General features: G+C 54.1%; 107 protein-coding genes, 2 tRNA genes and 1 pseudogene. 60 read left to right on the forward strand and 50 right to left on the reverse strand.

Annotation, left to right across the window (positions count from 1 at the left end):
- Positions 1-212 precede the first annotated feature (212 nt).
- The 7 genes from OGX80_RS12730 to OGX80_RS12760 form a co-directional block, all read right to left on the reverse strand.
- A complete protein-coding gene (locus OGX80_RS12730; protein WP_012135408.1) occupies positions 213-971 on the reverse strand; it encodes an amino acid ABC transporter ATP-binding protein in 759 nt (252 codons plus the stop codon).
- Positions 972-978: 7 nt separating this feature from the next.
- Positions 979-2,082 carry an amino acid ABC transporter permease gene (locus OGX80_RS12735; protein WP_115181054.1) on the reverse strand — a complete coding sequence of 368 codons (1,104 nt, stop codon included), beginning with the start codon at positions 2,080-2,082 and terminating at the stop codon, positions 979-981.
- 9 nt (positions 2,083-2,091) lie between these two features.
- Positions 2,092-3,273 (reverse strand): amino acid ABC transporter permease, encoded by a 1,182-nt coding sequence (locus tag OGX80_RS12740; RefSeq protein WP_058668172.1) that lies wholly within the window; start codon positions 3,271-3,273, stop codon positions 2,092-2,094.
- Positions 3,274-3,342: 69 nt separating this feature from the next.
- Positions 3,343-4,368 carry an amino acid ABC transporter substrate-binding protein gene (locus OGX80_RS12745; protein WP_012135405.1) on the reverse strand — a complete coding sequence of 342 codons (1,026 nt, stop codon included), beginning with the start codon at positions 4,366-4,368 and terminating at the stop codon, positions 3,343-3,345.
- Positions 4,369-4,801: 433 nt separating this feature from the next.
- Positions 4,802-5,023, reverse strand: a complete 222-nt coding sequence (locus tag OGX80_RS12750) for a putative periplasmic lipoprotein (protein WP_012135403.1) — start codon at positions 5,021-5,023, stop codon at positions 4,802-4,804.
- Between the two features lie 269 nt (positions 5,024-5,292).
- Entirely contained in the window at positions 5,293-8,406 is a 3,114-nt protein-coding gene (locus OGX80_RS12755; protein ID WP_012135402.1) for an efflux RND transporter permease subunit, read from the reverse strand.
- Between the two features lie 11 nt (positions 8,407-8,417).
- Positions 8,418-9,575 (reverse strand): efflux RND transporter periplasmic adaptor subunit, encoded by a 1,158-nt coding sequence (locus OGX80_RS12760; protein ID WP_115181055.1) that lies wholly within the window; start codon positions 9,573-9,575, stop codon positions 8,418-8,420.
- A 406-nt stretch (positions 9,576-9,981) separates the two neighbouring features.
- Between OGX80_RS12760 and envR the strand changes: the two genes are divergently transcribed.
- Entirely contained in the window at positions 9,982-10,644 is a 663-nt protein-coding gene (envR, locus tag OGX80_RS12765; RefSeq protein ID WP_110123633.1) for an acrEF/envCD operon transcriptional regulator, read from the forward strand.
- A gap of 52 nt (positions 10,645-10,696) precedes the next feature.
- On the opposite strand, the gene OGX80_RS12770 is transcribed toward envR, so the two are convergent.
- The 14 genes from OGX80_RS12770 to acuI all read right to left on the reverse strand — a co-directional run bounded on the left by OGX80_RS12770 (position 10,697) and on the right by acuI (position 22,309).
- Entirely contained in the window at positions 10,697-10,861 is a 165-nt protein-coding gene (locus OGX80_RS12770; protein WP_047460895.1) for a DUF2556 family protein, read from the reverse strand.
- Positions 10,862-10,943: 82 nt separating this feature from the next.
- Positions 10,944-11,828, reverse strand: a complete 885-nt coding sequence (gene yhdJ / locus OGX80_RS12775) for an adenine-specific DNA-methyltransferase (RefSeq protein ID WP_115181056.1) — start codon at positions 11,826-11,828, stop codon at positions 10,944-10,946.
- A gap of 86 nt (positions 11,829-11,914) precedes the next feature.
- On the reverse strand, positions 11,915-12,211 hold the full coding sequence (gene fis, locus OGX80_RS12780; RefSeq protein ID WP_000462905.1) for a DNA-binding transcriptional regulator Fis: 297 nt from the start codon (positions 12,209-12,211) through the stop codon (positions 11,915-11,917).
- Between the two features lie 23 nt (positions 12,212-12,234).
- Positions 12,235-13,200, reverse strand: a complete 966-nt coding sequence (gene dusB / locus OGX80_RS12785) for a tRNA dihydrouridine synthase DusB (RefSeq protein WP_115181057.1) — start codon at positions 13,198-13,200, stop codon at positions 12,235-12,237.
- A 292-nt stretch (positions 13,201-13,492) separates the two neighbouring features.
- Positions 13,493-14,269 (reverse strand): carbonic anhydrase, encoded by a 777-nt coding sequence (locus OGX80_RS12790; RefSeq protein ID WP_115181058.1) that lies wholly within the window; start codon positions 14,267-14,269, stop codon positions 13,493-13,495.
- A 141-nt stretch (positions 14,270-14,410) separates the two neighbouring features.
- On the reverse strand, positions 14,411-15,292 hold the full coding sequence (gene prmA / locus OGX80_RS12795; RefSeq protein ID WP_047460904.1) for a 50S ribosomal protein L11 methyltransferase: 882 nt from the start codon (positions 15,290-15,292) through the stop codon (positions 14,411-14,413).
- An 11-nt stretch (positions 15,293-15,303) separates the two neighbouring features.
- Complete coding sequence (panF, locus tag OGX80_RS12800) at positions 15,304-16,755, reverse strand: sodium/pantothenate symporter (RefSeq protein WP_115181059.1); 1,452 nt, start codon at positions 16,753-16,755, stop codon at positions 15,304-15,306.
- A complete protein-coding gene (locus OGX80_RS12805; RefSeq protein WP_012135393.1) occupies positions 16,745-16,987 on the reverse strand; it encodes a YhdT family protein in 243 nt (80 codons plus the stop codon). Before OGX80_RS12805 ends, panF begins: the two co-directional genes overlap by 11 nt.
- A gap of 106 nt (positions 16,988-17,093) precedes the next feature.
- Complete coding sequence (accC, locus tag OGX80_RS12810; protein WP_012135392.1) at positions 17,094-18,443, reverse strand: acetyl-CoA carboxylase biotin carboxylase subunit; 1,350 nt, start codon at positions 18,441-18,443, stop codon at positions 17,094-17,096.
- A 10-nt stretch (positions 18,444-18,453) separates the two neighbouring features.
- Positions 18,454-18,924 carry an acetyl-CoA carboxylase biotin carboxyl carrier protein gene (accB, locus tag OGX80_RS12815; RefSeq protein WP_012135391.1) on the reverse strand — a complete coding sequence of 157 codons (471 nt, stop codon included), beginning with the start codon at positions 18,922-18,924 and terminating at the stop codon, positions 18,454-18,456.
- Between the two features lie 22 nt (positions 18,925-18,946).
- Positions 18,947-19,399 carry a type II 3-dehydroquinate dehydratase gene (gene aroQ, locus OGX80_RS12820; RefSeq protein ID WP_012135390.1) on the reverse strand — a complete coding sequence of 151 codons (453 nt, stop codon included), beginning with the start codon at positions 19,397-19,399 and terminating at the stop codon, positions 18,947-18,949.
- Between the two features lie 235 nt (positions 19,400-19,634).
- Complete coding sequence (gene msrQ, locus OGX80_RS12825) at positions 19,635-20,255, reverse strand: protein-methionine-sulfoxide reductase heme-binding subunit MsrQ (RefSeq protein ID WP_058668165.1); 621 nt, start codon at positions 20,253-20,255, stop codon at positions 19,635-19,637.
- Positions 20,256-21,257, reverse strand: a complete 1,002-nt coding sequence (msrP, locus tag OGX80_RS12830; RefSeq protein WP_024130995.1) for a protein-methionine-sulfoxide reductase catalytic subunit MsrP — start codon at positions 21,255-21,257, stop codon at positions 20,256-20,258. It abuts the gene before it with no gap.
- Between the two features lie 77 nt (positions 21,258-21,334).
- Positions 21,335-22,309, reverse strand: coding sequence for an acrylyl-CoA reductase (NADPH) (gene acuI, locus OGX80_RS12835; protein ID WP_115181060.1), 975 nt, complete (start codon positions 22,307-22,309; stop codon positions 21,335-21,337).
- Between the two features lie 203 nt (positions 22,310-22,512).
- Here acuI and csrD point away from each other — a divergent pair, with 203 nt between their 5' ends.
- The 8 genes from csrD (at position 22,513) to tldD (ending at position 34,936) form a co-directional block, all read left to right on the forward strand.
- Positions 22,513-24,453 carry an RNase E specificity factor CsrD gene (gene csrD / locus OGX80_RS12840; RefSeq protein ID WP_047460917.1) on the forward strand — a complete coding sequence of 647 codons (1,941 nt, stop codon included), beginning with the start codon at positions 22,513-22,515 and terminating at the stop codon, positions 24,451-24,453.
- 307 nt (positions 24,454-24,760) lie between these two features.
- Positions 24,761-25,804 carry a rod shape-determining protein MreB gene (mreB, locus tag OGX80_RS12845; protein ID WP_000913396.1) on the forward strand — a complete coding sequence of 348 codons (1,044 nt, stop codon included), beginning with the start codon at positions 24,761-24,763 and terminating at the stop codon, positions 25,802-25,804.
- Positions 25,805-25,868: 64 nt separating this feature from the next.
- Complete coding sequence (gene mreC, locus OGX80_RS12850; RefSeq protein WP_012135384.1) at positions 25,869-26,888, forward strand: rod shape-determining protein MreC; 1,020 nt, start codon at positions 25,869-25,871, stop codon at positions 26,886-26,888.
- Positions 26,888-27,376 carry a rod shape-determining protein MreD gene (gene mreD / locus OGX80_RS12855; RefSeq protein WP_012135383.1) on the forward strand — a complete coding sequence of 163 codons (489 nt, stop codon included), beginning with the start codon at positions 26,888-26,890 and terminating at the stop codon, positions 27,374-27,376. Before mreC ends, mreD begins: the two co-directional genes overlap by 1 nt.
- A gap of 8 nt (positions 27,377-27,384) precedes the next feature.
- On the forward strand, positions 27,385-27,978 hold the full coding sequence (locus tag OGX80_RS12860) for a Maf family protein (protein WP_115181061.1): 594 nt from the start codon (positions 27,385-27,387) through the stop codon (positions 27,976-27,978).
- Positions 27,968-29,437, forward strand: a complete 1,470-nt coding sequence (gene rng / locus OGX80_RS12865) for a ribonuclease G (RefSeq protein WP_012135381.1) — start codon at positions 27,968-27,970, stop codon at positions 29,435-29,437. Before OGX80_RS12860 ends, rng begins: the two co-directional genes overlap by 11 nt.
- Positions 29,438-29,504: 67 nt before the next feature.
- The gene (gene yhdP, locus OGX80_RS12870) at positions 29,505-33,305 is read left to right on the forward strand and encodes an AsmA2 domain-containing protein YhdP (protein ID WP_115181062.1); all 3,801 of its coding nucleotides are present in this window, start codon (positions 29,505-29,507) and stop codon (positions 33,303-33,305) included.
- A 185-nt stretch (positions 33,306-33,490) separates the two neighbouring features.
- Positions 33,491-34,936 (forward strand): metalloprotease TldD, encoded by a 1,446-nt coding sequence (tldD, locus tag OGX80_RS12875; protein WP_047460926.1) that lies wholly within the window; start codon positions 33,491-33,493, stop codon positions 34,934-34,936.
- A 102-nt stretch (positions 34,937-35,038) separates the two neighbouring features.
- Here the strand turns inward: tldD and aaeR are convergent, their stop codons facing one another.
- The gene (aaeR, locus tag OGX80_RS12880) at positions 35,039-35,968 is read right to left on the reverse strand and encodes an HTH-type transcriptional activator AaeR (RefSeq protein WP_049010571.1); all 930 of its coding nucleotides are present in this window, start codon (positions 35,966-35,968) and stop codon (positions 35,039-35,041) included.
- Positions 35,969-36,151: 183 nt separating this feature from the next.
- Here aaeR and aaeX point away from each other — a divergent pair, with 183 nt between their 5' ends.
- The 5 genes from aaeX (at position 36,152) to OGX80_RS12905 (ending at position 41,112) form a co-directional block, all read left to right on the forward strand.
- On the forward strand, positions 36,152-36,355 hold the full coding sequence (gene aaeX / locus OGX80_RS12885) for a p-hydroxybenzoic acid efflux pump operon protein AaeX (protein ID WP_000051840.1): 204 nt from the start codon (positions 36,152-36,154) through the stop codon (positions 36,353-36,355).
- Between the two features lie 7 nt (positions 36,356-36,362).
- Positions 36,363-37,295 carry a p-hydroxybenzoic acid efflux pump subunit AaeA gene (gene aaeA / locus OGX80_RS12890; protein WP_115181063.1) on the forward strand — a complete coding sequence of 311 codons (933 nt, stop codon included), beginning with the start codon at positions 36,363-36,365 and terminating at the stop codon, positions 37,293-37,295.
- Between the two features lie 5 nt (positions 37,296-37,300).
- Positions 37,301-39,268 (forward strand): p-hydroxybenzoic acid efflux pump subunit AaeB, encoded by a 1,968-nt coding sequence (gene aaeB, locus OGX80_RS12895; protein ID WP_012135374.1) that lies wholly within the window; start codon positions 37,301-37,303, stop codon positions 39,266-39,268.
- A 90-nt stretch (positions 39,269-39,358) separates the two neighbouring features.
- Positions 39,359-40,807 carry an NAD-dependent succinate-semialdehyde dehydrogenase gene (locus OGX80_RS12900; RefSeq protein ID WP_233644189.1) on the forward strand — a complete coding sequence of 483 codons (1,449 nt, stop codon included), beginning with the start codon at positions 39,359-39,361 and terminating at the stop codon, positions 40,805-40,807.
- Positions 40,808-40,836: 29 nt separating this feature from the next.
- Entirely contained in the window at positions 40,837-41,112 is a 276-nt protein-coding gene (locus tag OGX80_RS12905) for a barstar family protein (RefSeq protein ID WP_047460936.1), read from the forward strand.
- Between the two features lie 61 nt (positions 41,113-41,173).
- Here the strand turns inward: OGX80_RS12905 and yhcN are convergent, their stop codons facing one another.
- Positions 41,174-41,437 (reverse strand): peroxide/acid stress response protein YhcN, encoded by a 264-nt coding sequence (yhcN, locus tag OGX80_RS12910; protein ID WP_012135371.1) that lies wholly within the window; start codon positions 41,435-41,437, stop codon positions 41,174-41,176.
- Between the two features lie 377 nt (positions 41,438-41,814).
- Positions 41,815-42,285 (reverse strand): transcriptional regulator ArgR, encoded by a 471-nt coding sequence (gene argR / locus OGX80_RS12915; protein WP_012135369.1) that lies wholly within the window; start codon positions 42,283-42,285, stop codon positions 41,815-41,817.
- 436 nt (positions 42,286-42,721) lie between these two features.
- Between argR and mdh the strand changes: the two genes are divergently transcribed.
- Positions 42,722-43,660, forward strand: a complete 939-nt coding sequence (mdh, locus tag OGX80_RS12920; protein ID WP_012135368.1) for a malate dehydrogenase — start codon at positions 42,722-42,724, stop codon at positions 43,658-43,660.
- A 147-nt stretch (positions 43,661-43,807) separates the two neighbouring features.
- Here the strand turns inward: mdh and degS are convergent, their stop codons facing one another.
- From degS to zapG, 3 genes are all read right to left on the reverse strand, one after another.
- Complete coding sequence (gene degS / locus OGX80_RS12925) at positions 43,808-44,875, reverse strand: outer membrane-stress sensor serine endopeptidase DegS (RefSeq protein ID WP_012135367.1); 1,068 nt, start codon at positions 44,873-44,875, stop codon at positions 43,808-43,810.
- Between the two features lie 91 nt (positions 44,876-44,966).
- Positions 44,967-46,334 carry a serine endoprotease DegQ gene (degQ, locus tag OGX80_RS12930; RefSeq protein WP_058668160.1) on the reverse strand — a complete coding sequence of 456 codons (1,368 nt, stop codon included), beginning with the start codon at positions 46,332-46,334 and terminating at the stop codon, positions 44,967-44,969.
- 168 nt (positions 46,335-46,502) lie between these two features.
- Entirely contained in the window at positions 46,503-46,901 is a 399-nt protein-coding gene (gene zapG / locus OGX80_RS12935; RefSeq protein WP_042292056.1) for a Z-ring associated protein ZapG, read from the reverse strand.
- A 192-nt stretch (positions 46,902-47,093) separates the two neighbouring features.
- Between zapG and zapE the strand changes: the two genes are divergently transcribed.
- The 11 genes from zapE (at position 47,094) to nanQ (ending at position 56,439) form a co-directional block, all read left to right on the forward strand.
- On the forward strand, positions 47,094-48,218 hold the full coding sequence (zapE, locus tag OGX80_RS12940) for a cell division protein ZapE (RefSeq protein ID WP_049010584.1): 1,125 nt from the start codon (positions 47,094-47,096) through the stop codon (positions 48,216-48,218).
- Between the two features lie 302 nt (positions 48,219-48,520).
- On the forward strand, positions 48,521-48,949 hold the full coding sequence (rplM, locus tag OGX80_RS12945) for a 50S ribosomal protein L13 (protein ID WP_000847556.1): 429 nt from the start codon (positions 48,521-48,523) through the stop codon (positions 48,947-48,949).
- Positions 48,950-48,964: 15 nt separating this feature from the next.
- Entirely contained in the window at positions 48,965-49,357 is a 393-nt protein-coding gene (rpsI, locus tag OGX80_RS12950) for a 30S ribosomal protein S9 (RefSeq protein ID WP_000829818.1), read from the forward strand.
- A 316-nt stretch (positions 49,358-49,673) separates the two neighbouring features.
- Positions 49,674-50,312 carry a stringent starvation protein SspA gene (gene sspA, locus OGX80_RS12955; RefSeq protein WP_012135361.1) on the forward strand — a complete coding sequence of 213 codons (639 nt, stop codon included), beginning with the start codon at positions 49,674-49,676 and terminating at the stop codon, positions 50,310-50,312.
- A 5-nt stretch (positions 50,313-50,317) separates the two neighbouring features.
- Positions 50,318-50,818, forward strand: a complete 501-nt coding sequence (gene sspB, locus OGX80_RS12960; protein WP_012135360.1) for a ClpXP protease specificity-enhancing factor — start codon at positions 50,318-50,320, stop codon at positions 50,816-50,818.
- A gap of 115 nt (positions 50,819-50,933) precedes the next feature.
- A complete protein-coding gene (gene nanR / locus OGX80_RS12965) occupies positions 50,934-51,722 on the forward strand; it encodes a transcriptional regulator NanR (RefSeq protein WP_012135359.1) in 789 nt (262 codons plus the stop codon).
- Between the two features lie 137 nt (positions 51,723-51,859).
- A complete protein-coding gene (gene nanA, locus OGX80_RS12970) occupies positions 51,860-52,753 on the forward strand; it encodes an N-acetylneuraminate lyase (protein ID WP_049010588.1) in 894 nt (297 codons plus the stop codon).
- Positions 52,754-52,873: 120 nt separating this feature from the next.
- Positions 52,874-54,364 (forward strand): sialic acid transporter NanT, encoded by a 1,491-nt coding sequence (nanT, locus tag OGX80_RS12975; protein WP_012135356.1) that lies wholly within the window; start codon positions 52,874-52,876, stop codon positions 54,362-54,364.
- Between the two features lie 49 nt (positions 54,365-54,413).
- Complete coding sequence (locus OGX80_RS12980; protein ID WP_115181065.1) at positions 54,414-55,103, forward strand: N-acetylmannosamine-6-phosphate 2-epimerase; 690 nt, start codon at positions 54,414-54,416, stop codon at positions 55,101-55,103.
- Positions 55,100-55,972 carry an N-acetylmannosamine kinase gene (nanK, locus tag OGX80_RS12985; RefSeq protein WP_115181066.1) on the forward strand — a complete coding sequence of 291 codons (873 nt, stop codon included), beginning with the start codon at positions 55,100-55,102 and terminating at the stop codon, positions 55,970-55,972. Before OGX80_RS12980 ends, nanK begins: the two co-directional genes overlap by 4 nt.
- Entirely contained in the window at positions 55,972-56,439 is a 468-nt protein-coding gene (gene nanQ / locus OGX80_RS12990; protein ID WP_115182302.1) for an N-acetylneuraminate anomerase, read from the forward strand. The genes nanK and nanQ overlap by 1 nt, the downstream gene beginning before the upstream one ends.
- Before the next feature lie 130 nt (positions 56,440-56,569).
- On the opposite strand, the pseudogene OGX80_RS12995 reads toward nanQ, so the two are convergent.
- The 3 genes and pseudogenes from OGX80_RS12995 to gltB form a co-directional block, all read right to left on the reverse strand.
- Positions 56,570-57,655: pseudogene (locus tag OGX80_RS12995) on the reverse strand (PDDEXK nuclease domain-containing protein).
- A 209-nt stretch (positions 57,656-57,864) separates the two neighbouring features.
- On the reverse strand, positions 57,865-59,283 hold the full coding sequence (gene gltD, locus OGX80_RS13000) for a glutamate synthase subunit GltD (RefSeq protein ID WP_012135351.1): 1,419 nt from the start codon (positions 59,281-59,283) through the stop codon (positions 57,865-57,867).
- Positions 59,284-59,294: 11 nt separating this feature from the next.
- A complete protein-coding gene (gene gltB / locus OGX80_RS13005) occupies positions 59,295-63,755 on the reverse strand; it encodes a glutamate synthase large subunit (RefSeq protein WP_049012046.1) in 4,461 nt (1,486 codons plus the stop codon).
- Between the two features lie 673 nt (positions 63,756-64,428).
- Here gltB and mnmL point away from each other — a divergent pair.
- The 4 genes from mnmL to mtgA all read left to right on the forward strand — a co-directional run bounded on the left by mnmL (position 64,429) and on the right by mtgA (position 69,502).
- Positions 64,429-65,358 (forward strand): tRNA modification radical SAM protein MnmL/YtqA, encoded by a 930-nt coding sequence (gene mnmL / locus OGX80_RS13010; RefSeq protein ID WP_047463893.1) that lies wholly within the window; start codon positions 64,429-64,431, stop codon positions 65,356-65,358.
- Positions 65,359-65,556: 198 nt separating this feature from the next.
- Complete coding sequence (gene arcB / locus OGX80_RS13015) at positions 65,557-67,893, forward strand: aerobic respiration two-component sensor histidine kinase ArcB (protein ID WP_012135343.1); 2,337 nt, start codon at positions 65,557-65,559, stop codon at positions 67,891-67,893.
- A 230-nt stretch (positions 67,894-68,123) separates the two neighbouring features.
- Positions 68,124-68,777: an isoprenoid biosynthesis glyoxalase ElbB gene (gene elbB / locus OGX80_RS13020; protein WP_012135342.1), complete on the forward strand. Its 654-nt coding sequence runs from the start codon at positions 68,124-68,126 to the stop codon at positions 68,775-68,777.
- Positions 68,774-69,502 carry a monofunctional biosynthetic peptidoglycan transglycosylase gene (mtgA, locus tag OGX80_RS13025; protein ID WP_047460963.1) on the forward strand — a complete coding sequence of 243 codons (729 nt, stop codon included), beginning with the start codon at positions 68,774-68,776 and terminating at the stop codon, positions 69,500-69,502. Before elbB ends, mtgA begins: the two co-directional genes overlap by 4 nt.
- Here mtgA and yrbL read toward each other — a convergent pair.
- From yrbL to OGX80_RS13085, 12 genes are all read right to left on the reverse strand, one after another.
- Entirely contained in the window at positions 69,477-70,148 is a 672-nt protein-coding gene (gene yrbL, locus OGX80_RS13030) for a PhoP regulatory network protein YrbL (RefSeq protein WP_012135340.1), read from the reverse strand. The two genes, mtgA and yrbL, sit on opposite strands and share 26 nt — an antisense overlap.
- A 209-nt stretch (positions 70,149-70,357) precedes the next feature.
- On the reverse strand, positions 70,358-70,630 hold the full coding sequence (gene npr / locus OGX80_RS13035) for a PTS phosphocarrier protein NPr (RefSeq protein WP_012135339.1): 273 nt from the start codon (positions 70,628-70,630) through the stop codon (positions 70,358-70,360).
- Complete coding sequence (gene rapZ / locus OGX80_RS13040) at positions 70,627-71,481, reverse strand: RNase adapter RapZ (protein ID WP_012135338.1); 855 nt, start codon at positions 71,479-71,481, stop codon at positions 70,627-70,629. The genes npr and rapZ overlap by 4 nt, the downstream gene beginning before the upstream one ends.
- 36 nt (positions 71,482-71,517) lie before the next feature.
- A complete protein-coding gene (gene ptsN / locus OGX80_RS13045; RefSeq protein WP_012135337.1) occupies positions 71,518-72,009 on the reverse strand; it encodes a PTS IIA-like nitrogen regulatory protein PtsN in 492 nt (163 codons plus the stop codon).
- A gap of 125 nt (positions 72,010-72,134) precedes the next feature.
- Complete coding sequence (hpf, locus tag OGX80_RS13050; protein WP_012135336.1) at positions 72,135-72,422, reverse strand: ribosome hibernation promoting factor; 288 nt, start codon at positions 72,420-72,422, stop codon at positions 72,135-72,137.
- A 22-nt stretch (positions 72,423-72,444) separates the two neighbouring features.
- Complete coding sequence (rpoN, locus tag OGX80_RS13055) at positions 72,445-73,878, reverse strand: RNA polymerase factor sigma-54 (protein WP_012135335.1); 1,434 nt, start codon at positions 73,876-73,878, stop codon at positions 72,445-72,447.
- 47 nt (positions 73,879-73,925) lie between these two features.
- On the reverse strand, positions 73,926-74,651 hold the full coding sequence (gene lptB / locus OGX80_RS13060; protein WP_012135334.1) for an LPS export ABC transporter ATP-binding protein: 726 nt from the start codon (positions 74,649-74,651) through the stop codon (positions 73,926-73,928).
- Between the two features lie 6 nt (positions 74,652-74,657).
- Positions 74,658-75,212 carry a lipopolysaccharide ABC transporter substrate-binding protein LptA gene (gene lptA / locus OGX80_RS13065; protein WP_047460976.1) on the reverse strand — a complete coding sequence of 185 codons (555 nt, stop codon included), beginning with the start codon at positions 75,210-75,212 and terminating at the stop codon, positions 74,658-74,660.
- The gene (gene lptC, locus OGX80_RS13070) at positions 75,181-75,756 is read right to left on the reverse strand and encodes an LPS export ABC transporter periplasmic protein LptC (RefSeq protein ID WP_012135332.1); all 576 of its coding nucleotides are present in this window, start codon (positions 75,754-75,756) and stop codon (positions 75,181-75,183) included. Before lptC ends, lptA begins: the two co-directional genes overlap by 32 nt.
- Entirely contained in the window at positions 75,753-76,319 is a 567-nt protein-coding gene (kdsC, locus tag OGX80_RS13075) for a 3-deoxy-manno-octulosonate-8-phosphatase KdsC (protein ID WP_012135331.1), read from the reverse strand. Before kdsC ends, lptC begins: the two co-directional genes overlap by 4 nt.
- Before the next feature lie 19 nt (positions 76,320-76,338).
- Positions 76,339-77,325: an arabinose-5-phosphate isomerase KdsD gene (gene kdsD / locus OGX80_RS13080; RefSeq protein ID WP_012135330.1), complete on the reverse strand. Its 987-nt coding sequence runs from the start codon at positions 77,323-77,325 to the stop codon at positions 76,339-76,341.
- Positions 77,326-77,339: 14 nt separating this feature from the next.
- Positions 77,340-78,317, reverse strand: a complete 978-nt coding sequence (locus OGX80_RS13085) for a calcium/sodium antiporter (RefSeq protein WP_115181067.1) — start codon at positions 78,315-78,317, stop codon at positions 77,340-77,342.
- Positions 78,318-78,529: 212 nt separating this feature from the next.
- Between OGX80_RS13085 and mlaF the strand changes: the two genes are divergently transcribed.
- From mlaF to murA, 7 genes are all read left to right on the forward strand, one after another.
- Positions 78,530-79,342, forward strand: coding sequence for a phospholipid ABC transporter ATP-binding protein MlaF (gene mlaF / locus OGX80_RS13090; protein ID WP_012135328.1), 813 nt, complete (start codon positions 78,530-78,532; stop codon positions 79,340-79,342).
- A 7-nt stretch (positions 79,343-79,349) separates the two neighbouring features.
- Positions 79,350-80,132 carry a lipid asymmetry maintenance ABC transporter permease subunit MlaE gene (gene mlaE, locus OGX80_RS13095; protein ID WP_058668153.1) on the forward strand — a complete coding sequence of 261 codons (783 nt, stop codon included), beginning with the start codon at positions 79,350-79,352 and terminating at the stop codon, positions 80,130-80,132.
- 4 nt (positions 80,133-80,136) lie between these two features.
- Positions 80,137-80,688 (forward strand): outer membrane lipid asymmetry maintenance protein MlaD, encoded by a 552-nt coding sequence (mlaD, locus tag OGX80_RS13100; RefSeq protein ID WP_012135326.1) that lies wholly within the window; start codon positions 80,137-80,139, stop codon positions 80,686-80,688.
- A gap of 18 nt (positions 80,689-80,706) precedes the next feature.
- A complete protein-coding gene (mlaC, locus tag OGX80_RS13105; protein WP_012135325.1) occupies positions 80,707-81,342 on the forward strand; it encodes a phospholipid-binding protein MlaC in 636 nt (211 codons plus the stop codon).
- The gene (mlaB, locus tag OGX80_RS13110) at positions 81,342-81,635 is read left to right on the forward strand and encodes a lipid asymmetry maintenance protein MlaB (RefSeq protein ID WP_112001517.1); all 294 of its coding nucleotides are present in this window, start codon (positions 81,342-81,344) and stop codon (positions 81,633-81,635) included. The genes mlaC and mlaB overlap by 1 nt, the downstream gene beginning before the upstream one ends.
- A gap of 169 nt (positions 81,636-81,804) precedes the next feature.
- The gene (ibaG, locus tag OGX80_RS13115) at positions 81,805-82,059 is read left to right on the forward strand and encodes a BolA family iron metabolism protein IbaG (protein WP_024130986.1); all 255 of its coding nucleotides are present in this window, start codon (positions 81,805-81,807) and stop codon (positions 82,057-82,059) included.
- 53 nt (positions 82,060-82,112) lie between these two features.
- Positions 82,113-83,372 carry a UDP-N-acetylglucosamine 1-carboxyvinyltransferase gene (murA, locus tag OGX80_RS13120; protein WP_012135322.1) on the forward strand — a complete coding sequence of 420 codons (1,260 nt, stop codon included), beginning with the start codon at positions 82,113-82,115 and terminating at the stop codon, positions 83,370-83,372.
- 70 nt (positions 83,373-83,442) lie between these two features.
- On the opposite strand, the gene sfsB is transcribed toward murA, so the two are convergent.
- Both sfsB and ispB read right to left on the reverse strand, forming a co-directional pair.
- Complete coding sequence (gene sfsB, locus OGX80_RS13125) at positions 83,443-83,715, reverse strand: DNA-binding transcriptional regulator SfsB (RefSeq protein ID WP_012135321.1); 273 nt, start codon at positions 83,713-83,715, stop codon at positions 83,443-83,445.
- A gap of 235 nt (positions 83,716-83,950) precedes the next feature.
- Positions 83,951-84,922, reverse strand: coding sequence for an octaprenyl diphosphate synthase (gene ispB, locus OGX80_RS13130; RefSeq protein WP_024130985.1), 972 nt, complete (start codon positions 84,920-84,922; stop codon positions 83,951-83,953).
- Between the two features lie 258 nt (positions 84,923-85,180).
- Between ispB and rplU the strand changes: the two genes are divergently transcribed.
- The 4 genes from rplU to cgtA all read left to right on the forward strand — a co-directional run bounded on the left by rplU (position 85,181) and on the right by cgtA (position 88,019).
- Positions 85,181-85,492 carry a 50S ribosomal protein L21 gene (gene rplU / locus OGX80_RS13135; RefSeq protein ID WP_000271396.1) on the forward strand — a complete coding sequence of 104 codons (312 nt, stop codon included), beginning with the start codon at positions 85,181-85,183 and terminating at the stop codon, positions 85,490-85,492.
- Positions 85,493-85,511: 19 nt separating this feature from the next.
- The gene (gene rpmA / locus OGX80_RS13140) at positions 85,512-85,769 is read left to right on the forward strand and encodes a 50S ribosomal protein L27 (protein WP_012135319.1); all 258 of its coding nucleotides are present in this window, start codon (positions 85,512-85,514) and stop codon (positions 85,767-85,769) included.
- A gap of 96 nt (positions 85,770-85,865) precedes the next feature.
- Positions 85,866-86,831 (forward strand): DMT family transporter, encoded by a 966-nt coding sequence (locus tag OGX80_RS13145; protein WP_104868137.1) that lies wholly within the window; start codon positions 85,866-85,868, stop codon positions 86,829-86,831.
- 15 nt (positions 86,832-86,846) lie between these two features.
- Complete coding sequence (gene cgtA, locus OGX80_RS13150; RefSeq protein WP_115181068.1) at positions 86,847-88,019, forward strand: Obg family GTPase CgtA; 1,173 nt, start codon at positions 86,847-86,849, stop codon at positions 88,017-88,019.
- A gap of 149 nt (positions 88,020-88,168) precedes the next feature.
- On the opposite strand, the gene dacB is transcribed toward cgtA, so the two are convergent.
- Positions 88,169-89,602, reverse strand: a complete 1,434-nt coding sequence (gene dacB, locus OGX80_RS13155; protein WP_049010979.1) for a serine-type D-Ala-D-Ala carboxypeptidase — start codon at positions 89,600-89,602, stop codon at positions 88,169-88,171.
- Positions 89,603-89,849: 247 nt separating this feature from the next.
- Between dacB and greA the strand changes: the two genes are divergently transcribed.
- The gene (gene greA / locus OGX80_RS13160; RefSeq protein ID WP_012135312.1) at positions 89,850-90,326 is read left to right on the forward strand and encodes a transcription elongation factor GreA; all 477 of its coding nucleotides are present in this window, start codon (positions 89,850-89,852) and stop codon (positions 90,324-90,326) included.
- A 155-nt stretch (positions 90,327-90,481) separates the two neighbouring features.
- On the opposite strand, the gene yhbY is transcribed toward greA, so the two are convergent.
- Entirely contained in the window at positions 90,482-90,775 is a 294-nt protein-coding gene (gene yhbY, locus OGX80_RS13165) for a ribosome assembly RNA-binding protein YhbY (protein ID WP_004139797.1), read from the reverse strand.
- A 126-nt stretch (positions 90,776-90,901) separates the two neighbouring features.
- On the opposite strand from yhbY, the gene rlmE reads away from it, so the two are divergent.
- The 6 genes from rlmE to OGX80_RS13195 all read left to right on the forward strand — a co-directional run bounded on the left by rlmE (position 90,902) and on the right by OGX80_RS13195 (position 96,490).
- Positions 90,902-91,531 carry a 23S rRNA (uridine(2552)-2'-O)-methyltransferase RlmE gene (gene rlmE, locus OGX80_RS13170; RefSeq protein WP_000145975.1) on the forward strand — a complete coding sequence of 210 codons (630 nt, stop codon included), beginning with the start codon at positions 90,902-90,904 and terminating at the stop codon, positions 91,529-91,531.
- Positions 91,532-91,630: 99 nt separating this feature from the next.
- The gene (gene ftsH, locus OGX80_RS13175) at positions 91,631-93,565 is read left to right on the forward strand and encodes an ATP-dependent zinc metalloprotease FtsH (protein WP_012135310.1); all 1,935 of its coding nucleotides are present in this window, start codon (positions 91,631-91,633) and stop codon (positions 93,563-93,565) included.
- Positions 93,566-93,655: 90 nt separating this feature from the next.
- Positions 93,656-94,504: a dihydropteroate synthase gene (folP, locus tag OGX80_RS13180; protein WP_058668151.1), complete on the forward strand. Its 849-nt coding sequence runs from the start codon at positions 93,656-93,658 to the stop codon at positions 94,502-94,504.
- Positions 94,497-95,834 carry a phosphoglucosamine mutase gene (glmM, locus tag OGX80_RS13185; protein ID WP_012135308.1) on the forward strand — a complete coding sequence of 446 codons (1,338 nt, stop codon included), beginning with the start codon at positions 94,497-94,499 and terminating at the stop codon, positions 95,832-95,834. The genes folP and glmM overlap by 8 nt, the downstream gene beginning before the upstream one ends.
- 227 nt (positions 95,835-96,061) lie before the next feature.
- Positions 96,062-96,394 (forward strand): preprotein translocase subunit SecG, encoded by a 333-nt coding sequence (secG, locus tag OGX80_RS13190; protein WP_012135307.1) that lies wholly within the window; start codon positions 96,062-96,064, stop codon positions 96,392-96,394.
- Positions 96,395-96,403: 9 nt separating this feature from the next.
- A tRNA-Leu gene (locus OGX80_RS13195) sits at positions 96,404-96,490 on the forward strand.
- Between the two features lie 205 nt (positions 96,491-96,695).
- On the opposite strand, the gene argG is transcribed toward OGX80_RS13195, so the two are convergent.
- The gene (argG, locus tag OGX80_RS13200; RefSeq protein ID WP_049010995.1) at positions 96,696-98,039 is read right to left on the reverse strand and encodes an argininosuccinate synthase; all 1,344 of its coding nucleotides are present in this window, start codon (positions 98,037-98,039) and stop codon (positions 96,696-96,698) included.
- A gap of 346 nt (positions 98,040-98,385) precedes the next feature.
- Between argG and OGX80_RS13205 the strand changes: the two genes are divergently transcribed.
- From OGX80_RS13205 to mtr, 12 genes are all read left to right on the forward strand, one after another.
- A tRNA-Met gene (locus OGX80_RS13205) sits at positions 98,386-98,462 on the forward strand.
- Positions 98,463-98,669: 207 nt separating this feature from the next.
- Positions 98,670-99,122 (forward strand): ribosome maturation factor RimP, encoded by a 453-nt coding sequence (rimP, locus tag OGX80_RS13210; RefSeq protein WP_012135304.1) that lies wholly within the window; start codon positions 98,670-98,672, stop codon positions 99,120-99,122.
- 28 nt (positions 99,123-99,150) lie between these two features.
- Complete coding sequence (nusA, locus tag OGX80_RS13215) at positions 99,151-100,638, forward strand: transcription termination factor NusA (protein ID WP_012135303.1); 1,488 nt, start codon at positions 99,151-99,153, stop codon at positions 100,636-100,638.
- Between the two features lie 24 nt (positions 100,639-100,662).
- The gene (gene infB / locus OGX80_RS13220; RefSeq protein WP_012135301.1) at positions 100,663-103,347 is read left to right on the forward strand and encodes a translation initiation factor IF-2; all 2,685 of its coding nucleotides are present in this window, start codon (positions 100,663-100,665) and stop codon (positions 103,345-103,347) included.
- Positions 103,348-103,515: 168 nt separating this feature from the next.
- Positions 103,516-103,917, forward strand: a complete 402-nt coding sequence (rbfA, locus tag OGX80_RS13225; protein ID WP_001040203.1) for a 30S ribosome-binding factor RbfA — start codon at positions 103,516-103,518, stop codon at positions 103,915-103,917.
- Positions 103,917-104,861 carry a tRNA pseudouridine(55) synthase TruB gene (gene truB, locus OGX80_RS13230; RefSeq protein WP_012135299.1) on the forward strand — a complete coding sequence of 315 codons (945 nt, stop codon included), beginning with the start codon at positions 103,917-103,919 and terminating at the stop codon, positions 104,859-104,861. The genes rbfA and truB overlap by 1 nt, the downstream gene beginning before the upstream one ends.
- A 152-nt stretch (positions 104,862-105,013) precedes the next feature.
- A complete protein-coding gene (gene rpsO / locus OGX80_RS13235) occupies positions 105,014-105,283 on the forward strand; it encodes a 30S ribosomal protein S15 (protein WP_003861789.1) in 270 nt (89 codons plus the stop codon).
- A 246-nt stretch (positions 105,284-105,529) separates the two neighbouring features.
- Positions 105,530-107,665 (forward strand): polyribonucleotide nucleotidyltransferase, encoded by a 2,136-nt coding sequence (gene pnp / locus OGX80_RS13240; protein ID WP_115182303.1) that lies wholly within the window; start codon positions 105,530-105,532, stop codon positions 107,663-107,665.
- A gap of 109 nt (positions 107,666-107,774) precedes the next feature.
- Positions 107,775-108,659 carry a lipoprotein NlpI gene (nlpI, locus tag OGX80_RS13245; protein ID WP_012135296.1) on the forward strand — a complete coding sequence of 295 codons (885 nt, stop codon included), beginning with the start codon at positions 107,775-107,777 and terminating at the stop codon, positions 108,657-108,659.
- A gap of 105 nt (positions 108,660-108,764) precedes the next feature.
- Positions 108,765-108,845 carry a protein YrbN gene (gene yrbN, locus OGX80_RS13250; RefSeq protein ID WP_010723222.1) on the forward strand — a complete coding sequence of 27 codons (81 nt, stop codon included), beginning with the start codon at positions 108,765-108,767 and terminating at the stop codon, positions 108,843-108,845.
- On the forward strand, positions 108,838-110,736 hold the full coding sequence (gene deaD / locus OGX80_RS13255; protein ID WP_024130983.1) for an ATP-dependent RNA helicase DeaD: 1,899 nt from the start codon (positions 108,838-108,840) through the stop codon (positions 110,734-110,736). The genes yrbN and deaD overlap by 8 nt, the downstream gene beginning before the upstream one ends.
- A gap of 153 nt (positions 110,737-110,889) precedes the next feature.
- Positions 110,890-112,134 carry a tryptophan permease gene (gene mtr, locus OGX80_RS13260; protein WP_047461011.1) on the forward strand — a complete coding sequence of 415 codons (1,245 nt, stop codon included), beginning with the start codon at positions 110,890-110,892 and terminating at the stop codon, positions 112,132-112,134.
- A gap of 90 nt (positions 112,135-112,224) precedes the next feature.
- On the opposite strand, the gene OGX80_RS13265 is transcribed toward mtr, so the two are convergent.
- The 3 genes from OGX80_RS13265 to ubiU form a co-directional block, all read right to left on the reverse strand.
- Positions 112,225-113,232 (reverse strand): luciferase-like monooxygenase, encoded by a 1,008-nt coding sequence (locus OGX80_RS13265; RefSeq protein WP_047461014.1) that lies wholly within the window; start codon positions 113,230-113,232, stop codon positions 112,225-112,227.
- Positions 113,233-113,417: 185 nt separating this feature from the next.
- Positions 113,418-114,296: a U32 family peptidase gene (locus tag OGX80_RS13270; protein ID WP_115181069.1), complete on the reverse strand. Its 879-nt coding sequence runs from the start codon at positions 114,294-114,296 to the stop codon at positions 113,418-113,420.
- An 8-nt stretch (positions 114,297-114,304) separates the two neighbouring features.
- A complete protein-coding gene (gene ubiU / locus OGX80_RS13275) occupies positions 114,305-115,300 on the reverse strand; it encodes a ubiquinone anaerobic biosynthesis protein UbiU (RefSeq protein WP_047461020.1) in 996 nt (331 codons plus the stop codon).
- Positions 115,301-115,343 lie beyond the last annotated feature (43 nt).

The following is a 115,343-nucleotide window of genomic DNA, read 5'->3' on the forward strand; positions in this document are numbered from 1 at the left end:
CCATGCCGAACTCAGAAGTGAAACGCCGTAGCGCCGATGGTAGTGTGGGGTCTCCCCATGCGAGAGTAGGGAACTGCCAGACATCAAATCAAGCGAAGGGCCCGGTCGAAAGATCGGGTCTTTTTGCGTTTACGCGCCCTGAGAACTGCTGGATGGCGGCGGTGCCTTATCCGGCTCGCGTTCCACCTGATAAGCGCAGCGCCACCAGGCAGTTAGTGAATGACTTGCGATAAAAACGCCCGGGTGCGCTCTGATTTAGGATGGGCAAAGAACTCTTCCGGTGGCGCCTGCTCAACAATTTCACCACGATCCATAAAGATCACCCTGTCTGCTACCGTTCGGGCAAAGCCCATTTCGTGGGTGACGCAAAGCATTGTCATCCCGGACTGTGCCAGACCAATCATGGTATCCAGCACCTCTTTCACCATCTCAGGATCCAGCGCGGAAGTCGGCTCATCAAACAGCATAATTTTGGGCTTCATGCATAGCGAACGTGCAATAGCCACGCGCTGCTGTTGCCCGCCGGAAATCTGCCCTGGAAACTTATGGGCGTGCTCAGCGATGCGCACACGTTCCAGGTAATGCATCGCCAGTGCTTCAGCTTCTTTCTTTGGCATCTTCCGCACCCAAATCGGCGCCAGAGTACAGTTTTGCAGTACCGTCAGATGTGGGAAGAGGTTGAAGTGCTGGAACACCATACCGACTTCCTGTCTTACCCGCTCGATATTGCGAATGTCTTCATTGAGTTCAATACCGTCTACCACAATCCGTCCTTGTTGATGTTCCTCCAGATGATTAATACAGCGAATGGTCGTGGATTTACCCGAGCCGGAAGGGCCACACAGCACGATACGCTCCCCCTGTTTCACGTTCAGATTAATGTCTTTCAGAACATGAAACTGACCGTACCATTTATTGACGTTTTCCAGCGTGATCATCGCGTCGGCAGGTTGAATTAATAATTGGCTCATAAAATCCTCAGTGCGGCGTACGCCCGGTGTTAAAACGTTTCTCCAGATGCTGGCTGTAACGCGACATGCTGAAGCAGAAAATCCAGTAAATCAGTGCGGCAAAAACATACCCTTCGGTCGACATCCCCAGCCATGCAGGGTCAACAGTCGCCTGCTGAACGCTACTGAAAAGGTCAAATAAACCGATAATGATCACCAGGCTGGTATCTTTAAACAGGGCGATAATGGTGTTCACCAGACCCGGGATTACCAGCTTCAACGCCTGGGGGAGAATGACCAGTCCCTGGGTTTTCCAGTACCCGAGCGCCAGAGATTCCGCGGCCTCATACTGCCCTTTCGGTAATGCCTGTAACCCTCCGCGTACGACCTCTGCGACGTAGGCAGACTGAAAAAGGATCACCCCGACCAGCGCCCGGATAAGTTTGTCGATACTGGTTCCTTCCGACATAAACAGCGGCAGCATGACCGAAGACATAAACAGCACGGTGATTAACGGTACGCCTCGCCAGAACTCGATAAAGATAACGGAGAGCATCCGAACGATCGGCATATGAGAGCGACGGCCCAGCGCCAGCAAAATTCCCAGAGGAAGGGCACCTGCAATACCGACGGAAGCGATGATCAACGTGAGTGTTAATCCTCCCCATTGCCGTGTTTCTACCCGCTCCAGCCCGAAGAAACCGCCATACATCAGCCACCAGACAACAATGGGATAGATAACCGTCCATGCGGCGATATAGCGCCCGCGACGGGGCATTGCTTTCCAGAACATCGGCACAATGGAGGCCAGACCAACAAGTAATGCCAGGTTGATGCGCCAGCGTTGGTCATGTGGATAAAGCCCATACATAAACTGACCAAAACGTTCGTGGATAAATACCCAGCAGGCACCTGCTTTCGTACAATCAGCACGCGTCGAACCCACCCAGTTAGCCTGTAGAAACGCCCAGTTCAGCAAGGGGGGAATGAGTATCCACATGAGCCACAGACAAAAAAGGGTTAGCAGACTATTGGACCAGCTGGAAAAGAGATTTTTACGTACCCACAAAATTATGCGACCTGCGCCGTTATTGGCCGGGCGCATGGGATGAGACAGAAGAACTTTTGTCATCATGGTTCCTTAGCGCTCAATCAGGGCGATACGGCGGTTATAAATATTCATCAGCAGGGAAATACTGAGGCTGATGATCAGATATACCGACATGGTGATGGCGATGGTTTCAATGGCCTGACCCGTCTGGTTTAGTACCGTTCCGGCAAACAGGGAAACCATATCCGGGTAGCCGATAGCGGCGGCAAGCGATGAGTTCTTCACGATATTCAGATACTGGCTGGTCAATGGAGGAATGATCACGCGCAGTGCCTGGGGAATGATGACCTGGCGTAGCGTTACCGGATTAGGGAGGCCCAGTGAACGCGCGGCTTCATGCTGGCCGTGGGGAACCGCCTGGATACCGGAACGGATGATCTCAGCAATAAATGCCGAGGTGTATACCGAAAGCGCCAGCGTCAACGCAGCCAGTTCTGGAATTAATGCCATTCCTCCCCGGAAGTTAAACCCGCGTAACTCAGGCACATCCCAGTGTAGCGCCGCGCCAAATAGCCACTGAGCGACAGCCGGCAATAGCACGATGAGCGCCAACGCCGTAGGCCATGTTCGGCGCAATTGCCCCGTCTTAATCTGGTGCGTTTTATTGAAGCGAAAGAGCCCAGTGGAGATGACGATCGCCAGAAGGATTGCCACACAAAAAGCGATAACGCCTTCACCCAGCTGTGGTGCCGGAATATAGAGTCCCCGATTACTCAGAAAAACCAAATCCAGCGCGCTGACCGCCTGCCGTGGCCCGGGTAAATTACGCAGGACGGCAAAGTACCAGAAGAAGATTTGCAGCAATGGCGGAATATTGCGAAAGGTTTCGATGTAAATGGTCGATAACTTACGCAATAACCAGTTATCCGACAGGCGTGCAAGGCCGAGGAAAAAACCTAAAAATGACGCAAAAACAATACACAGTGCGGAGACCAACAGGGTATTGAGCAAGCCGACCAGAAAGACGCGGCCATATGTATCCCCTTGCTCGTAGTCGATCAGGTGCTGAACAATACCGAACCCGGCGCTGCGATCGAGAAACGCGAATCCTGAGGTAATCCCCCGGCTGCTCAGATTGTTAATCGTATTATGAATTAAATAGACCGCAACACTGACAACCGCAATAACGGCGAGTATTTGAAATAACCAGGCGCGGACCGCAGGGTTAGAAAAGGAGAGCATTCCTTTCACGGTTGAGCGGCGATGGGACATAAGAAAACCTCGGTAACCATAACTCTGGGCTGAGCGCCGCAGGTGCGGCGCCCGTTACATCACAACGGCTTAGCGTACGGGTGGTGCGTACTGAATGCCGCCGTTATTCCAGAGATTGTTCTGGCCTCGTTTGATCTTCAGCGGGCTTTCCGATCCCACGTTACGTTCAAAGATCTCCGCGTAGTTACCAACCTGTTTAATGATGTTGTAGGCCCATTTGTTATCCAGTTTCAGATCCTTACCGTAATCCCCTTCTTTGCCCAACAAATGCGCCATGTCCGGTGTTGCCGGATTCGCCGCTTTCTCATCTACGTTCTGCGAGTTAATTCCCATTTCTTCAGCATTCAGCATAGCGAACAGCGTCCAGCGGACGACAGAAAACCACTCATCATCACCACGGCGCACAACGGGCCCCAGAGGCTCTTTCGAGATGACTTCAGGCAAGACGATCCATTCGGCAGGGTCGCTCAGCTTGATTCGCAGGGCATATAACTGAGACTGGTCAGAAGCCAGCGTGTCACAGCGGCCCGATTCCAGCGCTTTGGCTGACTCATCAGAGCGATCAAAGGTGACCGGGGTGTATTTCATTTTGTTGGCTTTAAAATAATCGGCCACGTTCAGTTCGGTATCCGTGCCAGCCTGTATACAGACGGTGGCGCCGTCCAGCTCTTTAGCGCTTTTTAACCCCGCTTTGTTATGCGTCAGGAAACCAATCCCGTCGTAATACGTCACGCCAGTGAATGACATGCCCATACCTGCGTCGCGTGAAGAGGTCCAGGTTGTATTACGGGATAACAGATCGACTTCGCCGGATTGCAAGGCGGTGAAGCGTTCCTTTGCAGTGAGTGGGGTATATTTTACTTTTGTATCATCGCCAAAGACGGCTGCGGCAACGCCACGACAAACATCGACGTCAATACCCGTGAATTTACCGCTTGCATCTGCATAAGAAAAACCAGGCAGGCCGTCACTGATCCCACATTGTACGAATCCTTTTTTCTTTACGGCATCCAGTGTTGCGCCAGCATGCGCTTGATTTGCAACAGCAAGCAGCACGCCGACCGCAGCCAGGCTGGCTATCATCATCTTTTTCATAATGCATCCTGTGTGGAGAAATTATCGTTATAGAGAGACGTTCTGGAACGTCTTTACCTGTCTGTGGCTTTGGCCATACTCTTTTAAGCAAAGGTAGTGCCAGGTTTTGCGAACGAATGCTCGACGCAATATGCAGAGTGTAGACAGGAAAAAATAAATGCAGCGCCCTGAAATGGTGCGAAAATGAAACGTAAGCCACATTTTGGAGCAAAATATTTAAATTTACGGGCGCTGTGCGGAATAACGATTTCGCCCGTTAATATCGGCAGGATAAGTATGATAAATGCAGTTTCACTAAGACAGAATAATGAAAAGCGCCAATCTTATAGAGTAGATATGTGAGAGAAATCTATAATTGATGATTAATAATAAATCGATTGTCCAGAGCTTTGTCTTATATTAAAAGCGCGGGTTGCCGCGCTTTTAATAAAACCTATTTCGTCAGGGCAACAATCCCCAGCGTCAGGCCTGCGACAGCGGCTGCGCCACCGGCAATCGCCCCCGCTGTTTCCCAGTTATCCTGCGTGGTGCCCTTCATACAGGTATTGGTATGAACCAGACGACCCTGGTCGTCATAAACCGGAACGCAAGGAGAGTCATGCGCACACCCCGCCAGCAAGGTTGTGAGCAATGCAACAGGAATTAATCTTTTCATGGTGTTACCTCAAAAATAAACGTTTCGCTACATCCAGCAAAGTCGAATGCTCCGCTAGCTGCGAACCCGGCGCTATTTTATCACGCCTTAAAAAGACACCCGCATATGGAATAATTTCAATTCATGTGGATTGTAAAAATAATGGAGAAAAGGATGGCTAAGCGGTGCATGTCTGGCAAATAGCAGGGAAAATAAATGACTATCTTTTTAATACATAAATGGATAATTATTTTGGAAAAAGGCGCCCGAGGGCGCCGTAATTTTAGTGGTTAATCATGATGCCGGTTAAAACGACGTCTCACGACCACAAAGAAGACCGGAACGAAGAAGATTGCCAGCAATGTCGCCGTCAGCATTCCTCCCATAACCCCTGTTCCCACCGCATTTTGTGCGCCACTGCCTGCGCCATGACTGATAACCAGCGGCATAACGCCGAGGATGAACGCCAGAGATGTCATCAGGATTGGGCGTAAACGCATACGCGACGCTTCAAGCGTTGCCTCAATCAACCCTCGTCCCTCTTTCTCCATCAGATCTTTGGCAAACTCCACAATCAGGATGGCGTTTTTAGCAGAAAGACCAATGGTTGTGAGCAGGCCAACCTGGAAGTAAACGTCGTTATTCAGTCCGCGAAGCGAGGCGGCCAGCAATGCGCCGACCACACCGAGCGGTACGACGAGCATAACGGAGAACGGAATGGACCAGCTTTCATACAATGCAGCCAGGCAAAGGAAGACCACAATCAGTGAGATTGCATACAACGCCGGAGCCTGGTTGCCGGAGAGGCGCTCCTGATACGACATGCCTGTCCAGTCATGACCAATACCGTTCGGTAATTTTGCCGCCAGGCTTTCCATTAATGCCATCGCTTCCCCGGTACTTCTGCCGGGCGCCGCTTCACCCAACAGCTCCATTGAAGGCATACCGTTGTAGCGTTCCAGACGTGGTGAGCCGTAAATCCACCGTGCCGAACTGAAGGTGGAAAACGGAACCATTTCACCGTTTGCACTACGGACATACAGATTGTTGATGTCACCGGGCAACATGCGGAACGGCGCATCCGCCTGGACATAGACTTTCTTCACTCGTCCATGATCGATGAAATCATTCACGTACGTGCCGCCAAGCGCGGTGGAAATCGTCTGGTTGATGTCTGACAGGCTGACTCCCAGAGCCTGTGCTTTTTCCTGATCGACATCCAGCTTGAACTGTGGCGTATCTTCCAGTCCGTTAGGGCGTACGCGAACCAGCAGGTCAGGATGCTCTTTTATCATACCCAGCAACTGGTTCCGGGCTTTGGTGAGCTCCGTGTGGCCCAGGTTCGCCTGATCGATCAGTTCAAAGTCAAACCCCGTTGCCGTACCCAGCTCAATAATCGCGGGCAGGTTGAACGGGAAGACAAGACCATCCTTTATCTGGCTGAATGCCCTGGTTGCGCGGGCAACGATCGCTTCTACGCCATTTTCTTCGCCGGGGCGTTCTTCCCAGGGCTTCAGGCTAATAAAGACGATACCGGAGTTCTGCCCCTGTCCGCTAAAGCTAAAACCATTCACGGTAAAGACGGATTCAACGTTGGCTTTTTCCTGGTTCAGATAGTAGTTCTGAATCTGATCCAGCACCTGCTGCGTACGCGTCTGCGTCGCGCCAGCCGGTAACTGCACCATCGTCATGAATACGCCCTGATCTTCTTCTGGCAGGAAGGAGGTGGGTAAGCGCAGGAACAAAATGGCCATGCCGCCGACGATAAGGACATACAGCAGCAAATAACGCCCGGTCTTGCGCAAAATACCGCTGACGCTGTTACTGTAATGCCCGACGCTTTTCTCAAACAGCGTGTTAAACCACCCGAAGAAGCCACCTTTCTTTTCATGGTGATCGGCAGACGCAGGCTTAAGCAGCGTGGCGCAAAGCGCAGGCGTCAGGATGAGCGCAACCAGTACAGAAAGCGCCATTGCAGAAACGATAGTCAGCGAGAACTGGCGGTAAATTGCGCCAGTTGAGCCGCCAAAGAAGGCCATCGGCACAAATACGGCGGAAAGCACCATCGCGATCCCCACCAGCGCGCCCTGAATCTGCGACATTGATTTCTGGGTCGCTTCTTTGGGCGGTAGCTTTTCTTCCACCATCACGCGTTCGACGTTTTCCACGACGACGATAGCGTCATCGACCAGCAAGCCGATGGCGAGCACCATCCCGAACATTGTTAACGTATTAATAGAGAAACCGAACGCCGCCAGGATGGCGAATGTACCCAGCAGTACAACCGGTACCGCAATGGTCGGTATCAACGTCGCACGTATGTTTTGCAGGAAAAGATACATGACCAGGAAAACGAGGATGATCGCTTCAAACAGCGTTTTCACCACTTCATGAATCGATATTTTCACAAACGGCGTAGTGTCATACGGGTAGACCACTTTCAACCCTTGCGGGAAGAACGGCTGTAGTTCCGCAAGCTTCGCTTTAATGGCCGCCGCCGTGTCCAGCGCGTTCGCGCCGGTTGCCAGCTTAATACCCAGGCCTGTCGCCGCCTGGCCATTAATCTTCGTCACCATGTTGTAGTTTTCGCCGCCAAGTTCGATGCGGGCCACATCTTTAAGATGGACCATCGAACCATCCTGATTCACTTTCAGAGTGATGCGGCCAAACTCTTCAGGCGTTTTCAGGCGTGTTTGCGCGATGATAGAGGCGTTAAGCTGCTGTCCCGGGATGGAAGGCGTCCCGCCCAGTTGGCCTGCGGCAATCTGGTTGTTCTGCGTTTTCAGCTGGTTAATAACATCTAACGGCGTCAGTTGGTATTTGTTTAACGCATTGCTGTCGAGCCAGATACGCATCGCGTACTGTGCGCCAAACAGTTGGACGTCGCCGACGCCGGATGTCCGGCTGATGGTATCTTTAACGTTAGACGCCACATAATCGGAAATATCATCCTGCGTCAGGTTCTTATTGTCGGAAACAAAACCGGCCACCAGAAGGAAGCTACTGCTTGATTTCTCGACGCTGATACCTTGCTGCTGTACTTCTTGCGGCAACAAAGGCATGGCCAGTTGCAGTTTATTTTGTACCTGAACCTGTGCGATATCCGGGTCGGTGCCGGACTGGAACGTCAACGTAATGGTTACGCTACCGGACGAGTCGCTGGTGGACGACATATACATCAGGTTATCGATACCGTTCATATTCTGTTCGATAACCTGCGTTACGGTATCCTGCACCGTTTGCGCGTCCGCTCCCGGATAGGTTGCGGAAATCGCAACGGCGGGCGGCGCGATGGTCGGGTACTGCGCAACGGGCAGCTGCATGATCGCCAGGGCGCCAGCCATCATGAGAATGATGGCCAGAACCCAGGCAAAAATCGGGCGATTAATAAAAAAGTTTGCCATGTCCGGTTACCTTATTGCGCTGCATTCGCCGCAGGGGCATCGGTGGTGGCTTTAACCTGTTCGCCCGGGCGGGCTTTCTGCAAGCCGCTGACGATAACTTTGTCGCCCGGTTGCAACCCTTTGCTGATTAACCATTTATCGCCGATCGCCTGAGTAGCGATAACGTCGCGCGCTTCAACCTGATCTTTATCATTGACGAGCATCACCATCGCATCGCCACGCGGCGTACGCGTTACGCCCTGCTGTGGAACGAGAATGGCATTGGGCTGAATGCCTTCATCAATTCGCGCGCGGACAAACATACCGGGAAGCAGGGTGTGCTGAGGATTGGGGAAAACAGCCCGAAGGGTGATAGAACCGGTACTTTCATCTACCGTAACGTCGGAAAATTGCAGCGTGCCTTTCAGCGGGTACGCCTGACCATTTTCCATTACCAACTCGACGTTGCTGCGGGTGTTGTCTTTGTGCAGGCTACCCTGCTCGACGGACTGCCTGAGACGCATAAAATCGCTGCTGGACTGCGTCACATCAACGTAAATAGGATCAAGCTGTTGCACGGTCGCCAGTTCGGTTGCCTGACCATTGGTCACCAGCGCGCCTTCGGTGACACTGGATTTACCAATGCGGCCGCTGATCGGCGAAGTCACTTTGGTGTAGGCGAGGTTGATGCGCGCGCTTTCTACTGCGGCTTTTGCGGCGATAACGGCGGCATCGGCCTGACGAGCATCGGCGATGGCCTGGTCGTACTCTTGTTGGCTAATGTATTTTGTGCCAACCAGCGGAACGTAGCGTTTAACCGTTAAGTGCGCAATGGCGGCGGCAGCTTCGCTTTTTGCCAGCTCGCCTTTGGCGCTGTCGTAATCAGCCTGATAAGTCGCCGGGTCAATCTGATAAAGCGACTGGCCTGCTTCGATATCGCTACCTTCGGTGAAATTCCTTTTCAGTACAATGCCGCTGACCTGAGGCCGGACTTCCGCAATACGAAATGGCGTCGTGCGCCCCGGCAGCTCGGTCGTCACCGCTAAGGGAGCAGATTCGACTACGTGGACGGTGACTTGCGGCTCAGCAGGGTGAGCTTGCGTATCTCCCTGATCGTTACAACCGGCGAGTAACGCAGCGGAGATTATGATGAATGAGGGCAGGAGTGCAAACCTGGCATGTTTCGTCATTACTGTTCCTTAGAAAACCGAAGCTCGTTATTTACCGGATAACGGTAAGGCGTTAACGCGCACAAATAAAATAGCAGTTGGCTATCCTACAAATTATCAGCTCGTGATGTAAGCAATACTTATTTCCGGTCGTCATGCACGGCACGTAAAAGCAAAAAAAGATTAATATCCTGTCGTTTCATAATGCGGTGGAAAAGTAAAACCCTGTCTTTCATTAACACAAATAGAAATATACATTCTTTTGGTGAATAGTTTTATTTGATTCATTTGTATTTATTATTTATTTGGATGTATTGTGCGTAATAATACACGAGGGATCTCGTTTAAATAAAAATGAAGTGATACATTTGCGCGTTATCCCTGAACAGTATTTACTGTCATCCTTCGGTTTCAGACACACTTCATTATGGCCAGGAAAACAAAAGCGGACGCCCTCAGAACCCGACAACACTTGATTGAAACAGCGATCGTACAGTTCGCCTTGCACGGGGTCGGCAACACCACGCTAAACGATATTGCAGACGCCGCGAATGTTACACGGGGCGCTATCTATTGGCATTTTGAGAACAAGACGCAGTTGTTTAATGAGGTATGGGGTCAGCAACCGCCGCTACGCGATCTCATTCAGGACAGGTTAACAACGTGTGGGGGCGATAATCCGCTACAGAATTTGCGTGAAAAACTGATTGCCGCTTTGCAATATATTGCTGAGGTGCCCCGACAACAGGCATTAATGCAGATTTTATATCATAAATGTGAATTTCATAATGATATGATATCAGAGCAGGATATTCGGGAAAAAATAGGCTTCAGTTATCAGGTAATGCGTGAAGCATTACAGCAATGTATGAATAAAGGACTGATTGCGACCGGTCTTGATGTCGAGGTCAATTTAATTGTGCTTCATGGCAGTTTTAGCGGGATCGTAAAGAACTGGTTAATGAATCCTTCCAGTTATGATCTCTATAAGCAGGCGCCGCAATTAGTGGATAATGTATTAAAAATGTTAGTTCCGAATGGCAATGTGATGGTACTAACGCAGAATAACAACCCGGTCGGGGAAGCGTAACGGTTATCCCTAACTGTGCGTCGGCATAATTTGCATAGAACTGGCTGGCGTACTACTCAAGGTCGGCGCAGTTGACGAGTTTGAGCGGGTTAACCGAATTCATGTTGCGGCATTTATCGTATTCCGTTGTCATCAGTTCGATCCACTGCATGAGTAATGCGTCAAAAAGGAAAACGGAGACTGCGAAAACAACCAGCCACCAATACTTACGAATCATTGCCAAATCCTGTGTATTCATGCCCAAGCGTGCAAGGAATATACACGAAACAACGTGGCAGAAAAGCAGACTTACAATGCTTTTACTTCACCTGAGACGTATCCGTCATTTCGGTCATTCGGCTCTTTTTGGACAGGTTTGTTGTCTTGCGCTTCTTCACCTTTGCCAGTTCGTTTTCCGCATAGTGAGAGGTGACGTTCAGCCTTCTGATGCCCATTTTTACGTATTCATCGTTGATTTCGATGCCGACAAATTTTCGCCCGGTTTCCACGGCTACGGCGCCCGTCGTGAAGCTTCCGGCGAAGGGATCTAACACCGTGTCGCCCGGGTTTGAGGAGGCCAGGATGATCCGGCTCAACAGCGCTCTGGGTTTTTGCGTGGGATGGTTCTCATACTCATCCATTAAGTAGCGGACGCGGGGAAAATCCCAGACGTTTCCGGGGACTTTTTGCGTGTTGTAGGGCTGGGGCGGATTTTTGCGGTAATCGATCAACGCTCTTTTTGCGCCGGTTTTGGTTTCAACCAGGATGTCATCACGATTAAACGTATAGTTCTTCGCATCTTTTACCATCATCAGGATGGGTTCATACATTGAGCCAAAATACTTTTTGGCCTGCACGCCTGAGCTGTCGTACGACCATATGATGCGGCTTTTGATATCGAACAGTTTCCTGCATTTGAGGTCGAGATAGGGCATGTTCTCCGTGCTGTTCATGATGTACATCGTGCCGTGTTTTTTCAGCACCCGATGGCACTCATCAATGCATTCAAACAGCCAGGCCAAAAAGGTCTCTTCGTCCCAGGACTCCACCAGACCATCAAAATTTTTTCCGATGTTGTAGGGCGGGTCGGCAAAAATTAAATCGGCACTTTCCGGGGGCAGTTTTTTCAATTCTGAAAGCGCATCACCGTGAATGATCTTCTTCGATTCATCGCCAAAATATTGCGGCTCAAATCCGACATTCATGAACAAACTCCTGTCTGACGCGAATAAAAAAGGCGCTTCCCCATGCCGAGTAGCGCCTTTTTAAACAAGCAATTAGCTAATCGAAATTAGTTCATGCCGTATTTTTTCAATTTTTTACGCAGCGTACCACGGTTGATGCCCATCATCAGGGCAGCACGGGTCTGGTTACCACGGGTGTATTGCATCACCATGTCCAACAGGGGCTGTTCTACTTCAGCCAGTACCAGCTCATAGAGGTCATTAACATCCTGACCGTTCAGTTGAGCAAAATAGTTCTTCAGTGCCTGTTTAACCGAGTCACGCAGGGGCTTTTGAGTCACCTGATCCTGAGAGTTAACGGTAGAAACGGTCAGTACGTCAGAATTTACGCGTTGTTCGAACATAGTTCTGTCAGCTCTTTATTTCATTACGCAAAATTTTCGAAGTATGCCTCCAACGCCTCCAGCTGTTCGCTGGCATCCTCAATGGCGTTGAATGTGCGCCGAAACTGGTCATTTGGAGCGTGCTCCTGGAGATACCAGGAGACGTGTTTACGTGCAATTCGGTACCCTTTTGCCTGGCCATAAAAGTCATGCAGTTCCCGAACATGCGCGCAAAGCAAGCGCTTAACCTCTGCCAAAGGCAGGGGGGGTAGCAACTCCCCAGTGTCCAGATAATGCTGGATTTCCCGAAAGATCCAGGGTCTTCCCTGAGCTGCGCGGCCTATCATCAGGGCATCCGCCCCCGTATAGTCGAGCACAGCTCTGGCTTTATGCGGGTCAGTAATGTCGCCATTCGCGATAATCGGAATGGAAACTTTCTGCTTAACTGCCCGAATACTGTCGTATTCAGCATCTCCATTGAACAAACAGGCGCGGGTGCGTCCATGAATGGTCAGAGCCTGAATGCCACAGTCTTCAGCCAGTTGGGCAATCTCTACGCAGTTACGGTGTTCCGGGGCCCAGCCGGTGCGAATCTTCAGGGTGACAGGAACGTCCACTGCACTCACGACCTCGGTTAGTATCGACTTCACTAAATCCGGGTACTGCAAGAGGGCTGAACCTGCGAGCTTGCGATTCACTTTTTTAGCCGGACACCCCATATTGATATCAATAATCTGGGCGCCGCTTTCCACGTTAATACGTGCGGCATCGGCCATCTCAACAGGGTCGCTACCGGCGATTTGCACCGTGCGAACGCCTGGCTCATCAACGTGCACCATCCGTAAACGAGATTTGTCGCTTTCCCAAACCTGCGGGTTAGAAGACATCATCTCGGATACCGTCAATCCTGCTCCCATCTCATAGCACAGCGTCCGAAAAGGTCTGTCAGTAATGCCAGCCATGGGCGCTGCGATCAGGCGATTTCTAAGCTGGTATTGTCCGATGCGCATGAGTTAAGAAATGACCATACTGTGACTGCAAGGCGGCGTATATTACGCATTTTTTGCACGAGATGAAAGGCCAAACTTTGACCAATCCTCTGAGGTGGATCAAAGAATCGCAGTTAAGATGAACGATGAGAATTAATTAACTTTATAAATCATTGCGTTATAAAATGAGGCCGAATTTTTATACGCTTACAATTTTGCGTAACTTCTCATTTTTTCTTCTATGGCTGACGGCTGGACAACATAATCTGCTGATTTAACCAGCAGATTATCGTTTCATAGTGTGATCGCCGCCTCATTTCAGGACAGGATCGCGAAGCGTCGGTATCGACCATTCGTTAATGACGCGGCCATTCAAAGGCTGGACAGGGCGATTGTTGGCAGGGTGTATCGTATGGCGAAATTTTTCCAGTTGACCGGCAGAAAGCGTCATAGGCTGTTTCAGGACAATCCAGGTTACGCCTTCGCTACAGGGAGGCGTCGTTAATGAGCCACTAAAGCGCCAGTAGGTTCTGTCTTCCGGCAACAGCAGATTGATATCGACGGGGGAAAGCAGCGGTATGCTGTCGCCCGGAATTGCCGGGATGGATTGCCATAAACGTTCAATTGCCTCATTTGGCTCACCGATATCAAACATGACGGCAACAACGGCAATCTCACCTTCCTGGTTTTTGTGCGTCAGGTGCAGCTCCATCGCATAGTGTTTACCATTGATGGTATTTTCACTTGGGGCATGAAAATGAAATTCTGCTAAAGCATAAGGCTGATCGTCAATCTGAGCGGAAGCAGAAGAATAGGGGTTCATTGTTGCCTGAAGAGTGTGGTTAACGTTCAGGAGCATGTCGGCGCGATCGATGTACTGTACGTTAAGCGGCGGGAGCTGGATTTCATTCGTGGTGAGAATATCAACAGGGGACTGGCTCATCCCGGTCTGGCACAGTTTGTATGCTTTATTGATTTCACCCCAGTGTGCGGGAGAGGTGTCGCCTTCATAGCTCCAGTCAGTTGCCGAACCGGAGACGGGCATCATACAGATTGCCAGAAAGGCAGTGGCCAAAGAAATTAACTTCATGCATTTACCCGATGAATTGAAAACAATATAACATTATATAAATCAATCAATTATAAAGAATATTGTATCGGTGACGAGCAGGAGAGGAAAGCGAATCGTGTGAAAAAGGCGTGGCCAGATGACCACGCCGGAAAGGACTGATTATTTTTTACGACCGGTAATGCGGCACCACTCTTCTTTCTCTACCACCGGGTCGAGCGTAAAGAGTTCGGTATAGGCTTCGCATACGCTTTCCGCCTGGCTGGCCAGGATGCCGGAAAGCCCCAGTAAACCGCCCTCAACGGGCAGTACGCTGATTAACGGGGCCAGTTCACGTAATGGGCCAGCCAGGATGTTAGCGACCACCACATCGGCTTTCATGGCTTCTGGCTGGTCTTTGGGGAGATAGAGCTCCAGACGCTCAGATACGCCGTTGCGCTCTGCGTTATCACGGCTGGCCTGGATCGCCTGCGGATCGATATCGATCCCGATAGCTTTCGCTGCGCCCAGTTTTAATGCGGCAATCGCCAGGATGCCGGAACCGCAGCCAAAGTCGATCACCGTCTTACCGTTCAGATCAAGCCCGTCGAGCCATTGCAGGCAGAGGGATGTGGTGGGATGCGTGCCGGTACCGAAGGCCAGACCCGGGTCCAGCATGACGTTGACGGCGTTCTCATCCGGTACATCGCGCCAGCTCGGGCAAATCCACAGACGCTCGCCAAAGCGCATCGGGTGAAAGTTGTCCATCCATTCGCGTTCCCAGTCTTTATCTTCCAGTTGCTCAATCTTATGCGCGAAACCCGCGCCCAGCAGCGGATGATGCTCAAGGATTGCCACCACCTCTTTCATGTCGGTTTCGGCATCGAACAGGCCGATAACGTCGGTATCACCCCACAGACGCGTTTCACCTGGCAGCGGCTCAAATACCGGCGTGTCGTGCGTGTCCTGGAAGGTCACAGAGACCGCGCCGGTTTCCACCAGCGCATCGCTAAGTTCTTCGGCGTTCGTACCGGTCGTATTCAGTTTCAGTTGGATCCACGGCATGGCAAAACTCTTTATTTATCAGTAGTCAATAAGGTGGCTTGCTGGGCAGATGAACCAAAACGGTTTCCGGCCAGAAAAGCCAATAAACTGAGCAGTAGCGAGGGCACGATGGGGTGAAAGCCCAGGTACTGAACGTTAAAGGTGGCGAGCACGGCATACAGCACGCCGCCAATGATCATGGCGCTTAGCGCGCCTGTCGCGTTTGCACGCTCCCAGTACAGGCCCAGCACCAGCGGCCATAAGAACACCGCTTCCAGGCCGCCGAAAGCCAGCAGGTTAAGCCAGATAATCATTTCCGGCGGTTTCCAGGCCGCGAGCAGCAGCAACGCGCCTAACAGCAGCGTGATGATGGCTGACATCCGCTTCAGGCGAGTTTCGTTATGCATTTGCTCCGGGCGAATATTCAGATAGAGATCTTTAATGATCGTAGCGGAACTTTGCAGCAACTGGGCATTGATTGTCGACATAATGGCCGCCATCGGCGCGGCGAGAAAGATGCCGGCGGCAATCGGCGGCAGAACCTTAACCATCAGCGTTGGAATGACCAGATCCGGTACGGTCAGGTCAGGAATCACCGCCCGCCCCAGCGCGCCCGCCAGGTGCATACCGAACATCAGGATCGCCACCACAATCGTGCCGATGATAATGCCGCGATGCACCGCTTTACTGTCTTTATAGGAGATGCAACGCACGGCAGTATGCGGCAGGCCGATCACGCCAAAGCACACCAGCACCCAGAATGAGGTCATAAAGGTCGGTGACAGAATGTCATCCGCGCCCTGCGGCGTCACCAGTTTCGGGTCGATCATTTGCAGGGTTTCGACCGCGTGTCCGAGGCCGCCTGCCGCATGAACCACGCCGACCAACAGGACGATGGTGCCAATTAGCATGACCATGCCCTGCATCGTATCGTTGAGCACGCTGGCGCGAAAACCGCCAAATGCGGTATACAACGCGATGCTGACGCCAAAGATTAACAGCCCTGTTTCGTAGGGGATGCCCGCTGCGGTCTCAAGCAGGCGCGCGCCGCCAATAAACTGTACGGTCATCGCCCCGACGAAAGCCACCAGCAGGCTGAGGCTTGCCAGCCAGACCAGCAGACGGCTTTGATAGCGGGCAAACAGCATATCGTTAAGGGTGACGGCGTTGTAGCGCCGCGCCAGAATAGCGAACTTCTTACCCAGAATACCCAGCGAGAGCCAGACGGCGGGTAACTGGATCATCGCCAGCAATACCCAGCCCAGGCCGTATTTATAGGCCGCGCCCGGGCCGCCGATAAATGAGCTGGCGCTGATGTAGGTGGCGGTCAGCGTCATCGCCAATACAATTCCGCCCATCGAACGGCTACCGAGGAAATACTCATTCAGGAAGGTGCCCGTCGTCCTTTTTCGCATGGCATAGACCGACAGACCAAACACCACCAGCAGATAGGCGATAAGCGGCAGAATGACTTCAAGCTGCATCATCGTCCTCCAGAGGAATGTCGCGATAGATAAATTTCACCATAGCCCAGCACAGTAAAATGAAAACAAGCGGCGTCAGCAGGCAGGCCATTTCAAACCAGTGTGGAAGGCCCGTTATGCCGGGTGCCGCGCCTGGTAAGTAAGCAGTCACCAACCACGCAGCCAGATACAGAAGGGTCAGCCACAGCGCCCAACGCGCCTCTTTGTTGGCCTGAACAAAACGCGTGTCCATTTTTTGTCCCTTGTGGATGAAGAAAGCGGGGATTGTACCTTATGGGATGTACCGGAGGGAAAAAAACAAAAGGCCGGAAAACCGGCCTTTTTCAGTTAACGCACGCTTATTTTTCCTGAAGACCGAGTTTCTTCTCCAGATAGTGGATGTTGGTGCCACCGTGCTGGAAGTGCTCGTCGTTCATGATGCGGGTTTGCAGGTCAATGTTGGTTTTGATGCCATCAATGATCAGTTCCTGCAATGCGTTTTTCATACGGGCAATCGCCACGTCACGGTTTTCACCGTAGCAGATCAGCTTGCCGATCATGGAGTCATAGTACGGCGGTACGGTGTAACCCGCGTAGATATGGGACTCCCAGCGTACGCCAAAGCCGCCCGGCGCGTGGAAACGCGTGATTTTACCCGGGCTTGGCAGGAAGGTGTTCGGGTCTTCGGCGTTGATACGGCATTCTACCGCATGGCCTTTCACCACAACTTCTTCCTGCTTGATGGACAGCGGCTGGCCTGCAGCGATACGCAACTGTTCTTTGATCAGGTCAACGCCGGTGATCATTTCAGTAACCGGGTGTTCTACCTGAATACGGGTGTTCATTTCGATGAAATAGAACTCGCCGTTTTCGAACAGGAACTCAAACGTACCTGCTCCGCGATAGCCGATATCGACACACGCTTTGGAGCAACGCTCGCCGATGTAACGACGCAGTTCCGGGGTAATGCCCGGCGCTGGCGCTTCTTCGACCACTTTCTGGTGACGACGCTGCATGGAGCAATCACGTTCAGCCAGATAGATAGCGTTACCCTGGCCGTCAGCCAACACCTGAATTTCGATGTGGCGTGGGTTTTCCAGGTATTTTTCCATGTACACCATGTCATTGCTGAAGGCTGCTTTCGCTTCCGCTTTGGTCATGGAAATGGATTGCGCCAGTTCGGCATCGCCGCGCACAACGCGCATGCCGCGACCGCCGCCGCCGCCGGACGCTTTGATAATAACCGGGTAGCCGATGCGTTTTGCAATGGCGCGGTTTTTATCCATATCGTCGCCCAACGGGCCGTCAGACCCCGGTACGCATGGAACGCCAGCCTGCTTCATTGCGCTGATTGCGGACACTTTATCGCCCATCAGGCGGATGGTGTCGGCTTTCGGGCCAATGAAGATAAAGCCGGAGCGTTCAACCTGCTCAGCGAAGTTGGCGTTCTCAGACAAGAAGCCGTAACCCGGATGGATTGCCACCGCGCCGGTGATTTCAGCGGCGCTGATGATAGCCGGGATGTTCAGATAGCTTTTTACGGACGGAGCCGGGCCAATACAGACCGTCTCATCCGCCAGCAATACGTGTTTTAAATCGCGATCCGCGCTTGAGTGCACAGCCACGGTCTTGATACCCAGTTCTTTACAGGCACGAAGAATACGCAGTGCAATCTCGCCACGGTTGGCGATGACAATTTTATCCAGCATGTTCGCCTCGTTATTCGATGACGACCAGCGGCTCGTCAAATTCTACCGGCTGACCACTTTCGACCAGAATTGCTTTCACCACGCCGGATTTATCGGCTTCGATCTGGTTCATCATTTTCATGGCTTCAACGATGCACAGGGTATCGCCCGCGTTAACTTTCTGACCGACTTCGACGAATGCTTTCGCATCCGGGCTCGGGGTGCGGTAGAAAGTACCAACCATTGGGGAACGTACGATGTGACCACTGATTTCCGCTGATGCAGCAGGCGCTTCCATTGCTGGAACAGCCGCCGGAGCGACAGCGTTAGACAGAGCTGGCTGCTGCATTGGCGCAGCATAAGCTTGTTGCATCACTGGAAAACCTGCGTTTGGCGCGGTGCGGCTGATGCGCACAGACTCTTCGCCTTCAGAAATTTCCAGTTCGGAGATGCCTGATTCTTCAACCAGCTCGATCAGTTTTTTAATCTTACGAATATCCATGAGTGGGTTCCGTACTCTTTGTTTAGTGTGATTGTGACAGGCGTTTTACCGCCGTCTGTAAAGCGTATGAGTAACCGTCAGCGCCGAATCCGCAAATAACGCCAGCCGCAATATCGGAAAGATACGAATGCTGGCGAAACGGTTCCCGCGCATGTACGTTGCTCAGGTGAATCTCGATAAACGGGATGCTCACCGCGAGCAGCGCATCGCGAATCGCAACACTGGTGTGCGTAAACGCGGCCGGATTAATCAGGATATAGTCCACAGTGTCTTTAGCCTGATGAATACGGTCGATGAGTGCGTACTCCGCGTTAGACTGCAAATGATCCAGCGTCACATTCAGCGCGTCGGCCTCTGCATTCAAACGGTTAACAATTTCCGTTAATGTCAGGGTGCCGTACTTATCGGGTTCACGGGTGCCGAGCATATTAAGGTTCGGACCGTTTAAAAGCAAAATGTGTAATTTGTCGGCCATCGTGCAGCTATCTCCTGCGATTCTCCGGTAAAAAACAAAATATACCTTTGATGCGCGATTGTCACCCTTTCAGCGGCTTAAAAACCCTGTCCGGGAAACCAAGGTCGCACATTATAACGATTTCGTAGCAATTGGCAGCTAAATACTGGTCTTATCAGGGAAGATTATCAACTGCTAACACGCAAAGACCCAAGGCGAGTCCTGGTTTTGCAACAAACCGCACATAACGGAGGCGTTACAGCATTTTGCCCGCAAACGACCGCCACCACTGGCGAAATGTCTTGTAGCGCCAGGCTAAAAGCGCCAGCGCCAGCAGGGCATAAATGACCGGCTGCGGCGATAAAATTTTTACCGACCACAGATAATGAATGGGAGCCAGAATCGCGACAAGATAAACGAAGTTATGCAAACGTTGCCAGCGTTTCCCCAGTTTTCGTTGCGCCGCCTGCGTGGAGGTCAACGTAAGGGCGAATAAAATGAACCAACTGATAATGCCCAACGTTAAATAAGGACGAGTGATTAACTCCTGGCCCAGCAGCGCCAGATTATTTATGCCCAGTTCAAGTAGCGCATAGCTGGTTAAATGCAGCGTGGCCCAGGCGAAGCACCATAACCCTAACAAGCGGCGGGTGCGGATCAATAATGGTTGTTTAGCGTAGCGCGCCAGCGGTGAAACCAGCAAGGTGGCGAGCAAAAATTTCAGCGCTGTCCTACCGGTAAAGTGTTGAATATCTTTGACCGGATCGGCGCTGAGCCCTCCCTGATTCACCGCCCAGACGAGCCAGAGAAACGGTAATAATCCGGCAAGATGCAGCAGTACTTTTAGCCAGACGATCTGTTTTTGTGTCAGACGCACTTAGAAATTCTCCCGCAGATCCAGACCGCGATATAAAGACGCCACTTCACTGGCATAGCCGTTAAACAGCAGCGTCGGCTGTCTTTGTACATCCAGAATGCCGCCTGCGCCAATAAAACGCTCGGTCGCCTGTGACCAGCGCGGATGATCAACGTGCGGATTCACGTTGGCGTAAAATCCGTATTCGTTTGGCGCGGCCAGATTCCAGGTGGTCGGCGGGCGTTCGCGGGTCAGTTTAATACTGACGATCGACTTAATCCCCTTGAACCCGTATTTCCACGGCACCGTCAGACGGATGGGGGCGCCGTTTTGCGGCGGCAGCGCTTTACCATAGACGCCGACAGTCAGCAGCGTGAGCGGGTGCATTGCCTCGTCCAGACGCAATCCTTCGACGTAAGGGTATTTTAGCCCGCCGCCGATAAAGCGATCTTTTTGTCCCGGCATATCATCGGGCGCGTAGATCGTTTCGAACGCCACATAGTTGGCATTGCTGGTGGGTTCGACCAGTGCGAGCAGTTTATGTAAGGGGAAGCCAATCCAGGGAACCACCATCGACCATGCCTCAACGCAGCGCATACGATAGATTCGCTCTTCCAGCGGGAAACGCGTCGTGAGCGCATCGTGATCGAGCGTTAAGGGTTTCGCTACTTCGCCGCTAATTTTCAACGTCCAGGGATCGGTTTTCAGGCTACCCGCGTTGGCGGCCGGGTCTGCTTTATCGAGGCCGAATTCATAGAAATTATTATAACCGGTGACTTTGTTTTCCGGCGTTAACGGGAGGTCGTTTTGCCAGGCGGCGGGTTTGCTGAAATCAAGCGGCTTACCGGCAGGCGCAGGGGGACGATCGTTGCCTTTAAACCAGCTCAGCAGGTCGGCCTGGGCGGTAGCGGGCAGAGAAAGGGCGGCCGCGCTGATACCTAAAGCTTTCAGTACCTGGCGGCGCTGCAACATAAAAACGGACTCCGCGGTTACGTCGGCTTCCGTCAGTTTTTTCATTTTCATAGCATCCTCCGTCATGCGTTTTTTTAAGCATGACGGAGGCGAAACGTTAACGCGAATATGTCACGAAAATTTGAAGATTAGGCAATCTTCACCAGCGTACGGCCCTGTGCCTGGTTATTGATGATGGCATCGGCGAATTTCGGCGCGTCTGCCAGCGTGATTTCTGTTGCAGCCTGCGCATAGAAAGAGGCTGGCAGGTCGTTGACCAGGCGTTTCCAGGCTTCTGCTCGGCGGGCAGGCGGGGTCATCACGGAATCCACGCCCTGCAAGCGGACATTACGCAGAATAAACGGCATGACCGTGGTGGGGAGTGCGAAGCCGCCCGCCAGACCACAGGCCGCAACGCAGCCGCCGTAGTTCATCTGCGCCAGCACTTTCGCCAGCACTTTATCGCCAACGGTGTCGATGGCCCCGGCCCAGAGTTGTTTTTCCAGCGGGCGGGATTCGGCAAACTCATCGCGCCCCAGAATGCGGTTGGCGCCCAGGCTACGCAGGTAGTCGTGGGTGTTTTCGCGTCCTGACACGGCCACAACCTGGTAGCCCAGCTTATGCAGCAACGCAACGGCAGTGCTGCCCACGCCGCCGCTGGCGCCGGTCACGACAATCTCGCCATCTTCAGGGCGAATGCCCGCGTCTTCCAGCGCCATCACGCACAGCATGGCGGTAAAACCGGCGGTGCCGATAATCATCGCATTTCGGCTATCAAGACCTTTCGGGAGAGCAACCAGCCAGTCGCCTTTTACGCGGGCGCGCTCAGCCAGGCCGCCCCAGTGGTTTTCGCCCACGCCCCAGCCGGTCAGTAAAACCTCCTGACCGGCATGGAAGCGGGGATCTTCACTGGCGCGTACGGTTCCGGCGAAATCGATGCCAGGAATCATCGGAAAGTTACGGATGATTTTCCCTTTCCCGGTGATGGCCAGAGCATCTTTATAGTTCAGGCTGGACCAGTGGATATCTACCGTTACATCCCCTTCCGGTAGCCGACTTTCTTCAAGGGTCTGAACGGAAGCAAGGGTTTTACCGTCCTGCTGTTCTAAGATCAAAGCCTGCATAACCTGTCCTCAATTTGCATAGTGGATTGGAAAAATATTTATGAAGACTATACTCGCTAATCAAAACGTGATGCCGATTCAACGCAATAAATTGCCAGATAGACCTGATTTGGTAGTATGCCCGCTTAGCTGTGCAATTTAACGGACTTCGCGTTCAGAGTTGCTCTTTCATGTCGTTTATAACTGTCGGAGTTAACACACGGATGCGATTAACGACGAAATTCTCAGCCTTTGTCACGCTGCTTACCGGGTTAACGATTTTCGTTACGCTCATCGGCTGCTCGCTGAGTTTTTACAATGCCATCGAGAATAAATTCACCAGCCGCATTCAGGCGGTCGCCACCGCTATTGACACGCATCTTGTCTCCTCTGATTTTGTCACGCTAACGCCGCAGATTAATGAACTGATGGTATCGGTCGATATCGTGCGCGTCGATTTGTTGCAGGATGGCCGCCAGGTGTATAGCCATTCGCGCAACAGCAGCTATCGGCCAGCGGGAAGCAACAACCTGTATCGTGAGCTGACGATTCCGCTGGTAAAACATCCCGGCACCTCGCTGCATGTGGTGTTTCAGGACCCGATGGGCAACTATTTTCACTCGCTCGTGACCACCGCGCCGCTCACGCTGGCGATCGGCTTTATCGTTCTCATCTTGTTCTTATCGGTACGCTGGCTACAGCGCCAGCTGTCCGGGCAGGAGCTGCTGGAAATTCGTGCAACGCGTATTCTGAACGGCGAACGCGGGCCGAATGCGCGAGGGTCGGTCTATGAATGGCCCGCGCGCACCAGTAGCGCGTTGGATATGCTGCTGTCTGAAATTCAGTTTGCCAGCGAACAGCGCAGCCGTTTGGATACGCTTATCCGTTCTTATGCGGCGCAGGATGTCAAAACCGGGCTGGGCAATCGCCTGTTTTTTGATAACCAACTGGCGACGCTGCTGGAAGATCAGGAAAAAGTGGGATCGCATGGCGTGGTGATGATGATCCGCCTGCCAGACTTTAACCTGCTTCACGACAGCTGGGGGCGCGATCTCGCGGAAGAACAGCTGTTTGCGCTGATTAATCTGCTGTCGACATTTATTATGCGCTACCCGGGTTCGCTGCTGGCGCGCTACCACCGCAGCGACTTTGCCGTCCTGTTGCCGCACCGCACATTGAAAGAAGCGGAGAGCATCGCCGGGCAGTTATTAAAAGCGGTAGATGCATTACCGGTTAATAAAAAGCTCGATCGTGACGATATGGTACATATCGGCATTTGCGCATGGCGTAGCGGTCAGTCAACGGAGCAGGTGATGGAACATGCCGAAGCCGCGACCCGAAATGCCGTGTTGCAGGGAGGGAACAGTTGGGCGGTGTATGACGATTCGCTGCCGGAAAAAGGCCGTGGCAATGTACGCTGGCGCACCCTTATTGAGCAGATGCTCAGCCGGGGCGGGCCGCGGATTTATCAGAAACCGGCGGTAATGCGTGAAGGACGTGTACACCACCGGGAACTGATGTGCCGTATCTTTGACGGCGCCGAAGAGGTGATTTCGGCGGAATACATGCCGATGGTATTGCAGTTCGGTTTATCGGAAGAGTATGACCGCTTGCAAATTAGCCGTTTGATCCCGCTGCTGAAATACTGGCCGGAGGAAAATCTGGCGATGCAGGTAACGGTAGAATCGTTGATCCGCCCACGGTTTCAGCGCTGGCTGCGTGATACGTTGATGCAGTGCGAAAAATCGCAGCGAAAACGTATTATTTTTGAACTTGCCGAGGCAGATGTTTGTCAACACATCAGTCGGTTACAGCCTGTTATTCGTTTAATGAATGCGCTTGGCGTTCGGATCGCGGTGACACAGGCGGGTTTGACGCTGGTGAGTACCAGCTGGATTAAAGAACTTAATGTGGAATTACTGAAACTTCATCCGAGTCTGGTAAGAAACATTGAGAAACGAACGGAAAACCAGTTGCTGGTACAGAGCCTGGTGGAAGCCTGCACGGGAACGCATACGCAGGTTTACGCGACAGGCGTCCGTTCGCGTAGCGAGTGGCATACGCTGACGGGGCGCGGAGTGGCGGGCGGACAGGGGGATTTTTTTGCCTCCTCCCAACCACTTGACACCAACGTGAAAAAATATTCGCAAAGATACTCGGTTTAACCTGCCGTTTAATTTGTTTTCACGTAGAATAACGCGCGCTGTGCCTCATGGGGGTGTGCTTGTCTGCTCGCCAGATTGTTGCAGCAAATATGCAGGTAAACGACCTTTTACAGGTTGCAAATGAAGGCCAGGATTGCTGCTGATGTATTCAGTTCTGATGGACCCAGACAGAGATTTGTAACAAAGGAAACGTACTGCGCTAATTTTCACCGTAGCAGATGATTTTTGCGCCTTGTCGCTGCTGCGTGTGGTTGGTAAAGTAAGCGGATTTTGTTTTCCGCCCCAGCTTTCAGGATTATCCCTTAGTATGTTGAAAAAATTTCGTGGCATGTTTTCCAATGACCTGTCCATTGACCTGGGTACTGCGAATACCCTCATTTACGTAAAAGGACAAGGCATCGTATTGAATGAGCCTTCCGTTGTGGCCATTCGTCAGGATCGTGCCGGTTCACCGAAAAGCGTGGCCGCAGTAGGTCATGATGCGAAGCAGATGCTGGGTCGTACGCCGGGCAATATCGCTGCTATTCGCCCGATGAAAGACGGCGTTATCGCTGACTTCTTCGTGACTGAAAAAATGCTCCAGCACTTCATCAAACAAGTGCACAGCAACAGCTTTATGCGTCCAAGCCCTCGTGTGCTGGTGTGTGTACCGGTAGGAGCGACCCAGGTAGAGCGTCGTGCGATTCGTGAATCCGCACAGGGCGCTGGCGCTCGTGAAGTGTTCCTGATCGAAGAACCGATGGCTGCGGCAATCGGCGCCGGTCTGCCGGTGTCTGAAGCAACCGGTTCAATGGTTGTCGATATCGGTGGCGGTACGACGGAAGTAGCCGTTATCTCTCTGAACGGCGTGGTTTACTCTTCTTCTGTGCGTATTGGCGGCGACCGCTTCGACGAAGCGATCATCAATTATGTGCGCCGTAACTACGGTTCTCTGATCGGCGAAGCGACCGCAGAGCGTATCAAACACGAAATCGGTTCTGCGTATCCGGGCGACGAAGTGCGTGAAATCGAAGTTCGCGGGCGTAACCTGGCGGAAGGCGTTCCACGCGGCTTTACCCTGAACTCCAACGAGATTCTGGAAGCGTTGCAGGAGCCGCTGACCGGTATCGTGAGCGCGGTGATGGTTGCGCTGGAACAGTGCCCGCCGGAACTGGCGTCTGATATCTCCGAGCGCGGTATGGTGCTCACGGGCGGCGGCGCGCTGCTGCGTAACCTTGATCGTCTGTTAATGGAAGAAACCGGCATTCCTGTCGTTGTTGCTGAAGATCCGCTGACCTGCGTGGCGCGCGGCGGCGGCAAGGCGCTGGAAATGATCGATATGCACGGCGGCGACCTGTTCAGCGAAGAGTAATCGGATACCGGCAGGGTGATGGTTTGATTACCCTGCCGACTCTGATACGAGAATACGCAAACTTATGAAGCCAATTTTTAGCCGTGGCCCGTCGCTACAGATTCGCCTTATTCTGGCGGTGCTGGTGGCGCTCGGCGTGATTATAGCCGACAGCCGCCTGGGGACGTTCAGCCAAATCCGCACGTACATGGATACCGCCGTCAGCCCTTTCTACTTTATTTCCAATGGTCCCCGTGAATTACTCGACGGCGTGTCGCAAACGCTGGCTTCGCGTGACCAACTCGAACTTGAAAACCGGGCGCTGCGCCAGGAACTGTTGCTGAAAAACAGCGAATTGCTGATGCTGGGGCAATACAAACAGGAGAACGCGCGTTTGCGCGAGCTGCTGGGTTCGCCGCTGCGTCAGGACGAACAAAAAATGGTGACTCAGGTCATCTCCACGGTTAACGATCCTTACAGCGATCAGGTGGTGATCGACAAAGGAAGCGTGAACGGGGTCTATGAGGGGCAACCGGTCATCAGCGACAAAGGCGTAGTGGGCCAGGTCGTTGCGGTGGCGAAACTGACCAGCCGCGTTCTGCTTATTTGCGATGCGACACATGCGTTGCCGATTCAGGTGCTGCGTAACGATATCCGCGTCATTGCCGCCGGTAACGGCTGCACGGACGATTTACAGCTTGAGCATTTACCGGCAAACACCGACATTCGCGTTGGCGATGTGCTGGTAACGTCGGGTCTGGGCGGCCGTTTCCCGGAAGGGTATCCGGTGGGCGTGGTTTCGTCCGTCAAGCTGGACACCCAACGTGCTTACACCGTGATTCAGGCGCGTCCGACTGCGGGTTTACAGCGTTTGCGTTATCTGCTGCTGCTGTGGGGAGCCGATCGCAACGGCGCTAATCCGATGACGCCGGAAGATGTGCATCGCGTCGCTAACGAACGACTGATGCAGATGATGCCGCAGGTTCTGCCTTCGCCAGATGCGATGGGGCCGCCAGCGCCAATGCCGGACCCTGCCACGGGGATTAGCCCGGCGCCTGCCGCGCCTCAACAACCGTCGGCTACGCGCGCAACGGGGGGGCAATAGTGGCAAGTTATCGTAGCCAGGGTCGCTGGGTTATCTGGCTCTCGTTTCTTATTGCGCTATTGCTGCAAATTATGCCCTGGCCGGATGACATCATCGTTTTCCGGCCAAACTGGGTGCTCCTTATCTTGCTGTACTGGATCCTCGCACTGCCGCACCGCGTAAATGTGGGTACAGGTTTTGTGATGGGTGCCATACTGGATCTGATCAGCGGCTCCACGCTTGGCGTACGGGCCTTGTCGATGAGTATCATTGCTTATCTGGTTGCACTGAAATTCCAGCTATTCCGTAACCTGGCGCTCTGGCAACAGGCGCTGGTGGTGATATTGCTCTCACTGGTCGTGGACATTATTGTTTTCTGGGCCGAGTTTTTAGTGATCAACGTCTCTTTCAGACCGGAAGTGTTCTGGAGTAGTGTAGTAAACGGTGTGCTCTGGCCCTGGCTTTTCCTGCTGATGCGCAAAGTGCGCCAGCAGTTTGCTGTGCAGTAAAGGTTTCTATGACTGACGTTTATCTTGCTTCCGGTTCACCTCGCCGCCAGGAGCTGCTTGCGCAGCTGGGCGTCTCTTTTGCACGTATCGTTACGGGAATTGAAGAAACGCGTGGCGAAGGCGAAAGCGCGCAACAGTATGTCTCCCGTCTGGCGCGGGAAAAGGCGCAGGCAGGCGTGGCGCAAACGGCGCGCGACTTGCCGGTGCTGGGCGCCGATACTATCGTGATTCTTAACGGTGAAGTGCTGGAGAAACCGCGCGATGCAGAACACGCGGCGCATATGCTGCGCAAACTGTCGGGGCAGACGCATCAGGTGATGACGGCCGTCGCGCTGGCGGACGGCCAGTACGTGCTGGATTGTCTGGTGGTGACGGAGGTGACGTTCAGGGCACTGAGTGATGAGGACATCGCGGGCTATGTCGCCAGCGGTGAGCCTATGGATAAAGCTGGAGCATACGGTATTCAGGGGCAGGGTGGCTGTTTTGTCAGGAAGATAAACGGCAGCTATCACGCCGTGGTCGGCTTACCGCTGGTTGAAACGTATGAGTTGCTGAGCAATTTTAACGCACTGCGTGAGAAAAGGGATAAACATGACGGCTGAATTGTTGGTAAACGTAACGCCATCGGAAACACGCGTGGCGTACATTGATGGCGGTATTCTTCAGGAAATTCATATTGAGCGTGAAGCGCGACGAGGCATCGTAGGCAATATCTACAAAGGCCGTGTAAGCCGTGTACTTCCGGGTATGCAGGCGGCTTTTGTAGATATTGGACTGGAGAAAGCCGCGTTTCTTCATGCTTCAGACATTATGCCGCATACCGAATGCGTGGCGGGTGAAGAGCAAAAGAACTTCACCGTACGCGACATCTCTGAGCTGGTGCGTCAGGGGCAGGATCTGATGGTGCAGGTGGTAAAAGATCCGCTTGGCACCAAAGGCGCGCGCCTGACGACGGACATCACGCTGCCTTCCCGCTACCTCGTCTTTATGCCCGGCGCGTCGCACGTTGGCGTTTCTCAGCGTATTGAAAGCGAAACCGAACGTGAACGCCTGAAGAAGGTGGTGGCGGAGTATTGCGACGAGCAGGGCGGATTTATCATCCGTACGGCGGCGGAAGGGGTGTGCGAAGAGGATCTGGCGTCGGACGCCGCTTACCTCAAACGCGTCTGGACGAAAGTCATGGAGCGTAAAAAGCGGCCGCAAACGCGCTATCAGATGTACGGCGAACTGGCGCTGGCGCAGCGCGTACTGCGTGATTTTGCCGATGCTGAGCTGGACAGAATCCGCGTGGATTCGCGTCTGACGTACGAGGCATTGCTGGAATTTACTGCGGAATATATCCCCGAGATGACCAGCAAGCTCGAACACTACAGCGGTCATCAGCCGATTTTCGATCTCTTTGATGTTGAAAATGAGATTCAGCGCGCGCTGGAACGCAAGGTGGAGCTGAAATCCGGCGGTTATCTGATTATCGATCAAACCGAAGCCATGACCACCGTTGATATCAATACCGGGGCGTTTGTCGGGCACCGTAATCTCGATGACACGATCTTCAATACCAATATTGAGGCGACGCAGGCGATTGCGCGGCAGCTGCGTCTGCGCAATCTGGGCGGTATCATCATCATCGATTTTATCGACATGAATAATGAAGATCATCGCCGTCGGGTACTGCATTCTCTGGAGCAGGCGCTGAGCAAAGATCGCGTGAAAACCAGCATCAACGGCTTTTCGCAACTGGGTCTGGTAGAGATGACCCGCAAGCGTACCCGCGAAAGCGTGGAACATGTGCTATGCAATGAATGTCCAACGTGTCATGGACGCGGTACGGTGAAAACGGTGGAAACCGTCTGCTATGAAATTATGCGTGAAATCGTGCGTGTGCATCATGCCTACGACTCCGATCGTTTCCTCGTTTATGCTTCTCCGGCGGTGGCGGAAACGTTAAAAGGCGAAGAGTCGCACGCGCTGGCAGAGGTGGAAATTTTTGTCGGCAAGCAAGTTAAAGTCCAGATTGAACCGCTCTATAACCAGGAGCAATTTGACGTCGTAATGATGTAAAAGACCGCCGTTTCCAGGCCGGATAACGGGTTTGTGAGTCACATTTTTGGCAGACAAGGAGAGACGCGTGAGGCGATTGCCGGGGATATTACTGCTCACTGGAGCCGCGCTCGTCGTCGTCGTTGCGCTGCTGATCAGTGGATTGCGCCTTGCGCTCCCCCATCTGGATAGCTGGCGTCCGGCGATCCTCAGCAAAATTGAATCTGCCACGGGTATTCCTGTTGCCGCCAGCCAGTTGCATGCGAACTGGCAAACCTTTGGCCCCACGCTTGAAGCCCGGGACATCCATGCCAGTTTGAAAGATGGCGGCGAGCTTTCAGTAAAGCGCGTCACGCTGGCGCTGGATGTCTGGCAAAGCCTGTTGCATATGCGCTGGCAGTTTCGCGATCTCACCTTCTGGCAACTGCACATCCGCACCAATACGCCGATCCAACGCAGTGACAGCGACGAAGGCATTGAAACCAACCGTATTAGCGATCTTTTCCTGCGTCAGTTTGATCACTTCGATCTCCGGGACAGCCAAATTAGCTTTCTGACCTTATCAGGCCAGCGAGCCGAACTGGCGATCCCGCAGCTTACCTGGTTGAACGGCAAAGACAGGCACCGCGCGGAAGGTCAGGTCAGTCTCTCCAGCCTGACCGGGCAGCATGGCGTGATGCAGGTTCGTATGGATCTGCGTGACGACGACGGGCTGCTGAACAACGGTCGGGTCTGGCTACAGGCCGACGATATTGACGTGAAGCCGTGGCTGGGCAAATGGATGCAGGATAACGTGGCGCTGCAAACCGCGCGCTTTAGCCTGGAAGGCTGGATGACGCTCACGAAAGGCGAAGTCTCCAGCGGCGATATCTGGCTTAAGCAGGGCGGCGCGAGCTGGCAGGGCGATAATCATTCGCACACGCTTTCCGTTGATAACCTGACCGCGCACATTACGCGCGAACAGCCGGGCTGGCAGTTTTATATTCCTGACACGCGTATCACGCTGGATAGCAAACCCTGGCCGCGCGGCGCGTTAACGCTGGCCTGGGTGCCGGAACAAGAAGTTGGCGGTCAGAACAACATACGCAGCGATGAATTGCGTATTCGCGCCAGCAACCTTGAACTGGCTGATATGGACGGGCTGCGTCCGGTGGCGGCGAAACTCTCGCCTGCGCTGGGCGACATCTGGCAGGCCACACAGCCACGCGGAAAAATAGACACTCTCGCGCTGGATATCCCGCTACAGGCGACGGAGAAAACGCGTTTCCAGGCGTCGTGGGATAACCTCGCCTGGAAGCAGTGGAAGCTCTTACCGGGCGCGGAACACTTCTCCGGCACCTTGTCCGGTAGCGTGGAAAACGGCGCGCTGACCGCCTCGATGCAGCAGGCCGAAATGCCGTATGAAACCGTCTTTCGCGCACCGCTGGAAATTGAAAACGGCGTGGCGACGCTCACCTGGCTGAAGAATGACAAAGGGTTTCAGCTGGACGGGCGCAACATCGATGTGAAAGCGAAAGCCGTACATGCGCGCGGCGGTTTTCGTTACCTGCAACCCGCCGGAGAGGAGCCCTGGCTGGGGATTCTGGCGGGGATCAGCACCGATGACGGTTCACAGGCCTGGCGTTATTTCCCGGAAAACCTGATGGGCAAAGAGCTGGTTGATTACCTTAGCGGCGCGATTCAGGGCGGCGAAGCGGATAATGCCACGCTGGTGTATGGCGGCAATCCACATCTTTTCCCCTACAAACATAATGAAGGTCAGTTTGAAGTGCTGGTGCCGCTGCGTAACGCGAAGTTTGCTTTCCAGCCGGACTGGCCCGCGCTGACCGACCTCAACATTGAGCTGGACTTCCTGAACGATGGCCTGTGGATGAAGGCGGATAGCGTCAATCTGGGCGGTGTTAAGGCCAGTAATCTGACCGCAGTAATCCCGGACTATGCCAAAGAAAAGCTGCTGATTGATGCCGATATCAATGGGCCGGGTAAAGCGGTCGGCCCGTATTTTGACGACACGCCGCTGAAGGATTCTCTCGGCGCCACGCTGGAGCAACTCCAGATTGACGGCGATGTGAATGCTCGCTTACATCTTGATATTCCGCTGGATGGCGAGCTGGTCACCGCCAAAGGGGACGTCTTGCTGCGTAATAATAGTTTGTTCATTAAGCCGCTCGACAGTACGCTGAAGAACCTGAGCGGTAAGTTCAGCTTCAACAACGGCAATCTTAAGAGCGAACCGTTAACGGCAAACTGGTTTAATCAGCCGTTGAACGTGGATTTCTCCACCAATGAAGGGGAAAAGGCCTATCAGGTCAACGTCAACCTTAACGGCAACTGGCAGCCGGGCCGTATGGGCGTGCTACCTGCGCAGGTGAACGATGCTATAAGCGGCGGTATGGCGTGGAACGGTAAAGTGGGCATTGCGCTTCCTTATCACTCTGGTGCGACATACAACGTAGAACTGAAAGGCGACCTGAAGAATGTGAGCAGTCACTTACCGTCACCGCTCGACAAGCAGGCCGGGGAATCCTTGCCGGTGAGCATTAAGGCCGACGGTAACTTGCGTGGCTTCGCGCTGACCGGCAGCGCCGGGAAAAATAATCACTTTAACAGCCGCTGGCTGCTGAATCAGAAACTGACGCTGGATCGGGCGATCTGGACGACGGATAGCCGCACCACGCCGACATTGCCTGACCGACAAGGCGTTGAGCTTAATCTTCCGGCAATGGATGGCGCAGAGTGGCTGGCGCTGTTCCAGAAAGGCGCGGCGGATAACGTTGGCGCAAAGACCAGTTTGCCGCAGCGCGTGACGCTACGAACGCCTTCGCTGTCGCTGGGCGGGCAACAGTGGAATAACCTGAGCATTGTCTCTGAGCCGTCGCTGAATGGTCAGAAGGTCGAAGCGCAGGGGCGCGAGGTTAACGCCACGCTGGCGATACGCAATAATGCCCCGTGGCAGGCGAACATCAAATACCTGTATTACAACCCGAGCGCGGCGAAGCGTACAGACGGCGCGCAGGCGACCTCGCCGTTCTCCTCCCTTGAGCGAGTCAGTTTCCGTGGCTGGCCTGATGTGCAGTTACGCTGCGTCGAATGCTGGCTGTGGGGGCAAAAATATGGACGTATTGACGGCGACGTCGCGATTCAGGGAAATACGCTGACCCTGAGTAACGGGCTGCTGGATACGGGCTTCTCCCGGCTGACGGCTGAGGGTGTCTGGGTGAACACGCCGGGTAGCGAGCGCACGTCGCTGAAGGGGAAACTGCGCGGCCGTAAAATTGATGCCGCAGCGGGATTCTTTGGCGTTTCGACCCCCATCCGCAACGCCTCGTTTAACGTGGACTATGACTTACACTGGCGTAACCTGCCCTGGCAGCCGGATGAGGCTTCCCTTAATGGCATTTTACGTACCCGCCTGGGGAAAGGTGAAATTACCGAGCTGAGCACCGGTCATGCGGGGCAGCTTCTGCGTTTGCTGAGCTTTGACGCATTGCTGCGTAAGCTGCGTTTTGATTTTAGCGATACGTTCAGCGACGGTTTCTACTTTGACTCTATTCGCAGTACGGCGTGGATCAAAGACGGTGTGATGCACACTGACGATACGCTGGTGGATGGGCTGGAGGCCGACATCGCCATGAAAGGTTCTGTCAATCTGGTGCGTCGGGAACTCGATATTGAAGCCGTCGTCGCACCGGAAATCTCCGCCACGGTAGGGGTTGCCGCCGCGTTTGCGGTGAACCCGATTGTCGGGGCGGCGGTATTTGCCGCGAGTAAAGTGTTGGGGCCGTTGTGGAGCAAAGTCTCCATTCTGCGCTATCGCATCACGGGCCCGGTAGACAAACCGCAGATTAACGAAGTCCTGCGCCAGCCGCGTAAAGAAAGCCAGCAATGATTTGACGGGGGCGAGTAATTGCCCCAATCTCAGTAAATAGAAATGAATGACGAACTGCAAAAGCCGGATGGCGCTGCGCTTATCCGGCCTACATAACTTCTACCGCAGTCCGGCATTGAAGCGCCTGATGGCGACGCAGGCGCGTCTTATCAGGCCTACAACAGTAACTAACGAGTAGCAAAACGATGAGTCTGAACCTGGTAAGTGAACAATTGCTAGCGGCGAACGGCCTGAACCATCAGGATTTGTTTGCCATTCTGGGCCAACTGGCCGAACGCCGTCTCGATTACGGCGATCTCTATTTTCAGTCGAGCTATCACGAATCCTGGGTTTTAGAAGATCGCATCATCAAAGATGGTTCTTACAACATCGATCAGGGCGTTGGCGTGCGCGCTATCAATGGTGAAAAAACAGGGTTTGCCTATGCCGATCAGATCAGCCTGCAAGCGCTGGAGCAGAGCGCGCAGGCCGCGCGTACCATCGTGCGCGACAGCGGCGACGGCAAAGTAAAAACACTGGGCGCGGTAGAGCACCCGATGCTCTATACCGCCATTGACCCGCTACAGAGCATGAGCCGCGAAGAGAAACTCGACATTCTGCGTCGCGTGGACAAGGCGGCGCGTGAAGCCGACAAGCGCGTACAGGAAGTGACGGCCAGCCTGACCGGTGTGTATGAGCTGATTCTGGTGGCGGCGACCGACGGTACGCTGGCGGCGGATGTGCGCCCGCTGGTGCGTCTGTCTGTCAGCGTGCAGGTAGAGGAAGACGGTAAACGCGAGCGCGGCTCCAGCGGCGGCGGCGGTCGTTTTGGTTATGACTTTTTCTTAGGCGATTTGGACGGTGAAGTACGCGCCGATGCCTGGGCGAAAGAGGCGGTGCGCATGGCGCTGGTGAATCTGTCGGCGGTTGCCGCTCCGGCGGGAACATTACCCGTTGTGCTGGGCGCGGGCTGGCCTGGCGTGCTGCTGCACGAAGCGGTAGGCCACGGACTGGAAGGGGATTTCAACCGTCGCGGTACGTCGGTGTTCAGCGGCCATATCGGTGAACTGGTCGCGTCTGAACTGTGTACCGTGGTTGATGACGGCACGATCGCCGATCGCCGTGGTTCGGTCGCCATTGATGATGAAGGTACGCCGGGCCAGTACAATGTGTTGATTGAAAACGGCATCCTGAAAGGGTACATGCAGGATAAACTCAACGCGCGTCTGATGGGCGTTGCGCCGACCGGTAACGGACGTCGTGAATCATATGCGCATCTGCCGATGCCGCGTATGACCAACACCTATATGCTGGCCGGGAAATCCACGCCGCAGGAGATTATCGAGTCTGTGGAATACGGTATCTATGCGCCTAACTTTGGCGGCGGGCAGGTGGATATCACTTCCGGGAAATTTGTGTTCTCGACTTCAGAAGCGTACCTGATCGAAAACGGTAAGGTGACGAAACCCGTGAAAGGGGCGACGCTGATTGGTTCTGGTATCGAAGCGATGCAGCAGATCTCTATGGTCGGGAACGATCTGAAACTGGATAACGGCGTTGGCGTCTGCGGTAAAGAAGGGCAGAGTCTGCCGGTAGGCGTGGGTCAGCCGACGTTAAAAGTGGATAACCTGACCGTGGGCGGCACCGCGTAAAGTCGTTTTGTAGGCCCGATACGCCGTTACGTTATCGGGCATTTTGCCGGATGCGGCGTGAACGCCTTATCCGGCCTGCCTGTTCTGTAGTCGGGCTGTTGATCACTTCTCTTTCCCTCGACCGTACATTCCCTGAAATAGCTGCGCGACATCGACAAAATAGTCTGTCAGATAGTTAATCACCACCTGCACCTTCAGCGGCAACTTATCTTTTTCGGTATACAGCGCGTAAACCGGGCGTGGATCGGACTGGTAGCGGGGCAGCAGGATCTCCAGCTCTCCGCTGTTGATCTCATTGATCACCCACATCAGCGGAACGTAGGCGATCCCGGCGCCTGCGGTCAGCCAGCGGCTGAGCGTCATCGGATCGTTGGTGACGAAGCGTCCTTGTGGGATCAGCCGGGTGGAGATCCCTTCCGGCGCAATCAACTCAAACTCGTTATCCGGGCGCACGCTGTATTCCAGCCATGAGTGATTGCTGAGGTCGGCGGGTTTTTCCGGCACGCCAAATTGCGCGAGATAACTTTTGGCGGCGCACACCACCATCGGCATTGCCCCCAGACGGCGTGAAAACAGGCTGGAGTCCTGCAACGCACCGACGCGAATCACCACGTCCAGACCATCGGCGATCAGGTCCGGCGCCGGGATGCCGGTCACCAGGTTAACCGTCAGGCCAGGGTACTCTTTCAGCATTTTGGCCGTTAACCCGGCGAGGACATTTTGTGCCATGGTTGAAGAACAACCAATTCGCAGGGTGCCGATAGGCGTGTTGTTGAAGGCATAAAGCTGCTCATGGACATCCTGCACTTCGTGCAGCATCCGACGGCAACCCTGATAATAAATTTTACCGGCCTCGGTCAGCCCAATGCTGCGCGTACTGCGGTTTAGCAGCTTAACCTGTAGCTCATCTTCCAGTTTTGCCACGGTCTGGCTGATAGAGGAAACGCTCATTTGTAGCTGTCTGGCAGCGGCGGTAAAGGAGCCAAATTCAACGACTTTGGCGAACACCGACATGCGTTTTAATCTTTCCATTATTCACTCTGGCTTAAAAGTGATTTAGATCACATATTATAGATAACAGCATAACAGTTACGTTAATATATTATTATTCAAATAACCGCTATGCCGCTCTCGCCTGGCTTTCCACGCCCTTCCCTGCGGTGGCATTGGCTGAAAACTGTATCGCCTGCACTCTCTTTATAAATCAAGGTCAACATGAGTCTGTTTCCCGTTATCGTGGTGTTTGGTCTCTCCTTCCCACCGATATTTTTCGAATTGCTTTTGTCACTGGCGATTTTCTGGCTGGTGCGCCGGATGCTGGTTCCAACCGGCATTTATGACTTCGTCTGGCATCCGGCTCTGTTTAATACCGCGCTGTATTGCTGCCTGTTCTATTTAATATCGCGCTTGTTCGTTTGAGGTAGAAGTGAAAACACTAACAAGAAAACTCTCTCGTACGGCCATCACGCTCGTACTGGTCATTCTGGCCTTCATCGCAATTTTCCGTGCCTGGGTCTATTACACCGAGTCGCCGTGGACGCGTGACGCGCGCTTCAGCGCCGACGTGGTTGCCATTGCGCCAGACGTCGCGGGTCTTATCACCAACGTGAGTGTGCATGATAACCAGCTGGTGAAGAAAGACCAGATACTGTTCACCATCGATCAGCCGCGCTATAAAAAAGCCCTCGAAGAAGCGGAAGCTGATGTTGCCTACTACCAGGTGCTGGCACAGGAAAAACGCCAGGAGGCTGGCCGCCGTAACCGCCTTGGCGTCCAGGCGATGTCGCGTGAAGAGATCGATCAGGCCAATAACGTTCTGCAAACCGTATTACATCAGCTTGCCAAAGCGCAGGCGACGCGCGATCTGGCAAAATTAGACCTCGAACGTACCGTGATTCGCGCCCCTGCTGACGGTTGGGTCACCAACCTGAATGTCTACACCGGCGAGTTTATTACCCGTGGCTCAACGGCGGTTGCGTTGGTGAAACAGCACTCTTTCTACGTGCTGGCCTATATGGAAGAGACCAAACTGGAAGGCGTCCGTCCAGGCTATCGCGCAGAGATAACGCCGCTTGGCAGTAACAAGGTGTTGAAAGGCACCGTTGACAGCGTGGCGGCCGGGGTCACTAACGCCAGCAGCACGCGTGACGCCAAAGGGATGGCGACCATCGACTCCAATCTGGAGTGGGTACGTCTGGCGCAGCGTGTTCCGGTACGTATCCGTCTGGACAATCAGCAGGACAACCTGTGGCCTGCCGGGACAACCGCAACCGTTGTGATTACCGGCAAGCAGGATCGTGATGAAACACAGGACTCCTTCTTCCGTAAAATGGCGCACCGTCTGCGCGAGTTTGGTTAATCACCATGGGTATCTTCTCCATTGCCAACCAGCATATCCGCTTTGCGGTAAAACTGGCATGCGCCATCGTCCTGGCGCTGTTTGTTGGCTTTCACTTTCAGCTTGAGACGCCGCGCTGGGCGGTGCTGACCGCCGCGATTGTCGCCGCAGGCCCGGCATTCGCCGCCGGCGGGGAACCCTATTCCGGCGCGATTCGCTATCGCGGGATGCTGCGTATCATCGGGACATTTATTGGCTGTATCGCCGCGCTGACCATTATCATCACCATGATTCGCGCGCCGTTATTAATGATTCTGGTGTGCTGTATCTGGGCGGGATTTTGTACCTGGATCTCCTCGCTGGTGCGGGTTGAAAACTCCTATGCATGGGGGCTGTCCGGGTATACGGCGCTGATCATCGTCATTACTATTCAGGCGGAGCCACTACTGACGCCGCAGTTCGCGGTTGAACGTTGCAGCGAGATCGTGATTGGTATCGTCTGCGCCATTATGGCGGATCTGCTCTTTTCGCCGCGTTCAGTGAAACAGGAAGTGGATCGTGAAGTCGACGGTCTGCTGGTGGCGCAATACCAGCTGATGCAGCTGTGTATTAAGCACGGCGACAGTGAGGAAGTGGACAAAGCCTGGGGCGATCTGGTGCGGCGGACGGCGGCGCTGGAAGGCATGCGCAGCAATCTCAATATGGAGTCATCGCGCTGGGGGCGCGCCAACCGCCGCCTGAAAGCGCTGAATACGCTCTCGTTGACGCTGATCACCCAGTCCTGTGAAACATACCTGATTCAGAACACTCACCCGGAGTTGATCACCGACACTTTCCGCGAGCTGTTCGAAACGCCCGTCGAAACCGCGCAGGACGTACATAAACAGCTTAAGCGGATGCGTCGCATCATCGCCTGGACAGGCGAACGTGAAACGCCCGTAACCCTTTACACCTGGGCCGGTGCGGCGACGCGCTATCTGCTGCTAAAGCGCGGCGTGATTGGCAACGCCAAAATCAGCGTGACGGAAGAGGAAGTGTTGCAGGGCGAGCCCGTCGTGAAGGTGGAATCTGCCGAGCGCCATCACGCGATGGTTAACTTCTGGCGCACCACACTGTCCTGTGTGCTGGGCACCTTATTCTGGCTGTGGACGGGCTGGACGTCGGGAAGCGGCGCGATGGTGATGATTGCGGTCGTCACGTCGCTGGCGATGCGCTTACCCAACCCGCGCATGGTCGCAATCGACTTTATTTACGGGACGCTGGCGGCGCTGCCGTTGGGCCTGCTCTATTTTTTAGTGATCATCCCGAATACGCAGCAAAGCATGTTGCTGCTGTGTCTGAGCCTGGCGGTGCTGGGATTCTTCCTCGGGATCGAAGTCCAGAAACGGCGGCTGGGTTCAATGGGGGCGCTGGCCAGTACCATTAACATCATCGTGCTGGACAACCCAATGACCTTCCACTTCAGCCAGTTCCTTGACAGCGCGCTCGGGCAGATTGTGGGGTGCATGATGGCGTTTATCGTCATTCTGTTAGTTCGTGATAATTCACGCGACAGAACCGGACGTGTGCTGCTTAACCAGTTCGTTTCCGCAGCGGTGTCTGCAATGACCACCAACGTTGTGCGCCGTAAAGAGAACCACCTTCCGGCGCTGTATCAGCAGTTGTTCTTGTTAATGAACAAATTCCCGGGCGACCTGCCGAAGTTTCGTCTGGCGCTGACGATGATCATTGCGCACCAACGTCTGCGTGATGCGCCCATCCCGGTCAATCATGATTTATCTGCTTTTCACCGCCAGCTACGGCGTACGGCCGATCATGTGATTTCAGCCGGAAATGACGATAAGCGTCGGCGCTACTTTGGACAACTGCTGGATGAGCTTGATGTCTATCAGGAAAAATTGCGAGTCTGGGAAGCGCCGCCACGGGTGACGGAGCCGGTAAAACGACTATCCGGCATGTTGCACAAATATCAGCACGCCTTGACGGATAACTAACACTCAGGAGCCGACGCCAAAAGCGTCGGTTTTTTTGTGGCTATACTTATCTGACGTGCGAAAAACATGACATCAGGAGGAGAAAGAACCATGCAAACGCTCCAGGACAACGAACTTTTTCAGACGGGATATCTGGTTGATGGACTTTGGAAAACGCTGGATAACACCTTTGATGTTCTTAATCCGGCAACCGGTGAAACGATAGCCGCGGTTGCTAAAGCCGGTAAAAAAGAGACCGAAGAGGCGATTGCGGCGGCGGCAAAAGCCTTTCCTGCCTGGCGGGCCAAAACGGCAAAAGAGCGCTCGGCCATTCTGTATCGCTGGTATGAACTGATCATTGAGCATAAATCCTGGCTGGGCCGTCTGATGACCACTGAGCAGGGGAAGCCGTTGAAAGAGGCGGAAGGCGAAGTGGAGTACGCCGCCAGTTTCATCCAGTGGTTTGCTGAACAGGCGAAGCGGGCAAATGGCGAAATAATCCCGCCGATCAAAGCCGGATCGCGGATCTTTGCCACCCGTGAACCGATTGGCGTCGTGGCGGCGATTACGCCGTGGAACTTCCCGATGGCAATGTTGACCCGTAAATTAGGCCCGGCGCTGGCGGCAGGCTGTACGGGGGTCATTAAACCGGCGAATAACACGCCGCTTAGCGCATTCGCCTTGCTGACGCTGGCGAAGAAAGCTGGCGTACCTGACGGCGTGCTGAACGCCGTCGCGGGCAATACCCCAGAGATCAGCGACGCCATTATGGCCAGCCACGAGGTGCGCAAAATCTCCTTTACCGGATCGACCGCCGTTGGGAAAACGCTGGTGCGTAACGCGGCTGACACGATGAAGAAAGTCTCGATGGAACTGGGGGGCAATGCGCCGTATATCGTGTTTGACGATGCGGATATTGACGCTGCGGTACAGGGGGCGATCGCCAATAAATTCCGCAACGCGGGGCAGGTGTGCGTCAGCGTTAACCGTTTCTATATCCATGAGTCGGTCTATGACGAATTTACCCGCAAGCTGGCGGATGCCGTACAAAAACTGAAGGTCGGAAATGGTCTGGAGGAGGGCGTGATCGTCGGCCCGCTGATTGAACCGGCGGCTGTCGATAAAGTGCGTGAGCACGTTGAGGACGCTATCGCAAAAGGAGCGAAGGTGCTGGCAGGCGCTAAAGCGCATTCGTTAGGCGGGAATTTCTGGCAGCCCACTGTACTGGGCGACTGTAGCGATGGGATGAAACTGGCCAGTGAAGAGACCTTCGGGCCGGTCGCGGCCTGCTTTCGTTTTACCAGTGAAGAAGAGGTCATTCAGCGCGCCAACAATACGCCGTTTGGCCTGGCGGCTTACTTCTACACGCAAAATTTACAACGCGTATTCCGTGTTTCCCAGGCGATTGAAAGCGGCATGATTGGGATTAATGAATGCGCCGTATCAACCGAGTTGGGGCCATTTGGCGGGGTGAAAGAGTCGGGTCTGGGGCGTGAAGGATCGGTGCTGGGGCTTGAAGAGTTTCTGGAAGTGAAGACCCTGCACATCGGCGGCCTGTAATGTGACTGCGTCGGGGATGGTGGCTGGCTATGAACATCTATACCTTTGATTTTGATGAAATAGAAGACCAGAACGATTTTTACCGCGAGTTTACGCGGATGTTTGGCCTTGCCAGAGAGAAAGTCGGCGATCTTGATTCTCTATGGGATACTCTCATGAGCGAGGTGCTGCCATTGCCGCTGGAGATTGAGTTTGTTCATCTGCCGGAAAAACTGCGCAGGCGCTACGGCGCGCTGATTTTGCTGTTTGATGAAGCAGAAGAGGAACTGGAAGGACAGTTGCGGTTTAATGTTCGCCATTCGTGACGACAAACATAAAAAAGCCCCCGGCAGTCGGGGGCAAGTCGTCGGACTAGACGACGAGGGTTTATTTGTAAAGTTCTGCCGTAGCGTGCCAGTTGTCGCCGCTACGTGCTTCAGTAATCTGATAGGCGGATGCGCCGTTTGCTTCTGCTTTTTTGTTCAGCATTTCATGCATATCCATCGGGGAAGAACCGATAGCGCTTACGGAAACAGAGCCGATAGCCTGACGGCCTTGCGCTTGTTCTGCGTTGATGGATTCGGCTGCGAATGCGCCAAAAGAGAGAACGGACAGAACGCTTAATGCTGCAACAGTAGTTTTGATTTTCATGATTTTTACCTCGTCGAATTCTTTTATTAGGGTCTGTGTTTCGTGACCCTCATCACAAAATCAAGTATACACTAATCACGCGATTAATTAATACCACGCTAATGGTTTCATGGGTTATTGTGTGTTAATGATTTGTTTTTTTATAACCGTATGGAATTAAAAACGTGTTAAAAAGCGTGTGATTAAGATTAAATGCAATAAAATCATAAGGATATGAAATTTTGCAATTTGTGCGTTTTTTCCATTGCACATTCACCATGTAAATGATTTTTGACGGTTAAACGCACTATTTGTTAAGTGACAGGCAGTGAAAAATGACGGCGGAAGAGGTGGCGGCAGGTTTTTTCCCCGTCGCGCTTAACGACGGGGAGAAGGGATTACAGCTCTTGTTCGAACAGTTCCAGAATGGCTTCGTACAGATCTTTCACCGTAAAGCCATTCGCGGGGGTGGTGAAAATGGTGTCGTCACCGGCAATGGTCCCGAGGATGCCTTCCGCTTTCCCCAGCGAGTCCAGCAGACGCGCGATCAGCTGTGCGGCGCCCGGACTGGTATGGATCACCACAACAGCGTCGTTGTAGTCGATATCTAACACCAGATTCTTTAAAGGGCTGGAGGTGGTTGGCACGCCTAGCTCAGCCGGGAGACAGTAGACCATCTCCATTTTTGCGTTGCGGGTACGCACCGCGCCGAACTTGGTCAGCATGCGCGAGACCTTGGACTGGTTGATGTTATCAAAGCCCTGATCCTGTAACGCGAGGACGATTTCGCCCTGTGAACTGAATTTTTCTTCTTTGAGTAGCGCTTTGAACGCCTTGACTAATTCTTCTTGTTTAGCCGAGCTTCGCATAAGTCACCCGTAATATGAGGATGGAAACAACATTATTATGCATACAGATGAATTTTTATGCAAACAGTCTGCCTCACCGGAGGCTGAAATAATGTTATGAAAGAGCGGAATTCTATCAAATTCCGTTATCAAGAAACATGCCTGCGTCACGGCGCGCAAATAAGCTTAAAAGTAAATTAAATGTTATCAAATTGATGTTGTTTTGGAGGGGCAGTAGAGTATATTGTCAGCACCTGTTGGAAAGTTGTTCTGTGGTTCAGGCGCTTTTGAATTACGTAAATTAGCTTTTCTATTACGTAAGTTAAATGCATAAAAGCCAAATTTGCGTGACTACGCATTCTTGACGCGTGGTGGTTGTATTCATTGGATTTGTGAATTATGGTCGCCGCCGCGGAGCAACAAACACTTAGCTTATCAATATAATAAGGAGTTTAGGATGAAAGTCGCAGTCCTCGGCGCTGCCGGCGGTATCGGCCAGGCGCTTGCACTACTGTTAAAAACCCAACTGCCTTCAGGTTCAGAACTCTCCCTGTACGACATCGCTCCAGTGACCCCAGGTGTGGCCGTTGACTTGAGCCATATCCCTACAGCAGTAAAAATCAAAGGTTTCTCCGGCGAAGACGCGACCCCGGCGCTTGAAGGCGCAGACGTCGTACTGATCTCGGCTGGCGTGGCGCGTAAACCGGGTATGGATCGTTCCGACCTGTTTAACGTCAACGCAGGTATCGTGAAGAACCTGGTACAACAGATCGCAACGACCTGTCCGAAAGCCTGTGTGGGCATTATCACCAACCCGGTGAACACTACCGTCGCTATCGCTGCTGAAGTACTGAAAAAAGCCGGCGTTTACGACAAGAACAAACTGTTTGGCGTGACCACGCTGGACATCATCCGCTCCAACACCTTTGTTGCGGAACTGAAAGGCAAACTGCCGACCGACGTTGAAGTTCCGGTTATCGGCGGTCACTCTGGCGTGACCATTCTGCCGCTGCTGTCGCAGATCCCGGGCGTCAGCTTCACCGAGCAGGAAGTGGCTGACCTGACCAAACGTATCCAGAATGCGGGTACGGAAGTGGTTGAAGCGAAGGCTGGCGGCGGATCGGCAACCCTGTCTATGGGTCAGGCTGCTGCGCGCTTTGGTCTTTCTCTGGTGCGTGCGCTGCAAGGCGAGAAGGACGTGGTGGAATGTGCCTACGTTGAAGGTGACGGCCAGTATGCGCGCTTCTTCTCTCAGCCGCTGCTGCTGGGTAAAAACGGCGTGGAAGAGCGCAAGTCTATCGGCAAACTGAGCGCGTTTGAACAGAATGCGCTGGAAGGTATGCTGGATACGCTGAAAAAAGATATCGCCCTGGGCGAAGAGTTCGTTAACAAGTAAGCGCTTTTGTGCAGGCCAGATAAGACGCGTTTGCGTCGCCGTCAGGCCTGGCGATAATGCCGGATGGCGGTGTAAACACCTTATCCGGCCTACAAGTTAACCGAGACACAGTAAAAAACCGGAGATGACTCCGGTTTTTTTATTACGTTAATTTGTCGCCGGGTATTCCTGAATGGTGACCTGGAGCGTCAGCTTTTTATCGTCACGCATCACAATCACCGGGATCACCGAACCTGGGCGTATTTCAGCAACCTGATCCATAGTCTCCAGAGCGGAAACGGCAGGTTTGTTGTTGACTGAAATGATCACATCATTGACCTGAATACCCGCCTGCGCAGCCGGGCCATCCGGCGACACTTCATTGACCACAATCCCCTGGATTTGATCCATTCCGGCGCCTTGCGCATGCAGCGGCGCGATTTCTCGCCCACCGATGCCGATATAACCGCGAATCACGCGACCGTCGCGGATCAGCTTATCCATTATCTTGGTCGCTAACTGGAACGGGATTGCAAAACCGATCCCTTCCGGCGTCTCGCCGTCGTTACTCTTATCAAATGACAGGGTGTTAATACCCATCAGTTCGCCCAGCGAGTTAACCAGCGCTCCGCCGGAGTTACCGTGGTTGATGGAGGCGTCCGTTTGCAGGAAGTTTTGTCGTCCGGTCGGGTTCAGACCGATACGCCCGGTGGCGCTGATGATCCCCTGAGTAATGGTCTGCCCCAGGTTATACGGGTTGCCGATGGCCAGAACCACATCACCAATATGCGGTGAGCGTTTCGTGTTGATCGGGATCGTCGGCAGACCGCCTGTGGCATTAATCTTTAACACCGCCAGATCCGTCAGCGTATCCGAACCAACCAGCAGCGCTTCAAACACGCGTCCATCCTGTAGGGCGACGATGATCTGATCCGCATCGTTGATCACATGCTTATTGGTGATGATGTAACCGCGCTGATCCATGATCACGCCCGATCCCAGCGTGCGGATCTCAAGCTGATTATGCGTGGTGCTGTTCATACTGCGGTTATAAACGTTGACGACGGCAGGCGCGGCGCGGCGAACCGCCGAATTATAGCTGGCTGGCGTCTCATCCGCGCTGTCGAATTGCGGTGTGGTCAGGGTATTTATTTTGCGCAGCGAGGGCATGGCCGCCAACAGAATGGCACCCACAATAAGACCAATTGCGACCGAACGTAAGATCTTCACAAACATGATGGAGGCGTCATTAAAAAAGGGAACGGCAGCAGCATACCACGAGTTAACCGGACATCGCACGCGGGGCTGATGTCCGGTTAACGATGACTTAACGCAGGAGCAGGTAAATGTTCTCGTTACCGCGTACGACCTGTAGCGCAATAATCGACGGTTTCGCTTCCAGCACTTTGCGCATTTCCGCAATCGAGTGCACGCGATCGCGGTTAACGCTAATGATCACGTCATCTTTGTGCAAACCGGCCTGGGCGGCGGGACTGCTTTTTTCAACGTTATCAATTTTGATGCCTTTATTGCCGTCTTTTAACTGACCATCGCTCAGCGTTGCGCCCTGCAATGCCGGGGCGATCATCTCCGCGCTGGCGGAGGATGACGTGCTGGTGTCGAGGGTGACTTCGACTTCCAGCGGTTTGCCGTCGCGTAACAGACCGAGCTTCACTTTCGTGCCGGGTTCCGTCGTTGCGATGCGTGAGCGCAGTTCGGCAAAGCTGCTCAGCGGCTTGCCGTTGAGACTGGTGATCACGTCGCCGGATTTCACACCCGCTTTCGCGGAACCTGAACCCGGGAGCACTTCGCTGATGAACGCCCCGCGCTGTACATCCAGCTTGAAGGCTTTGGCGATATCGGCGGTCAATTCCATGCCTTTAATTCCCAGCAGGCCGCGTTTAATTTCACCAAACTGAATCAGCTGTTGCGCCAGCGTGCGCGCCATATTACTCGGAATCGCAAACCCAATGCCGATGCTACCGCCGCCAGGTGCCAGAATAGCGGTGTTGATGCCGATCAGCTCGCCGTTGAGATTCAGCAGCGCGCCGCCGGAGTTGCCACGGTTAATCGAGGCGTCGGTTTGAATAAAGTTTTCCAGTCCTTCCAGATTCAGCCCGCTCCGGCCAAGCGCGGAGACAATGCCGGAGGTGGCGGTTTGCCCCAGACCAAACGGGTTGCCTACCGCGACGGCAAAGTCGCCGACGCGCAGTTTGTCGGAGTCGGCGATGGCGATTTGCGTCAGGTTGCTGGCGTTCTGGATTTGCAGCAGCGCGATGTCGCTCTGGTCGTCGCTGCCGATCAGTTTAGCGTCAAACTCGCGTCCGTCATTTAACTGAACGCTGATCTTCTGTGCCTGATTAATGACATGGTTATTGGTCAGAACGTAGCCTTTGGCGGCGTCAATGATGACGCCCGACCCCAGCCCTTCGAACGGCTGAGAGGGTTGATCAGGCAACTCGTCGCCAAAAAACTTTTTAAACTCTTCTGGAACCTTCTGGCTTTGGGTCGCGGTTCCCTCAACCTTCACGCTAATCACGGCCGGCAGCACTTTTTCCAGCATTGGCGCGAGACTGGGGAGCGCCGCCTGACCGGGAATCTGCGCGGGTATCGATGCGACGGCCTGAAACGGTGCCGAGAGCGTTAACCCGACACTTAACGCTAATGCACTTAACAACGGGGTTTGTTTTTTCATGGAGCCTGCTCTCGTACCTTGAGTGAACGGAAAGACGATTCAAAACAGTTTGATGTTATTGAATTTTCGGCCTGGTAACAATGAGGTTAATGACTAAATAATAGCTGGGACAGGAGAGAAGAGACGGGCGCAATCGCTGCGCCCGAAAAATTTCTTAACGATGTGCGATTAGTCGCGTTTTGCGCCACTACGCAGCAGGCCGGAAGCGCCTTCGGAATAGTCACGCGGCATCTGGACCGGCGCCTGATCGTTACTGGCTTCAGACTCCGCCAGACGGTTACGGAACGGGTTCGATTCCGCAGACAGTTCCGGCAGCAGGCTACTGGAGCTTTTCGCCATGTGCTGATACAGCTGACGATAATCATGCGCCATGGTATCCAGCAGCTCGGCGCTGCGGGCAAAGTGGCTGACCAGCTCTTCACGATACTCTTCCAGCTCAGCTTTATTCTTTTCCAGTTCGTACTGCAATGCCTGCTGTTGGCGTAATTTACGATTACCAAAACGCATGGCTACGGCACCAATGATGATACCGACGACTAACCCAATTAGCGCATATTCCCAGGTCATGAACATCTCCCGTTGTCTTTTGTTTCCGTAGGGTGTTGGCTTTAGGCTCCATGCCTGCGCCTGATTATGCCACTATAACCGCTAATCCCGTAGAAGTGGAATCCCGTGTTTATATCACGTAATGTAGAACGGCCTTTTTTTCGTCAGCCGTGAACGTCGGCACATCGATTTTCAAGGAATAACAATAACATCATGCAAAGCATTTCCCCCACATCGCGTTACCTTCAGGCCCTCAACGATGGCAGCCATCAACCCGACGACGTGCAAAAAGATGCGGTCAACCGACTGGAGTCGATTTACCAGGCGCTGATCGCCAAAACGCCTCCGGCGCCGCAAACCGGCGGACTGATGGCCCGTTTCGGTAAACTGCTTGGCAAACGTGAACCGTCAGCGAATGCGCCGGTGCGTGGTCTGTATATGTGGGGTGGGGTCGGGCGAGGGAAAACCTGGCTGATGGATCTCTTCTATCATAGTCTGCCGGGCGAGCGGAAACAGCGTCTGCATTTCCACCGCTTTATGCTGCGTGTGCATGAGGAGCTAACGGCGCTACAGGGGCAGACCGACCCGCTGGAGATTATTGCCGATCGTTTCAAAGCCGAAACGGATGTGCTCTGCTTTGATGAGTTTTTTGTTTCCGACATCACCGACGCGATGCTGCTTGGCGGCTTAATGAAAGCGCTGTTTGCCCGCGGCATTACCCTGGTGGCGACCTCGAACATCCCGCCGGATGAGCTGTACCGCAATGGCCTGCAACGTACCCGCTTCCTTCCGGCTATCGACGCTATCAAAGCGCATTGCGACATCATGAATGTGGATGCCGGGGTGGATTATCGTCTGCGCACGCTGACGCAGGCGCATCTGTGGCTTTCGCCGCGTAATAACGAAACGCAGCAACAGATGGATAAACTCTGGCTGGCGCTGGCCGGTGCGAAACGTGAGAATGCGCCAACGCTGGAGGTGAATCATCGTCCGTTACCGACGATGGGGGTGGAAAACCAGACGCTGGCGGTCTCCTTCATCACCTTATGCGTGGACGCTCGCAGCCAGCATGACTATATTGCGCTGTCGCGCCTGTTCCACACGGTTCTGCTGTTTGATGTGCCGGTCATGACGCCGCTGATGGAAAGCGAAGCGCGCCGTTTTATCGCGCTGGTGGATGAATTCTACGAGCGCCATGTGAAGCTGGTGGTGAGCGCCGACGCGCCTTTATATGAGATCTATCAGGGCGAACGCCTGAAGTTTGAGTTCCAGCGCTGTTTGTCACGTTTGCAGGAGATGCAGAGCGAGGAGTATCTGAAACGTTCGCATATGCCGTAGGCCGGGTAAGGCGTTTCGCCGCCATCCGGCGCAGGTTGCCTGGTGGCGCTTCGCTTATCAGACCGGCAGAAATGCCCCGCACAAAACCCATTGCAAATCACAAAAAGGGGTCGATCTTTGCCCCTGACTTCTCTATAATCCTGCGACCCCACGTTACAAGAAAGTTTTTTTCCCAAAACTTTTTGTGTGCTGGCATTGGCTATTCGAAGGGGTAGGTTTGCCGGACTTTGTCGTGTGAACCTCAACAATTGAAAACGTTTGGGTGTTCACCAACGTGTAACTATCTATTGGGTAAGCTTTTAATGAAAACTTTTACAGCTAAACCAGAAACCGTAAAACGCGACTGGTACGTTGTTGACGCGACCGGTAAAACTCTGGGCCGTCTGGCTACTGAACTGGCTCTTCGCCTGCGCGGTAAGCACAAAGCGGAATACACTCCGCACGTCGATACCGGTGATTACATCATCGTTCTGAACGCTGACAAAGTTGCTGTAACCGGCAACAAGCGTACTGACAAAGTGTACTATCACCACACCGGTCACATCGGTGGTATCAAACAAGCGACCTTTGAAGAGATGATTGCTCGCCGTCCTGAGCGTGTGATTGAAATCGCGGTTAAAGGCATGCTGCCAAAAGGCCCGCTGGGTCGTGCTATGTTCCGTAAACTGAAAGTTTACGCTGGCAACGAGCACAACCACGCGGCACAGCAACCGCAAGTTCTTGACATCTAATCGGGATTATAGGCAATGGCTGAAAATCAATACTACGGCACTGGTCGCCGCAAAAGTTCCGCAGCTCGCGTGTTCATCAAACCGGGCAACGGCAAAATCGTTATCAACCAACGTTCTCTGGAACAGTACTTCGGTCGTGAAACTGCCCGCATGGTAGTTCGTCAGCCGCTGGAACTGGTCGACATGGTTGAGAAACTGGATCTGTACATCACTGTTAAAGGTGGTGGTATCTCTGGTCAGGCTGGTGCGATCCGTCACGGTATCACCCGCGCTCTGATGGAGTACGACGAGTCTCTGCGTTCTGAACTGCGTAAAGCTGGCTTCGTTACTCGTGACGCTCGTCAGGTTGAACGTAAGAAAGTCGGTCTGCGTAAAGCACGTCGTCGTCCGCAGTTCTCCAAACGTTAATGGGTTTCTGCTCCGGCAGATTACCATTGGCGAAAAAACCCGCTTCGGCGGGTTTTTTTTATGGAAAAAATGCGCGTGTGTCCAAAGTAATCCTCTGATTGCCACCTCTTTTTCCCCATTTCCAGAATCGACTCACCACAAAGGTCACAAAATCTGGTAAACTATCATCCAATTTTCTGCCCAAATAACGGGTATTGTTCATTTTTTGTTTGCTTTTTGAACAATAATGACTTTTCCGCAGGCGGGTGACATAACTTCTGGCTGGCCACGCGGTGGCTGGTAGCAGTAAAAATTCTGAATATACCTGGAGGTTTTCATGGCTGTCGCTGCCAACAAACGTTCGGTAATGACGCTGTTTTCTGGTCCTACTGACATCTATAGCCATCAGGTCCGCATTGTGCTGGCGGAGAAAGGTGTTAGTTTCGAGATCGAGCATGTGGAGAAGGATAACCCACCTCAGGATCTGATTGACCTCAACCCGAGTCAGAGCGTACCGACCCTGGTGGATCGTGAGCTGACCCTGTGGGAATCTCGCATCATTATGGAATACCTGGATGAGCGTTTCCCTCATCCGCCGCTGATGCCGGTTTACCCGGTTGCGCGTGGCGAAAGCCGCCTGTACATGCACCGTATCGAAAAAGACTGGTACACGCTGATGAACGTCATCGTGAACGGGTCCGCTTCTGAAGCTGACGTTGCGCGTAAACAACTGCGTGAAGAGTTGCAGGCGATCGCGCCTGTGTTTGGTCAAAAACCGTATTTCCTGAGCGATGAGTTCAGCCTGGTTGATTGCTATCTGGCGCCGCTGCTGTGGCGTTTGCCGCAACTGGGTATTGAGTTCAGCGGTGCGGGCGCTAAAGAGCTGAAAGGCTATATGACCCGCGTCTTTGAACGTGACTCGTTCCTCGCTTCTTTAACTGAAGCTGAACGTGAAATGCGCCTCGGTCGGGGTTAATCAGTATGGATTTGTCACAGCTATCCCCACGCCGTCCATATTTGCTGCGTGCATTCTATGAATGGTTGCTGGATAACCAGCTCACGCCGCACCTGGTGGTGGATGTGACGCTGCCTGGCGTGCATGTCCCTATGGAATATGCGCGCGACGGGCAAATTGTTCTGAACATTGCTCCCCGTGCGGTTGGCAATCTGGAGTTGGCCAACGACGAAGTGCGTTTCAACGCGCGCTTTGGCGGCGTCCCGCGTCAGGTCTCCGTGCCGCTGGCTGCGGTACTGGCGATCTATGCGCGTGAAAACGGCGCAGGCACAATGTTTGAACCTGAAGCCGCTTACGATGAAGACGTCGCCAGCTTAAATGATGACGATGTAACGCCGGGCGCGGAGAGCGAAACGGTCATGTCCGTGATTGATGGTGATAAGCCCGATCATGATGATGACAACAATCCTGATGACGATCCGCCGCCGCCGCGTGGTGGTCGACCCGCATTACGCGTAGTGAAGTAACCAAGACAGACAGGCCCTGAGGGCCTGTTTTTTTTCACGCCTGCCACGATTTCACCCCACTTTCGATCCTGTGATAGGATGGCTTTAGTTGCTGTTTTCCTCGACGATTTACATAATGGACGCTATGAACGCATTTGATTCGCAAGCAGAAAATTCTCCGCCAACCATCGGCCGTAGTTTGCGCAGCCGTCCGCTGGCGCGTAAAAAACTGTCGGAAATGGTAGAAGAAGAACTGGAGCAGATGATTCGTCGCGGTGAATTCGGCGAAGGGGAGCAGCTGCCGTCTGAGCGGGAGTTGATGACCTTCTTCAACGTGGGCCGCCCGTCGGTGCGTGAAGCGCTTGCCGCGCTCAAGCGTAAAGGTCTGGTGCAAATCAATAACGGCGAACGCGCCCGCGTGTCGCGGCCTTCTGCTGATACCATCATCAGCGAACTTTCCGGCATGGCGAAAGATTTCCTCTCGCACCCCGGCGGTATCGCCCACTTTGAGCAACTGCGCCTGTTCTTTGAATCAAGCCTTGTGCGCTATGCGGCGGAACACGCGACGGATGAGCAAATTGATCTGCTGGCGAAAGCCCTGGAGATCAACAGCCAGTCGCTGGACGATAACGCGCTCTTCATTCGTTCCGACGTCGAGTTTCACCGCGTGCTGGCGGAAATCCCCGGCAATCCGATCTTCATGGCGATTCATGTCGCGCTGCTGGACTGGCTGATCGCTGCGCGTCCTGCGGTCTCCGGGCAGGAGTTACATGAGCATAATAGCGTGAGCTATCAAGAGCATATCGCTATTGTCGATGCTATTCGTCGGCGCGATCCAGATGAAGCTGACCGCGCGCTGCAAACCCACCTCAATAGCGTATCCGCCACCTGGCACGCCTTCGATCAAAAGAAAAAATTGCGTTAGCGATCGCGATCCTGACGATCGTTTAGTGAAGTAGATCGCACTCTGTGCGTTCTGTACTGGGGTGCTGCTTATTTGATCTGGTATAACAGGTATAAAGGTATGTAGTTAGATAACACTAATCATCGACAGAGGTCGTTATGGCAAAAGATTTACGAGGCGTAATGCCAGCGTTGTTAACTCCTTTTGATAACCAGCAGAAACTGGATATTGAGAGCCTGCGCCGTCTGGTGCGTTTCAACATTGCACAGGGCATTGATGGGCTGTACGTCGGCGGCTCGACCGGGGAAGCGTTCGTTCAGAGCCGCGCAGAAAGAGAGCAGGTCCTGGAAATTGTGGCGGAAGAGGCGAAGGGCAAGGTGACGCTGATTGCCCATGTCGGTACGGTCAGTACCGAAGAGAGCCAGCAGCTGGCCAGCGCGGCGCATCGTTACGGTTTTGATGCCGTTTCCGCCGTGACGCCGTTTTATTATCCGTTTAGCTTTGAAGAGCATTGCGATCACTACCGCGCCATTATCGATTCCGCTGAAGGATTACCGATGGTGGTGTACAACATTCCTGCGCTGAGCGGCGTGAAGCTGACGCTGGATCAAATCAACACGCTGGTCACGCTGCCCGGCGTTGGCGCGCTGAAACAAACCTCCGGCGATCTCTATCAGATGGAGCAGATCCGCCGTGCGCATCCTGATCTGGTGCTCTACAACGGTTATGACGAAATCTTCGCTTCCGGTCTGCTGGCAGGCGCAGATGGGGGAATCGGCAGCACTTACAACATTATGGGCTGGCGTTATCAGGGGATTGTTAAGGCCTTGCAGGAAGGCGATGTAGCGAAAGCGCAGCATCTGCAAACCGAGTGCAATAAGGTCATCGATCTGCTCATTAAAACCGGCGTATTCCGTGGGTTGAAAACGGTGCTGCACTACATGGACGTGGTCTCCGTACCGCTGTGCCGTAAGCCGTTTGCGCCGGTTGATGAGAAGTATCTGCCTGAACTGAAAGCGCTGGCGCAGCAGTTAATGCAGGAACGCGGTTGACCGGTTGCCGGATAGCGCTAACGCTTATCCGGCCTACAAAATATGAAACGTAGGCCGGGTAAGGCGAGGCGAAGCCGCCATCCGGCAAAGCGACAATAAAAATCGTCGGGAGAATGAAAAATGAGTACTTCTACCCAGAATATCCCGTGGTATCGCCATCTCAACCGGGCGCAGTGGCGGGCATTTTCCGCCGCCTGGCTGGGATATTTGCTTGATGGTTTTGATTTTGTGTTGATTGCTCTTGTTCTGACGGAAGTGCAGGGCGAGTTTGGGTTAACGACGGTTCAGGCGGCCAGTCTGATCTCGGCGGCGTTTATTTCCCGCTGGTTTGGCGGGCTGATGTTGGGCGCAATGGGTGACCGCTATGGCCGACGTCTGGCGATGGTCACCAGTATCATTCTTTTCTCTATGGGGACGCTGGCCTGCGGTTTTGCGCCCGGCTATACCACCATGTTTATCGCCCGTCTGGTGATCGGTATGGGAATGGCGGGCGAATATGGCTCCAGCGCCACCTATGTCATTGAAAGCTGGCCGAAGCACTTACGTAATAAAGCCAGTGGATTCCTGATTTCCGGTTTCTCCGTCGGGGCGGTCGTGGCGGCGCAGGTTTACAGCCTGGTGGTTCCGGTCTGGGGCTGGCGCGCGCTGTTCTTCATTGGCATTCTGCCGATCATTTTCGCGCTCTGGCTGCGTAAAAACATCCCTGAAGCGGAAGACTGGAAAGAGAAACACGAAGGCAAAGCGCCGGTGCGCACGATGGTGGATATTCTCTACCGGGGCGAACATCGCGTCGTCAATGTGCTGATGACGATCGCCGCCGCAACCGCGCTGTGGTTCTGCTTTGCGGGCGACCTGCAAAACGCGGCGATCGTGGCGGTGTTAGGGTTACTGTGCGCCGTTATCTTCATCAGTTTTATGGTGCAAAGCAGCGGCAAACGCTGGCCAACGGGCGTGATGCTGATGATCGTGGTGCTCTTTGCTTTCCTCTATTCATGGCCGATTCAGGCGCTGCTGCCAACGTATCTGAAAACTGAACTGGCTTACGATCCGCACACCGTTGCGCAGGTGCTTTTCTTTAGCGGCTTTGGGGCGGCAGTCGGCTGCTGCGTGGGCGGTTTCCTCGGCGACTGGCTGGGTACGCGCAAAGCCTACGTTTGCAGTTTACTGGCTTCCCAGGTGCTGATCATTCCGGTATTTGCGATTGGCGGCGCAAACGTCTGGGTACTGGGTCTGCTACTGTTTTTCCAGCAGATGCTGGGGCAGGGGATCTCCGGGATCTTACCGAAACTCATTGGCGGTTATTTTGATACCGACCAGCGAGCGGCAGGTCTGGGCTTTACCTATAACGTCGGCGCACTGGGCGGCGCGCTGGCCCCTATCCTCGGGGCGCTGATCGCACAGCGTCTGGATCTGGGCACCGCGCTGGGATCGCTCTCCTTCAGCCTGACCTTTGTGGTGATCCTGTTGATTGGGCTGGATATGCCGTCTCGCGTACAGCGCTGGCTGCGTCCTGAAGCATTGCGTATGCATGATGCTATCGACGGAAAACCATTCAGCGGGGCCGTGCCGTTTGGCGGCGACAAAAGCGCCTTTGTAAAAACCAAAAGCTGATGAGGCTTGCCCGGCCAGTTTGCCGGGCGACCTGCGTAAGGAAGTGGATATGTCGTTACTTGAACAACTGGATAAAAACATTGCCGCCAATGGCGGGTTGATTGTCTCCTGCCAGCCGGTTCCAGGCAGCCCGCTCGATAAACCGGACATCGTGGCTGCGATGGCGCTGGCGGCGGAGCAGGCTGGCGCCGTCGCGCTACGCATTGAAGGCGTGGACAATTTGCGGGCGGCCCGTGCGCTGGTCTCCGTACCGATTATCGGTATTCTCAAGCGTGACCTTGACGACTCCCCGGTTCGCATCACGCCATTCCTTGAGGATGTGGATGCGCTGGCACAGGCCGGGGCGGATATTATTGCGGTTGACGGTACTGACCGAGTACGTCCGGCGACCGTCGATGCGCTGCTGGCGCGTATTCATCAGCACCAGTTGCTGGCGATGACCGACTGCTCGTCACTGGAGGATGGCTTAGCCTGTCAGCGGCGTGGCGCGGAAATTATCGGCACGACGCTGTCGGGATACACCACGCCGGACACGCCGGACGAACCTGACCTCGCGCTGGTCAAAGTCCTGCATGATGCTGGATGCCGGGTGATTGCCGAGGGGCGTTACAACACGCCGGCACAGGCCGCTGAAGCCATGCGTCACGGCGCGTGGGCGGTGACAGTGGGATCTGCCATTACGCGGCTGGAATATATTTGTCAGTGGTACAACGCGGCATTGAAAAAGGCGACGTCATGAGCACGCTGGCGATCGATATTGGCGGCACCAAGCTGGCTGCCGCGCGGGTGGATGATGATTTACATATCCGCGAACGACGTGAATTGCCGACCCCCGCCAGCAAAACGCCGGATGCGCTGCGAGAGGCGCTAAAAGTGCTGGTTGAACCGCTGCAAACGACCGCGCAGCGGGTGGCGATAGCCTCTACCGGCATTATCAGAGAAGGCGCGCTACTGGCGATAAATCCGCATAACCTGGGTGGTCTGCTGCATTTTCCGTTGGTGCAGACGTTAGAAGATCTTACCAGTCTGCCGACGCTGGCGGTGAATGATGCGCAGGCGGCGGCATGGGCGGAATACCATGCCCTTACGTCTGATGTCCGCGATATGGTGTTTATTACCGTGTCGACCGGCGTTGGCGGCGGCGTGGTGAGCGACGGCAGATTGCTCACCGGGATGAGCGGTCTGGCCGGGCATCTGGGGCATACGCTGGCCGATCCGCAGGGGCCGGTTTGCGGTTGCGGACGACGCGGCTGTGTGGAGGCTATCGCCTCAGGACGCGGCATCGCGGCAGCGGCGCAGGGTTCCCTGGCCGGGTGCGACGCCAGAACTGTCTTTGCACATGCGGCGGCCGGGAACGAACAGGCCGTGCGTCTGGTTCAGCACTCCGCGCAGGTTGTCGCGCGGTTAATTGCCGATGTTAAAGCGACAACGGATTGCCAGCAGGTGGTTATTGGCGGCAGCGTAGGGTTAGCTGAGGGATATCTGGCGCAGGTACGCCACTTTCTGGCGCAGGAGCCGGCGGTTTATCAGGTGGCGTTGAGCGCAGCGCATTACCGACATGACGCGGGGCTACTGGGTGCCGCGTTGTTAGCTCAGGGAGATAAATGATGTTGATGGGAGAAATTCAGTCGTTACCGTCTGCCGGGCTGCATCCGGTATTGCTGGATGCGTTAACCCTGGCGCTGACGGCAAGGCCGCAGGAGAAAACGCCCGGGCGCTACGAATTGCAGGGCGACGATGTGTTTATGAATGTGATGCAGTTTGCCACGCAGTCGCCGCAGGAGAAAAAAGCGGAGCTGCATGTGCAGTACATCGACATTCAGCTGTTATTGACGGGTGAGGAGCGCATTCTGTTCGGCGTAGTCGGGTCAGCGCGCGAATGCGAGGAGCTGCATGGTGAAGAGGATTACCAGCTTTGCCGCCACATCCATGAACAGCAATCCATTACGCTGACACCGGGGATGTTCTCCGTGTTTATGCCGGGGGAACCCCATAAGCCCGGGTGTATGGCTGGCGAGCCAGGGGAGATTAAGAAAGCTGTGGTGAAGGTGCGCGCCAGCTTATTAGAGGCATGAAAATACCGGATGGTTTATAGCCATCCGGTGTAACGTTTTATATCTCCCGATAGTGCATAATCCCGTCAGTCGAGTTGTTGAAAATTCAGCTCGTGACGCAGTGCTTTTCCTGATGTGCAAAGTAAATTGGTTATTCAGTTGATTCAACTTGCTGTGCAGTCAGTGCTATTTGTGAACGAATGAGCTCATCTGCCAGTAGTTTTTCGTCAGGCAACTGCACTTTGTACTCGCTCGCCATGATGGTATTCGGCAGGCCGTTTAGCGCGTAATGCGCTTCCCCCGCGCCTTTTCCTGCGCACAAAACCAACCCGACGGGCGGGTTTTCTCCCGGCATTGTCCAGTGCTCTTTGGCATAGTTCAGGTACATATTCATCTGCCCGGCATCCGCATAACTGAATTTGCCGACCTTCAGGTCAACGAGCAACAGGCAACGCAAGCGGCGATGGAAGAACAACAGATCGACGCGGAACCAGCTATCGTCTATGCGTAATCGGCGCTGGCGGCCGACAAAAGCAAAATCGTCACCAAGCTCCAGCATAAAGTCCATCAGGTGACTGAGCAGCGCTTCTTCGAGATCCGACTCGGAATACTCGTCCTTCAGGTTAAGAAATTCCAGAATGAACGGGTCGCGTATGGCTCGCTCCGGCAAGACTGTTGGCTCGGCGGGCGCAGGTTGCTGCAGAATGGCGGATTTGTCATGGGACAGTAGCGTCCGTTCGTAGAACTGGGTGGAGATTTGCCGATCGAGTTGCCGCACAGACCAGCCGTTACGTAGCGTCTCTTTCTCGTAAAAAGTGCGGGCATCGGGATTTTTTACCGATAGTAAACGCACGTAAGCTGACTAGGGAAGCGGAAAAACTTTAGCGAGTTGTATCAAATGTGAAGATTCCGCAGACACTGTCTGCGGAATTTCAATATACTGAAAACATAGATAAAATGTTCTCATTTGCCACAGATTCCTGGTGGAAAATCCACGCTTATAGCGCTGGCTTAAATCTGCGGATAACCGCTCAATGAGTTGAATACCATAAGCCGCTCGTGCTTCGCCGCCTTGTTCAAACTCGACAATTCTCCTGCCGATTTCCCAGTAGGTTGCCGTCATCAAAGCATTAATACTGCGGACGGCCTCGGTATGGGCATTGTCCACTAATCGAATAATACCGTCATGGATTTGCTGATAATCGTCAGCGTGTTGAAGTGGTGTTGGTACAGTCATGTCATCCCTGGCGCGATAGTTGCGAAATGAAAAATATATCGCTACCAATACGCTTCAGGCATATCCCGGTCAATCCAGGAGAGGTGTATTACATTGAGTTACAGCCGTATTTGCGAGCGGCTTTCGAAGAACGAATTCGCATATATTTAGCAGAGAAATATTGGCTCCCCATCCATCAGCGTCAGGCTGTGGCAGGGGAGCCAGAAGTATTACACTTCCAGGTAGTTCAGGATACCGTCTGCCGCTTTACGACCTTCGGCAATTGCCGTGACCACCAGATCCGAGCCGCGCACGATGTCGCCACCAGCGAAGATTTTCGGGTTGCTGGTCTGGAAGGCGTTTTCATTGCCTTCCGGCGCGATAATCCGCCCCTGGGAGTCCAGCTCCACGCTGTGTTTCGCCAGCCACGCCATGCTGTGCGGGCGGAAACCAAACGCCATTACCACCGCATCTGCCGGGATCACATGCTCGGAACCGGCGACGATTTCCGCACGACGACGACCTTTCGCGTCCGGCGCGCCCATTTCGGTACGCACCATCTTCACGCCGCTTACTTTACCGTTGGCATTCACTTCTACGCCCAGCGGCTGCACGTTGAACTGGAATTCGACCCCTTCTTCGCGCGCGTTTTTCACTTCGCGTCTGGAGCCAGGCATGTTCTCTTCGTCACGACGATAGGCGCAGGTGACGTGCGTCGCGCCCTGGCGAACCGAGGTACGCACGCAGTCCATCGCGGTGTCGCCGCCGCCCAGTACCACGACGCGTTTGCCTTCCATACTGACGAACGGTTCATCAGTGGTTTCGCCAAAGCCCATGATCTGTTTGGTGTTGGCAATCAGGAATGGCAGGGCATCGAACACGCCGTCGGCATCTTCGTTTTCCAGCCCGCCGCGCATTGATTGATAGGTGCCAACGCCGAGGAACACCGCATCGTACTCTGCCAGCAAGTCGTCCAGCTGCACGTCGCGACCCACTTCGGTATTCAGTTTGAACTCAATGCCCATGCCGGTGAAGATCTCACGACGGCGGGTCATCACCTCTTTTTCCAGCTTGAAAGCCGGGATGCCGAACGTCAGCAGACCGCCGATTTCCGGGTGACGGTCAAAGACCACCGCCTTCACGCCGTTACGGGTGAGTACGTCGGCACAGGCCAGCCCTGCCGGGCCCGCGCCGATAATTGCCACGCGTTTGTCGGTCTGACGCACGCCAGTCATGTCCGGGCGCCAGCCCATTTCGAACGCTTTATCGTTGATGTAACGCTCGATGTTGCCGATAGTCACTGCGCCGAACTCGTCGTTGAGCGTACAGGAGCCCTCGCACAAACGATCCTGCGGGCAGACGCGGCCGCACACTTCCGGCAGCGTGTTGGTCTGGTGAGACAACTCCGCCGCTTCGAAAATACGTCCTTCGTTCGCCAGCTTCAGCCAGTTCGGGATGTAGTTATGTACCGGACACTTCCACTCGCAGTACGGGTTGCCGCAGGAGAGGCAGCGATCCGCCTGCGCTTTGGCCTGGCCTTCGGAAAACGGTTCGTAAATTTCAACAAACTCGATTTTGCGGATCTTCAGCGCCTTCTTCGGTGGATCAACACGTTGCAGGTCGATAAATTGGTATACGTTCTGACTCATTGCTCTACCCCTTACTGCGCCTGCACACGCAGCTCAGCTGCGCTACGACTACGGTGACCCAACAGTGCTTTCACATCACTGGACTTCGGCTTAACCAGCGCGAATTTGGTTGAGAATACTGACCAGTTAGCCAGGATCTCTTCACCGCGCTGGGAACCGGTATGCTGCACATGCTCGGTAATCAGACCGCGCAGATGTTCTTCGTGGATGGCCAGGTCATCGACGTTCAGCACTTCCACCAGCTCCGGGTTCACGCGTTTGCGGAACTCGCCGTCTTCATCCAGCACGTAGGCGAAGCCGCCCGTCATGCCAGCACCGAAGTTAACGCCCGTTTTGCCCAGTACACAGACAATACCGCCCGTCATGTATTCACAGCCGTTGTCGCCAATGCCTTCTACCACGGTGATGGCCCCGGAGTTACGTACTGCGAAACGTTCGCCCGCGCGGCCCGCCGCATACAGACGACCGCCGGTCGCGCCGTACAGACAGGTATTGCCGATGATGCTGGCCTCATGACTGCGAAACGCTGAACCCACCGGAGGACGTACCGCCAGCAGACCGCCCGCCATGCCTTTACCGACGTAGTCGTTGGCATCGCCCGTCAGATACAGCTCCACGCCGCCCGCGTTCCAGACGCCGAAGCTCTGACCTGCGGTGCCGCTGAAGTGCGCCTTGATCGGGTCAGAGGCCAGTCCCTGATCGCCATGCGTCTGAGCGATATAGCCAGAGAGCGACGCGCCCACGGAGCGGTCGGTGTTGCGAATGTCGAACCAGAAGGTTTTGCTCTGGCGCTCATCGACGAACGGCTTCGCCTGTTGCAGCAGTTGCGCGTTCAGCACGCCGTTATCAAACGGCGGGTTATGCTCGGTACAGTACAGCGCTTTACCCGGATGAGGCTCAGCGGTTTCCAGCAGTCGGGACAGTTCCAGCTTCTGCTGCTTAGCGGTAAACCCTTCCAGCTCTTTCAGCAGGTCGGTACGGCCAATCAGATCCACCAGACGCTTCACGCCAAGCTGCGCCATCAGCTCGCGGGTTTCGCGGGCGATAAACTCAAAGTAGTTGGTCACTTTGAACGGCAGGCCGTGGTAGTGGTTCTTACGCAGTTTGTCATCCTGAGTCGCCACGCCCGTCGCGCAGTTGTTCAGGTGGCAAATACGCAGGTATTTACAGCCCAGCGCCACCATCGGGCCGGTGCCGAAGCCAAAGCTTTCCGCGCCGAGAATCGCCGCTTTGATGATGTCGAGGCCGGTTTTCAGGCCGCCGTCCACCTGCAAACGGATCTTGTGACGCAGACCGTTAGCCACCAGCGCCTGCTGGGTTTCCACCAGGCCCAGCTCCCACGGACAGCCCGCATATTTCACGGAGGAGAGCGGGCTGGCGCCGGTGCCGCCGTCATATCCGGCGATAGTGATCAGATCCGCATAGGCTTTCGCCACGCCGGTAGCGATGGTGCCGACGCCCGGTTCAGAAACCAGCTTCACGGAGATCATCGCTTTCGGGTTGACCTGTTTCAGGTCGAAAATCAGCTGCGCCAGATCCTCGATAGAGTAGATATCGTGGTGCGGCGGCGGAGAAATCAGCGTCACGCCCGGTACGGAATAGCGCAGTTTGGCGATGTACGGGGTCACTTTATCGCCCGGCAACTGGCCGCCTTCGCCCGGCTTCGCGCCCTGAGCGACTTTAATCTGAATGACGTCAGCATTGACCAGATACGCTGGCGTTACGCCGAAGCGGCCGGAAGCGACCTGTTTGATGCGCGACACTTTGTTGGTGCCGTAGCGCGCCGGGTCTTCGCCGCCTTCGCCGGAGTTGGAGTTACCGCCGATGCTGTTCATCGCTTCCGCCAGCGCTTCGTGCGCTTCCGGGCTCAGCGCGCCGATGGACATCGCGGCGGTATCGAAGCGTTTAAACAGCTCGTTTGCTGGTTCAACATCGTTGATGCTGATGGCGTTATCGCCAGGATTGAGCGCCAGCAGATCGCGCAGCGTTGCCGCTGGACGTTCGTTAACAAGCGCGGCATATGCCTGGTAATCGCGGTACTCGCCGCTCTGCACCGCCTGTTGCAGGGTGCGCACCACATCCGGGTTATAGGCGTGGTATTCGCCGCCGTGCACGTATTTCAGCAGACCGCCCTGATCCAGTGGTTTACGCGCCAGCCAGGCACGTTTCGAGAGGTTCAGCAGATCCTGCTGGAAGTCGGCAAAACCGGCGCCGCCAATGCGGCTGACCACGCCCTGGAAGCAGTGGCTCACCACGTCGTCATGCAGACCGACCGCTTCAAACAGTTTGGAGCAGCGGTATGAGGCGATGGTCGAAATGCCCATTTTGGACATGATCTTATACAGACCTTTATTGATGCCGTTACGGTAGTTCAGCATCACGGTACGGTAGTCTTTGGCGATGGCCTGGGTGTCGATCAGACGGCCCAGCGTCTCATAGGCGAGATACGGATAGATCGCCGTGGCGCCAAAGCCCAGCAGCACGGCAAAGTGGTGCGGGTCACGCGCGCTTGCGGTTTCTACGATGATGTTGGCATCGCAGCGCAGGCTCTTATCCACCAGACGAGTCTGTACCGCCCCGACAGCCATCGGCGCCGGAACCGGTAAACGGTTTTTGGCGATGTTACGGTCAGAGAGCACCAGCAAGACGGTGCCGTTACGCACCATCTGTTCAGCCTTATCGCACAGCGCTTTCACCGTTTCTTCGAGCGAGGTTTCCGTCACATCGAAGGTGATATCCAGCGTATCGGCGCGATAGTGCTCCTCTTTCATGGTGGTGAGCTGTTTGAAATCGGAGTACAGCAGAATTGGCGATTTAAAGCTCAGACGGTGCGCCTGTCCTTCCGCTTCGCAAAAGACGTTCATCTCGCGGCCAATGCTGGTGGCCAGCGACATGACGTGCGCTTCACGCAGCGGGTCGATTGGCGGGTTGGTCACCTGCGCAAACTGCTGGCGGAAGTAGTCGTAAATAATGCGCGGCTGGCTGGAAAGCACGGCGAAGGGGGTGTCATCACCCATTGAACCGACCGCTTCCTGGCCGTTTTCGCCCAGTACGCGGATGACGGAATCCAGCTCTTCGGCGCTGTAGTTAAACTGTTTCTGATAGCTGGCGAGCATGTCGTCGTCCAGCTCGCGGTTTCCGACCTGATCGTCGGCCAGATCTTCAAATGGCACCAGGCGGCGGACGTTCTTCTCCATCCACTCTTTATACGGATGGCGGCTTTTCAGATCGTCATCGGTTTCCGCAGAGTGCAGGATGCGCCCGCCACGGGTGTCGATCACCATCAGTTCACCGGGGCCGACGCGGCCCTTTTCCACGACTTCGTCAGGCTGGTAGTCCCAGATCCCCACCTCAGAGGCGCAGGTGATCAGTTTATCTTTGGTGATGACGTAGCGCGCCGGACGCAGACCGTTACGGTCGAGGTTACAGGCAGCGAAGCGACCGTCGGACATCACGATGCCCGCCGGGCCATCCCACGGCTCCATGTGCATGGAGTTAAAGTCAAAGAAGGCGCGCAGGTCCGGGTCCATATCCGGGTTGTTCTGCCATGCGGGCGGCACCAGCAGGCGCATGGCGCGCACGATGTCCATCCCGCCTGCCAGCAGCAGTTCCAGCATGTTATCCAGCGAGCTGGAGTCGGAACCGGTCTCGTTGACGAACGGCGCGGCAGATTGTAAATCCGGGATCAGCGGCGTCTGGAATTTATAAGTACGGGCGCGCGCCCACTGACGGTTGCCGGTAATGGTGTTGATTTCGCCGTTGTGCGCCAGGTAGCGGAACGGCTGCGCCAGCGGCCAGCGCGGCACGGTATTGGTGGAGAAGCGCTGGTGGAACAGGCAAATGGCCGATTCCAGACGCAAATCCGCCAGGTCCAGGTAGAAGCGCGGCAGATCCGCCGGCATACACAGACCTTTATAGATGTTCACCAGGTTCGACAGGCTACAAACGTAGAAGTCTTTATCGTCCTGAAGGCGTTTCTCAATGCGGCGGCGGGCGATAAACAGGCGGCGTTCCATATCCCGGGGACGCCAGCCCGCAGGGGCGTTAACAAAAATTTGCTCAATACGTGGCAGGGAGGAGAGGGCGATTTCACCGAGGACACCTTCGTTGGTCGGCACATCGCGCCAGCCCACAATCGACAGGGTTTCCCGCTGTAATTCTTCTTCGACGATACGACGTGATGCCGCCGCCAGCTCAGGGTCCTTATTCAGGAAGAGCATACCGACAGCGTAGTTTTTGGCTAAACGCCAGCCGCGCTCTTCTGCAACGATGCGAAAAAAGCGATCGGGTTTTTGCAGCAGCAAACCGCAACCGTCGCCGGTTTTACCGTCAGCGAGGATCGCGCCACGGTGCTGCATACGGGCCAGTGCGTGTATGGCGGTACGCACTACCTTGTGGCTAGGTTCGCCTTCTATGTGGGCGATCAGGCCGAAACCACAGTTATCCCTCTCAAGGGATTTATCGTACAACATATCAGTGAACCTCCCCAGGCTCTGCGGGACTCCCATCCGATACCGATTGCGCACGGGCACAGAAAGAGCGTGGCGACGGGGGTTGCGTATCATACGCTTACCTCGCATTCGCCCTCTTTTATCCTTTTCGCATCGGTAAATACGTTTAAGAGGGAATCTCAATTACTGCATAAATATGATGAGCAGGCTGCTCATCCAGAAAGCTTCCAGCGGATTTCCAACTTATCGGGAATCCACACACAGGTCAAATGGCAATCTTATTTATGCAAAAATGTGCTATAGGTCCATTAACTTTATGAATGTATTGAAAATAATGACTTTTTTACATTGATTTGATGCGGCATAAGCGCAGGGGAGAGTGTGATCTGTCTCACTATCATAACGGCCTGTTAACCCTTATCTCACCTTGATTATCCGTAATGCTTAGCATTTTATGCTGGTTTAAGCGGCGCAGGCATTTCATGATACTGTTTTTTAGCCAGTGTCATCAGAAGATAAAAAAAGTGTGCAGTTATAAGGAAAAGTAATTAGCTATGGAGTGAATGAAATTTCGGTAATTTTGCTTGATTATGCAATAAATAAAAGCCTGCCGGAGCGATTGATCCAGGTCATCGCCGACAAAGGCTAAAAATGGCAGGCTTTGGCCTCTTTTCAAGGCACGGTCTATCAGATTATGCAGTTACAGAAATTAGTCAATATGTTTGGTGGGGATCTTTCTCGTCGTTATGGGCAAAAAGTTCATAAACTGACGTTGCACGGCGGATTTAGCTGTCCAAACCGCGATGGCACCATCGGACGTGGCGGGTGTACTTTCTGTAATGTCGCCTCTTTCGCCGATGAGGCGCAGCAGTATCGCTCTATTGCCGAACAACTGGCGCATCAGGCGCATCTGGTCAATCGCGCCAAACGTTATCTGGCCTATTTCCAGGCGTACACCAGTACCTTTGCCGAAGTGCAGGTGCTGCGTTCTATGTATCAGCAGGCGGTAAGCCAGACCAGCATTGTCGGGCTGTGTGTCGGGACGCGCCCCGACTGTGTACCGGATGCGGTGCTCGATCTGCTCTGCGAATATAAAGACCAGGGCTATGAAGTGTGGCTGGAACTGGGATTGCAAACCGCGCATGACAAAACGCTGCGCCGTATTAATCGCGGCCATGATTTTGCCTGTTATCAGCGAACCACCCAACTGGCGCGCGAGCGTGGGCTGAAAGTGTGCTCGCATCTGATTGTGGGTTTACCCGGCGAAGGGCAGACGGAATGCCTGCAAACGCTGGATCGCGTGGTGGAAACGGGCGTGGATGGCATTAAGCTGCACCCGCTGCATATTGTAAAAGGCAGCATTATGGCGAAAGCCTGGGAAGCGGGGCGCCTGAACGGTATTGCGCTGGAGGCGTATACGCTGACGGCGGGGGAGATGATCCGCCATACGCCGCCGGAGGTTATTTATCATCGCATTTCCGCCAGCGCCCGTCGTCCGACGTTGCTCGCCCCGCTATGGTGTGAGAATCGCTGGACGGGCATGGTGGAGCTGGACCGCTATCTTAACGAACATGGCGCGCAAGGCTCCGCGCTTGGTACGCCGTGGGTGCAGCCGGAGAGCTAACCATCCGTAGGCGTGTAGGCCTGATAAGCGAAGCGCCATCAGGCAGCCTGGCGCACATTGCCGGATGGCGGCTATGCCTTATCCGGCCTACCGCCTACCCGGTCATTTCACCGATAACCTCCGCATTTATTGCACAATTTTCAACGTACTGCTCAGAATTGAGTATTATTGTGCGAAGTTGTCGTGAAGGAATCCCCTATGAAGCAAATTCGTATGCTGGCGCAATACTATGTCGACCTGATGATGAAGCTGGGTCTGGTGCGCTTTTCGATGCTGTTGGCGTTAGCGCTGGTGGTGCTGGCGATAGTGGTGCAGATGGCGGTCACCATGGTGTTGCATGGTCAGGTCGAAAGTATTGATGTCATCCGCTCCATCTTTTTTGGCTTGTTAATCACGCCCTGGGCCGTCTATTTCTTGTCGGTGGTGGTGGAGCAACTGGAGGAGTCCAGGCAGCGCCTGTCACGGCTGGTACAAAAGTTGGAAGAGATGCGCGAGCGCGATCTCAAACTCACGGTACAACTGAAAGACAATATTGCTCAGCTTAATCAGGAAATTGCCGATCGCGAAAAAGCGGAGGCTGAGCGCCAGTCGACCTTCGAACAGCTAAAAGTGGAAATCAAGGAGCGTGAAGAGACGCAGATTCAGCTTGAACAGCAATCCTCTTTCTTACGCTCTTTCCTCGATGCGTCGCCGGATTTGGTTTTTTATCGCAATGAGGATAAAGAGTTTTCCGGCTGTAACCGCGCGATGGAACTGCTGACCGGCAAGAGTGAAAAACAGCTCGTCCATTTAAAACCGGCTGACGTCTATTCTCCCGAAGCGGCGGAAAAAGTGATTGAGACCGACGAAAAAGTCTTCCGCCATAACGTCTCGCTGACCTATGAACAGTGGCTCGATTACCCGGACGGGCGCAAAGCGTGCTTTGAAATTCGCAAGGTGCCCTATTACGACCGCGTTGGTAAACGTCATGGTCTGATGGGCTTTGGGCGCGATATTACGGAACGTAAGCGTTATCAGGATGCGCTTGAACGCGCCAGCCGCGACAAGACCACGTTTATCTCTACGATCAGCCACGAGCTGCGTACGCCGCTGAACGGCATTGTCGGCTTAAGCCGCATTCTGCTGGACACCGACCTTACCAGCGAGCAGGAAAAATACCTGAAAACCATCCATGTCTCTGCGGTCACGTTGGGGAATATTTTCAACGATATCATTGATATGGATAAGATGGAGCGGCGTAAAGTCCAGCTGGATAACCAGCCGGTAGATTTCACCAGTTTCATGGCGGATCTGGAGAATCTCTCCGGCCTGCAGGCGCAGCAAAAAGGGCTACGCTTTGTGCTCGATCCGACGTTGCCGCTGCCGCATAAGGTGATCACCGACGGCACGCGTTTGCGCCAAATTCTGTGGAACCTGATCAGCAACGCCGTGAAGTTTACCCAACAAGGGCAGGTGACGGTGCGCGTACGCTATGACGAAGGCGATGTGCTGCATTTTGACGTGGAAGATTCCGGCATCGGTATTCCGCAGGATGAGCAGGATAAAATCTTCGCCATGTATTATCAGGTGAAAGACAGTCATGGCGGTAAACCCGCGACGGGGACCGGGATTGGCCTGGCGGTATCGCGCCGCCTGGCAAAAAATATGGGCGGCGACATCACCGTTTCCAGCCAGCCGGGTAAAGGTTCCGTCTTTACGTTAACCGTACATGCGCCAGCCGTGGCGGAAGAGGTCGAGGACACGCTGGAAGAGAATGACATGCCGCTGCCTGCGCTGCATGTGCTGCTGGTCGAGGACATTGAGCTGAACGTCATTGTGGCGCGTTCAGTGCTGGAAAAACTGGGCAACAGCGTTGACGTGGCGATGACCGGGAAAGCCGCGCTGGAAATGTTCACCCCGGGTGAATACGATCTGCTGCTGCTGGATATTCAACTGCCGGATATGACGGGCCTGGATATCTCCAGAGAACTTACCCGCCGCTATGCGCGGGAAGAATTACCGCCGCTGGTCGCACTCACTGCTAACGTCCTGAAAGACAAGAAAGAGTATCTGGACGCGGGAATGGACGATGTGTTGAGCAAGCCGCTGTCGGTTCCGGCGTTAACCGCAATGATTAAAAAATACTGGGATACCCGTAACGAAGAGGAGAGCACTGTGACATCTGAAGAGAGCAGTAAATCGCAAGCGTTGTTAGATATCCCGATGTTAGAGCAGTATATCGAACTGGTCGGCCCGAAATTAATTACGGATGGACTGGCGGTGTTCGAGAAAATGATGCCGGGTTACTTAAGCATCCTGGAGTCCAACCTGACGGCGCGGGATACCAAAGGCGTTGTTGAAGAAGGCCACAAAATTAAAGGCGCGGCGGGCTCCGTCGGGTTGCGTCATCTACAGCAACTGGGTCAGCAAATTCAGTCGCCGGATCTTCCTGCCTGGGAAGATAACGTGGGTGAATGGGTTGAAGAGATGAAGCAGGAGTGGCAGCACGACGTCGCGGTGCTGAAAGCCTGGGTGGCAAACGCGGAAAAAAAATGACCCCGGATTGACCGGGGTGCGCGAATACTGCGCCAACACCAGGGAAATCGTGGCTGCGCCGTAAGTTATGATTGTTTTTTACACAGGCGCAGCTCTGCTTTTCAGGCCGCACGCAGTTAAGATAGCAAATCTTAAATGTTTTGTTACATGAATCAGTTAAATGTGTGAAGCGCAGCATTTTAATCAGAATTATTAATACGCTTCAGTAAGTTGCGAAAAGGATCATCACGATGAAAAAAATTGGCGTAGTGCTCAGTGGATGTGGCGTATACGACGGCGCCGAGATTCATGAAGCCGTTCTGACCCTTCTGGCGATTGCCCGCAGCGGTGCGCAGGCCATCTGCTTTGCGCCGGATAAACAGCAGGCTGACGTGATTAATCACCTGACGGGCGAAGCGATGGCGGAGACGCGAAATGTCCTGATCGAAGCCGCGCGCATTACGCGAGGGGAAATTCGTCCACTTGCTCAGGCGGTCTCCAGCGATCTGGACGCGCTGATTGTTCCGGGTGGATTTGGCGCGGCGAAAAACCTGAGTAATTTTGCCAGCCAGGGCAGCGAGTGCCGGGTAGATAGCGACCTGGCCGCGCTGGCAATCGCCATGCACCAGTCGGGTAAGCCGTTAGGGTTTATGTGCATTGCCCCGGCAATGCTGCCCCGGATTTTTGGTTTCCCGCTTCGTCTGACGATTGGCACCGATATCGATACGGCGGAAGTGCTGGAAGATATGGGGGCCGAGCATGTGCCATGTCCGGTTGACGATATTGTGGTGGATGAAGATAACAAAATTGTCACCACGCCTGCTTACATGCTGGCGCAGGATATTGCACAGGCGGCGACCGGCATTGAAAAACTGGTGTCTCGCGTACTGGTTCTGGCTGAATGAGTAAAGGGCGTTTCACTCCGCTGGCGTCCCTGCGCCGTTTGCTCCTGCGCATCCTTGTGGTGCTGGCGGTTTTTTGGGGCGGCGGCATCGCGCTGTTCAGCGTCGTTCCGGTGCCTTTTTCCGCAGTGATGGTGGAACGGCAGATTAGCGCGTGGCTGCAAGGCGATTTCGGCTATGTTGCGCATTCCGACTGGGCTGGCATGGATGAGATCTCGCCGTGGATGGGGCTGGCGGTGATTGCGGCGGAAGATCAGAAATTCCCGGAACACTGGGGCTTTGATGTTTCGGCCATTGAGAAGGCGCTGGCGCACAATGAGCGCAATGAAAACCGAATTCGTGGGGCGTCCACGCTTTCTCAGCAAACGGCGAAGAATCTCTTTTTATGGGATGGCCGCAGTTGGCTGCGTAAAGGGCTGGAGGCCGGGCTCACCGTCGGGCTGGAAACCGTCTGGAGTAAAAAACGCATTCTGACCGTCTACCTGAATATTGCGGAGTTTGGCGATGGCGTGTTTGGCGTGGAAGCGGCGTCGCAGCGCTATTTTAATAAACCTGCCAGCCGGTTAAGTATGTCAGAAGCCGCGCTATTAGCGGCGGTGCTGCCAAACCCTTTACGCTTTAAAGCGAACGCGCCTTCAGGCTACGTGCGTAGCCGTCAGGCGTGGATTTTGCGTCAAATGCGCCAGTTGGGCGGCGAATCGTTTATGACGCGTAACCATCTGTATTAAGATTGCGCTGACGCGCGGCCTCAAGAGAGGGGAGCGGCAGCGCGCTTTTGTCTTCTTCCTGGCGGTTCATCTTCAGCGCCGCCACCAGACCCGGTTGGGCAATCAACCGTTCCCACTGTCTTTCCTGTTTGCGATGGCAAAACCAGGCTGACCAGCTTGCCAGCGGGATCAGCGTACTCTCGCCGATGTTGTCGCAGATCACCGGGATCGCTTCGGATTCGCTAATGCGGTGACACAGAATATTTTGCGGCTTCAGGGTCATGGTGACGATGCGGTTATCGTAGATATAACGCTTGAGCGTTTTCAGCAACTGGCGCAGGACGGCGGCATCTTCGTCATTGCGGCACTGCGCCACAAATTCAGTCAGCGTGACGGACGGTTTGCCATCGAAATCGGTTATCACATCGTAGACGTAGCCCGTACCACAATCGGTCTCTACCGTACCGTGATAGCGCGGGATGCCGCTCCAGTCTTGCAGGTAACGTGACAGATGCGCGTAGTATTTCAGCTCACGGCGGATCTCTTTCTTGCCGCTGCGGTCGGCATTGTAAATGATCTTAATGCAGCGTTGGGCATCGCCCGGATGCGCATAACATTTACGATGGCGTCCGGTGCCCAGGGGATTTTGTTCAGATAAAAGTATCATGAGATCTCCTGGTAATGTTGCTAATAGAACCAGTATGAACGCTCAACTTAAATAGAACGTAAACAACCCTTCTTAAGGTTTTCTTAAGGTTTAATCAGGACGGAAAAGCGCACGGAATGTACAATATCGACGCAGGTAGAAAGACGAGGGAATAAAAAAACGCCGGATGGCGTTTTCTGGGGGAAAGGAGGAGACGAAAGCGAAATGGCCTAATCTTCGTCGAATCCTGAATTGAACAGCGCGATCACCGCCGCCAGCGCTTCGACCTCCTGCGGGCCGGTGGCTTCAATTTCTATCTGGCGACCTTTAGCAGAGTCCAGCATCAGCAGGGCGATGACGCTATTGGCTTCGGCTTCGGTGCCTTCATCATTGCGTAACAGCACTTCGGCCTCAAAACCCTGCATTAATTCAAACAGTTTCATCGCAGGCCGGGCATGCATACCCAGCTTGTTCGTGACTTCTACAGTCTGCTTCACGGTCATGTTTTGCGTTTTTCCAGCGTTCTATGGCGTGACTGCACGTTCTTACCGCGTGAGCGGAAGTAGTCTGCCAGCTGTTCTGCAATATACACCGAACGGTGTTTCCCGCCGGTACAGCCGATGGCTACAGTGAGATAGCTACGGTTGTTTGTCTCCAGCATGGGTAACCATAACTCAAGATAGCTGCGAGTCTGGTAGATAAAATTGTGTACTTCTGTGTGTCTGTCGAGGAATGCCGCAACCGGTTTATCGAGGCCGGTCATTGGACGCAGTTTCGGGTCCCAGTGCGGGTTAGGCAGGAAGCGCACGTCAAAAACATAATCGGCATCGATTGGAATACCGTGCTTGAAGCCGAAGGACTCGAACACCATTGTCAGCTCGCGTTCGCGCTTGCCCAGCAGACGGGTACGCAGCATTTCCGCCAGTTCATGCACGGACATTTCAGAGGTATCGACAATCAGATCGGCGCGGGAACGCAGCGGTTCCAGCAGATCGCTTTCCTGGTCGATGGCGCTCTCCAGGGAGAGATTTTTGCTGGAAAGCGGATGCAGACGGCGCGTATCGCTGTAACGGCGAATCAGCGTGTTGCGATCGGCATCAAGGAACAGAAGCTGTGGGGAAAACGCATCGGGCAGGTTGTTCATCGCCTGCTCGAAAATTTCAGGGGACTCAGGCATGTTACGCACGTCAATGCTGACGGCCGCAGAAATCTGGCGATCGGCCAGCGTACGAGCCAGATCGGGCAACAGCACCACGGGGAGGTTGTCCACGCAGTAAAAACCCATATCTTCCAGCGCACGCAGGGCGACAGATTTCCCTGACCCTGAACGACCGCTGACGATCATCAGTACCATGTACCGTTTCTCCTCACAACAGATGCCATTGGGTGGTTATGCCTCATCCTTTCCACCTTCGGTGTCAGTGATGATTTGATACAGCTCTTCGTCACTCTGCGCGGCGCGCAGACGGCGGCAGATGGTTTTATCCGCCAGACGTTTAGCGACCAGCGACAGTGTATGCAGATGCGTTTTGGTTTGATCTGCGGGCACCAGCAGGGCGAAAAGCAGATCGACCGGTTGATTATCAATGGCATCGAAAGCGATAGGCGTTTCGAGTTGGACGAACACGCCGACGGCGCGCAGCGTATCTTCTTCCAGCTTGCCGTGTGGGATGGCGATACCATTGCCAATGCCGGTACTGCCCATTTTCTCACGCGTCAGGATTGCTTCAAATACCACCTGCGGAGGCAGGCTGAGCTGTTTTGCCGCCAGTTCACTGATAATCTCCAGCGCACGTTTTTTGCTCTGGCAGTGAACGCCGCTGCGCGTACATTCCTGGTTAAGTACGCTGCTCAGTTGTAGAGTCGTATCGTTATTTGTCATAATTTCACCTAAGAACCTGTTCCATCAGGATGATTCCTGATGAGGCAGATTCGGAGCGCTAACTGTACAAATGGCCTGTTGTGCGTCACAACAGGCCGTCCTGCACTCGCTAACTGCCCGGACAATTAGTGTTGTTTCAGTTTATCTTTGTGTTTCGTTAGCTGCCTTGCCAGTTTATCGATCAAACCGTCAATGGCGGCATACATATCCTGACCTTCCGCGCTGGCGTGAATTTCGCCACCGTTTACATGCAGTGTCGCATCCGAGATGTGTGTAACCTTCTCCACTTTCAAAACAACGTAGACCTGATTAATCCTGTCAAAATACTGCTCAAGTTTGGCGAATTTGGTTGAGACAAAGTCGCGCAGGGCTTCAGTAATTTCGACGTTATTTCCAGTGATGTTGAGCTGCATAGTGTCTTCCTTATCGGTTGGTTCAAACCAGCTGTTTGCGCTGATTGGACGGCGGAATGGATAAAGACTCTCGGTACTTCGCAACGGTGCGGCGCGCCACCATGATACCCTGATCCGACAACATAGAGGTTAACTTGCTGTCGCTCAGCGGCTTCGCGGGGTTCTCCGCAGCAATTAATTTCTTCACCAGCGCACGTATCGCTGTGGAAGAGGCTTCGCCTCCGCCTTCGGTATTCACATGGCTGGAAAAGAAATACTTCAGTTCAAAAATGCCGCGTGGACTGTGCAGATACTTCTGCGTGGTCACACGGGAAATCGTCGATTCATGCATCTCGACGGCCTGGGCGATGTCCGCCAGCACCATCGGTTTCATAAACTCTTCGCCTTGCTCGAAGAAGGCCTGCTGCTGCTCAACAATACAGCGGCTCACGCGTAACAGGGTGTCGTTGCGGCTTTCCAGACTTTTGATCAGCCACTTCGCATCCTGAAGGTTGCTGCGAATGAACTGGCTGTCGGCATCATTACGCGCGCCGTTGCACAGGGCGGCATAATGTTGATTGATCTGTAGACGGGGAATGCTGTCGCCGTTCAGCTCCACCATCCAGTAACCGTTGTGCTTACGCACCAGCACATCCGGGATCACATATTCAGGTTCGCCGGTCTGGATAGACTGACCCGGTCTGGGATCGAGCGACTGGATAAGATTGACTGCCTCTTTCAGCACCTCTTCTTTCAGCCGCGTAACGCGCATCAGGGTACGGAAGTCATGATTGGCCAGCAGATCGAGGTGATCGCTGATGATCAACCGGGCGTCTTCCAGCCAGGGCGTGGATTTATCGAACTGTGAGAGCTGGATCAGCAGGCAGTCACGGAGATCTTTCGCCGCCACGCCGATGGGATCGAAGCGCTGAACGCGTTTGAGTACCGCTTCTATTTCATCGAGGCCGATCTCTTCATCGCCGATGCTTTCGAGAATGTCATCCAGCGAAATGGTGAGATAGCCGGTATCATCAACGGCATCGACAATTGAGGTGGCAATCGCGCGATCGGTATCCGAGAACGGAGTCAGCCCGACTTGCCACATCAGGTAGTCCTGGAGGGACTGCGTGGTTTCGCCCTGGTACACCGGCAGCTCGTCGTCGATGTAGTCGCCGCTGGTGCCGGACGGCGTACCTGCGGTGTAAATCTCATCCCAGCTGGCGTCAAGCGGCAGCTCTTCGGGCATCTCTTTCTGTTCGAGCGCGTCTGCGGTATCCAGGGCTTCGTTGTCCTGGGTTTCGCGCGTGTCGATTTCATCGTGAAGATCGGTTTGCTCAAGCAGCGGATTACTCTCCAGCGCTTGCTGAAGTTCCTGCTGAAGTTCCAGCGTAGACAACTGCAACAGACGGATGGCCTGTTGTAGCTGGGGCGTCATCGCCAGTTGTTGGCTGAGCCTGAGTTGCAAACCTTGCTTCATGTTCAGAGTCGTTTTCTCCCGCTGTGACGTCGCAGTCTTCTACCCTATCAGAGTCTGAAGTCTTCCCCAAGGTATACGCGCTTAACGTGCTCGTCTTGCAGGATTTCTGTCGGTGTGCCGTGTGCGATCAGATGCCCCTGGCTGACAATATACGCGCGTTCACACACCGCCAGCGTTTCACGAACGTTGTGGTCGGTAATCAGAACGCCGAGACCGCTGTCGCGCAGGTGCTCGATAATGCGTTTGATGTCGATGACGGAAATCGGGTCAACGCCTGCAAACGGTTCATCCAGCAGGATAAATTTCGGATTTGCGGCCAGCGCGCGGGCAATCTCCACACGGCGGCGTTCACCGCCGGACAACGCTTGTCCGAGGCTGTCGCGCAGATGCTCGATGTGGAACTCTTCCATCAGTTCATTGGCGCGGTCTTCACGCTGTTCGGTCGTGAGATCGTCGCGAATTTGCAGCACCGCCATCAGGTTATCAAACACGCTCAGACGGCGGAAAATGGAGGCTTCCTGCGGTAAATAGCCAATACCGCGACGCGCGCGGGCATGCAGCGGCAGCAGGCTGATGTCCTCATCGTCAATAATAATGTTGCCAGCGTCGCGCGGCACAATGCCCACCACCATGTAGAAGGTAGTGGTTTTACCTGCGCCGTTCGGCCCGAGCAGACCGACGATCTCCCCGGAATTCACGGTCAGGCTGACATCTTCCACCACGCGACGGCCTTTATAGGCTTTCGCAAGATTCTTTGCAGTTAATGTTGCCATAACGAATTAGTTACCCTTCTTCTGTGCCGGGGTCTGGTCTTTGTTTTTGTCCTGCAACTGCGACGGCACCAGAACCGTCGTTACACGTTTGCCTTTTTCGCTGAACGCCTGCATTTTCTGCTCTTTCACCAGGTAAGTGATCTTATCGCCGGTGATGTTGCTGTCGAGCTGCTCCAGGTAGGCGTTACCGGTCAGGACGACGAAATCTTTCGCCAGTTCATAATGCATTTTTTGGGCATGGCCTTTTACCGGCTTGCCGTTGTCCTGCATCTGATAAAACGTCGCCGGGTTGCCGAAGCCGTCGATCACCTCTTTGCCTTGCTCGCCGCCCGGACGGGTGACGACCACTTTGTCGGCATTGATTTTGATGGTGCCCTGAGTCACGACGACATTTCCGGTAAACGTCACCACGTTACCCTGCATATCCAGTGACTGCTGGTCCGATTCAATATGAATCGGTTGTTCGGTATCGCCGGTGACCGCGAACGCCGGAAGACTGGCGGCCAGAAGTGTGCTGGCAAGCACAAGATTAAGGCTGAGTTTGTTTGTTTTGAATTTCATAGGAGGTTCTAACCTTTTCAATCAGCTCGGCGTTCTTGCTGCGTAAGTTGCCGCGCATTTTCAGTCCGCTGGAGTTAAATGTTGTTCCGTATAACGTGACCAGATCTTCAGAGGTGACATCCTGCGTCACCAGGTTGATCGTCGCGTTATCCGTCGTGATTCTGCGTAGTTGAGCGTCAGGCGCCAGCGCATTGACTTCAACGTGACCATACAGATAGAGCATCCGGTCTTCGGTCAATTTCGCCTTATCCGCTTTAATCGACCATGTCGGGACTTTATCTTTATCAAAGGTGGTTAATACCGGTTGGGTAAACCACGAAAGCGCCTGTTCTGAATAATATTCAACGTGCTGCGCAATAAGACGATAGTTCAACGCGCCTTCCGGGCTATAGACGACCGTATCGGTATGCTCGCTCTTATAAGTCGGATCGCTGGTGTTCACCACAACCTGAGCAGGATCGTCTTTATCCGCCAGATTAATTCCGATCAACACCAGTACGGCCAACGACAGTAGAATGATAACCCAACGTCTGGTTTTACTCATATCGATTGCCCTTTGGCCTCATCAAGCTTACCCTGCGCCAGCAAGAGTAGATCGCACACTTCCCGCACCGCGCCGCGTCCACCGGCGATATGCGTCACATAGTCGGCGCGGGGGATCAGGAGCGGATGCGCATCAGCGACCGCAACGCTCAGACCCACTTTTTCCATCACCGGCCAGTCGATCAGATCGTCACCGACGTAAGCCACATTTTCAGGCGCAACGCCCAGCTTATCGAGCAGGTCGCCAAACGCGATAAGTTTGTCCGACTGCCCCTGATAGAGATGCGTGATCCCCAGGGTGGCACAGCGATCTTCTACAAGTTTAGCCTTTCGTCCGGTAATAATAGCGACCTCAATCCCGGAAGTGAGCGCACAGCGAATGCCGTAGCCATCACGGACGTTAAAGGCCTTCAGCTCTTCACCGTTGTTGCCCATATAAATCAGACCATCAGACAGCACGCCATCCACATCGAGGATGAGCAGACGGATGTTTTCCGCCTGGGCGATAACCTGTGTACTGACGGGGCCATAACAGGTCGCAAGCGACGCACCTGCTTTACTCATTTCTTTTATCCTTGAGTTTCTACACTACGCCTGCACGCAGTAAATCATGCATATGTAACACACCCAGTAACTGGTCGCCATCAGCAACCAAAACGGAGGTGATATGACGGGACTGCATTAAGTTCAGGGCGTTAACGGCGAGAATACCGGGGCGAACGCGAATTCCCCCAGGCGTCATGACGTCGGCAATCCCTAACTGGCGAACATCCACACCCATATCGAAAACACGACGCAAGTCGCCATCGGTAAAGATGCCGTCAATCTTCATTGTGTCATCACAAATGACGGTCATGCCGAGATTTTTACGCGTAATTTCCAGCAGGGCATCACGCAGGCTGGCGTTTTTATTCACATGCGGGATTTCATCGCCGGTGTGCATGATATCGTTAACGCGCAGCAGAAGTTTACGGCCAAGTGCGCCGCCCGGATGCGACAACGCAAAATCTTCGGCGGTAAAGCCGCGGGCTTTTAATAACGCGACCGCGAGCGCATCGCCCATGACCAGCGTAGCCGTGGTGCTGCTGGTCGGCGCCAGACCCAACGGGCAGGCTTCTTTCGGCACTTTAACACACAGATGCACATCCGCCGCACGCGCCATGCTGCTTTCTGGCCGCCCGGTGATACAAATCAGCGGCACCTGCAAGCGTTTGAGTACCGGGATTAATGCGGCAATCTCATTGGATTCGCCAGAGTTGGAAATCGCGATCACCACATCCTGCGAGGTGACCATGCCGAGATCGCCATGCGCGGCCTCGCCCGGGTGAACAAAAAAGGCGGAAGTGCCGGTGCTGGCAAAGGTGGCGGCCATTTTCCGCCCGATATGACCTGATTTTCCCATCCCCATGACAACGACTTTGCCTGTGCACGAGAAGATTTTTTCACAGGCGAGCGTGAAGTTCTGGTCGATGTATTGATCAAGCTCCGCCAGGCCTTCACGTTCAATCTCCAGGACGTCTTTGCCTGCTTTCTGAAAGTCAAAACCCGGTTGTAACGCTAAGTGCGACATAGTCCGTTTTCCCGTTATCCAATAAGAAGCGGCGATAGCCAGTACAGCATCGCCAGCCATACGATAAAACCGCCGGTCAGCAGCACGCCTGCGCCCCGACCAATCTGGCGCGGACGCCGCCAGCACAGCAATGCCAAAACAATGCTCACTAACAGCATCACGCTATAGTCACGCTCAAACGCCAGCGGGTTGACGTCGCCTGGCGTAATCAATGCAGGCAGCCCCAGAACGATGGCGATATTGGAAATATTGGCGCCGATAATGTTGCCAATGGCGATATCATTTTCACCTTTGCGGATGCCCGCGATCGCCGTCGCCAGCTCCGGCAGGCTGGTGCCAATCGCAATCACCGTCAGGCCGATAGTCAGTTCGCTCATGGCGAAGTAGTTCGCCAGTACGGTGGCGTTATCAACCACCATCCGCGTCGCCATCGGCATAATAATCAGCGCGATACCCAGCCACAAAAACGCGACGGGTAAGCCGCCTTCGCGCGGCAGCTCCGCCACCTGCTCCCGGGTGAGGCTGTCATTTCCTTGCCGCTCCGCCAGGCGCGCGATCTTAACAATGAACAGCAGCCATAGCACGGCTAGCAGCAGAAGAAAGATTCCGTCGCTACGGCTCAGCTCGCCATCGTGCAGGACGGAACCCGCCAGCACACTGACAAATAACATTAGCGGCAATTCGCGGCGCAAAACATCAGAATGCACGGTAAAAGGGTGAAACAGCGCCGCCAGGCCCAGAATCAGCAAGATATTGATGATGTTGGAGCCGAGCGCGGTGCCTACGGCTAAATCCAGTTGCCCGTGAAGCGACGCGGCAACTGAGACAATTATCTCCGGTAATGATGTTCCGATACTGACGACCGTCATCCCGATAATGAGCGGAGGAATCCCCACTGCCCGGCACAAAATCGATGCGGCAAACACCAGACGATCGGCGCTGTAGACCACCAGAAGTAAACCAATAATTAACAGCGCCGTAGCTAAAAGCATCTAAAGTCCTTTCTTCAGGTATACTCGCCGGTCCACTGGAGGGATCTTCTGGAAGCCGTAACGAAGTCTTAATTTTGACTTTATGCGGCTAAAAAGTAAAACAAATGCCAGCTTTAGCTAACCAGGGCAGGTAATATTCTGTAAATATGTTGGGTTCATGGCTAAATTCAGCGCCATGCTTAGATCAACAAGGCGATACAAAGGATGAATCAATGGGTCAGTCTGTGGCGAATTTAGTCGATATGCGCGACGTCAGCTTTTCGCGTGGCGACCGCTGCATTTTCGATAATATTTCCCTGACCGTGCCACGCGGGAAGATCACGGCGATCATGGGGCCATCGGGGATCGGTAAAACCACGCTGTTACGACTGATTGGCGGACAGATCCCGCCGGATAGCGGGGAAATACTGTTTGATGGCGAAAACGTACCTGCTATGTCTCGCTCGCGGTTGTACACGGTACGAAAACGGATGAGCATGCTGTTTCAGTCGGGGGCGCTGTTCACTGACATGAACGTGTTTGATAACGTAGCCTACCCGCTGCGGGAGCACACGAATTTACCCGCGCCGCTGTTGAAAAGCACGGTGATGATGAAACTGGAAGCCGTTGGTCTGCGCGGCGCGGCAAAGCTCATGCCCTCTGAACTGTCCGGGGGGATGGCGCGGCGTGCGGCATTAGCCCGTGCTATTGCGCTGGAACCCGACCTCATTATGTTCGATGAGCCGTTTGTGGGTCAGGACCCGATTACGATGGGCGTACTGGTGAAGCTGATTTCCGAACTGAACAGCACGCTGGGAGTAACCTGCGTTGTCGTGTCCCACGATGTGCCGGAGGTGCTGAGCATCGCCGATCACGCCTGGATTATGGCGGACAAAAAAATCGTGGCGCACGGTAGCGCGAAGGAACTGCAAGAAAATGCCGACCCACGCGTCCGCCAGTTCCTGGACGGTATTGCCGACGGGCCGGTTCCGTTCCGCTATCCGGCGGGCGATTATCACTCCGATTTACTCGAAACAGGGAGTTAAGCCACTCATGCTGTTAAATGCGCTGGCATCGCTTGGACACCGGGGGATCAAAACCCTCAGAACGTTCGGGCGTGCCGGGTTAATGTTATTCAATGCGGTGATTGGTAAGCCGGAATTTCGCAAGCATGCGCCGCTGCTGATGCGTCAGCTCTATAATGTGGGCGTCCTGTCGATGCTCATTATTATCGTCTCTGGCGTTTTTATCGGCATGGTGCTCGGGTTGCAGGGCTATCTGGTTCTGACGACCTACAGCGCGGAAACCAGCCTGGGTATGCTGGTGGCGCTTTCATTGCTGCGTGAACTGGGGCCGGTTGTCGCGGCGTTGCTGTTTGCCGGGCGCGCAGGGTCTGCGCTGACTGCGGAAATTGGTCTTATGCGAGCGACTGAGCAGCTCTCCAGTATGGAAATGATGGCCGTCGATCCGCTGCGCCGGGTGATCTCTCCGCGCCTGTGGGCGGGGGTGATTTCGCTGCCGCTGCTGACGATTATCTTCGTGGCCGTTGGCATCTGGGGAGGATCGCTGGTTGGCGTTAGCTGGAAGGGGATCGATGCCGGTTTCTTCTGGTCGGCGATGCAGGATGCCGTCGACTGGCGTCTGGATCTCGTGAACTGTTTGATTAAGAGCGTGGTGTTCGCCATCACGGTAACGTGGATTGCGCTGTTCAATGGGTATGACGCGATTCCGACCTCTGCCGGGATTAGCCGCGCAACCACGCGCACCGTTGTGCACTCGTCTTTGGCCGTTCTGGGTCTGGATTTTGTGTTGACCGCACTGATGTTTGGGAATTGAGTTCATGCAAACGAAAAAAAGTGAAATTTGGGTAGGGATCTTCTTGCTGGTTGCGTTGCTGGCGGCGCTGTTTGTTTGCCTGAAAGCGGCCAATGTCACCTCAATGCGCACGGAGCCGACCTACACGATTTATGCGACCTTCGACAATATTGGCGGCCTGAAAGCGCGCTCTCCGGTGCGCATCGGCGGGGTGGTTGTCGGCCGGGTTGCGGATATCTCGCTGGATCCGAAAACCTACCTGCCGCGCGTCACGCTGGATATTGAAGAACGCTATAACCACATTCCTGACACCAGTTCGCTGAGTATCCGCACCTCTGGCCTGCTGGGGGAGCAATATCTGGCGTTAAACGTTGGGTTTGAAGATCCTGAACTGGGAACGTCTATCCTCAAAGATGGCGACACTATTCAGGACACCAAGTCCGCGATGGTGCTTGAAGACATGATTGGTCAGTTCCTTTACAACAGCAAAGGGGACGACAATAAGAATTCTGGCGATGCGCCAGCGCCAACTGAAGGCAATAATGAAGCGACACCGCCTGCGGGCGCAACAAATTAATCACAGGAGAATCGATGTATGTTTAAGCGATTAATGATGGTAGCGCTGCTGGTCATTGCACCGTTGAGCGCGGCAACCGCGGCGGATCAGACTAACCCGTATAAATTGATGAATGAGGCGGCGCAGAAAACCTTCGATCGTCTGAAAAACGAACAGCCGAAAATCCGTGCCAACCCGGATTACCTGCGCGACGTCGTTGACCAGGAACTGCTGCCGTATGTGCAGGTGAAATATGCGGGCGCGCTGGTACTGGGTCGTTACTACCGGGAGGCGACGCCGGCGCAGCGTGATGCCTATTTCGCGGCGTTTCGTGAATACCTGAAACAGGCTTATGGTCAGGCGCTGGCGATGTACCACGGCCAGACTTACCAGATTGCGCCGGAACAACCGCTGGGCAATGCGACCATCGTGCCGATCCGTGTGACGATCATCGATCCGAATGGCCGTCCTCCGGTTCGACTGGATTTCCAGTGGCGTAAAAACACCCAGACCGGTAACTGGCAGGCTTATGACATGATCGCGGAAGGCGTCAGTATGATCACCACAAAACAGAATGAGTGGAGCGATCTGCTGCGTACCAAAGGCATCGACGGCCTGACCGCGCAGTTGCAGTCAATTTCTCGTCAGAAAATTTCGCTGGAAGAGAAAAAATAATGACGCAGTCACTTAGCTGGACGCGCGAAGGTGACACGCTGGCATTAGCGGGAGAGCTGGACCAGGACGTGCTGAACCCTCTGTGGGATGCGCGCGTTGATGCGATGAAAGGCGTAACCTGCATCGATCTGAGCCAGGTCTCCCGGGTGGATAGCGGTGGCCTGGCGTTACTGGTGCATCTTGTCGATCAGGCGAAGCGACAGGGCAACAGCGTTTCGCTGCAAGGGGTAAACGAGAAGGTTTACACGCTGGCGAAGCTCTATAATTTGCCTGCTGACGTGCTTCCACGTTAATTTTTGTAGGCCGGATAAGGCCTTGTGCCGCCATCCGGCAAAACCCCTAAGTGGGATTTGCCACCAAAGCCTTGCCTGATTTATCAGCTGGGCTTTTTGCTTATTTATGACAGCGCCACTTTGCTCTAAGATGTTGGGCTGTTTTCCCTGTTTGACGAATGAAGAGCCCATGGAAAATCATGAAATTCAGAGCGTGCTGATGAGCGCACTCTCCCTCCAGGAAGTCCACGTCTCTGGCGATGGCAGTCACTTTCAGGTTATCGCCGTGGGTGAGATGTTTGACGGCATGAGCCGGGTCAAGAAGCAGCAGTCTGTTTACGGCCCGTTGATGGAGTTTATTGCGGATAACCGTATCCATGCCGTATCGATCAAAGCGTATACCCCAGCGGAATGGGAACGCGATCGCAAACTTAACGGTTTTTGAGCGACGGGCGACACGCCGGTAGCAGATATGAATTCTTAACAGAGAACAGAATAATGGATAAATTTCGTGTACAGGGGCCGACAACGCTCCAGGGCGAAGTCACAATTTCAGGCGCTAAAAATGCCGCATTGCCGATCCTTTTCGCGGCGCTGCTGGCAGAAGAGCCGGTAGAGATCCAGAACGTTCCAAAGCTGAAAGACATCGATACGACGATGAAACTGCTCAGCCAGCTTGGAACGAAAGTGGAACGTAACGGTTCTGTCTGGATCGACGCCAGCCAGGTCAACATTTTCTGCGCGCCTTATGAACTGGTAAAAACCATGCGCGCGTCGATTTGGGCGCTGGGGCCGCTGGTTGCGCGTTTTGGTCAGGGGCAGGTTTCTCTGCCAGGCGGCTGCGCCATCGGCGCGCGTCCGGTCGATCTGCACATCACCGGCCTGGAACAACTGGGCGCTGAGATCAAGCTGGAAGAAGGCTATGTGAAGGCGTCTGTTAATGGTCGTCTGAAAGGCGCGCATATCGTGATGGACAAAGTCAGCGTCGGTGCGACGGTGACCATCATGTCTGCGGCAACGCTGGCCGAAGGGACCACCGTGATTGAAAACGCCGCGCGTGAGCCGGAGATCGTCGATACCGCGAACTTCCTGGTGACGCTGGGAGCGAAGATCAGCGGTCAGGGCACCGATCGTATTACCATTGAGGGCGTTGAGCGTCTGGGCGGCGGCGTATACCGTGTTCTGCCCGATCGCATTGAAACCGGCACCTTCCTGGTCGCGGCGGCGATTTCCGGCGGTAAAATCGTCTGCCGTAACGCGCAGCCGGATACGCTGGATGCCGTACTGGCTAAACTGCGTGACGCCGGAGCGGATATTGAAACCGGTGAAGACTGGATCAGCCTGGACATGCATGGCCAGCGTCCGAAAGCTGTGAATGTGCGCACCGCGCCGCACCCGGCTTTCCCGACCGATATGCAGGCGCAGTTCACGCTGCTGAACCTTGTCGCGGAAGGGACGGGTTTCATCACGGAAACCATTTTCGAAAACCGCTTTATGCATGTGCCTGAACTGATCCGTATGGGCGCGCACGCGGAAATCGAGAGCAACACCGTGATTTGCCACGGCGTTGAAAAACTTTCCGGGGCGCAGGTGATGGCGACCGACTTGCGTGCGTCTGCGAGCCTGGTGCTGGCGGGATGCATTGCAGAAGGCACGACGCTGGTCGATCGTATTTATCACATCGATCGTGGCTATGAGCGCATTGAAGACAAACTGCGCGCGCTGGGCGCGAATATTGAGCGTGTGAAAGGCGAGTAATTTTTTCCGCATGCACTGGTAGCCCCTGTTCGGGGGCTACCGTTCAGAGCGTTATCCGTTCCTTACTTCTCTATTTCCCTTTTCGAGCCCGCATCAGACGCGTTCTGTCAATGAACTCATGGGTTTCTGGGTCATGATAGCGCGACGGCCAGATCACCCAGGGTTCTGTACCCAGCGCCTTCGCAATGATGAGCTCTCCTTTCGGCCACGGTCGGGTCAGGGCGTTTGCCAGCGTCGAGGAACTTAATCCATTCTTGCGTGATTCCGCCGCCATAGATGTCCCTTTTTTACGTAATCCGGCAATGATGTCTGCGGGATGCCAGTCAATGAGTTTATTTTCCATTATTCCCTCACTCCTTCGGTCAGTCAGTCGCTTGCGGCCTGGATAATCAGCCTGTGAGAAATACTATACGCCAGGTGATAGTATTGCTCTAATATGTTCCTGTAAAGAGTATGCATATTCATAAAATGTGACAGCATACGTGCGATGGGTAAAGGGCTGGAAAAGAAATGAGCAACTGGAATTTACTGGAACTAAAAGATTCATCCCGCGCAGGGCACGGGATGAGAAGGGAGGGTTAACGATCGCGTTGTACGGCGATGTGCGCCAGACCGATCAGAGCTTCGCGCCAGGGCGTATCAGGCAGAATCTGTAGGGCGGCGATGGCTTTATCGGCCTCGTCTTCTGCACGCTGACGCGTCCATTCCAGTGAACCGCAGGCGGTCATGGCTTCCAGAACGGGTTCCAGAAGGTGGCGCCCATTGCCTTGTTCAATGGCGGTACGGATCATTTGCGCCTGCTCTGGCGTACCGTTACGCATAGCGTGCAGCAGCGGCAGCGTTGGTTTTCCTTCGTTGAGGTCATCGCCGACATTTTTACCTAACTGCTCGCCATCAGCGCTGTAATCGAGTAAATCGTCAATCAGCTGAAAGGCCGTACCGAGATAACGACCATAATCCTGTAACCCTTTTTCCTGCTCAGGAGTACAGCCAGCAAGAAGACCGGAACACTGCGCCGCAGCTTCAAACAGGCGCGCCGTTTTGCTGTAAATCACGCGCATGTAATTTTCTTCGGTGATGTCCGGGTCGTTGACGTTCATCAGTTGCAGCACTTCGCCTTCGGCGATGACGTTCACCGCTTCTGACATTACTTCCAGCACTTTCAGCGAGCCAAGGCTGGTCATCATCTGGAACGCGCGGGTGTAGATAAAATCACCGACCAGGACGCTGGCGGCGTTGCCAAATGCCGCGTTCGCCGTTGCCTTCCCACGACGCATATCGGATTCATCCACAACATCGTCGTGTAGCAGGGTGGCGGTGTGGATAAACTCGATTAAGGCAGCGATCGTGACGTGCGCATTTTCCTGATAACCAACGGCGCGCGCAGCGAGTACGGCAATCATCGGGCGGATACGTTTTCCGCCGCCGCTAACGATGTAATACCCTAACTGATTGATCAGTTGGACGTCGGAATTGAGCTGTTCAAGGATTGTCGCATTGACACCCGCCATATCTTGCGCGGTTAACTCATTGATTTTTTCTAAATTCATCGCAAAAGCCGGGCTTATCGCCCCGATTAACTCATCATGGGATGAGATAACTAAGGGTTTAGGGTTAGGAATATATGCTGATTGTACTGAAAAAACGGCGCAGATAAACGTTACCGTACACGTTGTGTTTTTTTTCTTCATGTATTGACGGTAGCACTTGTCAAAGGCTCGCGTTTTGCGTAATATTCGCGCCCTATTGTGAATATTTATAGCGCACTCTGAATCATTGAAAAGGCGTGCGCGGAAGCGGAGTTTTTTATGTACGCGGTTTTCCAAAGTGGTGGTAAACAACACCGAGTAAGCGAAGGTCAGACCGTTCGCCTGGAAAAGCTGGACATCGCAACTGGCGAAACTATTGAGTTCGCTGAAGTTCTGATGATCGCAAACGGTGAAGAAGTCAAAATCGGCGTTCCTTTCGTTGATGGCGGCGTAATCAAAGCTGAAGTTGTTGCTCACGGTCGTGGCGAGAAAGTTAAAATCGTTAAGTTTCGTCGTCGTAAACACTATCGTAAGCAGCAAGGCCACCGTCAGTGGTTCACTGATGTGAAAATTACTGGCATCAGCGCCTAAGACCTGAGGAGAGATTTAAATGGCACATAAAAAGGCTGGCGGCTCAACTCGTAACGGTCGCGATTCAGAAGCTAAACGCTTGGGCGTTAAGCGTTTCGGTGGCGAAACCGTTCTGGCGGGTAGCATCATCGTTCGTCAACGTGGCACCAAATTCCACGCTGGCACTAACGTAGGTTGCGGTCGTGACCACACTCTGTTTGCTAAAGCAGACGGTAAAGTGAAATTCGAAGTTAAAGGCCCGAACAACCGTAAATACATCAGCATCGTTGCTGAGTAAGTTCTTCGTGGTCCGGTAACGGATTAAAGCCCCGCAACGTGTTGCGGGGCTTTTTACATTGAAAACCCGGAAAATTTTCTTGTAGGGAAAACGGGCATGAAGCAGCAGGCTGGCATTGGCATCCTTTTAGCACTCACCACTGCAATGTGTTGGGGCGCCTTGCCAATTGCAATGAAGCAGGTGCTGGAGGTGATGGAACCTCCAACCATTGTCTTCTATCGCTTTTTAATGGCGAGTATCGGCCTCGGCGCGATCCTGGCAGTTAAAAGAAAGCTCCCGCCATTGCGTATTTTTCGCAAACCGCGCTGGCTGGTGTTGCTGGCGATTGCAACAGGTGGACTTTTCGGGAATTTCATCCTGTTCAGCTCTTCCCTGCAATATTTGAGTCCGACGGCATCGCAGGTTATCGGTCAACTGTCACCGGTTGGCATGATGGTCGCCAGCGTCTTTATTTTGAAAGAAAAGATGCGCGGCACGCAGGTGATTGGCGCGCTCATGCTGCTTTGTGGGCTGGTGATGTTCTTTAATACCAGTCTGATCGAGATTTTTACCAAACTGACCGATTACACCTGGGGTGTGATCTTTGGGGTCGGTGCGGCGACGGTCTGGGTGAGTTATGGCGTCGCGCAAAAGGTGTTATTGCGTCGTCTGGCCTCACAGCAGATCCTGTTTTTACTGTACACTTTATGTACGATTGCGTTATTGCCGCTGGCGAAGCCGGGGGTTATCTCGCAGTTAAGCGACTGGCAGCTCGCGTGTTTGATTTTCTGTGGGCTGAATACGCTGGTAGGATATGGCGCCCTGGCAGAAGCGATGGCGCGTTGGCAGGCAGCGCAGGTGAGTGCGTTAATCACGCTCACTCCGCTGTTTACGCTGTTATTTTCAGATCTATTATCTATGGCCTGGCCCGATTTCTTCGCCAGACCGATGTTAAACCTTTTAGGTTATCTCGGTGCGTTTGTCGTGGTTGCGGGCGCGATGTATTCCGCCATTGGTCATCGTATTTGGGGCGGTTTACGCAAGCATGAAACGGTGGTTTCGCAACCCCGCTCAGGCGAATGATTTACGGAGAGTAAAATGAAGTTTGTTGATGAAGCATCGATTCTGGTCGTTGCTGGCGATGGCGGCAATGGTTGCGTGAGCTTCCGCCGCGAAAAATACATCCCGAAAGGCGGCCCGGATGGCGGCGATGGCGGCGATGGCGGCGACGTCTGGCTGGAAGCCGACGAAAACCTGAACACGCTGATCGATTACCGCTTTGAAAAATCGTTCCGCGCTGAACGTGGTCAGAATGGCGCAAGCCGTGACTGCACCGGTAAACGTGGGAAAGATGTCACGATCAAAGTGCCTGTCGGTACGCGTGTTATCGATCAGGGCACCGGCGAAACCATGGGCGATATGACCAAACACGGTCAGCGTCTGATGGTTGCCAAAGGCGGCTGGCACGGCCTGGGCAATACCCGCTTTAAGTCCTCTGTTAACCGTACTCCGCGTCAGAAAACGATGGGCACGCCGGGCGATAAGCGCGATTTGATGCTGGAGCTGATGCTGCTGGCGGACGTGGGTATGCTGGGTATGCCAAACGCCGGTAAATCAACCTTTATCCGCGCGGTATCTGCGGCAAAACCGAAAGTGGCGGACTATCCGTTTACCACTCTGGTGCCGAGCCTTGGCGTTGTGCGTATGGACAACGAAAAGAGCTTTGTGGTTGCCGATATTCCGGGGCTGATTGAAGGCGCGGCGGAAGGCGCGGGTCTGGGGATTCGCTTCCTGAAGCACCTGGAACGTTGCCGCGTACTGCTGCACCTTATTGATATCGATCCGATCGACGGTTCCGATCCGGTGGAAAACGCCCGTATCATTATCGGCGAACTGGAAAAATACAGTCAGGATCTGGCTGCTAAGCCGCGCTGGTTAGTGTTCAACAAAATTGATTTGCTGGACCAGACCGAAGCGGAAGAAAAAGCGAAAGCTATCGCGCAGGCGCTGGGCTGGGAAGATAAGTACTACATGATTTCCGCTGCCAGCCAGACTGGCGTGAAAGATCTCTGCTGGGATGTGATGACCTTTATCATCGAGAACCCCATCGTTCAGGCTGATGAAGCGAAGCAGCCGGAGAAAGTGGAGTTCATGTGGGACGATTATCACCGTCAGCAGCTCGCTGAAGTCGAAGATGAAGCAGAAGATGACTGGGATGACGACTGGGACGAAGACGACGAAGAAGGCGTCGAGTTCATCTACAAGCGTTAATCTGGTTCAAATGCCCGGTGGCGCTTACGCTTACCGGGCCTACGGGTACGTAGGCCGGATAAGGCGCAAAGCGCCGCCATCCGGCAATTAAATGACCCATCTAGTGTGTAGGCCGGATAAGCGTCAGCGCCATCCGGCACTATCCTCACCTAGTTGTTCTGATAAAGATCTTTGTACAACCGGCTTTCAAAACGTACTAACGGAATTCGACGATTGCGCTGGTCAGCTGGCGTAACGGCATACCCGGAAAGATACTGAACAAACGCCATTCGTTGCCCACTTGCTGTTGTAATAAATCCCGCCAGATTATAGACCCCTTGCAGCGAGCCTGTTTTCGCCGAAACTTTACCATCGACCCCAGCCTGATGCAGACCCGCACGGTATTGCAGAGAGCCGTCATATCCCGCCAGCGGCAGCATGGAGATAAAGTTCAGCTCGTTGTCGTGTTGGGCGATGTATTGCAGCACCTGCATCATGGTGGCCGGGGCAATCAGGTTGTGGCGAGAGAGGCCCGAACCGTCAGCGATGATGGTGTTGCCAATATCAACGCCAGCCTGCTGACGCAGGATCTGGCGTACGGCATCAGATCCCGCCCGCCATGTGCCGGGAACGTTGAAGCGTGCGTGGCCGATCATGCGAAAGACGGTATCGGCAATCATGTTGTCCGATTTTTTCAGCATAATCTTAAGCAAATCATGCAGCGGCGCAGACTGCTTGCTGGCAACCACCGTTCCGGGTTCGTTGACCTGCGTCTGGCGTAACAGCGTACCGCTGTAGGTAATACCTGCTTGTTTTAACTCGTCTTTCAGGATCGCTCCGGCATAGCTGGCGCCGTCCTGAATGGCGAAGGCCAGCGGTAACGGTTCGGCGCGCTGCGGCAGACAGCCTGTCAGCGTGAAGCGGTTTAAATCCCCCGGAACGACATCCAGCTCACAGTATTGCGCTTCCGCAGAGCCGCGTGGGAGGGTGCGAACCTGACTGAACATGGTCACCGGGTAATAGGACGCCACGCGAATATACGCTAAGTCATTCGGTTTTTGCGCGCTGTAGAGGGAGATGGAAAAGCAGTTGCGATCGACAATGGCGGCTGCGGGGGGGGCGCTAAAACATTGCGTCATGTCATTCCAGGGCCAGCCTGGCGCTTTATCATGGCTGGCGAAAATGGAGGTGTCGATGAGCACATTTCCCGCAATTTGCGTCACGCCGGATTTTTTCAGCGTCGCGACCATATTGCGAATATCCTGGCGTTTTAGCGTCGGATCGGCACCAAATCGCGCCACTAAGTCCCCTTTTAAGACGCCATTGTCCACGTTGCCTTTTGTCTCCAGCGTGGTGGTAAAACGAAAATCGGGGCCGAGCTGAATCAATGCCGCGAGGGCCGTGATCACTTTTTGCGTACTGGCGGGCAGCGCCATCTGCTGGCTATGGTAATCAATCGCGGGCGTGGACGCGCCGACCTTCTGAGCCATGAAAGCAAGGTTGGCCCCATCAGGGAGCTGATTGATGTATTCATCAACATTCGCGGCCTGGACGCTGAACGCTATACTGGTGGTCAATCCGATGATAAATCTGGAAAATCGCATAATCTCGCGCTAACAACCTGGAAACAAGCCGTCATACTACGGCGCAATGCCCTGGAAAGTAAACGATGACCCATAGGGAACTCCAGGGTAAAATACGTATCAAATTGAGAATTGTAGCTGACCTGGGGCTTTGTACCCGGGTCGGTATTTTTTTGCTTCTGGCTTTGGTAGAACGCATACCGGAGCAGGCTTAGCAGCCGAGGCGGGGTCAATCACCCCCTACAGGAATGTTCAAGAGGTATAACAAATGCAAGCTATTCCGATGACTTTACGTGGTGCCGAAAAACTGCGCGAAGAGCTGGATTTTCTGAAATCTGTGCGCCGTCCTGAAATCATCGCCGCTATCGCGGAAGCGCGTGAGCATGGCGACCTGAAAGAGAACGCCGAGTATCACGCTGCGCGTGAACAGCAGGGTTTCTGCGAAGGACGTATCAAGGATATCGAGGCGAAGCTGTCGAATGCGCAGGTGATCGACGTGACGAAGATGCCGAACAACGGACGTGTTGTTTTCGGCGCAACGGTAACTGTTCTGAATCTCGATAACGATGAAGAGCAGACCTGGCGTATTGTCGGCGATGACGAAGCGGATTTTAAACAGAACCTGATTTCCGTGAATTCACCTATCGCGCGCGGCCTGGTTGGCAAAGAGCAGGATGACGTCGTGACCATCAAAACGCCTGGCGGCGAAGTGGAATACGAAGTGATTAAGGTGGAATACCTGTAAGAATTACCCAATACTCAAGATGTTGATGTATTGTAAAGAAAGGAAAAAGGCCGCTATGCGGCCTTTTATCAACGAAGAGAGCGTGGCATTTTGCTCTCCTGCTTGCGGAAAACCCCTCGTTTTACACAGATTTTGTGTTCGACTTTAGGATATTCTTAGCGTGGCAGCGAGATTTTACGTTCTTTAGTTGGGCGATAAAGTACCAGCGTTTTACCGATGACCTGTACGTTACAGGCGCCGGTTTCGCGTACGATAGCTTCCACGATCAAGGTTTTGGTTTCGCGATCTTCCGAGGCGATCTTCACCTTGATAAGTTCATGGTGCTCTAACGCTTGTTCAATCTCGGCCAGTACCCCTTCGGTCAAACCATTGTTGCCAAGCATAACTACCGGCTTGAGCGGATGTGCCAGACCTTTCAGGTGCTGTTTTTGTTTAGTACTCAGATTCATCGTATATTTTTGCTTACGTTGGGATTGAAAACGGGTCATTCTACCGCCATCTCCCATATATCACCAAATGAGCGCGTAAAAATTTACGCTACGGGTAACGATGAATTGCCCCGACGGGAAAGTTAAATGACAGGTAAAAAGCGTTCTGCCAGCTCGAGTCGCTGGCTTCAGGAACACTTTAGCGATAAATATGTTCAACAGGCGCAGAAAAAGGGGTTACGTTCCCGTGCCTGGTTTAAACTTGATGAAATACAGCAAAGTGACAAACTTTTTAAGCCGGGGATGACAGTTGTCGACCTCGGTGCTGCGCCAGGAGGCTGGTCACAGTATGTGGTCACGCAGATTGGCGGCAAAGGCCGTATCATCGCTTGCGATCTTTTACCTATGGATCCTATCGTTGGTGTGGACTTTCTTCAGGGCGACTTTCGTGATGAACTTGTTATGAAAGCGCTGCTGGAACGCGTGGGTGACAGTAAAGTACAAGTTGTCATGTCAGATATGGCACCAAACATGAGCGGAACACCGGCGGTGGATATCCCCCGCGCCATGTATCTGGTGGAACTGGCGTTAGAAATGTGTCGTGATGTGCTGGCGCCAGGTGGAAGTTTTGTAGTGAAGGTGTTCCAGGGCGAAGGTTTCGATGAGTACCTAAGGGAAATTCGCTCCCTGTTTACGAAGGTTAAAGTTCGTAAGCCGGACTCTTCGCGTGCGCGTTCACGCGAAGTGTATATTGTAGCGACCGGGCGAAAACCATAACCGGGGGATTTCAGACGAAAGTTTGAAAGAAGCTGGATATAGAGTATCCTGACGCTGTTTTTAACACAGTTGTAATAAGAGGTTAATCCCTTGAGTGACATGGCGAAAAACCTAATACTCTGGCTGGTCATTGCCGTTGTGCTGATGTCAGTATTCCAGAGCTTTGGGCCCAGCGAGTCTAATGGCCGTAAGGTGGATTACTCTACCTTCCTGCAAGAGGTCAACCAGGACCAGGTTCGTGAAGCGCGTATCAACGGACGTGAGATCAACGTTACCAAGAAAGATAGTAACCGTTACACGACCTACATTCCGGTTAACGATCCGAAGCTGCTTGATAACCTGCTGACCAAAAACGTCAAGGTTGTTGGCGAACCACCTGAAGAGCCGAGCCTGCTGGCTTCAATCTTTATTTCCTGGTTCCCGATGCTGTTGCTGATCGGCGTCTGGATCTTCTTCATGCGTCAGATGCAGGGCGGCGGTGGCAAAGGCGCCATGTCGTTCGGTAAGAGTAAAGCGCGCATGCTGACGGAAGATCAGATCAAAACCACTTTTGCCGATGTCGCAGGTTGTGACGAAGCGAAAGAAGAAGTGGCTGAGCTGGTCGAGTATCTGCGTGAACCAAGCCGCTTCCAGAAGCTGGGCGGTAAAATCCCGAAAGGCGTCCTGATGGTCGGCCCTCCGGGTACGGGTAAAACCCTGCTGGCGAAAGCTATTGCAGGCGAAGCGAAAGTCCCGTTCTTTACGATTTCCGGTTCTGACTTCGTCGAAATGTTCGTCGGTGTTGGCGCATCTCGTGTGCGTGACATGTTCGAACAGGCTAAGAAAGCGGCGCCGTGCATTATCTTCATTGATGAAATCGACGCCGTAGGCCGCCAGCGTGGCGCGGGTCTGGGCGGCGGTCATGATGAACGTGAACAGACATTGAACCAGATGCTGGTTGAGATGGACGGCTTCGAAGGTAACGAAGGTATCATCGTTATCGCGGCGACTAACCGTCCAGACGTACTTGACCCTGCGCTGCTGCGTCCTGGCCGTTTCGACCGTCAGGTCGTGGTAGGTCTGCCAGACGTGCGTGGTCGTGAGCAGATCCTGAAAGTGCATATGCGTCGCGTACCGCTGGCGCCGGATATCGATGCGGCAATCATCGCACGCGGCACGCCGGGCTTCTCTGGCGCCGATCTGGCGAACCTTGTGAACGAAGCGGCGCTGTTTGCTGCCCGTGGCAACAAGCGTGTGGTATCCATGGTTGAGTTCGAGAAAGCGAAAGACAAAATCATGATGGGTGCGGAACGTCGCTCCATGGTGATGACGGAAGCGCAGAAAGAATCTACCGCTTACCACGAAGCAGGCCATGCGATTATTGGTCGCCTTGTTCCAGAGCACGATCCGGTGCATAAAGTGACGATTATTCCGCGCGGTCGTGCGCTGGGTGTGACCTTCTTCCTGCCTGAAGGCGACGCGATTAGCGCCAGCCGTCAGAAACTGGAAAGCCAGATCTCCACGTTGTACGGCGGTCGTCTGGCGGAAGAGATCATCTATGGCGTAGAGCATGTTTCTACCGGTGCGTCGAACGACATTAAAGTCGCGACTAACCTGGCGCGTAACATGGTCACCCAGTGGGGCTTCTCCGATAAGCTCGGTCCGCTGCTGTATGCAGAGGAAGAAGGGGAAGTGTTCCTGGGACGTAGCGTTGCGAAAGCCAAACACATGTCTGATGAAACCGCGCGTATCATCGACCAGGAAGTGAAAGCGCTGATTGAACGTAACTACAATCGTGCTCGTCAGATCCTGAATGACAATATGGACATCCTGCATGCAATGAAAGATGCGCTCATGAAGTATGAGACCATCGATGCGCCGCAGATTGATGACCTGATGGCGCGCCGCGAAGTTCGCCCGCCGGCTGGCTGGGAAGATCCGAACGGCACCAACAACTCTGACAACAATGGCACGCCTCGTGCGCCGCGCCCGGTTGATGAACCGCGTACGCCGAACCCAGGCAACACCATGTCAGAGCAGTTAGGCGACAAATAAGTTATCTGTTATTGATGACTCTGCTTCACCGAAACCCTGGGGCTTGCTCCGGGGTTTTTTATATTTGAAATAACATCAGAAGGATTAGCTATGAAACTCTTCGCCCAGGGCTCCACGCTGGATCTCTCTCACCCACACGTAATGGGCATCCTGAACGTCACGCCGGATTCTTTCTCCGATGGCGGGACGCACAATACGCTGGTGGAGGCGGTGAAGCACGCTAATCTGATGATTAACGCCGGAGCGACGATTATTGATGTCGGCGGCGAATCAACGCGACCTGGCGCGGCGGATGTCAGCGTTGAAGAAGAACTGGAACGCGTGATCCCGGTAGTTGAGTCCATCGCCCAGCGTTTTGAGGTATGGATTTCAGTGGATACCTCAAAACCGGAGGTGATTCGGGAATCGGCAAGAGTGGGCGCTCACATCATCAACGACATCCGCTCTCTCTCTGAACCGGGAGCGCTTGAGGCGGCGGCTGAGACTGGTTTACCGGTCTGCCTGATGCATATGCAAGGGCAGCCTAAAACAATGCAGGAAGCGCCAAAGTACGAAGACGTTTTTGCGGAGGTCAATCGCTACTTTATTGACCAAATAGCACGCTGTGAAAGGGCAGGCATCGCAAAAGAGAAATTGTTGCTCGACCCGGGATTCGGTTTCGGTAAAAATCTCTCCCATAACTATACGTTATTGGCACGTCTGGCGGAGTTTCATCATTTTAACCTGCCGCTGCTGGTGGGAATGTCACGTAAATCGATGATTGGTCAGTTGCTCAACGTCGGGCCCTCCGATCGTTTGAGCGGGAGCCTGGCGTGTGCGGTTATCGCCGCAATGCAGGGGGCGCATATCATTCGTGTCCATGACGTTAAAGAAACCGTAGAAGCGATGCGTGTGGTAGAAGCCACCCTGTCTGCAAAGGAAAATAAACGCTATGAGTAATCGTAAATATTTTGGCACCGATGGGATCCGTGGTCGTGTAGGCGATGCGCCCATTACTCCTGACTTTGTGCTTAAGCTGGGCTGGGCCGCAGGGAAAGTGCTGGCGCGTCATGGTTCACGTAAAATCATTATCGGTAAAGACACGCGTATTTCTGGCTATATGCTGGAGTCTGCGCTGGAAGCCGGTCTGGCGGCAGCGGGATTGTCTGCCTCTTTTACCGGCCCGATGCCGACGCCTGCGGTGGCTTATCTGACCCGAACCTTCCGTGCAGAGGCCGGGATCGTTATCTCCGCTTCACATAACCCGTTTTATGACAATGGGATTAAATTCTTCTCCATTGACGGCACCAAACTGCCTGATGAAGTTGAAGAGGCCATTGAAGCAGAGATGGAAAAAGAGATCACCTGCGTGGATTCCTCTGAGCTGGGTAAAGCCAGCCGTATTGTGGATGCTGCGGGGCGCTACATTGAGTTCTGCAAAGGTACGTTCCCGAACGAACTGAGCCTGAATGAGCTGAAGATTGTTGTGGATTGCGCCAACGGCGCGACCTATCACATTGCACCGAACGTCCTGCGTGAACTGGGTGCGAATGTCATTGCGATTGGCTGTGAGCCGAACGGCGTCAATATTAATGAAGAAGTCGGCGCTACGGATGTGCGTGCGCTACAGGCTCGCGTGATCGCGGAGAAAGCCGATTTAGGGATCGCGCTGGACGGCGACGGCGATCGCGTGATCATGGTTGACCATGAAGGGAATAAAGTCGATGGCGATCAGATCATGTATATCATCGCCCGCGAAGGTTTGCGTCAGGGTCAACTGCGCGGTGGCGCAGTCGGTACGCTGATGAGCAACATGGGCCTGGAGCTGGCGTTGAAACAGCTGGGCATTCCGTTCGCGCGTGCTAAAGTCGGCGACCGCTACGTGCTGGAAAAACTGCAAGAAAAAGGCTGGCGTATTGGGGCGGAAAACTCCGGCCACGTTATTCTGCTGGATAAAACCACCACCGGTGACGGTATTGTCGCGGGGCTACAGGTTCTGGCGGCGATGGTGCGTAACCACATGAGTCTGCACGATTTGTGCAGCGGCATGAAAATGTTCCCGCAGATTCTGGTTAACGTACGTTATGCAGCCGGTAGCGGCGATCCGCTAGAGAATGACAACGTTAAGGCGGTGACGGCGGAAGTCGAAGCGGCGCTGGGAAATCGTGGTCGCGTGCTGCTGCGTAAGTCCGGTACTGAACCGTTAATTCGCGTAATGGTAGAAGGCGAGGATGAAGCGCAGGTTACTGAGTTTGCTCATCGTATTGCGGATGCCGTAAAAGCGGTTTAATCCTGGTGATAAGTGACTAAAAAGGCGGCGTTTGCCGCCTTTTTGTTGCAGGAAAAAGACCTTTTTGCTGTTTTTTTCCGCAGTTGATACAATGCACTAAAATTGCCCTTGCGAAGGTCATTCGCTTTGGTTAGTATTCACACCCGCTTCAGTGGGAAACAGTAAATTATCCCGCTTTATTGGTTGAAGCATTGGTATGCGGCAACTCCGCAAGGAACAGGTTGATTATGTACGAAGCTCTTTTGGTAGTTTTCCTTATTGTGGCAATTGGCCTGGTAGGCTTGATCATGCTACAGCAAGGTAAAGGCGCTGATATGGGAGCCTCCTTTGGAGCAGGCGCTTCCGCTACGCTGTTTGGTTCAAGTGGTTCTGGTAACTTCATGACCCGCATGACGGCTGTGCTGGCAACGCTGTTCTTCATCATCAGTCTGGCGCTGGGCAATATCAACAGCAACAAGACCAATAAAGGAAGTGAGTGGGAAAATCTGAGCGCTCCGGCAAAAACCGAGCAGACTCAGCCAGTTGCACCGGCACAGCCGAGCAGCGATATCCCACACTAAGATTTCCGTGCCGAGGTGGTGGAATTGGTAGACACGCTACCTTGAGGTGGTAGTGCCCAATAGGGCTTACGGGTTCAAGTCCCGTCCTCGGTACCAATATTCCGAAAGAAAGACGCTGAAAAGCGTCTTTTTTTTCGTCTGTATCTCGCGGGGGTTATAGACTTTGTTTTTGTCGGTTGGATAAGGCGTTTACGCCGCCATCCGACATGTTACGTAATGTGCCTGATGGCACTTCGTTTATCAGGCCTACACCGCCCACAAAAAAGGCCGCTTACGCGGCCTTTAATCGTTGTCCGTTAACTTACTTGCTTTTGTTTTCCAGATTCTCAACCTGCGGCAAACCCGTAGCGGAAGAGGCGGAAAGCAGGCCTGACTGCGCATAACCAAACAGTTTTTCACGCGTATCGGTGATATCCAGATTGCGCATCGTCAACTGACCGATACGGTCATCCGGCGAGAACACGGAGTCTCCTTTTTCCATCGTCAGACGCTCTGGTTTGTAGGTCAGATTGTCAGAGACGGTATTCAGGATCGAGTAGTCGTTACCACGACGCAGCTCCAGCGTGACTTCACCGGTAATCTGGCTGGCCACCCAACGTTGCAGACCGTCACGCAGCATCAGCGCCTGGGAGTCAAACCAGCGGCCCTGATACAGCAGGCGGCCTAACTGACGGCCATGCGCATGATACTGCTCGATAGTGTCTTCGTTGTGGATGCCGGTTAGCAGACGCTCGTAGGCAATATGCAGCAGCGCCATCCCCGGCGCTTCATAGATACCCCGGCTCTTCGCTTCGATGATACGGTTCTCAATCTGATCGCTCATACCCAGACCGTGACGGCCGCCGATACGGTTGGCTTCCAGCATCAGTTCAACATCATCGCTGAAGGTCTTACCGTTCAACGCGACAGGATGCCCCTGTTCAAAGCGCACGGTAACTTCTTCCGCCGGGATTTTCACGTTTTCATCCCAGAACTTGACACCCATGATTGGATTGACGATCTTGACGCTGGAGTTCAGGAATTCCAGGTCTTTGGCTTCATGGGTCGCGCCGAGCATGTTGGAGTCAGTGGAATAGGCTTTTTCGACGGACATCTTGTAGTCGAAACCGCAGGCAATCATAAACTCGGACATCTCATGACGACCGCCCAGCTCATCAATAAAGTCGGTATCCAGCCACGGTTTGTAAATCTGTAGCTCCGCGTTGGTCAACAGGCCGTAACGGTAGAAACGCTCGATGTCGTTTCCTTTATAGGTACTGCCGTCGCCCCAGATGTTAACACCATCTTCCTTCATCGCAGCGACCAGCATCGTGCCGGTAACGGCGCGGCCCAGCGGCGTGGTGTTGAAATAGGTCAGTCCGCCGGTGGTGTTATGGAAAGCGCCGCACTGGATCGCGGCGATCCCTTCGGCAACCAGCTGCTTACGGCAATCAATCAGGCGAGCGTTCTCTGCGCCGTATTCCATTGCGCGACGAGGAATGGCGTCATAGTCATCCTCATCCGGCTGACCCAGATTCGCAGTATATGCATAAGGGACAGCGCCTTTTTGTCGCATCCACAGCAGTGCAGCACTGGTGTCCAGGCCGCCGGAAAAAGCGATACCAATACGTTGACCTACCGGAAGATGCTTGAGAATCGTCGTCATAAATAAAACCCTGCTTGATAGACTGATGAAGAGATCGGCTTTCTGCTCTCAGTGCATTTTTATGCAAAATAAGTGAGTTTTCATTTAATCATCTTTTACGGATGACAGGAAGAGTTTAGTGATAATTTCGTTAAAAAACGGTATGGGGTGGCTTCTTTCCTGACTGGCGCGGCTTCTTAACGGAGGCCGGGTTGGTATTCATTCATGTGCATATTATTAACGCGGTTGACATATCGCATATTGAATCAATATAATACGCGCAGATTTTACGTCCCGTCCTCGGTACCAAATCCCAGCAGTATTTGCATCTTTTACCCAAAGCGAGTAAAATTTGCCACGTTTCAGGCGCGGGGTGGAGCAGCCTGGTAGCTCGTCGGGCTCATAACCCGAAGGTCGTCGGTTCAAATCCGGCCCCCGCAACCACTTTCCCTTAGAGTTCTTTTTCAAATATACTGTGAAGACTTAGGCCTTCGTAGCTGGATTTGAAAAAAATTCTTTCGGAAGGTTCTCCAGACCGCAGTTGCGGTTATAGGGTTCAGTTATCTAAAGCCCCGATTTATCGGGGTTTTTTGTTATCTGACTACAGAATAACTGGGCTTTAGGCCCTTTTTTTATGTCTTGGGGGTGGGCTTGTCCACATTAGAGCAAAAATTAACAGAGATGATTACAGCGCCAGTTGAAGCCTTAGGTTACGAACTGGTCGGCATCGAATTTATTCGCGGTCGCACATCCACACTGCGCATCTATATTGATAGTGAAGATGGCATCAATGTTGATGATTGTGCTGATGTGAGTCACCAGGTGAGCGCGGTGCTGGATGTCGAAGATCCCATCACTGTGGCATACAACCTGGAAGTCTCCTCGCCAGGTCTCGACCGTCCTATGTTCACGGCTGAGCACTACGCGCGTTTCCTGGGTGAAGAAGTGACGCTGGTACTTCGTATGGCGGTACAAAACCGTCGTAAATGGCAGGGCGTTATCAAAGCGGTTGACGGTGAAATGATCACTGTCACAGTCGAAGGTAAAGATGAAGTGTTCGCGCTGAGTAATATCCAGAAGGCGAACCTGGTTCCCCACTTTTAATAGTCTGGATTGAGGTGAAAAGCCCGCGATGAACAAAGAAATTTTGGCCGTTGTTGAAGCCGTTTCCAATGAGAAAGCGCTGCCACGCGAGAAGATTTTTGAAGCGCTGGAAAGTGCGCTGGCTACAGCAACGAAGAAAAAATACGAACAAGAGATCGATGTTCGCGTACAAATCGATCGTAAAAGCGGTGATTTCGATACCTTCCGTCGTTGGTTAATCGTAGAAGAAGTCACGCTGCCGACAAAAGAAATTACGCTGGAAGCGGCGCGTTTTGAAGACGAAAGCCTGAACCTGGGCGACTACGTTGAAGATCAGATTGAATCTGTCACCTTTGACCGTATCACCACCCAGACGGCAAAACAGGTTATCGTACAGAAAGTACGTGAAGCCGAGCGTGCGATGGTGGTCGATCAGTTCCGCGAGCACGAAGGCGAAATCATCACCGGCGTGGTGAAGAAAGTAAACCGCGACAACATCTCTTTGGATCTGGGCAGCAATGCTGAAGCCGTGATCCTGCGTGAAGATATGCTGCCGCGCGAAAACTTCCGTCCTGGCGACCGTATTCGTGGCGTTCTGTACTCCGTTCGCCCGGAAGCGCGCGGTGCGCAACTGTTTGTGACGCGTTCCAAACCGGAAATGCTGATCGAGCTGTTCCGTATTGAAGTACCGGAAATCGGCGAAGAAGTCATTGAGATTAAAGCGGCGGCTCGCGATCCGGGTTCCCGTGCGAAAATCGCGGTGAAAACCAACGACAAGCGTATCGATCCGGTCGGCGCCTGTGTGGGTATGCGTGGTGCGCGCGTTCAGGCCGTTTCTACTGAACTGGGCGGCGAGCGTATCGATATCGTCCTGTGGGATGATAACCCGGCGCAGTTCGTGATTAACGCGATGGCGCCAGCAGACGTCGCTTCTATCGTGGTGGATGAAGATAAACACACCATGGATATCGCTGTTGAAGCCGGTAACCTGGCTCAGGCGATCGGACGTAATGGTCAGAACGTCCGTCTGGCTGCGCAACTGAGCGGCTGGGAACTTAACGTGATGACGGTTGATGACTTGCAGGCTAAGCATCAGGCTGAAGCACATGCAGCTATCGATACCTTCACCAAATATCTCGATATTGATGAAGAGTTCGCAACCGTACTGGTTGAAGAAGGTTTCGCGACGCTGGAAGAACTGGCCTACGTGCCAATGAAAGAACTGCTGGAAATCGACGGGCTGGATGAACCGACCGTTGAAGCGCTGCGCGAGCGTGCCAAAAACGCACTGACCACTCTGGCACTGGCCCAGGAAGAAAGCCTTGGTGATAACAAACCGTCTGACGATCTGCTGAATCTGGAAGGATTGGGTCGCGACCTGGCATTCAAACTGGCTGCCCGTGGTGTTTGTACGCTGGAAGATCTCGCTGAGCAGGGCATTGATGATCTGGCTGATATCGAAGGGTTGACCGACGAAAAAGCCGGTGAGCTGATTATGGCTGCCCGTAATATTTGCTGGTTCGGCGACGAAGCGTAATAAACTGTAGCAGGAAGGAACAGCATGACAGATGTAACCGTAAAAGCGCTGGCCGCAGAGATACAGACCTCCGTGGATCGCCTGGTACAGCAATTCGCTGATGCCGGTATCCCGAAGTCTGCTGATGACTCTGTGTCCGCACAAGAAAAACAGACTTTACTGGCGCACCTGAATCGTGAAAATGGTTCAGGGCCGGATAAGTTGACGCTGCAACGTAAAACGCGCAGCACGTTGAATATTCCAGGTACCGGTGGAAAAAGTAAATCGGTACAAATCGAAGTCCGCAAGAAACGCACCTTTGTGAAACGCGATCCGCAAGAGACAGAACGTCTCGCCGCGGAAGAGCAGGCGCAGCGTGAAGCGGAAGAGCAAGCCCGTCGTGAGGCAGAAGAAACAGCCAAACGCGAGGCGCAACAAAAAGCTGACCGTGAGGCCGCAGAACAAGCTAAACGTGACGCCGCTGAAAAAGCGAAACGTGAAGCTGCGGAAAAAGACAAAGTGAGCAATCAACAGACTGACGATATGACCAAAACCGCCCAGGCCGAAAAAGCCCGCCGTGAAAATGAAGCAGCAGAGCTGAAGCGTAAAGCGGAAGAAGAAGCGCGTCGCAAACTTGAAGAAGAAGCGCGTCGCGTAGCAGAAGAAGCTCGCCGCATGGCGGAAGAGAACAAATGGACTGATAACGCGGAGCCGACTGAAGACACCAGCGATTATCACGTTACCACGTCTCAACACGCCCGCCAGGCCGAAGACGAAAACGACCGTGAAGTTGAAGGCGGCCGTGGTCGTAGTCGCAATGCGAAAGCAGCGCGTCCGGCGAAAAAAGGCAACAAACACTCTGAATCGAAAGCCGATCGTGAAGAAGCCCGTGCGGCCGTTCGCGGCGGTAAAGGCGGTAAAAACCGTAAAGGTTCTGCTCTGCAACAGAGCTTCCAGAAACCGGTTCAGGCTGTTAACCGTGACGTTGTGATTGGTGAAACCATCACCGTTGGCGAGCTGGCGAACAAGATGGCGGTAAAAGGCTCTCAGGTCATCAAAGCGATGATGAAGCTGGGCGCGATGGCAACCATCAACCAGGTCATCGACCAGGAAACCGCACAGCTGGTTGCTGAAGAGATGGGCCACAAAGTTATCCTGCGTCGTGAAAACGAGCTGGAAGAAGCGGTAATGAGCGACCGTGATACAGGTGCGGCGGCAGAACCGCGTGCTCCGGTTGTGACCATCATGGGCCACGTTGACCACGGTAAAACCTCTCTGCTGGACTACATTCGTTCAACGAAAGTTGCCTCTGGCGAAGCGGGCGGCATTACCCAGCACATCGGTGCTTACCACGTTGAAACCGACAACGGTATGATCACCTTCCTGGATACCCCGGGTCACGCCGCGTTTACCTCTATGCGTGCTCGTGGTGCGCAGGCAACGGATATCGTTGTTCTGGTTGTGGCGGCAGACGACGGCGTGATGCCACAGACCATCGAAGCTATCCAGCATGCGAAAGCGGCGGGTGTGCCGGTTGTGGTTGCGGTGAACAAGATCGATAAGCCAGAAGCCGATCCGGATCGTGTTAAAAACGAACTGTCCCAGTACGGCATCCTGCCGGAAGAGTGGGGCGGCGAAAGCCAGTTCGTCCACGTATCTGCAAAAGCGGGTACTGGCATCGACGAACTGCTGGATGCAATCCTGTTGCAGGCTGAAGTCCTCGAACTGAAAGCAGTTCGTAAAGGCATGGCGAGCGGCGCGGTCATCGAATCCTTCCTGGATAAAGGTCGTGGTCCGGTTGCAACCGTCCTGGTTCGTGAAGGTACGCTGAACAAAGGCGACATCGTCCTGTGTGGCTTCGAATATGGCCGCGTTCGTGCAATGCGTAACGAACTGGGTCAGGAAGTGCTGGAAGCGGGTCCGTCCATTCCGGTTGAGATCCTGGGTCTGTCCGGCGTTCCGGCTGCCGGTGATGAAGTGACCGTGGTTCGTGACGAGAAGAAAGCTCGTGAAGTTGCGCTGTATCGTCAGGGTAAATTCCGCGAAGTTAAACTGGCGCGTCAGCAGAAATCTAAACTTGAGAACATGTTCGCTAACATGACCGAAGGTGAAGTTCATGAAGTGAACATCGTACTGAAAGCGGACGTTCAGGGCTCTGTGGAAGCAATCTCCGACTCTTTACTGAAACTGTCTACCGACGAAGTTAAAGTGAAGATCATCGGTTCCGGCGTAGGTGGTATCACCGAAACCGACGCAACCCTGGCTGCTGCATCCAACGCGATCCTGGTTGGCTTCAACGTGCGTGCCGATGCCTCTGCGCGTAAAGTGATTGAAGCGGAAAGCCTGGATCTGCGCTACTACTCCGTCATCTATAACCTGATCGACGAAGTGAAAGCGGCAATGAGCGGCATGCTGTCTCCAGAACTGAAACAGCAGATCATTGGTCTGGCTGAAGTCCGTGACGTGTTCAAATCACCGAAATTTGGCGCTGTCGCAGGCTGTATGGTTACTGAAGGTACGATTAAACGCCACAACCCGATCCGCGTACTGCGCGACAACGTGGTTATCTACGAAGGCGAGCTGGAATCCCTGCGCCGCTTCAAAGATGACGTTAACGAAGTCCGTAACGGCATGGAATGTGGTATCGGCGTTAAGAACTACAACGACGTTCGCGTTGGCGATATGATCGAAGTGTTCGAGATCATCGAGATCCAACGTACGATTGCGTAAGGTCGGCCGGGTTGTAGGCCGGATAAGGCGTTTACGCCGCCATCCGGCAATGTAATGCCTGATGGCGCCATGCTTATCAGGCCTACAGTTTATAGCCCACGCCACCCGGCATGAAATTTAAAAAGGGGCTTTTGGCCCCTTTTTTGTCTTTATTCTGGAGAATTTATTATGGCGAAAGAATTTGGTCGCCCGCAGCGCGTAGCCCAGGAAATGCAAAAAGAGATCGCTATCATCCTGCAACGCGAAATTAAAGATCCGCGTCTTGGCATGATGACCACCGTTTCCGGTGTGGAGATGTCCCGCGATCTGGCCTATGCCAAAGTGTATGTCACCTTTCTGAACGACAAAGATGAAGACGCGGTAAAAGCGGGCATCAAAGCGTTGCAGGAAGCGTCTGGCTTTATCCGTACCCTGCTGGGGAAAGCGATGCGTCTGCGTATCGTGCCGGAACTGACCTTCTTCTACGACAACTCGCTGGTTGAAGGGATGCGTATGTCTAACCTAGTGACTAACGTGGTGAAACATGACGAAGAACGTCGTGTGAACCCGGACGACAGCAAGGAGGACTAATGAGTCGTCCTCGTCGTCGTGGTCGCGACATTCACGGCGTCCTGCTGCTGGATAAGCCGCAGGGCATGTCCAGCAATGACGTCTTGCAGAAAGTAAAACGCATCTATAACGCCAACCGTGCCGGACATACCGGCGCGCTGGACCCGCTGGCGACGGGCATGTTGCCCATCTGCCTTGGGGAAGCGACAAAGTTTTCGCAGTATCTGCTGGATTCTGACAAACGTTACCGCGTGATTGCCCGCCTGGGACAGCGTACCGACACCTCCGATGCCGATGGTCAAATCGTGCAGGAACGTCCGGTGACCTTCAGCGCAGAGCAGTTAGCTGCCGCGCTGGAGACGTTCCGTGGCGATATCGAGCAGATTCCATCGATGTATTCGGCGCTGAAGTATCAGGGCAAGAAGCTCTACGAATATGCGCGTCAGGGGATTGAAGTTCCCCGTGAAGCCCGCCCGATTACCGTTTACGAACTGCTGTTTATTCGCCACGAAGGGGATGAACTGGAGCTGGAGGTTCACTGCTCGAAGGGCACCTACATTCGCACCATTATCGATGATTTGGGTGAGAAACTTGGGTGTGGCGCGCATGTGATCTTCCTGCGACGTCTGGCGGTCAGTAAATATCCGGTTGACCGTATGGTCACGCTGGAACAGCTACGTGAGCTTGTTGAACAGGCGGAACGGCAGGATATTCCGGCTGCGCAACTGTTAGATCCGCTGCTGATGCCGATGGACAGTCCGGCTTCGGACTATCCAGTTGTCAATCTTCCTTTAACGTCATCGGTTTACTTTAAAAACGGTAACCCGGTACGGACGACAGGCGTGCCGCTTGAAGGGCTGGTTCGCGTGACGGAAGGTGATGACGAAAAATTTATTGGCATGGGCGAAATCGACGATGAAGGCCGCGTGGCGCCTCGTCGGCTAGTGGTTGAGTACCCGGCGTAATGCTGCCCCGTCTTGCGATAACAGGACGCTACGAGTAGAATACCGCCGCTTAACGTCACGTAAATTTTTTAACAAGTTCGCGCGGCGTTTACATGGGGTCGCTGAATTAGAGATTGGCACCCTTTCATTCTTTATTATTTTTGGAGTTCATCATGTCTCTAAGCGTTGAAGCTAAAGCTAAAATCGTTTCTGAGTTTGGTCGTGGTACTAACGACAGCGGTTCTACCGAAGTTCAGGTTGCTCTGCTGACTGCACAGATTAACCACCTGCAGGGCCACTTTGCAGAGCACAAAAAAGATCACCACAGCCGTCGTGGTCTGCTGCGCATGGTTTCTCAGCGTCGTAAACTGCTCGACTACCTGAAACGTAAAGATGTTGCACGTTACACCGCGCTGATCGAGCGTCTGGGTCTGCGTCGCTAATTCTTGCGAGTTTCAGAAAGAGGGGGCCTTCATGGCCCCTTTTTTCAACCAGACGGCAGCAATTCACTGGAAACTAATGTATTGTTGCTATGGATGATCTTCCGTTGCAGAGGTTCGCGCGGCTAATGAGAGGCTTCACCCAAAGAGCATGGGTTAGGGTTGTCATTAGTCGCGAGGATGCGCAGAAGATCGGGTATTAACGATGGCGCCTGAGTGTGCCGTCAAAAATTAAGAAAGGGTATTATTTTGCTTAATCCGATCGTTCGTAAATTCCAGTACGGTCAGCATACCGTTACGCTGGAAACTGGCATGATGGCGCGTCAGGCAACTGCCGCCGTTATGGTAAGCATGGATGACACTGCGGTATTCGTTACCGTTGTTGGTCAGAAAAAAGCGAAGCCGGGCCAGGATTTCTTCCCGCTGACCGTTAACTATCAGGAGCGTACTTACGCTGCTGGCCGTATCCCGGGCAGCTTCTTCCGTCGTGAAGGCCGTCCGAGCGAAGGCGAAACCCTGATCGCGCGTCTGATTGACCGCCCGGTTCGTCCGCTGTTCCCGGAAGGCTTCGTTAACGAAGTTCAGGTTATCGCAACCGTCGTTTCCGTTAACCCGCAGGTTAACCCGGATATCGTCGCGATGATCGGTGCTTCCGCCGCGCTGTCTCTGTCCGGCATTCCGTTCAACGGCCCGATTGGCGCCGCGCGTGTTGGTTATATCAATGACCAGTATGTACTGAACCCGACTCAGGACGAACTGAAAGAAAGTAAGCTGGACCTGGTGGTTGCCGGTACTGAAGCGGCTGTTCTGATGGTTGAATCCGAAGCAGAACTGCTGAGCGAAGACACCATGCTGGGCGCCGTGGTATTCGGCCACGAGCAGCAGCAGATTGTGATTCAAAACATCAACGATCTGGTGAAAGAAGCGGGCAAACCGCGTTGGGACTGGCAGCCGGAAGCGATAAACGAAGCGCTGAACGCGCGCGTTGCTGCGCTGGCCGAAGCTCGCCTGAGCGACGCTTACCGTATCACCGACAAACAGGAGCGTTATGCTCAGGTTGACGTGATCAAATCTGAAACCATCGCTGCGCTGGTTGCAGAAGACGAAACCCTGGACGAAAACGAACTGGGCGAAATCCTGCACGCTATCGAGAAAAACGTTGTTCGTAGCCGCGTACTGGCCGGCGAGCCGCGTATTGATGGCCGTGAAAAAGACATGATCCGTGGCCTGGACGTGCGTACTGGCGTGCTGCCGCGTACTCACGGTTCCGCGCTGTTCACTCGTGGCGAAACGCAGGCGCTGGTCACGGCGACGCTGGGTACCGCTCGTGACGCGCAGGTTCTTGATGAACTGATGGGCGAACGCACTGACAGCTTCCTGTTCCACTACAACTTCCCTCCGTACTCCGTTGGCGAAACCGGCATGGTCGGTTCTCCGAAGCGTCGTGAAATTGGTCACGGTCGTCTGGCGAAGCGCGGCGTTCTGGCAGTTATGCCGGAAATGGACAAATTCCCGTACACCGTTCGCGTGGTGTCTGAAATCACCGAATCCAACGGGTCTTCCTCTATGGCTTCCGTGTGTGGCGCTTCCCTGGCGCTGATGGACGCAGGCGTGCCGATTAAAGCGGCCGTTGCGGGTATCGCGATGGGTCTGGTGAAAGAAGGCGACAACTTTGTTGTTCTGTCTGACATCCTGGGCGACGAAGACCACTTGGGCGATATGGACTTCAAAGTGGCGGGTTCCCGCGACGGTATCTCTGCATTGCAGATGGATATCAAAATTGAAGGTATCACCAAAGAGATCATGCAGGTTGCGCTGAACCAGGCAAAAGGTGCGCGTCTGCACATCCTGGGCGTGATGGAACAGGCGATCAACGCGCCGCGTGGCGACATTTCTCAGTTCGCTCCGCGTATCCACACCATCAAGATCAACCCGGACAAGATCAAAGACGTTATCGGTAAGGGCGGTTCTGTTATTCGTGCTCTGACCGAAGAAACCGGCACCACCATCGAAATCGAAGATGACGGTACGGTGAAGATCGCGGCGACCGACGGCGAAAAAGCGAAACATGCTATCCGTCGTATCGAAGAGATCACTGCGGAAATCGAAGTGGGCCGTATCTACAATGGTAAAGTGACCCGAATCGTTGACTTTGGCGCGTTTGTTGCCATTGGCGGCGGTAAAGAAGGTCTGGTACACATCTCTCAGATCGCTGACAAGCGCGTAGAGAAAGTGACCGATTACCTGCAAATGGGTCAGGAAGTACCGGTTAAAGTTCTGGAAGTTGATCGCCAGGGCCGCGTACGTCTGAGCATTAAAGAAGCAACTGAGCAGTCTCAACCAGCTGCTGCGCCGGAAGCTCCGGCAGCAGAACAGGGCGAGTAAGGTTGCCATTTGCCCTCCGCTTTGGCGGAGGGCCTTTGACCCGGCAGGACGCCTTGTCAGCAACCGGGGAACAGGACGTTCATTCAATCGTTGTCTTCGGGAGTGGGAAATGAAGCCTTTTTTGCGCTGGTGTTTCGTTGCGACAGCACTCACGCTGGCAGGATGCAGCAACTCTGCCTGGCGTAAGAGTGAAGTCCTCGCGGTGCCATTGCAACCGACTTTGCAGCAGGAAGTGATTCTGGCACGCATGGAACAAATTCTTGCCAGTCGGGCTTTAACCGATGACGAACGCGCACAGCTTTTATATGAGCGCGGAGTGTTGTATGATAGTCTGGGTCTGAGGGCATTAGCGCGAAATGATTTTTCACAAGCGCTGGCAATCCGACCGGATATGCCTGAAGTATTCAATTACTTAGGCATTTATTTAACGCAGGCAGGCAATTTTGATGCTGCCTATGAAGCGTTTGATTCTGTACTTGAGCTTGATCCAACTTACAACTACGCGTACTTAAATCGCGGTATCGCATTGTATTACGGCGGTCGCGACAAGTTAGCGCAAGATGATCTGCTGGCGTTTTATCAAGACGATCCCAATGATCCTTTCCGCAGCCTGTGGCTTTATCTCGCTGAGCAGAAGCTCGATGAGAAGCAGGCGAAAGAAGCGTTAAAGCAACGCTTCGAGAAATCGGATAAAGAACAATGGGGATGGAACATTGTCGAGTTCTACCTGGGCAACATTAGCGAAGCAACGCTGATGGAACGCCTGAAGGCGGACGCAACGGATAACACCTCGCTCGCTGAGCATCTCAGTGAAACCAACTTCTATTTAGGTAAGTATTACCTAAGTCTGGGGGATTTGGACAACGCTACGGCATTGTTCAAACTGGCGGTGGCTAACAACGTTCATAACTTTGTTGAGCACCGATACGCATTGTTGGAATTATCGCTCCTGGGCCAGGACCAAGATGACCTGGCAGAATCGGACCAGCAATAGCTGACGTACACATCAGCCCGTAATCTTTTTGATTGCCATCACCTTCACGGGTGAGGGCGTTGTTGTTCGTTAATACACCTACTTTGAGCCGGTTCACACTTTTCAATGAAAATTGCAGATCAATTTCATGATGAGTTATGTAGACTGGCCGCCATTAATTTTGAGGCACACGTACTACATGGCTGAATTCGAAACCACTTTTGCAGATCTGGGCCTGAAGGCTCCTATCCTTGACGCCCTTAACGATCTGGGTTACGAAAAACCATCTCCAATCCAGGCAGAGTGCATCCCGCATCTGCTGGGCGGTCGCGATGTTCTGGGTATGGCCCAGACCGGTAGCGGCAAAACCGCAGCGTTCTCCTTACCGCTGCTTAACAATCTTGATCCTGAGCTGAAGGCACCTCAGATTCTGGTGCTGGCACCGACCCGCGAACTGGCGGTTCAGGTTGCTGAAGCCATGACGGATTTCTCTAAACATATGCGCGGCGTGAACGTGGTTGCCCTGTACGGCGGCCAGCGTTATGACGTGCAGTTACGCGCCCTGCGTCAAGGGCCGCAGATCGTTGTCGGTACGCCGGGACGTCTGCTTGATCACTTAAAACGCGGCACGCTGGATCTCTCTAAACTGAGCGGTCTGGTGCTGGACGAAGCCGACGAAATGCTGCGTATGGGCTTCATCGAAGACGTTGAAACCATCATGGCGCAGATTCCTGAAGGTCATCAGACCGCACTGTTCTCTGCCACCATGCCGGAAGCGATTCGTCGCATTACCCGCCGCTTTATGAAAGAGCCGCAGGAAGTGCGCATTCAGTCCAGCGTGACCACGCGTCCTGACATCAGCCAGAGCTACTGGACTGTCTGGGGCATGCGTAAAAACGAAGCGCTGGTGCGTTTCCTGGAAGCTGAAGATTTTGATGCGGCGATTATCTTCGTTCGTACTAAAAATGCGACCCTGGAAGTGGCTGAAGCGCTGGAGCGTAGCGGTTACAACAGCGCCGCGCTGAATGGCGACATGAACCAGGCGCTGCGTGAGCAGACTCTGGAGCGTCTGAAAGACGGTCGTCTGGATATCCTGATTGCAACTGACGTTGCGGCCCGTGGCCTGGACGTTGAGCGCATCAGCCTGGTTGTAAACTACGATATCCCGATGGACTCCGAGTCTTACGTTCACCGTATCGGCCGTACCGGTCGTGCGGGTCGTGCTGGCCGCGCGCTGCTGTTCGTTGAGAACCGCGAGCGTCGTCTGCTGCGCAACATTGAACGCACCATGAAGCTGACCATCCCGGAAGTGGAACTGCCGAACGCAGAACTGCTGGGTAAACGCCGTCTGGAAAAATTTGCAGCGAAAGTTCAGCAGCAGCTGGAAAGCAGCGATCTGGATCAGTACCGCGCGCTGCTGGCGAAAATCCAGCCGACCGAAGAAGGCGAAGAGCTGGATCTCGAAACGCTGGCTGCCGCACTGCTGAAAATGGCGCAGGGCGAACGCACGCTGATCGTACCGCCGGATGCGCCGATGCGTCCTAAACGTGAATTCCGTGACCGTGATGACCGTGGTCCGCGCGATCGTAACGATCGTGGCCCGCGTGCTGACCGTGGTGACCGTGAAGATCGCCCGCGTCGTGAACGTCGTGACGTTGGCGATATGCAGCTGTACCGCATTGAAGTGGGCCGTGATGACGGTGTTGAAGTGCGTCATATCGTTGGCGCGATTGCTAACGAAGGCGACATCAGCAGCCGTTACATTGGTAACATCAAGCTGTTTGCTTCCCACTCCACCATTGAGCTGCCGAAAGGTATGCCGGGTGAGGTGTTGCAGCACTTTACGCGCACCCGCATCCTGAACAAGCCGATGAACATGCAGCTGCTGGGCGATGCGCAACCGCATTCCGGTAACGAGCGTCGTGGCGGTGGTCGTAGCTTCGGTGGCGAGCGTCGTGAAGGCGGTCGTGGTTTTGGCGGCGAACGTCGTGAAGGTGGCCGTGGTGATGGTCGTCGTTTCAGCGGTGAGCGTCGTGAAGGCCGTGCGCCGCGTCGTGACGACTCCACCGGTCGCCGTCGTTTCGGCGGTGATGCGTAATTCACGCTCAATCGCGGTCTCGCACCGTAAAGTAAAATATACAGCCCCGATGATTGCGATCGGGGCTTTTTTTATTTCTTTTGTACTCGCGTACTGGTACAGTGCGACACAATAAAATGCAGTCGCAATATTATTCACTGGAGAGAGGGCTGAATGGCAACACTAACCACCACCCAAACGTCACCTTCGCTGCTTGGCGGCGTGGTGATCATCGGCGGCACCATTATTGGCGCGGGAATGTTCTCCCTGCCGGTGGTCATGTCCGGTGCGTGGTTCTTCTGGTCGATGGCTGCGTTGGTGTTTACCTGGTTCTGTATGCTGCATTCCGGGCTGATGATCCTCGAAGCCAACCTCAACTACCGGATTGGCTCCAGCTTTGACACCATCACCAAAGACCTGCTGGGTAAAGGCTGGAACGTGGTGAATGGGATCTCTATTGCCTTTGTGCTCTATATCCTGACCTACGCCTATATCTCGGCGAGCGGCTCGATTCTGCATCATACCTTTGCTGAAATGTCGCTGAACGTTCCGGCGCGGGCGGCAGGTTTTGCGTTTGCGTTGCTGGTGGCCTTTGTCGTCTGGTTGAGTACGAAAGCGGTTAGCCGGATGACGGCGATTGTGCTGGGCGCGAAAGTCATCACCTTCTTTCTGACCTTCGGCAGTCTGCTGGGGCACGTCACGCCGGCGACGCTGTTTAACGTGGCCGAAAGCAATGCGTCTTACACGCCGTACCTGCTGATGACATTGCCGTTTTGTCTGGCGTCGTTTGGTTATCACGGCAACGTGCCAAGCCTGATGAAATATTACGGTAAAGATCCGCGTACCATCGTGAAATGCCTGGTGTACGGTACGCTGATGGCGCTGGTGCTGTATACCATCTGGCTGTTGGGGACGATGGGTAATATTCCGCGCCCGGCGTTTATCGGTATTGCGCAGCAGGGCGGTAATATTGATGTGTTGGTACAGGCGCTGAGCGGCGTACTGAACAGCCGCAGTCTGGATCTGCTGCTGGTGGTGTTCTCTAACTTTGCGGTGGCGAGTTCGTTCCTCGGCGTGACGCTCGGTCTGTTTGACTATCTGGCGGATCTGTTTGGTTTTGATGATTCGGCGCTGGGGCGCTTCAAAACTGCGCTGCTGACTTTCCTGCCGCCGGTGATTGGCGGTCTGCTGTGGCCGAACGGGTTCCTGTATGCTATCGGCTATGCGGGGCTGGCGGCAACCATCTGGGCAGCCATTGTTCCGGCTCTGCTGGCGCGAGCTTCACGCCAACGCTTCGGCAGCCCGAAATTCCGCGTCTGGGGCGGCAAGCCGATGATTGCGCTGATCCTGGTATTCGGTATCGGCAACGCGCTGGTGCATATTCTGTCGAGCGTGAACCTGTTACCTGTGTACCAGTAAGTTTGTTGTGCCGGATGGCGGCTACGCCTTATCCGGCCTGAACAATCTCGTAGGCCCGGTAAGCGAAGCGCCACCGGGCAAAACAACGCACTACCCCACCAACTCTTCTTTCACCTGCATCGCCAGGTCAAATGAATGCAGCCGCGCCTGATGATCGAAAATCTGCCCGTTGACCATAATCTCATCCGCCTGCGTTTCGCGCAGAATAGATTCCAGCCCGTGACGCACTTTGGCTTTATCGCCCACCAGCGACATACTCAGCGCCTGCTGCACGCCATATTGCTCGGACGGCGACCAGAACTGATCCATATTTTGAATTGGCGCGGGTAGCTGTCCGGTCTCGCCGCGACGCAGTTTCACAAACGCCTGCTGCATAGAGGTAAACAGAAATTCCGCATCGCGATTGCTGTCAGCGGCGATGATATTGATGCACACCATCGCATACGGTTTTTCCAGCCGCGCGGACGGCTTGAACTGGGTGCGATAGAGATGCAGCGCCTGGAACAGCATATCGGGCGCGAAGTGGGAGGCGAAGGCGAACGGCAGACCACGCTGCGCCGCCAGCTGTGCACCGTACAGGCTGGAACCCAGCAGCCACACCGGTATCTTCTCGCCATAGCCCGGAACCGGGCGTACATGCGGATTGGGATCGCGCGCGTCGAACCAGTCCACCAGTTCAGCGACGTCGCGCGGGAAATTATCAATATCGCCGCTCATATGACGGCGCAGCGCCATCATGGTGCGCTGATCGCTTCCCGGCGCGCGCCCCAGGCCCAGATCAATCCGTCCAGGATAGAGCGTATTCAGCGTACCGAACTGCTCGGCGATAACCAGCGGTGAGTGGTTGGGGAGCATCACCCCGCCAGAACCCAGATGCAACGTGGTGGTATTGGCGGCCAGATAGCCAATCAGCACCGATGTCGCCGCGCTGGCGATACCGGTCATGTTGTGATGTTCCGCCAGCCAGTAGCGGTGATAGCCGCGCCGCTCTGCCAGACGGGCGAGATCCAGTGAGTGTGAGAAGGCCTCTTTCGCAGAGGAACCTTCGGGGATCGGTGCCAGATCCAGCAGCGAAAATGGAATGGTTTTGTCAGTCATAACGGCTCACTTTGTCGTCGGTGAATCATTTAATACTGCATTAAAATTTGATTACCGTTGTTAACAAAGTGAGCGGTATAAGGCGGGGCGCAAACATCAACTGCCTGATGGCGCTTCGCTTATCAGGCCTACAAACGCATTGTAGGCCTGATAAGGCATTTATGCCGCCATCCGGCAAGGTTCAGTTACACCTGTAGTTCCAGACCGGCCAGGCGTTTCCAGTAACCGTTGCAGTCGCTGCGCGCGGCCAGCGGCAACGGCGCGCTGCCGTTTTCATTGGCGCGGAAGGCGTCGAGCATGGCGAATGTCTCCGTACCCAGCGGGGAAAGGCGCACAATGTCGACCAGCCCCTGCATGGAGGTCAGCTCGTTGCCGAGGTTATAAACATAGCCGCTCATGGTCTGAATACCGTTAAGCACGAACACCTGCTGATTCTCCTGCGACAACACGTTGCGCCCGTTCGGGTACTTGATGCAGCAGGTTTCACACTCGTCTTTCGGGCGGTCTTCTGAACGCGCGGTAAAACAGCGGGCGGAGTACGCCAGCGGCAGATGACCGTAGCTCAGCACTTCCACTTCAAACTGATTGCGGATGCCGAGCTCATCGCACTGGCTCAGCAGATTCACCAGCCAGTCGCGGGAAAGCTCGACCGGCATGCACCAGCGCACCATGCCCTGTTTAAGCAACAGACGCAGCGTTACCGCGTTATAGCAGTTAAGCGCATGACCGGCGACAAACGGCAATTTGCGCTCGGCGCACATATTCACGACGCCGAGATCGCTGGCCTCCAGCAGGAAGTCGCCGTTTTCCACATAGCGTTTTAGTTCGCCTAATTCAGAGGAGGCCTGTACCAGCGCCAGCGTGGAGAGCACGACCTGCTTGCCGCTTCCGGCAAGGGATTTCGCCATATCAAGCCAGTCGCCCACTTTGGTGGCGCGGCGTTTGCTGCATACCGCTTCGCCAAGGTAAATCACGTCGGCGCTGCTGGTGGCGGCCTGCTGATAAAATGCTTCCAGCGTCTCTTTCGGCCAATAGTAAAGCACCGGCCCTAAGGAATATTTCATTGCTTCTCTCACTGCCATTTACGGTGATACGCGCCAAGCGTGGTCTGAGTGCCTTCGGACATGGAGCCAAGCGTCTCCATCCAGGCGCTTTGCGGGACGAAGTTTTGCGGGTCGGCCATACAGCGGTCGATCGCCTGACGCCACACTTTCGCCACCTGGCTGACATACGCCGGGCTGCGCTGACGCCCTTCAATTTTCACCGAGGCGATATTCGCCGCCAGCAGGTCAGGCAGCAGTTCCAGCGTGTTGAGGCTGGTAGGTTCTTCCAGCGCGTGGTAGCGCTCGCCATCAACCAGATAGCGACCTTTACACAGGGTTGGATAACCGGCGTTTTCACCGTCCTGATAGCGGTCGATGAGCACCTCGTTCAGGCGCGATTCCAGCCCCTGAGAGGTCTGTTGCCAGCGCACGAAGCGGGCCGGGGAGCAGGCGCCGACGGTATTGGGGGATTCACCCGTCAGATAAGAGGAGAGGTAGCAACGGCCCTCCGCCATAATGCACAGGCTGCCGAAGGCGAAGACCTCCAGCGGCACGGGCGTGACGCGGGCGAGCTGTTTCACCTGATGAATGGAAAGCACGCGCGGCAGGACGACGCGCGCAACGTCAAAGTTGCGATGGTAGAAGTTAATTGCTTCTTCATTCGTTGCCGATGCCTGAACAGAGACATGGCGCTCAATATGCGGATAGCGTTCTGCTGCATACTCAAGCATAGCAAGGTCGGCCAGGATCAGCGCATCCGCGCCCAGTTGCGCCGCCATATCCACGGCACGCTGCCAGCGAACATATCCATCCGGGTGTGCAAACGTGTTAATCGCGATGTGCAGTTTACGGCGATGTTGATGGACGTAATTCACCGCTTCCTGCAATTTTTTCTCAGTAAAATTAAGACCGGCGAAGTGACGGGCGTTAGTATCATCTTTTAGCCCGATATAAACGGCATCAGCACCGTTCTCAATGGCCGCCTTAAGCGCCGGGAGATTTCCGGCAGGGCAGAGCAGCTCCATAATTATTCCTGAATGTTGCGCCGTCCAGGCCGCAAAATTGTTA

This window comes from Citrobacter sp. CK194 (assembly GCF_030333395.1).
In the GTDB taxonomy this organism is placed as follows: Bacteria; Pseudomonadota; Gammaproteobacteria; order Enterobacterales; family Enterobacteriaceae; genus Citrobacter_B; species Citrobacter_B koseri.

Bases quoted from the DNA above. Each gene is read 5' to 3' on its own strand.
- OGX80_RS13265 (WP_047461014.1), bottom strand. From the start codon at position 113,232: ATGACTGACAAAACCATTCCATTTTCGCTGCTGGATCTGGCACCGATC.
- kdsC (WP_012135331.1), bottom strand. From the start codon at position 76,319: ATGAGTAAAGCAGGTGCGTCGCTTGCGACCTGTTATGGCCCCGTCAGT.
- OGX80_RS12805 (WP_012135393.1), bottom strand. From the start codon at position 16,987: ATGGACACGCGTTTTGTTCAGGCCAACAAAGAGGCGCGTTGGGCGCTG.
- dusB (WP_115181057.1), bottom strand. From the start codon at position 13,200: ATGCGCATCGGACAATACCAGCTTAGAAATCGCCTGATCGCAGCGCCC.
- rplU (WP_000271396.1), top strand. From the start codon at position 85,181: ATGTACGCGGTTTTCCAAAGTGGTGGTAAACAACACCGAGTAAGCGAA.
- rapZ (WP_012135338.1), bottom strand. From the start codon at position 71,481: ATGGTACTGATGATCGTCAGCGGTCGTTCAGGGTCAGGGAAATCTGTC.
- rbfA (WP_001040203.1), top strand. From the start codon at position 103,516: ATGGCGAAAGAATTTGGTCGCCCGCAGCGCGTAGCCCAGGAAATGCAA.
- truB (WP_012135299.1), top strand. From the start codon at position 103,917: ATGAGTCGTCCTCGTCGTCGTGGTCGCGACATTCACGGCGTCCTGCTG.
- panF (WP_115181059.1), bottom strand. From the start codon at position 16,755: ATGCAGCTTGAAGTCATTCTGCCGCTTATCGCCTATCTGCTGGTGGTG.
- degQ (WP_058668160.1), bottom strand. From the start codon at position 46,334: ATGAAAAAACAAACCCCGTTGTTAAGTGCATTAGCGTTAAGTGTCGGG.
- infB (WP_012135301.1), top strand. From the start codon at position 100,663: ATGACAGATGTAACCGTAAAAGCGCTGGCCGCAGAGATACAGACCTCC.
- nusA (WP_012135303.1), top strand. From the start codon at position 99,151: ATGAACAAAGAAATTTTGGCCGTTGTTGAAGCCGTTTCCAATGAGAAA.
- OGX80_RS12735 (WP_115181054.1), bottom strand. From the start codon at position 2,082: ATGACAAAAGTTCTTCTGTCTCATCCCATGCGCCCGGCCAATAACGGC.
- ispB (WP_024130985.1), bottom strand. From the start codon at position 84,922: ATGAATTTAGAAAAAATCAATGAGTTAACCGCGCAAGATATGGCGGGT.
- mlaE (WP_058668153.1), top strand. From the start codon at position 79,350: ATGCTGTTAAATGCGCTGGCATCGCTTGGACACCGGGGGATCAAAACC.
- lptB (WP_012135334.1), bottom strand. From the start codon at position 74,651: ATGGCAACATTAACTGCAAAGAATCTTGCGAAAGCCTATAAAGGCCGT.
- rng (WP_012135381.1), top strand. From the start codon at position 27,968: ATGACGGCTGAATTGTTGGTAAACGTAACGCCATCGGAAACACGCGTG.
- OGX80_RS13085 (WP_115181067.1), bottom strand. From the start codon at position 78,317: ATGCTTTTAGCTACGGCGCTGTTAATTATTGGTTTACTTCTGGTGGTC.
- mlaB (WP_112001517.1), top strand. From the start codon at position 81,342: ATGACGCAGTCACTTAGCTGGACGCGCGAAGGTGACACGCTGGCATTA.
- mreC (WP_012135384.1), top strand. From the start codon at position 25,869: ATGAAGCCAATTTTTAGCCGTGGCCCGTCGCTACAGATTCGCCTTATT.
- arcB (WP_012135343.1), top strand. From the start codon at position 65,557: ATGAAGCAAATTCGTATGCTGGCGCAATACTATGTCGACCTGATGATG.
- OGX80_RS13145 (WP_104868137.1), top strand. From the start codon at position 85,866: ATGAAGCAGCAGGCTGGCATTGGCATCCTTTTAGCACTCACCACTGCA.
- tldD (WP_047460926.1), top strand. From the start codon at position 33,491: ATGAGTCTGAACCTGGTAAGTGAACAATTGCTAGCGGCGAACGGCCTG.
- aaeB (WP_012135374.1), top strand. From the start codon at position 37,301: ATGGGTATCTTCTCCATTGCCAACCAGCATATCCGCTTTGCGGTAAAA.
- rpmA (WP_012135319.1), top strand. From the start codon at position 85,512: ATGGCACATAAAAAGGCTGGCGGCTCAACTCGTAACGGTCGCGATTCA.
- yhbY (WP_004139797.1), bottom strand. From the start codon at position 90,775: ATGAATCTGAGTACTAAACAAAAACAGCACCTGAAAGGTCTGGCACAT.
- zapE (WP_049010584.1), top strand. From the start codon at position 47,094: ATGCAAAGCATTTCCCCCACATCGCGTTACCTTCAGGCCCTCAACGAT.
- acuI (WP_115181060.1), bottom strand. From the start codon at position 22,309: ATGCAGGCTTTGATCTTAGAACAGCAGGACGGTAAAACCCTTGCTTCC.
- argG (WP_049010995.1), bottom strand. From the start codon at position 98,039: ATGACGACGATTCTCAAGCATCTTCCGGTAGGTCAACGTATTGGTATC.
- elbB (WP_012135342.1), top strand. From the start codon at position 68,124: ATGAAAAAAATTGGCGTAGTGCTCAGTGGATGTGGCGTATACGACGGC.
- nanR (WP_012135359.1), top strand. From the start codon at position 50,934: ATGGACGCTATGAACGCATTTGATTCGCAAGCAGAAAATTCTCCGCCA.
- OGX80_RS13270 (WP_115181069.1), bottom strand. From the start codon at position 114,296: ATGAAATATTCCTTAGGGCCGGTGCTTTACTATTGGCCGAAAGAGACG.
- sfsB (WP_012135321.1), bottom strand. From the start codon at position 83,715: ATGGAAAATAAACTCATTGACTGGCATCCCGCAGACATCATTGCCGGA.
- OGX80_RS12730 (WP_012135408.1), bottom strand. From the start codon at position 971: ATGAGCCAATTATTAATTCAACCTGCCGACGCGATGATCACGCTGGAA.
- yhcN (WP_012135371.1), bottom strand. From the start codon at position 41,437: ATGAAAATCAAAACTACTGTTGCAGCATTAAGCGTTCTGTCCGTTCTC.
- lptC (WP_012135332.1), bottom strand. From the start codon at position 75,756: ATGAGTAAAACCAGACGTTGGGTTATCATTCTACTGTCGTTGGCCGTA.
- folP (WP_058668151.1), top strand. From the start codon at position 93,656: ATGAAACTCTTCGCCCAGGGCTCCACGCTGGATCTCTCTCACCCACAC.
- mlaC (WP_012135325.1), top strand. From the start codon at position 80,707: ATGTTTAAGCGATTAATGATGGTAGCGCTGCTGGTCATTGCACCGTTG.
- gltD (WP_012135351.1), bottom strand. From the start codon at position 59,283: ATGAGTCAGAACGTATACCAATTTATCGACCTGCAACGTGTTGATCCA.
- ibaG (WP_024130986.1), top strand. From the start codon at position 81,805: ATGGAAAATCATGAAATTCAGAGCGTGCTGATGAGCGCACTCTCCCTC.
- nanA (WP_049010588.1), top strand. From the start codon at position 51,860: ATGGCAAAAGATTTACGAGGCGTAATGCCAGCGTTGTTAACTCCTTTT.
- nanQ (WP_115182302.1), top strand. From the start codon at position 55,972: ATGTTGATGGGAGAAATTCAGTCGTTACCGTCTGCCGGGCTGCATCCG.
- secG (WP_012135307.1), top strand. From the start codon at position 96,062: ATGTACGAAGCTCTTTTGGTAGTTTTCCTTATTGTGGCAATTGGCCTG.
- murA (WP_012135322.1), top strand. From the start codon at position 82,113: ATGGATAAATTTCGTGTACAGGGGCCGACAACGCTCCAGGGCGAAGTC.
- mlaF (WP_012135328.1), top strand. From the start codon at position 78,530: ATGGGTCAGTCTGTGGCGAATTTAGTCGATATGCGCGACGTCAGCTTT.
- OGX80_RS12755 (WP_012135402.1), bottom strand. From the start codon at position 8,406: ATGGCAAACTTTTTTATTAATCGCCCGATTTTTGCCTGGGTTCTGGCC.
- OGX80_RS12760 (WP_115181055.1), bottom strand. From the start codon at position 9,575: ATGACGAAACATGCCAGGTTTGCACTCCTGCCCTCATTCATCATAATC.
- npr (WP_012135339.1), bottom strand. From the start codon at position 70,630: ATGACCGTGAAGCAGACTGTAGAAGTCACGAACAAGCTGGGTATGCAT.
- dacB (WP_049010979.1), bottom strand. From the start codon at position 89,602: ATGCGATTTTCCAGATTTATCATCGGATTGACCACCAGTATAGCGTTC.
- prmA (WP_047460904.1), bottom strand. From the start codon at position 15,292: ATGCCGTGGATCCAACTGAAACTGAATACGACCGGTACGAACGCCGAA.
- glmM (WP_012135308.1), top strand. From the start codon at position 94,497: ATGAGTAATCGTAAATATTTTGGCACCGATGGGATCCGTGGTCGTGTA.
- ptsN (WP_012135337.1), bottom strand. From the start codon at position 72,009: ATGACAAATAACGATACGACTCTACAACTGAGCAGCGTACTTAACCAG.
- yrbN (WP_010723222.1), top strand. From the start codon at position 108,765: ATGAAAATTGCAGATCAATTTCATGATGAGTTATGTAGACTGGCCGCC.
- rpsO (WP_003861789.1), top strand. From the start codon at position 105,014: ATGTCTCTAAGCGTTGAAGCTAAAGCTAAAATCGTTTCTGAGTTTGGT.
- nanT (WP_012135356.1), top strand. From the start codon at position 52,874: ATGAGTACTTCTACCCAGAATATCCCGTGGTATCGCCATCTCAACCGG.
- OGX80_RS12790 (WP_115181058.1), bottom strand. From the start codon at position 14,269: ATGAAGTTAATTTCTTTGGCCACTGCCTTTCTGGCAATCTGTATGATG.
- rplM (WP_000847556.1), top strand. From the start codon at position 48,521: ATGAAAACTTTTACAGCTAAACCAGAAACCGTAAAACGCGACTGGTAC.
- ubiU (WP_047461020.1), bottom strand. From the start codon at position 115,300: ATGGAGCTGCTCTGCCCTGCCGGAAATCTCCCGGCGCTTAAGGCGGCC.
- msrP (WP_024130995.1), bottom strand. From the start codon at position 21,257: ATGAAAATGAAAAAACTGACGGAAGCCGACGTAACCGCGGAGTCCGTT.
- nanK (WP_115181066.1), top strand. From the start codon at position 55,100: ATGAGCACGCTGGCGATCGATATTGGCGGCACCAAGCTGGCTGCCGCG.
- envR (WP_110123633.1), top strand. From the start codon at position 9,982: ATGGCCAGGAAAACAAAAGCGGACGCCCTCAGAACCCGACAACACTTG.
- mtgA (WP_047460963.1), top strand. From the start codon at position 68,774: ATGAGTAAAGGGCGTTTCACTCCGCTGGCGTCCCTGCGCCGTTTGCTC.
- aaeX (WP_000051840.1), top strand. From the start codon at position 36,152: ATGAGTCTGTTTCCCGTTATCGTGGTGTTTGGTCTCTCCTTCCCACCG.
- kdsD (WP_012135330.1), bottom strand. From the start codon at position 77,325: ATGTCGCACTTAGCGTTACAACCGGGTTTTGACTTTCAGAAAGCAGGC.
- aaeR (WP_049010571.1), bottom strand. From the start codon at position 35,968: ATGGAAAGATTAAAACGCATGTCGGTGTTCGCCAAAGTCGTTGAATTT.
- sspB (WP_012135360.1), top strand. From the start codon at position 50,318: ATGGATTTGTCACAGCTATCCCCACGCCGTCCATATTTGCTGCGTGCA.
- yhdJ (WP_115181056.1), bottom strand. From the start codon at position 11,828: ATGAATGTCGGATTTGAGCCGCAATATTTTGGCGATGAATCGAAGAAG.
- sspA (WP_012135361.1), top strand. From the start codon at position 49,674: ATGGCTGTCGCTGCCAACAAACGTTCGGTAATGACGCTGTTTTCTGGT.
- zapG (WP_042292056.1), bottom strand. From the start codon at position 46,901: ATGACCTGGGAATATGCGCTAATTGGGTTAGTCGTCGGTATCATCATT.
- aroQ (WP_012135390.1), bottom strand. From the start codon at position 19,399: ATGGCCGACAAATTACACATTTTGCTTTTAAACGGTCCGAACCTTAAT.
- OGX80_RS12770 (WP_047460895.1), bottom strand. From the start codon at position 10,861: ATGATTCGTAAGTATTGGTGGCTGGTTGTTTTCGCAGTCTCCGTTTTC.
- degS (WP_012135367.1), bottom strand. From the start codon at position 44,875: ATGTTTGTGAAGATCTTACGTTCGGTCGCAATTGGTCTTATTGTGGGT.
- rlmE (WP_000145975.1), top strand. From the start codon at position 90,902: ATGACAGGTAAAAAGCGTTCTGCCAGCTCGAGTCGCTGGCTTCAGGAA.
- OGX80_RS12750 (WP_012135403.1), bottom strand. From the start codon at position 5,023: ATGAAAAGATTAATTCCTGTTGCATTGCTCACAACCTTGCTGGCGGGG.
- accC (WP_012135392.1), bottom strand. From the start codon at position 18,443: ATGCTGGATAAAATTGTCATCGCCAACCGTGGCGAGATTGCACTGCGT.
- argR (WP_012135369.1), bottom strand. From the start codon at position 42,285: ATGCGAAGCTCGGCTAAACAAGAAGAATTAGTCAAGGCGTTCAAAGCG.
- accB (WP_012135391.1), bottom strand. From the start codon at position 18,924: ATGGATATTCGTAAGATTAAAAAACTGATCGAGCTGGTTGAAGAATCA.
- fis (WP_000462905.1), bottom strand. From the start codon at position 12,211: ATGTTCGAACAACGCGTAAATTCTGACGTACTGACCGTTTCTACCGTT.
- OGX80_RS12745 (WP_012135405.1), bottom strand. From the start codon at position 4,368: ATGAAAAAGATGATGATAGCCAGCCTGGCTGCGGTCGGCGTGCTGCTT.
- deaD (WP_024130983.1), top strand. From the start codon at position 108,838: ATGGCTGAATTCGAAACCACTTTTGCAGATCTGGGCCTGAAGGCTCCT.
- OGX80_RS12740 (WP_058668172.1), bottom strand. From the start codon at position 3,273: ATGTCCCATCGCCGCTCAACCGTGAAAGGAATGCTCTCCTTTTCTAAC.
- nlpI (WP_012135296.1), top strand. From the start codon at position 107,775: ATGAAGCCTTTTTTGCGCTGGTGTTTCGTTGCGACAGCACTCACGCTG.
- rpsI (WP_000829818.1), top strand. From the start codon at position 48,965: ATGGCTGAAAATCAATACTACGGCACTGGTCGCCGCAAAAGTTCCGCA.
- mreB (WP_000913396.1), top strand. From the start codon at position 24,761: ATGTTGAAAAAATTTCGTGGCATGTTTTCCAATGACCTGTCCATTGAC.
- rpoN (WP_012135335.1), bottom strand. From the start codon at position 73,878: ATGAAGCAAGGTTTGCAACTCAGGCTCAGCCAACAACTGGCGATGACG.
- lptA (WP_047460976.1), bottom strand. From the start codon at position 75,212: ATGAAATTCAAAACAAACAAACTCAGCCTTAATCTTGTGCTTGCCAGC.
- greA (WP_012135312.1), top strand. From the start codon at position 89,850: ATGCAAGCTATTCCGATGACTTTACGTGGTGCCGAAAAACTGCGCGAA.
- csrD (WP_047460917.1), top strand. From the start codon at position 22,513: ATGCGATTAACGACGAAATTCTCAGCCTTTGTCACGCTGCTTACCGGG.
- mdh (WP_012135368.1), top strand. From the start codon at position 42,722: ATGAAAGTCGCAGTCCTCGGCGCTGCCGGCGGTATCGGCCAGGCGCTT.
- gltB (WP_049012046.1), bottom strand. From the start codon at position 63,755: ATGTTGTACGATAAATCCCTTGAGAGGGATAACTGTGGTTTCGGCCTG.
- OGX80_RS12980 (WP_115181065.1), top strand. From the start codon at position 54,414: ATGTCGTTACTTGAACAACTGGATAAAAACATTGCCGCCAATGGCGGG.
- OGX80_RS12860 (WP_115181061.1), top strand. From the start codon at position 27,385: ATGACTGACGTTTATCTTGCTTCCGGTTCACCTCGCCGCCAGGAGCTG.
- mlaD (WP_012135326.1), top strand. From the start codon at position 80,137: ATGCAAACGAAAAAAAGTGAAATTTGGGTAGGGATCTTCTTGCTGGTT.
- OGX80_RS12905 (WP_047460936.1), top strand. From the start codon at position 40,837: ATGAACATCTATACCTTTGATTTTGATGAAATAGAAGACCAGAACGAT.
- yrbL (WP_012135340.1), bottom strand. From the start codon at position 70,148: ATGATACTTTTATCTGAACAAAATCCCCTGGGCACCGGACGCCATCGT.
- cgtA (WP_115181068.1), top strand. From the start codon at position 86,847: ATGAAGTTTGTTGATGAAGCATCGATTCTGGTCGTTGCTGGCGATGGC.
- OGX80_RS12900 (WP_233644189.1), top strand. From the start codon at position 39,359: ATGCAAACGCTCCAGGACAACGAACTTTTTCAGACGGGATATCTGGTT.
- ftsH (WP_012135310.1), top strand. From the start codon at position 91,631: ATGGCGAAAAACCTAATACTCTGGCTGGTCATTGCCGTTGTGCTGATG.
- hpf (WP_012135336.1), bottom strand. From the start codon at position 72,422: ATGCAGCTCAACATCACTGGAAATAACGTCGAAATTACTGAAGCCCTG.
- mtr (WP_047461011.1), top strand. From the start codon at position 110,890: ATGGCAACACTAACCACCACCCAAACGTCACCTTCGCTGCTTGGCGGC.
- mnmL (WP_047463893.1), top strand. From the start codon at position 64,429: ATGCAGTTACAGAAATTAGTCAATATGTTTGGTGGGGATCTTTCTCGT.